Source organism: Escherichia sp. MAL-1, from assembly GCF_052948035.1.
Genome location: NZ_CM129609.1, coordinates 288,356 through 403,698 on the forward strand (window position 1 = coordinate 288,356; position 115,343 = coordinate 403,698).

Consider the following 115,343-nt stretch of genomic DNA (forward strand, 5'->3'; position numbering starts at 1 on the left):
TAGAGTTTGATTCAGACCTTCTATTTTTCCGCTTATCCGTGCCCCATCTCCCATTTTCCCTCACCCACGCCGTCACCGCCTTGTCATCTTTCTGACACCTTACTATCTTACAAATGTAACAAAAAAGTTATTTTTCTGTAATTCGAGCATGTCATGTTACCCCGCGAGCATAAAACGCGTGAATTCGCGCATTCGGTACAACAAGAGAGATAAACGATGAAACCGTTACATTATACAGCTTCAGCACTGGCGCTCGGACTGGCGTTAATGGGGAATGCACAGGCAGTGACGACCATTCCGTTCTGGCATTCTATGGAAGGGGAACTGGGTAAAGAGGTGGATTCTCTGGCCCAACGTTTTAACGCCGAAAATCCGGATTACAAAATTGTACCGACCTATAAAGGCAACTACGAACAGAATTTAAGCGCGGGGATTGCCGCATTTCGTACCGGCAACGCTCCGGCTATTTTGCAGGTTTATGAAGTTGGCACCGCCACCATGATGGCATCGAAAGCCATTAAACCGGTATATGACGTGTTTAAAGAGGCGGGGATTCAATTCGATGAGTCGCAGTTTGTGCCGACGGTTTCCGGTTACTACTCCGACAGCAAAACGGGCCACTTACTCTCCCAGCCATTCAACAGCTCGACCCCCGTTCTCTATTACAACAAAGACGCCTTCAAGAAAGCAGGATTAGACCCGGAACAACCGCCGAAAACCTGGCAGGATCTGGCGGACTATGCCGCGAAACTGAAAGCCTCCGGTATGAAGTGCGGCTACGCCAGCGGCTGGCAGGGCTGGATCCAACTGGAAAACTTTAGCGCCTGGAACGGTCTGCCGTTTGCCAGCAAAAACAACGGCTTTGACGGCACGGACGCGGTGCTGGAGTTCAACAAGCCGGAGCAGGTGAAACACATCGCCATGCTCGAGGAGATGAACAAGAAGGGCGACTTCAGCTACGTCGGTCGTAAGGATGAATCCACCGAGAAGTTCTATAACGGTGATTGCGCGATGACCACCGCCTCTTCCGGTTCTCTTGCCAACATTCGCGAGTACGCCAAATTTAACTACGGCGTAGGCATGATGCCTTACGACGCCGATGCGAAAGATGCGCCACAAAACGCCATTATCGGCGGAGCCAGCCTGTGGGTGATGCAGGGTAAAGATAAAGAAACGTATACCGGTGTGGCGAAGTTCCTCGATTTCCTCGCGAAGCCAGAAAACGCTGCCGAGTGGCATCAGAAAACCGGTTATCTGCCAATCACCAAAGCAGCGTATGACCTGACCCGTGAGCAGGGCTTTTATGAGAAAAACCCAGGGGCGGATACCGCGACGCGTCAGATGCTGAATAAGCCGCCGTTGCCGTTCACCAAAGGGCTGCGTCTGGGCAACATGCCGCAGATCCGCGTGATTGTGGATGAAGAGCTGGAGAGCGTGTGGACCGGTAAGAAGACACCACAGCAGGCACTGGATACCGCCGTTGAGCGTGGAAATCAGTTGCTGCGCCGCTTTGAGAAATCGACGAAGTCTTAATCAGTGTAATGTCGGATGCGTTTCGCTTATCTGACCTGGCATCGCGTGTAGGCCGGATAAGCGAAGCGCATCCGGCACAGTTCAGGAATTAACCGTAATGTCATCATCCCGTCCGGTGTTCCGCTCGCGCTGGCTGCCTTATCTGCTGGTCGCGCCGCAGCTCATCATCACCGTTATCTTTTTTATCTGGCCTGCGGGCGAAGCGTTGTGGTACTCGCTACAAAGCGTCGATCCGTTTGGTTTCTCCAGCCAGTTTGTCGGCCTGGATAACTTCGTCACGCTGTTCCATGACAGCTACTATCTCGACTCCTTCTGGACGACGATAAAATTCAGCACCTTTGTCACCGTCAGCGGTTTGCTGGTATCGCTGTTCTTTGCGGCGCTGGTGGAGTACATCGTGCGCGGCAGCCGTTTCTATCAAACCTTAATGTTGCTGCCTTACGCCGTGGCTCCCGCCGTTGCCGCCGTATTGTGGATCTTCCTGTTTAACCCCGGTCGCGGGCTGATCACCCATTTTCTCGCGGAGTTCGGCTACGACTGGAACCACGCGCAAAACAGCGGTCAGGCAATGTTTCTGGTGGTGTTTGCCTCAGTATGGAAGCAAATCAGCTACAACTTCCTGTTCTTCTATGCCGCGCTGCAATCCATTCCCCGTTCGTTGATCGAAGCCGCAGCCATCGACGGTGCAGGCCCAATTCGCCGCTTCTTTAAGATTGCGCTGCCGCTTATCGCTCCGGTGAGTTTCTTCCTGCTGGTGGTGAACCTGGTGTATGCCTTCTTCGACACCTTCCCGGTGATCGACGCCGCCACGTCCGGCGGGCCGGTTCAGGCCACCACGACGCTGATTTATAAGATCTACCGCGAAGGTTTTACCGGACTGGATCTGGCTTCGTCTGCCGCACAGTCGGTGGTGTTGATGTTCCTCGTCATCGTGCTGACGGTGGTGCAGTTCCGCTATGTTGAAAGCAAGGTGCGTTACCAATGATTGAGAACCGTCCGTGGCTGACGATATTCAGCCATACCATGCTGATCCTCGGGATCGCGGTGATCCTCTTCCCGCTGTACGTGGCGTTTGTCGCGGCGACGCTGGATAAACAGGCCGTCTATGCCGCGCCGATGACGCTCATCCCCGGCACACATCTGCTGGAAAACATCCACAACATCTGGGTGAACGGGGTAGGCACGAATAGCGCGCCGTTCTGGCGGATGTTGCTTAACAGCTTTGTGATGGCGTTCAGCATTACGCTCGGCAAAATTACCGTCTCGATGCTCTCGGCATTTGCCATTGTCTGGTTTCGTTTTCCGCTACGTAACCTCTTCTTCTGGATGATTTTTATCACCCTGATGCTGCCGGTTGAAGTACGTATCTTCCCGACGGTGGAAGTCATCGCCAACCTGAAGATGCTCGACAGCTACGCCGGTTTAACGCTGCCGCTGATGGCCTCGGCGACCGCCACGTTTCTGTTTCGCCAGTTCTTTATGACGCTGCCGGATGAACTGGTGGAAGCGGCGCGGATCGACGGCGCGTCACCAATGCGTTTCTTTTGCGACATCGTTTTTCCGCTCTCCAAAACCAATCTGGCGGCGCTGTTTGTGATCACCTTTATTTACGGCTGGAACCAGTATTTGTGGCCGTTGTTGATTATTACCGATGTGGATCTCGGCACCACCGTGGCAGGGATCAAAGGGATGATCGCTACAGGCGAAGGCACCACGGAATGGAACTCAGTGATGGCGGCGATGTTGTTAACGCTTATCCCTCCGGTGGTGATTGTTTTAGTGATGCAGCGTGCCTTCGTGCGCGGCCTGGTCGATAGTGAGAAATAAGATGGCAGGACTGAAATTACAGGCAGTAACCAAAAGCTGGGATGGTAAAACCCAGGTCATTAAACCGCTGACCCTTGATGTGGCGGATGGCGAATTTATCGTGATGGTCGGGCCGTCTGGCTGCGGGAAATCGACGCTGCTGCGCATGGTTGCCGGGCTGGAGCGGGTGACAGAAGGCGATATCTGGATCAACGACCAGCGCGTGACTGAAATGGAGCCAAAAGATCGCGGGATTGCGATGGTGTTCCAGAACTACGCGCTTTATCCGCATATGAGTGTCGAAGAAAACATGGCGTGGGGGCTGAAAATTCGCGGCATGGGCAAGCAGCAAATTGCCGAGCGCGTTAAAGAAGCGGCGCGCATTCTGGAGCTGGACGGTCTGCTCAAACGTCGCCCGCGCGAGCTTTCCGGCGGTCAGCGCCAGCGTGTGGCGATGGGCCGCGCGATTGTGCGCGATCCGGCGGTGTTCCTGTTTGATGAGCCGCTCTCTAACCTCGATGCCAAGCTGCGCGTGCAGATGCGTCTTGAACTGCAACAGTTGCACCGTCGCCTGAAAACGACTTCACTCTACGTTACTCACGATCAGGTTGAAGCGATGACGCTCGCCCAGCGAGTAATGGTGATGAACGGCGGCGTTGCCGAACAGATTGGCACACCAGTTGAAGTCTACGAAAAGCCCGCCAGCCTGTTTGTAGCGAGTTTTATCGGCAGTCCGGCGATGAATCTGCTGACAGGCCGCGTGAATAACGAAGGCACGCATTTCGAACTGGACGGCGGTATTGAGCTGCCGCTAAACGGTGGCTACCGTCAGTATGCCGGGCGTAAAATGACTCTCGGCATTCGCCCGGAACATATTGCGCTAAGCTCGCAGGCAGAAGGCGGCGTACCGCTGGTGATGGACACGCTGGAGATCCTCGGCGCAGATAACCTGGCGCACGGACGCTGGGGCGAGCAGAAGCTGGTGGTGCGACTGGCGCATCAGGAGCGCCCGACGGCAGGCAGCACGCTGTGGCTGCATCTGGCGGAAAATCAGCTGCATCTTTTTGATGGTGAAACAGGACAACGAGTATGAGTAACTGGCCTTATCCCCGCATCGTCGCTCATCGTGGCGGCGGTAAGCTGGCCCCGGAAAACACCCTGGCGGCAATCGACGTCGGGGCAAAATACGGTCATAAGATGATCGAATTTGACGCGAAGTTATCGAAAGATGGCGAGATCTTCCTGCTCCATGACGACAATCTCGAACGCACCAGCAACGGCTGGGGCGTCGCGGGTGAACTGAACTGGCAGGATTTACTGCGCGTGGATGCGGGCAGTTGGTACAGCAAAGCGTTTAAAGGTGAGCCGCTGCCGTTGCTTTCGCAGGTGGCGGAACGCTGTCGTGAACACGGGATGATGGCGAATATCGAAATCAAACCCACCACTGGCACTGGACCATTAACGGGCAAAATGGTGGCGCTGGCGGCACGCCAACTGTGGGCCGGTATGACGCCGCCGCTGCTGTCATCGTTTGAGATTGATGCTTTAGAAGCCGCACAACAGGCAGTACCGGAACTGCCGCGCGGTTTGTTGCTGGATGAGTGGCGCGACGACTGGCGCGAACTGACCGCGCGGCTGGGCTGCGTCTCTATTCATCTCAATCATAAGTTACTCGATAAAGTGCGAGTGATGCAGTTGAAAGACGCCGGACTGCGGATTCTGGTTTATACCGTCAATAAACCCCAGCGCGCGGCAGAGTTGCTGCGCTGGGGCGTGGATTGCATCTGTACCGATGCGATTGACGTGATTGGTCCGAACTTTACGGCCCAATAGTTTTCAACGGAATGTCAGGCTGCGGCGTGCTGGGCTGATTCAGCATGTCGCCGTTTCTCCTCTCCGGCAGCATATGCTGCTGATTCAACGAACTATCCGGATTACGGTTGCTGTTTAACATCCCGCCGTTGGTGTTGGGCAGCATTTGCTGCCGGGCGGGATTTCGCTCCCCCGGCTGTGACTGCAACACCCGCTGAGAATTATTGTTTATCTGGTTTTCTAAATGCTGCTGTTGCAACTGAGTTTGCGTTTTCAGTTGCTGATTCAGCATCCCTTTTTGCTGGATTTGCTGCGTTTGCATCTGGGTTTGCATCCGCTGCTGGCTGGGTATCTGATACCCCGGCTGGTTAGGGTTGTTCAGAGTATTAATGGGCTGTGCAAAGCCGACAAACGGCAGGAGTGCCGTAAGAATCAGAAGTCGTTTCATCGCGTATCCTCCTCTGAAGATATCCTTTAAGTTTACTCGCTTCCCGACAAAACGATGATTAATTCAGAGTTATATACCAGGCTTAGCTGGGGTTGCCCCTTAATCTCTGGAGAATAACGATGATAAAACCGACGTTTTTACGCCGGGTGGCCATTGCTGCTCTGCTCTCAGGAAGTTGTTTTAGCGCCGCCGCCGCGCCTCCTGCGCCGCCCGTCTCGTATGGTGTGGAGGAAGATGTCTTCCACCCGGTACGCGCGAAACAGGGAATGGTAGCGTCTGTGGACGCCACTGCCACTCAGGTGGGGGTGGATATTCTCAAGGAGGGCGGGAATGCCGTTGATGCCGCCGTGGCGGTGGGCTACGCGCTGGCGGTAACGCATCCGCAGGCAGGGAATCTGGGCGGTGGTGGTTTTATGTTAATCCGCTCGAAAAATGGCAATACCACGGCTATCGATTTCCGCGAAATGGCACCCGCCAAAGCGACCCGCGATATGTTCCTCGATGATCAGGGCAACCCGGACAGCAAAAAATCACTCACTTCGCATCTGGCTTCCGGCACACCGGGTACGGTAGCAGGTTTCTCGCTGGCGCTGGATAAATACGGCACCATGCCGCTGAACAAAGTCGTGCAGCCCGCGTTTAAACTGGCACGCGATGGTTTTATCGTTAACGACGCGCTGGCTGACGATCTCAAAACCTACGGTAGCGAAGTGTTGCCGAATCACGAAAACAGTAAAGCTATCTTCTGGAAAGAGGGCGAGCCGCTGAAAAAGGGCGACACGCTGGTGCAGGCGAACCTGGCAAAGAGCCTGGAGATGATTGCTGAAAACGGCCCGGACGAATTCTATAAAGGCACGATTGCGGAACAGATCGCCCAGGAGATGCAGAAAAACGGTGGCTTGATCACTAAAGAAGATTTAGCGGCCTATAAAGCGGTCGAACGCACTCCGATAAGCGGCGATTATCGCGGGTATCAGGTTTACTCCATGCCACCGCCATCCTCCGGCGGGATCCATATCGTACAAATCCTCAATATTCTGGAAAACTTCGATATGAAGAAATACGGCTTTGGCAGCGCCGATGCGATGCAAATCATGGCAGAAGCGGAGAAATACGCCTACGCCGACCGCTCGGAATATCTTGGCGACCCGGATTTTGTCAAAGTCCCGTGGCAGGCACTGACCAATAAAGCCTATGCCAAATCCATTGCCGATCAAATTGATATCAACAAAGCGAAGCCGTCCAGTGAGATTCGCCCTGGCAAGCTTGCGCCTTATGAGAGTAATCAAACTACCCATTACTCTGTAGTGGATAAAGACGGTAACGCGGTGGCGGTGACCTATACGCTGAACACCACCTTCGGTACGGGTATTGTCGCGGGCGAGAGCGGTATTCTGCTTAATAACCAGATGGATGATTTCTCCGCCAAACCGGGCGTACCGAACGTTTACGGGCTGGTGGGCGGTGATGCCAACGCCGTCGGGCCGAACAAACGCCCGCTGTCGTCGATGTCGCCGACCATTGTGGTGAAAGACGGTAAAACCTGGCTGGTTACCGGTAGCCCAGGCGGTAGCCGGATCATCACTACAGTGCTGCAAATGGTGGTGAATAGCATCGATTATGGCATGAACGTCGCCGAAGCGACCAATGCGCCGCGTTTCCACCATCAGTGGTTGCCGGACGAGCTGCGTGTCGAAAAAGGGTTTAGCCCGGATACGCTCAAGCTGCTGGAAGCAAAAGGTCAGAAAGTGGCGCTGAAAGAGGCGATGGGCAGTACACAAAGCATTATGGTTGGGCCGGACGGTGAGTTGTACGGCGCATCCGACCCGCGCTCGGTGGATGATTTAACGGCGGGGTACTAAGGTTAGCGGCCCTCTTCGTGGGAAGAGGGCTATTTTGTCAGGGCAAGCCGAAGGTAGCCTTTTTTATTTCGTAATCCTGTAGATATTCTTCCAGCGGCTTTGCCGTTCCCAGAGAATGAATTTCACCACTGTCTTTATCAATAATAAAAGGTGCGTTACCAGCTAAGCGCGCGGCCTCATCTCCAGTTTCGAGAAATTCTCGTGCTTCGAAACAGAAATACCAGCCCTGGCTAAAGCGTCCATGTAGAGTAATGACGACCGGGAGATCTGCATCATCAAGGTAATGGTTCGCTTTCGCGAATGCGTCGTGATAAGTAATCATAATTATAATAAATATTATTGTTGAGTGTTATATTATTATTCCTGTGTGATACATTGAGCAAAGACGCGTTCATCTTCGTCAAAGATATTATTAAATGCTGGTTTTGAAAAAAGTTCATCGGATAAGATATAGTCACGAAATAAGTATCTGCTAATATTTTATGATTTCTTTTTCAGAACGTCGAACGGGATTTTCTTATTTAAGATATCAGAATCTTATGATTCGGGTAAAATTCTAAATAAATCAACATGTCATTAAAATCATCATAGCCATTAGCTATTTCGGCTAAAATAGAGACTACATGTCTTCGGTCCATCTCACTTAAGGAGTGTAGTTCCGTTGTAAGTTTTTCCATAGCTTGCACTGCTAAATTTCGAACAAGGAATTTTCTGCTGGTAATCTCTAAAAAGATGGCATGGTTTACAATGATTTTTGTTTCCTTTTGATTATTATGAACAACTGTCCATGATTTCGTTTAAGAATGAAGAGAAATCACTAAACGAACTGGGTAATGACTCCAACTTATTGATAGTGTTTTATGTTCAGATAATGCCCGATGACTTTGTCATGCAGCTCCACCGATTTTGAGAACGACAGCGACTTCCGTCCCAGCCGTGCCAGGTGCTGCCTCAGATTCAGGTTATGCCGCTCAATTCGCTGCGTATATCGCTTGCTGATTACGTGCAGCTTTCCCTTCAGGCGGGATTCATACAGCGGCCAGCCATCCGTCATCCATATCACCACGTCAAAGGGTGACAGCAGGCTCATAAGACGCCCCAGCGTCGCCATAGTGCGTTCACCGAATACGTGCGCAACAACCGTCTTCCGGAGCCTGTCATACGCGTAAAACAGCCAGCGCTGGCGCGATTTAGCCCCGACATAGCCCCACTGTTCGTCCATTTCCGCGCAGACGATGACGTCACTGCCCGGCTGTATGCGCGAGGTTACCGACTGCGGCCTGAGTTTTTTAAGTGACGTAAAATCGTGTTGAGGCCAACGCCCATAATGCGGGCTGTTGCCCGGCATCCAACGCCATTCATGGCCATATCAATGATTTTCTGGTGCGTACCGGGTTGAGAAGCGGTGTAAGTGAACTGCAGTTGCCATGTTTTACGGCAGTGAGAGCAGAGATAGCGCTGATGTCCGGCGGTGCTTTTGCCGTTACGCACCACCCCGTCAGTAGCTGAACAGGAGGGACAGCTGATAGAAACAGAAGCCACTGGAGCACCTCAAAAACACCATCATACACTAAATCAGTAAGTTGGCAGCATCACCAACGAACTGAATATATTTTCTGTGCCAATATTATCTCTAATTTCAAAAAAGTTACTTTTAATGTCATAAGTAAATATTGAAATGCTATCATCCCCGATCACTAACCGTTCTTGTAGATCAGGGTTTATGAAATCATCATTATTTCTATAAAATTCATTTACGGCAAAAAGGTTTTTAACTGAAGGTTCTGGAATCGAGAGGCTAAATAATCGTAATCCATTAACTTCGAATCCATCCATTGCTCTTAAAAAAGTAAGATAATCAGGTTGATTCTTAAAAAGAATACTAACTTCATTACATAACTTCTCCAGGCAATTAGTTGAATTAGAATTAAATTCTATTTGGATTATACTTTCAATAAATGATTCCTTGAGCGGTGCTTCAAATGGATAGTCTAAATCATTCATCATTTTTATTAATTTATTTATTTGGGTTTTAGTCATCATTTTGTGTGGTCCATAATATTTTTCATGGGAGGATAAATTGAGCCAGATGGAATGGCCCAGGGAGTGATTTTGCTTTCGCCTACTAATATTCCCTTAGCTATTCGTGATTGCATGTTAGTAAAAACTTTATGATATGGTTCGTTTTCGATTAATACTAAATTTTCGAAATCATTAGTACCACCATCATCTAGAGATAGTTTATGGTGAACATTATAATTTAGAGGAACATTGCCCTTTCTCATTCTTAAAAGGTCTTCGGCGTTGAATCTTCCAGATGCTTCGGAGGTTTTTGCAAGTTTGATAAGAAAATTTTTTCTTACAGTTTTATTAAACTCCTTTCGTAAGTTAGCTAAGTCTTTTGAAGGTCTCTTAATGTATATTATTTCTATTATGTCTATACCATCAAGAAGTTTTTGTTGACCTCTAAGTTTGCCTAAGTAACTATTTATTTCTGTATATGTATCAACATTATAACGCTTTGTTAAAAGAATAGATGCTGTTGCTATCGCTATGCCCGCTGTTTTTTCATTTAGTATTTGATCATAGCCTTTTATTGCATCTCCACCCAGTTTTTCCGCAGTATCTCTGAATCCTTCAATGTTCCCATTGTATACGCCACCAGCAGCAAGTAGCCTGCCAATAGCTTTGCTGTTTAACGTTTTGAAACGATTATTTGTTTGGTTTTTTGAATTTGGTAAAAACAAACGGTTATAATTTTCAGGGAGTGCCAAATAGCTGAACTCGGTATTTGCGATAAGATGTTGACAGAGGATAAATTCATAACTAATAGTTATTTTTTCTGTATCCAGTTGGTTTTCAATGATCTGGTGATGAATAGCCGATAAAAAAGCGCCTCTTAGTTGTATATAATAATACTTTTCCCATCTACCAAATCTATTTATTCGATAGAAGTCAAATCCCATAAATAATTGTTCATTATTGTTAATGGAATTAATAAATAATGGAGTGCTTTTATCAATTAATTTACAAAATGTTATACCATGGAACTGTGAACCAAGCCCCGTATTATTAATATTATTTAAGAGTGAGAATGTAAATGTTTCATCCTCATGCCCGCTCTGCCAACGATTACCTGTAGACTCAGAAGTCCCACAACCTGCGGAGATGCTTCCTTGTTGTTCTCCCGTTACTGTCAGGTAAACAATATTACTCATCCCTGAAAAGTCCTTTTATGGCATGCTATTTTATCAATGGCACTATTATGCTTGTTAATTGTTATTTATTTACTCCAGGAAATTGTAGGCGTATATATTAAAAAATAAAATATTACACTTTAGGAAGTAATTATGAGGTAAATCTCAATATATTTATTGGGAAAATAAATACATTAAAGGAAGGTATGCCGATTTTGAATGACACCCTTTTCCCATCTCAGAAAAAGGGCACTATCTTACTTCACCCGCGCCATATAATACGCATCGACATATTCACCATTACGCAATGCGTACTTCTTACCAGTCCCTTCAATTTCAAAGCCGTATTTTTTATAGACCTTAATTGCCGGGGCGTTATCGACAAACACGGTTAGTTCAATGCGATCTACCCGCAACCAGTTGTCGCACATTTCAATCATCTCTCGCATAAGGGCGCTGGCGACGCCGCGATTCTTCCAATGGGAGTCGACACAGATACCAAAATCGGCAACATGACTGCGGCGTGGGCGCTGTTGCACGTCAATGGTGAGATGGCCCACGACGTCTCCATCAATACAGGCGACGAGTTGCTTGATGCCGGGACGATCGGCGAGTCGCTCCTGCCACATATAATCGGAAGGATGAGGCACTTGTAGCGTGTTGTAATACACCTCCGGCTGGGCGTGAATCTGCCTGATGGCCTCGTAATCGCGCGTTTCAGCATGGCGTATCACTATCTCACTCATTCCTTTGTCCTCTTTGGGGTAAATGTCCCTTTCAACATCATTGACTTTCGAATGCGAGTCAAATGCATTTTTTTGCAAAAAGTGTTGGACAAGTGCGAATGAGAATGATTATTATTGTCTCGCGATCAGGAAGACCCTCGCGGAGAACCTGAAAGCACGACATTGCTCACATTGCTTCCAGTATTACTTAGCCAGCCGGGTGCTGGCTTTTTTTTTGATCTTTCGTTCTCAATTTATCCACGGGAGTGCTTGTGTTCGTTATGCGCACTCCAGTAGGAACCACGTCCGCTTTGCGCTAAGGTGTAAATAACCACCTTAAAAAGGACGAAATCATGGTCATCAACTGCGCCTTTATTGGCTTCGGCAAAAGCACCACCCGTTACCATCTGCCGTATGTACTTAACCGCAAGGATAGCTGGCATGTCGCGCATATTTTTCGTCGCCATGCGAAGCCGGAAGAACAGGCTCCCATTTATTCCCATATCCATTTCACCAGCGATCTCGACGAAGTACTAAACGATCCCGATGTTAAGCTGGTTGTTGTCTGCACCCACGCGGACAGCCATTTCGAGTACGCGAAACGCGCGCTGGAAGCCGGGAAAAATGTGCTGGTCGAAAAACCGTTCACCCCGACGCTTGCCCAGGCGAAGGAGCTGTTTGCGTTGGCGAAAAGCAAAGGGCTGACCGTCACGCCGTATCAGAATCGTCGCTTTGACTCCTGCTTCCTGACAGCGAAAAAAGCGATTGAAAGTGGCAAGTTGGGAGAGATTGTTGAAGTGGAAAGCCATTTTGACTATTACCGCCCGGTCGCAGAAACCAAACCTGGGTTGCCGCAGGATGGCGCGTTCTATGGCCTTGGTGTGCATACGATGGACCAGATTATTTCTCTGTTCGGTCGCCCGGATCACGTCGCTTATGACATCCGCAGCCTGCGCAATAAAGCCAATCCTGACGATACTTTCGAAGCGCAACTGTTTTATGGCGATCTAAAAGCCATCGTCAAAACCAGCCATCTGGTGAAAATCGATTATCCGAAATTTATCGTTCACGGTAAGAAAGGTTCGTTTATTAAATATGGTATCGACCAGCAGGAAACCAGCCTGAAGGCTAATATTATGCCGGGCGAACCGGGATTCTCAGCGGATGATTCGGTCGGTGTGCTGGAGTATGTCAATGACGAGGGCGTGACGGTCAGAGAAGAGATTAAGCCGGAGATGGGCGATTACGGGCGCGTTTATGATGCGTTGTATCAAACCATCACCCACGGTGCGCCAAATTACGTCAAGGAATCTGAAGTTCTTACGAATCTGGAAATCCTTGAACGCGGATTCGAGCAAGCCTCTCCCTCCACAGTGACTCTCGCGAAGTAAGTTTGATGGCCCCTCGAATAGTTCAATTTTTTTGAACAGAGGGGTCAATTTTCACCCTCTATCATCCCAGGCAGATCGGGTCCACACTAAGCCCATCGAAATCATTCAGGGGGCGAATACAAATGATCTACTTACGCAAAGCAAATGAACGTGGTCATGCAAATCATGGCTGGCTGGACTCCTGGCATACTTTCTCTTTTGCCAACTATTACGATCCGAACTTTATGGGCTTCTCCGCGCTGCGCGTGATTAACGACGACGTGATTGAAGCAGGGCAGGGCTTCGGCACTCACCCACATAAAGATATGGAAATTTTGACCTACGTGCTGGAAGGTACTGTTGAGCACCAGGACAGCATGGGCAATAAAGAGCAGGTTCCGGCGGGTGAGTTCCAGATTATGAGTGCTGGTACGGGTATTCGTCACTCAGAGTACAACCCAAGCAGCACCGAGCGTCTGCATCTGTATCAGATCTGGATCATGCCTGAAGAAAACGGTATTACGCCGCGTTATGAACAGCGTCGCTTCGATGCCGTACAGGGCAAACAGCTGGTGCTCTCGCCGGATGCGCGAGATGGTTCATTGAAAGTGCATCAGGATATGGAACTGTACCGCTGGGCGTTGCTGAAAGATGAGCAGTCGGTGCATCAGATTGCCGCTGAACGCCGCGTCTGGATCCAGGTGGTGAAAGGCAATGTCACCATTAACGGCGTGAAAGCCTCGACCAGCGATGGTCTGGCAATCTGGGATGAGCAGGCAATCTCCATCCATGCGGATAGCGACAGCGAAGTGTTACTGTTCGATCTGCCGCCGGTTTAAAACTCAACGGCATCTTTGAAGCCTGCCTTTTTGCAGGCTTCCTCGCTCGCTCCGGTCGCGTGCTGATGTACGCTTCCGGGGTTTTGCCGCGTCGTTAGCACAATGCGATGCAATTGATTTAGTGTATATCTAATAATTGTAAACAAGCACTGTTTTCCCCGGGAAGGTTCTGATGTGTCCGTGTTAAACTAAGAGAATCTATCTCTTTTGTACCTTCAGGACGATGAAAAAGAAAAGACCCGTACTTCAGGATGTGGCTGACCGTGTAGGCGTGACCAAAATGACGGTCAGCCGTTTTTTACGCAACCCGGAGCAGGTTTCCGTCGCTCTACGCGGCAAGATTGCCGCGGCTCTTGATGAACTGGGCTATATTCCCAATCGTGCGCCCGATATCCTCTCTAACGCCACCAGCCGGGCGATTGGCGTCCTGTTACCTTCTCTCACCAACCAGGTTTTCGCGGAAGTATTACGCGGAATCGAAAGCGTCACCGACGCGCACGGTTATCAGACCATGCTGGCGCACTACGGTTATAAACCGGAAATGGAGCAAGAACGCCTCGAATCCATGCTCTCCTGGAATATCGACGGCCTGATCCTCACCGAACGTACCCACACGCCGCGCACCTTAAAGATGATTGAAGTGGCGGGTATTCCCGTGGTGGAACTGATGGACAGCAAGTCGCCATGCCTTGATATCGCCGTCGGTTTTGATAACTTTGAAGCAGCACGCCAGATGACCACTGCCATTATTGCTCGCGGGCATCGCCACATTGCCTATCTCGGCGCACGTCTCGACGAACGTACTATCATCAAACAGAAGGGATACGAACAGGCGATGCTGGATGCAGGCCTGGTGCCATATAGCGTGATGGTTGAGCAATCTTCTTCTTACTCTTCCGGTATTGAACTGATTCGCCAGGCGCGGCGGGAATATCCGCAGCTGGATGGCGTGTTCTGTACGAATGATGACCTGGCGGTCGGCGCGGCGTTTGAATGTCAGCGTCTGGGGTTAAAAGTTCCTGACGATATGGCGATTGCCGGTTTCCACGGTCATGACATTGGTCAGGTGATGGAGCCACGACTGGCGAGCGTGCTGACGCCGCGTGAGCGGATGGGCAGTATTGGCGCTGAACGCCTGCTGGCGCGTATTCGTGGCGAATCTGTGACACCGAAAATGTTAGATTTAGGTTTCACCTTGTCACCGGGCGGATCTATTTAAGCCCACAAATTTGAAGTAGCTCACACTTATACACTTAAGGCACGGATGGATATTGCTTCTGATATTGTCCGGTCGGACAATGTTACCGATAACAGTTACCCGTAACATTTTTAATTCTTGTATTGTGGGGGCACCACTTTGAGCACGACTAACCATGATCACCACATTTACGTCTTGATGGGCGTCTCAGGCAGCGGCAAATCTGCGGTCGCCAGTGAAGTGGCGCATCAACTTCATGCCGCGTTTCTTGATGGCGATTTCCTCCATCCACGGCGCAATATCGAAAAAATGGCGTCTGGCGAACCGCTGAATGACGACGATCGCAAACCGTGGTTGCAGGCGCTGAACGACGCCGCGTTTGCTATGCAGCGCACTAATAAAGTGTCACTGATCGTCTGTTCTGCATTGAAAAAACACTATCGCGACTTGCTGCGTGAAGGTAATCCGAATCTCTCTTTCATCTACCTGAAAGGCGATTTTGATGTGATTGAAAGCCGCCTGAAAGCGCGCAAAGGCCATTTCTTTAAAACCCAAATGTTGGTGACGCAGTTTGAAACGCTGCAGGAGCCGGGTGCGGACGAAACTGATGTACTGGTGGTGGATATCGATCAACCGCTGGAAGGTGTTGTGGCAAGCACCATTGAGGTTATTAAAAAAGGCAAATAAGTAGTGACTACATTAACGCTTGTTTTAACAGCAGTAGGGTCTGTTTTACTGCTGCTGTTTTTAGTCATGAAGGCGCGTATGCACGCTTTCCTGGCTTTGATGGTGGTGTCCATGGGGGCTGGCCTTTTTTCCGGTATGCCGCTCGATAAAATCGCAGCGACGATGGAAAAAGGGATGGGAGGCACCCTCGGCTTCCTGGCGGTGGTTGTCGCCCTGGGAGCTATGTTTGGCAAGATCTTACATGAAACCGGCGCAGTCGATCAGATTGCCGTCAAAATGCTCAAATCCTTCGGTCACAGCCGCGCGCATTATGCCATCGGCCTTGCGGGGCTGGTCTGTGCGCTACCGCTGTTCTTTGAAGTGGCGATTGTTCTGCTGATTAGCGTTGCTTTCTCAATGGCGCGCCACACCGGTACGAACCTGGTGAAGCTGGTAATCCCATTATTCGCAGGCGTGGCGGCAGCGGCGGCGTTCCTGGTGCCAGGGCCAGCGCCAATGCTGCTGGCATCGCAGATGAACGCCGATTTTGGCTGGATGATCCTGATTGGCCTGTGTGCGGCAATTCCGGGAATGATTATTGCCGGGCCGCTGTGGGGTAATTTCATCAGCCGTTACGTGGAGTTGCATATTCCTGACGACATCAGCGAACCGCATCTCGGCGAAGGCAAAATGCCGTCCTTCGGATTCAGCCTGTCGCTGATCCTATTGCCGCTGGTGCTGGTGGGGCTGAAAACCATTGCCGCGCGTTTTGTGCCAGAAGGCTCTACCGCTTACGAATGGTTCGAGTTTATTGGTCATCCGTTTACCGCGATTCTGGTTGCTTGTCTGGTAGCGATTTATGGCCTGGCAATGCGTCAGGGCATGCCAAAAGACAAAGTGATGGAGATTTGCGGTCACGCGCTGCAACCGGCGGGGATCATTCTGCTGGTGATTGGTGCAGGCGGCGTGTTCAAACAGGTGCTGGTTGACTCTGGCGTAGGTCCGGCACTGGGCGAAGCGTTAACTGGCATGGGCCTGCCGATAGCCATCACCTGCTTCGTGCTGGCCGCTGCAGTGCGCATCATTCAGGGTTCTGCCACCGTAGCCTGTTTAACGGCGGTAGGACTGGTGATGCCGGTTATTGAACAACTGAACTACTCCGGTGCGCAAATGGCGGCGCTGTCGATTTGTATCGCTGGTGGTTCGATTGTTGTCAGCCACGTTAACGACGCCGGTTTCTGGTTGTTCGGTAAATTTACCGGCGCGACCGAAGCCGAAACGCTGAAAACCTGGACCATGATGGAAACCATCCTCGGCACTGTCGGTGCCATCGTTGGGATGATTGCGTTCCAGCTGTTGAGTTAAGTTTGTTCGCCCGGTAGTTGTGACACTACCGGGTTCTTTTCGAAAAACTCTCCTCGTTACCCCTTCATCCACATTCGAATGCCGTCGAGGAACATCTGGGTTGCCATCATCACCAGAATCAATCCCATCAGGCGTTCAAGTGCGTTCACCCCTTTCTCGCCCAGCAGACGTAAAAATAGCGAAGACTGTAGCAGGATGACAAAGGTGCCGCCCCAGGCCAGCAGCAGAGCAATCACCAGATGTCCCATCTGATTCGGGTACTGATGAGACAACAACATCAGCGTGGCGAGAATAGTCGGCCCGGCGACTAACGGAATTGCCAACGGCACGATAAATGGCTCTTCACCTGCCGGAAGCCCGCTGCTATTTCCTGAAGCGCTGGGGAAAATCATCTTAATGGCGATTAGAAACAGAATGATGCCGCCAGAAATGGAGACGGTTTCTGCTCGCAGGCTGAGAAATGCCAGAATTTTCTCACCCGCAAACAGGAACACCAGCATCACCAGGAGAGCAATAAGCAACTCTCGCACCATGATTGCCCGCCGTCTTTTCGGTTCAGTATGTTTCAGTACGGACATGAAAATAGGCAGGTTTCCGAGCGGATCCATAATCAGGATCAATAAAACTGCTGCAGAAATGATTTCATTCATAACTCAAATTCCCTGATAATTGCCGCGGACTTTCTGCGTGCTAACAAAGCAGGATAAGTCGCATTACTGATGGCTTCGCTATCATTGATTAATTTCACTTGCGACTTTGGCTGCTTTTTGTATGGTGAAAGATGTGCCAAGAGGAGACCGGCACATTTATACAGCACACATCTTTGCAGGAAAAAACGCTTATGAAAAATGTTGGTTTTATCGGCTGGCGCGGTATGGTCGGCTCCGTTCTCATGCAACGCATGGTTGAAGAGCGCGACTTCGACGCCATTCGCCCTGTCTTCTTTTCTACTTCTCAGCTTGGCCAGGCTGCGCCGTCTTTTGGCGGAACCACTGGCACACTTCAGGATGCCTTTGATCTGGAGGCGCTAAAGGCCCTCGATATCATTGTGACCTGTCAGGGCGGCGATTATACCAACGAAATCTATCCAAAGCTTCGTGAAAGCGGATGGCAAGGTTACTGGATTGACGCAGCATCGTCTCTGCGCATGAAAGATGACGCCATCATCATTCTTGACCCCGTCAATCAGGACGTCATTACCGACGGATTAAATAATGGCATCAGGACTTTTGTTGGCGGTAACTGTACCGTAAGCCTGATGTTGATGTCGTTGGGTGGTTTATTCGCCAATGATCTTGTTGATTGGGTGTCCGTTGCAACCTACCAGGCCGCTTCCGGCGGTGGTGCGCGACATATGCGTGAGTTATTAACCCAGATGGGCCATCTGTATGGCCATGTGGCAGATGAACTCGCGACCCCGTCCTCTGCTATTCTCGATATCGAACGCAAAGTCACAACCTTAACCCGTAGCGGTGAGCTGCCGGTGGATAACTTTGGCGTGCCGCTGGCGGGTAGCCTGATTCCGTGGATCGACAAACAGCTCGATAACGGTCAGAGCCGCGAAGAGTGGAAAGGGCAGGCGGAAACCAACAAGATCCTCAACACATCTTCCGTAATTCCGGTAGATGGTTTATGTGTGCGTGTCGGGGCATTGCGCTGCCACAGCCAGGCATTCACTATTAAATTGAAAAAAGATGTGTCTATTCCGACCGTGGAAGAACTGCTGGCTGCGCACAATCCGTGGGCGAAAGTCGTTCCGAACGATCGGGAAATCACTATGCGTGAGCTAACCCCAGCTGCCGTTACCGGCACGCTGACCACGCCGGTAGGCCGCCTGCGTAAGCTGAATATGGGACCAGAGTTCCTGTCAGCCTTTACAGTGGGCGACCAGCTGCTGTGGGGGGCCGCGGAGCCGCTGCGTCGGATGCTTCGTCAACTGGCGTAATCTTTATTCATTAAATCTGGGGCGCGATGCCGCCCCTGTTAGTGCGTAATACAGGAGTAAGCGCAGATGTTTCATGATTTACCGGGAGTTAAATAGAGCATTGGCTATTCTTTAAGGGTGGCTGAATACATGAGTATTCACAGCCTTACCTGAAGTGAGGACGACGCAGAGAGGATGCACAGAGTGCTGCGCCGTTCAGGTCAAAAAAATGTCACAACCAGAAGTCAAAAATCCAATTGGATGGGGTGACACAATAAAACAGGAAGACAAGCATGTCCGATCGTATCGATAGAGACGTGATTAACGCGCTAATTGCAGGCCATTTTGCGGATCCTTTTTCCGTACTGGGAATGCATAAAACCACCGCGGGACTGGAAGTCCGTGCCCTTTTACCCGACGCTACCGATGTGTGGGTGATTGAACCGAAAACCGGGCGCAAACTCGCAAAACTGGAGTGTCTCGACTCACGGGGATTCTTTAGCGGCGTCATTCCGCGACGTAAGAATTTTTTCCGCTATCAGTTGGCTGTTGTCTGGCATGGTCAGCAAAACCTGATTGATGATCCTTACCGTTTTGGTCCGCTAATCCAGGAAATGGATGCCTGGCTATTATCTGAAGGTACTCACCTGCGCCCGTATGAAACCTTAGGCGCGCATGCAGATACTATGGATGGCGTCACAGGTACGCGTTTCTCTGTCTGGGCTCCAAACGCCCGTCGGGTCTCGGTGGTTGGGCAATTCAACTACTGGGACGGTCGCCGTCACCCGATGCGCCTGCGTAAAGAGAGCGGCATCTGGGAACTGTTTATCCCTGGGGCGCATAACGGTCAGCTCTATAAATACGAGATGATTGATGCCAATGGCAACTTGCGTCTGAAGTCCGACCCTTATGCCTTCGAAGCGCAAATGCGCCCGGAAACCGCGTCTCTTATTTGCGGGCTGCCGGAAAAGGTTGTACAGACTGAAGAGCGCAAAAAAGCGAATCAGTTTGATGCGCCAATCTCTATTTATGAAGTTCACCTGGGTTCCTGGCGTCGCCACACCGACAACAATTTCTGGTTGAGCTACCGCGAGCTGGCCGATCAACTGGTGCCTTATGCTAAATGGATGGGCTTTACCCACCTCGAACTACTGCCCATTAACGAGCATCCCTTCGATGGCAGTTGGGGTTATCAGCCAACCGGCCTGTATGCACCAACCCGCCGTTTTGGTACTCGCGACGACTTCCGTTATTTCATTGATGCCGCACACGCAGCTGGTCTGAACGTGATTCTCGACTGGGTGCCAGGCCACTTCCCGACCGATGACTTTGCGCTTGCCGAATTTGATGGCACGAACTTGTATGAACACAGCGATCCGCGTGAAGGCTATCATCAGGACTGGAACACGCTGATCTACAACTATGGTCGCCGTGAAGTCAGTAACTTCCTCGTCGGTAACGCGCTTTACTGGATTGAACGTTTTGGTATTGATGCGCTGCGCGTCGATGCGGTGGCGTCAATGATTTATCGCGACTACAGCCGTAAAGAGGGGGAGTGGATCCCGAACGAATTTGGCGGGCGCGAGAATCTTGAAGCGATTGAATTCTTGCGTAATACCAACCGTATTCTTGGTGAGCAGGTTTCCGGTGCGGTGACAATGGCTGAGGAGTCTACCGATTTCCCTGGCGTTTCTCGTCCGCAGGATATGGGCGGTCTGGGCTTCTGGTACAAGTGGAACCTCGGCTGGATGCATGACACCCTGGACTACATGAAGCTCGACCCGGTTTATCGTCAGTATCATCACGATAAACTGACCTTCGGGATTCTCTACAACTACACTGAAAACTTCGTCCTGCCGTTGTCGCATGATGAAGTGGTCCACGGTAAAAAATCGATTCTCGACCGCATGCCGGGCGACGCATGGCAGAAATTCGCGAACCTGCGCGCCTACTATGGCTGGATGTGGGCATTCCCGGGCAAGAAACTACTGTTCATGGGTAACGAATTTGCCCAGGGCCGCGAGTGGAACCATGACGCCAGCCTCGACTGGCATCTGTTGGAAGGCGGCGATAACTGGCACCACGGTGTCCAGCGTCTGGTGCGCGATCTGAACCTCACCTACCGCCACCATAAAGCAATGCATGAACTGGATTTTGACCCGTACGGCTTTGAATGGCTGGTGGTGGATGACAAAGAACGCTCGGTGCTGATCTTTGTGCGTCGCGATAAAGAGGGTAACGAAATCATCGTTGCCAGTAACTTTACGCCGGTACCGCGTCATGATTATCGCTTCGGCATAAACCAGCCGGGCAAATGGCGTGAAATCCTCAATACCGATTCCATGCACTATCACGGCAGTAATGCAGGCAATGGCGGCACGGTACACAGCGATGAGATTGCCAGCCACGGTCGTCAGCATTCACTAAGCCTGACGCTACCACCGCTGGCCACTATCTGGCTGGTTCGGGAGGCAGAATGACACAACTCGCCATTGGCAAACCCGCTCCCCTCGGCGCGCATTACGACGGTCAGGGCGTCAACTTCACACTTTTCTCCGCTCATGCCGAGCGGGTAGAGCTGTGTGTCTTTGACGCCAATGGCCAGGAACATCGCTATGACTTGCCAGGGCACAGTGGCGACATTTGGCACGGTTATCTGCCGGATGCGCGCCCGGGTTTGCGTTATGGTTATCGCGTTCATGGCCCCTGGCAACCCGCCGAGGGGCATCGCTTTAACCCGGCGAAGTTGTTGATTGATCCTTGCGCGCGGCAAATTGACGGGGAATTCAAAGATAACCCGCTGCTGCACGCCGGTCATAATGAACCTGACTATCGCGACAACGCCGCCATTGCGCCGAAATGCGTAGTGGTGGTTGATCACTATGACTGGGAAGATGATGCCCCGCCGCGCACGCCGTGGGGCAGCACCATCATTTATGAAGCCCATGTTAAAGGATTAACGTACCTGCACCCGGAGATCCCGGTCGAGATCCGTGGCACTTATAAAGCCCTGGGACATCCGGTGATGATCAACTATTTGAAACAATTGGGCATTACCGCGCTGGAACTGCTGCCAGTGGCGCAGTTTGCCAGTGAACCACGTCTGCAACGCATGGGGCTAAGTAACTACTGGGGTTACAACCCGGTGGCGATGTTTGCGCTGCATCCGGCGTATGCCTGCTCGCCAGAAACGGCGCTGCATGAGTTTCGCGATGCAATCAAAGCACTGCATAAAGCGGGTATCGAAGTCATTCTTGATATCGTGCTCAACCATAGTGCGGAACTGGACCTCGACGGCCCGTTATTCTCGCTGCGTGGGATCGACAACCGTAGCTATTATTGGATAAGAGAAGACGGCGATTATCACAACTGGACCGGTTGTGGCAACACGCTCAATTTGAGTCATCCGGCGGTGGTGGATTATGCCTGCGCCTGCCTGCGTTATTGGGTAGAAACCTGTCACGTCGATGGTTTCCGCTTTGATCTGGCGGCAGTCATGGGCCGTACGCCAGAGTTCCGTCAGGATGCGCCGTTGTTTACCGCTATCCAGAACTGCCCGGTGCTCTCGCAGGTGAAGTTAATTGCTGAACCGTGGGATATCGCTCCTGGTGGTTATCAGGTGGGAAATTTCCCGCCGCTGTTTGCCGAGTGGAACGATCATTTCCGCGATGCTGCCCGTCGTTTCTGGCTACATTATGATTTGCCTCTGGGGGCGTTTGCCGGGCGTTTTGCTGCCTCCAGCGATGTTTTTAAACGTAATGGTCGTCTGCCGAGTGCCGCGATTAATCTCGTCACCGCGCATGACGGTTTTACGCTTCGCGACTGCGTTTGCTTCAACCATAAACACAATGAAGCAAACGGAGAAGAAAATCGCGACGGGACCAACAACAATTACAGTAACAATCATGGTAAAGAAGGGTTAGGCGGTACTCTTGATCTGGTTGAACGGCGGCGCGACAGCATTCATGCCCTGTTAACAACGTTGTTGCTCTCCCAGGGCACGCCGATGTTACTGGCCGGTGACGAACATGGTCACAGCCAGCATGGCAATAACAATGCCTACTGTCAGGATAACCAATTAACCTGGTTGGACTGGTCGCAGGCAAGCAGTGGTTTAACCGCATTTACCGCCGCGTTAATCCATCTGCGCAAGCGTATTCCCGCTTTGGTGGAGAATCGCTGGTGGGAAGAAGGCGACGGCAATGTCCGTTGGCTAAATCGATATGCTCAACCTTTAAGCACGGATGAGTGGCAAAACGGGCCGAAACAGCTGCAAATTCTGCTCTCGGATCGCTTTTTGATCGCAATTAACGCCACGCTTGAGGTAACAGAGATTGTTTTACCTGCTGGGGAGTGGCACGCCATTCCCCCATTCGCTGGAGAGGATAACCCAGTGATTACGGCTGTCTGGCAGGGACCTGCACACGGATTGTGTGTGTTCCAGAGATGATAAAAAAGGAGTTAGTCATGGTTAGTTTAGAGAAGAACGATCACTTAATGTTGGCGCGCCAGCTGCCATTGAAATCTGTTGCCCTGATACTGGCGGGAGGACGTGGTACCCGCCTGAAGGATTTAACCAATAAGCGAGCAAAACCGGCCGTACACTTCGGCGGTAAGTTCCGCATTATCGACTTTGCGCTGTCTAACTGCATCAACTCCGGGATCCGTCGTATGGGCGTGATCACCCAGTACCAGTCCCACACTCTGGTGCAGCACATTCAGCGCGGCTGGTCATTCTTTAATGAAGAAATGAACGAGTTTGTCGATCTGCTGCCAGCGCAGCAGAGAATGAAAGGGGAAAACTGGTATCGCGGCACCGCAGATGCGGTCACCCAAAACCTCGATATTATCCGCCGTTATAAAGCGGAATACGTGGTGATCCTGGCGGGCGACCATATCTACAAGCAAGATTACTCGCGTATGCTTATCGATCACGTCGAAAAAGGCGCACGTTGCACCGTTGCTTGTATGCCAGTACCGATTGAAGAAGCCTCCGCATTTGGCGTTATGGCGGTTGATGAGAACGATAAAATTATCGAATTCGTTGAAAAACCTGCTAACCCACCGTCAATGCCGAACGATCCGAGCAAATCTCTGGCGAGTATGGGTATCTACGTCTTTGACGCCGACTATCTGTATGAACTGCTGGAAGAAGACGATCGTGATGAGAACTCCAGCCACGACTTTGGCAAAGATTTGATTCCCAAGATCACCGAAGCCGGTCTGGCCTATGCGCACCCGTTCCCGCTCTCTTGCGTACAATCCGACCCGGATGCCGAGCCGTACTGGCGCGATGTGGGTACGCTGGAAGCTTACTGGAAAGCGAACCTCGATCTGGCCTCTGTGGTGCCGGAACTGGATATGTACGATCGCAATTGGCCAATTCGCACCTACAATGAATCATTACCGCCAGCGAAATTCGTGCAGGATCGCTCCGGTAGCCACGGGATGACCCTTAACTCACTGGTATCCGGCGGCTGTGTGATCTCCGGTTCGGTGGTGGTGCAGTCCGTTCTGTTCTCGCGCGTTCGCGTGAATTCATTCTGCAACATTGATTCCGCCGTATTGTTACCGGAAGTATGGGTAGGTCGCTCGTGCCGTCTGCGCCGCTGCGTCATCGATCGTGCTTGTGTTATTCCGGAAGGCATGGTGATTGGTGAAAACGCAGAGGAAGATGCACGTCGTTTCTATCGTTCAGAAGAAGGCATCGTGCTGGTAACGCGCGAAATGCTACGGAAGTTAGGGCATAAACAGGAGCGATAATGCAGGTTTTACATGTATGTTCAGAGATGTTCCCGCTGCTTAAAACCGGCGGTCTGGCTGATGTTATTGGGGCATTACCCGCAGCACAAATCGCAGACGGCGTTGACGCTCGCGTACTGTTGCCTGCATTTCCCGATATTCGCCGTGGCGTGACCGATGCGCAGGTAGTATCCCGTCGTGATACCTTCGCCGGACATATCACGCTGTTGTTCGGTCATTACAACGGGGTTGGCATATACCTGATTGACGCGCCGCATCTCTATGATCGTCCGGGAAGCCCGTATCACGATACCAACTTATTTGCCTATACCGACAACGTATTGCGTTTTGCGCTGCTGGGGTGGGTTGGGGCAGAAATGGCCAGCGGGCTTGACCCATTCTGGCGTCCTGATGTGGTGCATGCGCACGACTGGCATGCAGGCCTTGCGCCTGCGTATCTGGCGGCGCGCGGGCGTCCGGCGAAGTCGGTGTTTACTGTGCACAACTTGGCCTATCAAGGCATGTTTTATGCACATCACATGAATGACATCCAATTGCCATGGTCATTCTTTAATATTCATGGGCTGGAATTCAACGGACAAATCTCTTTCCTGAAGGCCGGTCTGTACTATGCCGATCACATTACGGCGGTCAGTCCAACCTACGCTCGCGAGATCACCGAACCGCAGTTTGCCTACGGTATGGAAGGTCTGTTGCAACAGCGTCACCGTGAAGGGCGTCTTTCCGGCGTACTGAACGGCGTGGACGAGAAAATCTGGAGTCCTGAGACGGACTTACTGTTGGCCTCGCGTTACACCCGCGATACGTTGGAAGATAAAGCGGAAAATAAGCGCCAGTTACAAATCGCAATGGGGCTTAAGGTTGACGATAAAGTGCCGCTTTTTGCAGTGGTGAGCCGTCTGACCAGCCAGAAAGGTCTCGACCTGGTGCTGGAAGCCTTACCGGGCCTTCTGGAGCAGGGCGGGCAGCTGGCGCTACTCGGCGCGGGCGATCCGGTGCTGCAGGAAGGTTTCCTTGCGGCGGCAGCGGAATACCCCGGTCAGGTGGGTGTTCAGATTGGCTATCACGAAGCATTTTCGCATCGCATTATGGGCGGCGCGGACGTCATTCTGGTGCCCAGCCGTTTTGAACCGTGCGGCTTAACGCAACTTTATGGATTGAAGTACGGTACGCTGCCGTTAGTGCGGCGCACCGGTGGGCTTGCTGATACGGTTTCTGACTGTTCTCTTGAGAACCTTGCAGATGGCGTCGCCAGTGGGTTTGTCTTTGAAGATAGTAATGCCTGGTCGCTGTTACGGGCTATTCGGCGTGCTTTTGTACTGTGGTCCCGTCCTTCACTGTGGCGGTTTGTGCAACGTCAGGCTATGGCAATGGATTTTAGCTGGCAGGTCGCGGCGAAGTCGTACCGTGAGCTTTACTATCGCTTGAAATAGTTTTCAGGAAACGCCTATATGAATGCTCCGTTTACATATTCATCGCCCACGCTTAGCGTAGAAGCTCTTAAGCACTCTATCGCTTACAAGCTGATGTTTACGATTGGAAAGGACCCGGTCGTCGCCAATAAACATGAATGGCTGAACGCAACGTTATTTGCTGTGCGCGATCGTCTCGTGGAGCGCTGGTTACGTTCAAACCGTGCCCAGTTGTCGCAAGAAACTCGTCAGGTTTACTACCTGTCGATGGAGTTTTTGATTGGCCGTACGCTCTCCAACGCCATGTTGTCGCTAGGAATTTACGAAGATGTACAGGGCGCACTGGAAGCGATGGGGTTAAATCTCGAAGAGCTGATTGATGAAGAAAATGATCCGGGCCTCGGTAACGGTGGCCTGGGACGTCTGGCGGCTTGCTTCCTTGATTCTCTGGCGACGTTAGGGTTGCCGGGGCGCGGTTACGGCATCCGCTATGACTACGGTATGTTCAAGCAGAACATCGTTAACGGTAGCCAGAAAGAGTCGCCAGACTACTGGCTGGAATACGGTAACCCGTGGGAATTCAAACGCCACAACACGCGCTATAAAGTCCGTTTTGGTGGTCGCATTCAGCAGGAAGGTAAAAAAACGCGCTGGATTGAAACCGAAGAGATTCTGGGAGTCGCTTACGATCAGATAATCCCTGGTTACGATACCGACGCGACCAACACGTTGCGTTTGTGGAGTGCGCAAGCCAGTAGCGAAATTAACCTCGGTAAATTCAACCAGGGTGACTACTTCGCGGCAGTGGAAGATAAAAACCACTCCGAGAACGTATCTCGCGTACTGTATCCGGATGACTCCACCTACTCCGGGCGTGAGCTGCGCCTGCGTCAGGAATACTTCCTGGTTTCCTCGACCATTCAGGACATTTTAAGCCGCCATTATCAGTTGCATAAAACCTACGATAACCTGGCGGATAAAATCGCGATTCATCTCAATGATACCCATCCGGTACTGTCGATTCCTGAGATGATGCGTCTGCTGATCGATGAGCACCAATTTAGCTGGGACGACGCGTTTGAGGTGTGTTGTCAGGTCTTCTCCTACACTAACCACACGCTGATGAGCGAGGCGCTGGAAACCTGGCCGGTTGATATGCTGGGTAAAATTCTGCCGCGTCACCTGCAGATCATCTTTGAAATCAACGACTATTTCCTGAAAACCTTGCAGGAACAGTATCCGAACGATACCGATCTGCTGGGACGGGCGTCGATCATTGATGAATCCAACGGTCGTCGTGTGCGTATGGCCTGGCTGGCGGTTGTTGTGAGCCACAAAGTTAACGGTGTATCGGAACTGCACTCTAATCTGATGGTGCAATCGTTGTTTGCCGACTTTGCGAAAATCTTCCCGGGTCGTTTCACCAACGTCACCAACGGTGTGACGCCGCGTCGCTGGCTAGCGGTAGCGAACCCATCGCTTTCAGCCGTGCTGGACGAACACCTGGGCCGTAACTGGCGCACCGACCTTAGCCTGCTTAATGAGCTGCAACAACACTGTGATTTCCCAATGGTTAATCACGCTGTGCATCAGGCGAAGCTGGAGAACAAAAAGCGTCTGGCAGAGTATATCGCCCAGCAGCTGAATGTGGTGGTGAATCCAAAGGCGTTGTTCGATGTACAAATCAAACGTATTCACGAATACAAACGTCAATTGATGAATGTGTTGCATGTGATTACCCGCTATAACCGCATCAAGGCCGACCCGGATGCGAAGTGGGTACCGCGCGTGAATATTTTTGGCGGTAAGGCGGCTTCGGCCTATTACATGGCGAAGCACATTATTCATTTGATCAATGACGTAGCGAAAGTGATCAACAACGATCCGCAGATTGGCGACAAGCTGAAAGTCGTGTTCATCCCGAACTACAGCGTTAGCCTGGCGCAGTTGATCATTCCGGCGGCCGATCTGTCTGAACAGATTTCGCTGGCGGGGACGGAAGCTTCCGGCACCAGTAACATGAAGTTTGCGCTTAACGGTGCGCTGACTATCGGTACGTTGGACGGTGCGAATGTCGAGATGCTGGATCATGTCGGTGCTGACAATATCTTTATTTTTGGTAACACAGCGGAAGAAGTGGAAGAACTGCGTCGTCAGGGCTACAAACCGCGTGAATACTACGAGAAAGATGAGGAGCTGCATCAGGTGCTGACGCAAATCGGCAGCGGTGTATTCAGTCCGGAAGATCCGGGTCGCTATCGCGATCTGGTTGATTCGCTGATCAACTTCGGCGATCACTACCAGGTACTGGCGGATTATCGCAGCTATGTCGATTGTCAGGATAAAGTCGATGAACTCTACGAGCTTCAGGAAGAGTGGACCGCAAAAGCGATGCTGAACATTGCCAATATGGGCTACTTCTCTTCTGACCGTACTATCAAAGAGTACGCCGATCATATCTGGCATATTGATCCGGTGAGATTGTAATTTCACTAATAAATAGAACGGGGCCAAAGGGTCCCGTTTTTTTCGCCATCATTTCGGAAAAGTGTCCAGAAGGGGCAAGGGGACTCGGGGAGTATAATTTCGCCATTCAGAAAGAATGGAAAGAATAATGCAAAACAGAAAATGGATTTTGACCTCGCTGGTAATGACTTTTTTCGGCATCCCCATTCTGGCGCAGTTTTTGGCGGCGGTTATTGCCATGCTGGGTGTCGGACTTGCCGGTATTATTGAAGTTTGTAATATCTTTATCACGCCAACAATTTACCTTCTGCTCAACGTCTTTATGCTGACGCTGGGGGCGATAATAATATTTTTCTCTGGTCGCGTGTGGGCCGGTGATAGCGCGCCAGAAAACAGAGAAATAGCCGTCTGGCGGCAATGCTTTTTTCTCTTACCCGCGCTATTAACCCTGGTTGGCTGGATAATCACGCTACATCTGGCAGATTATCAATTTCGCCAGATGGGAGCTGGTTGGTTGGCAAACCTTATGCTTCCCTGGTTGGGCGTTTTTTTAGTCTCATTAGTGGGTGGTGAGTACTGGTGGATGGTCATTATTCCCGTTGGGGCGCATATCAGTTTTTCGCTGGGATACGCCTGGCCGACCAGATATCCTTTATCCGGCACGTCCGGACTACGTTGCCGTAACTTACTCCTGTTTCTACTTCTCTTACTTGGTATTGTCGCCGGGTATCAGGCCCATTTATATAAGCAGCAAAATCCTGGTGTCGGTGTACGCGAAAATATTGATATCTGGGCCTGGCGACCCGATAAACTCAATAATCGACTGACGCCGCTGCGTGGCAAACCGCAAATTCAGTTTAGGCAAAACTGGCCGCGAATCGATGGCGCCACGGCTGCGTACCCAATTTATGCTTCTGCATTTTATGCATTAAGTGTAATACCAGAGGATTTTCACGTTTGGGATTATCTGGAAAACTCTCGTACGCCAGAAGCATATAACAAAATCGTTAAGGGCGATGCTGATATTATTTTCGTGGCGCAACCTTCCGGTGGGCAAAAAAAACGTGCAAAGGAATCTGGTGTCACTTTGCTGTACACCCCCTTTGCCCGTGAAGCATTCGTTTTCATCGTCAATGCGGATAATCCGGTTAATTCCCTGACTGAACAACAGGTGCGTGACATTTTCAGTGGTGCAATTACCAATTGGCGTGCTGTTGGCGGTAACGATCAGGAGATCCAGACCTGGCAGCGCCCGGAAGACTCTGGCAGCCAGACAGTGATGCAATCACAGGTCATGAAAAATGTCCGCATGATCTCGCCGCAGGAAACGAAAGTGGCAAGCGTGATGGAGGGAATGATTAAAGTCGTTGCCGAATACCGTAATACAAACAACGCAATAGGCTATACCTTCCGCTATTACGCGACGCAAATGAATGCTGATAAAAATATAAAATTGCTAGCGATTAACGGTATTACACCGACGGCGGAAAACATTCGCAACGGCAAATATGCGTACATCGTCGATGCATTTATGGTGACGAGAGAAAATACAACGTCAGAAACACAAAAACTGGTCGAATGGTTTTTAACGCCGCAGGGGCAGAGTCTGGTAGAAGATGTGGGATATGTGCCGCTGTATCCAACAATGGAATAACGCTCGAGAGAAAGGAATCAGCGAGATGAATAAATTCACCGGTGTTTTACTATTAGGCACGGCGTTACTGGCGGGATGTGTCGACCGGGAAGGGTACTATAACAGCGTTAGGGAAGAAGAGAGCCATGGACTGACGTCTCTGCGGGGGCAACCTGCATTACGTTACAGCGATGATTGGTCAAGATGGCCGAGAGTGTACGGCGCTACAGCCTTATACCCGCTGTATGCCTCCGCGTATTATAAATTAGTACCCGAGCCAAAAGATAAGGATCGAACCTCGCTGGCCTGGCAGGCGTATGGTTTGCAGCAAACCCGAACAGCTGAAGCCTACGATAGTCTGATTAAAGGTTCCGCGACGGTTATTTTTGTTGCACAACCGTCGGAAGGACAGAAAAAACGTGCAGAAGAAGCGGGTGTTAAACTGAAATATACCGCTTTCGCCCGCGAAGCCTTTGTCTTTATCGTTGATATTAATAACCCGGTAAATTCTCTCTCTGAGCACCAGGTTAAAGATATTTTTAGCGGCAAAACTAGCCGCTGGAATAAAGTAGGTGGTAGTGACGAACATATAAAAGTCTGGCAGCGCCCTGAAGATTCTGGAAGCCAAACGATTATGAAGGGGTTGGTTATGCAAGACACCCCAATGCTGCCAGCTAAAAAATCCACTGTGATTGATCTTATGGGCGGTTTAATTACTGAAGTTGCCGACTATCAAAACACGCCATCTTCCATTGGGTACACCTTCCACTATTACGTCACTCGTATGAATGACAATATGCTCAAAATGCGCAAGCAGATTAAACTTTTGGCTATAAATGGCGTTGCGCCTACCGAGGAAAATATCCGCAACGGCACTTATCCATACATTGTGGATGCCTATATGGTGACGCGTGAAAATCCCACGCCGGAAACGCAGAAATTTGTTGACTGGTTTATAAGTCAGCAGGGGCAACAGTTGGTAGAGGATGTGGGGTATGTGCCGCTGTATGAAGCATCCCCCGAATCATCAGGACAATAATGATGAATATAATCAGACTTTATATTTATCCGTTATTTCTCGGCTTTGTTATTGTGCCGTTGTTGGTGTGGCCGATGGTGGTTGCGCTGGCTGCTTGTATTATCACGCTGAGTTTTCTGGGGGAAATGCTGTTCTCAATCCCGCTCATGATCAGGCGTATTTCACTTCTGCAATTACAACTTTGGTTATCGGCTGAATATGCGCTTTTCTTCTGTGTAATGTGTTGCGTTGGTTGGCAATTTACTCGTAGAACTCAATCTGAATTGAAAAGCAGGCTCCATTGTTGGTTGGTATTCGCACCGGTCTATTTATGGTTGATCCTCTGGAATATCATTTTTTACATCGCGCCAGCGAAAATTGCGTTGCTGGAAAGTATCCGCAATTTCTTTCTGCTTGTTGTCTGGCTACCCCTGAATTTTTCGCCATTTTGGCCTCAGCCGTGGACGGATTTTATCGGTCCAATAAGCGCACAGCTTGGTTTTGCGTTGGGATATTATTGCCAGTGGCGCAGCAAAAATAGATGCCAGATACGGAAGTTGAGTGAGTGGGGAACGTGCTTAAGTTTTGTTACGTTGGGTATGATGGCGTGGGCTTTGCGGTAATTCCCTGAATCAAAAAGTAGGTCAGATTGTTGACAACGTGGCGCTTTGTTCATGCCTGATGCGGCGCGAACGCCTTATCAGGCCTACAAAATCATGCAAATTCAATATATTGTATAAACAACGTAGGCCAGATAAGCGTAGCGCATCTGGCAGTTTTTTGGTTTGTCATCAGTCTCAGGTCAGATTGAAATCTGACCTGGCCACCTTACATTAAATCACGACGCCAGCGACAGCTTCTGCTGCGTATACTCCACCAGCCACTGACTCACACGAGATTGTTGATCCGCATTTAGCCACATGCCTTGTTTTGTGCGACGCCACAGGGCGTCGTCGGCGCGGCGGACCCATTCGTGATCCACCAGGTATTTCAGCTCCGCTTCGTAGAACTCATGACCGAAATCTTCCCCGAGATCGCTTACCGTTCCCGCATTGCCGAGCAGCAGCTCGCTGTTGCTGCCGTAAGTGCGAGCGTAATGACGCGCCAGCGATTCAGTCAGGAACGGATAGCGGCGGCGCAGGCGAGCGGCATAATCGTCGCGGTCGCCTTCAATGGCGCCACCCGGTAGCACACTCTCTTTCGTCCATGCCGGGCCAATACCCTGATAATACGGCGTTAGTTTTTCCAGCGCATGTTCCGCCAGTTTTCGGTAGGTGGTCAGCTTACCGCCGAATACCGACAGCAGCGGTGCTTTGCCATTTTCATCATGAATATCAAGGGTGTAATCACGGGTAATAGCCTGCGGCGAGTCGGACTCATCATCACACAGCGGACGCACACCGGAGTAGGTCCAGACGATATCGTCACGGCTTAACTGCTTTTTAAAGTGCGTGTTATACACATTCAGCAGGTAATTGATTTCACTCTCTTCAATCTTCACCGCTTTCGGATCGCCTTTGTACTCGACATCGGTAGTGCCGATGATGGAAAACTCGTCCATCCACGGGATCACGAACACAATACGTTTATCTTCGTTTTGCAGAATGTAGGCTTGCTTCTGGGTATGCACGCGCGGCACCACAATATGGCTGCCTTTGATCAGGCGAATGCCATAAGGCGAAGGCAGATGCATCCCGTCGTCGAAGAACTGTTTCACCCACGGGCCGGTGGCGTTAACCAAGCCGCGCGCTTGCCAGCTATATTTTTTGCCGGTATCGATATCTTCCGCTTCCACAATCCACATGCCGTTTTCGCGGCGAGCAGAGGTGGCGCGAGTCCGAGTAAGCACTTCGCCGCCTTTACGCACCACCATCTGGGCGTTGGCGAGTACCAGACGGGCGTCGTCTACCCAACAGTCAGAATATTCGAATCCGCGCTTAATTTCCGGTTTTAACACTGAATTTGCGCCAAAACGCAAACCAGTTGATCCCGGCAAGCTGGTGCGTTTACCCAGATGATCGTACATAAACAGACCAATGCGAATCATCCACGCCGGGCGCAGATGCGGACGATGTGGCAGGCGAAAACGCATCGGGAAGGCGATATGCGGGGCCATTTTCAGCAGCACTTCACGTTCAGCCAGCGCCTCGCTGACCAGGCGGAATTCATAGTGCTCAAGGTAGCGCAGGCCACCGTGAATGAGTTTTGAACTGGCGGAAGAGGTCGCGCAAGCGAGATCCTGCGCCTCCAGCATCAGCACGGATAAACCGCGTCCAGCGGCGTCTGCCGCGATACCAGCACCATTGATGCCGCCACCTATCACAATCAGATCTTTGGTTTCCATGCTGCCCTCATTCACTTTCGTTAAAGCTCATAAATGTTCGTTATCGAACATATTAGCAAAGAATCGCGCTTTAGGTAACATTGAAAAAACATTTTAGAGTGATATGTATAACATTATGGCGTTTATCTGCCGCTTCGACGTAAACTGTGCGGTAAATTTGCCCACTTGTTTGTAAAGAAAGAGAGACGCATGGATCAGTTCGAATGTATTAACGTTGCCGACGCGCACCAGAAGTTGCAGGAAAAAGAGGCGGTGCTGGTCGATATTCGCGATCCACAGAGTTTCGCTATGGGGCATGCGGTGCAGGCTTTCCATTTAACCAACGACACGCTGGGCGCGTTTATGCGTGATAACGACTTTGACACTCCGGTGATGGTGATGTGTTATCACGGCAATAGCAGCAAAGGGGCGGCGCAGTATCTGCTGCAACAGGGCTACGATGTGGTCTATAGCATTGACGGCGGCTTTGAAGCCTGGCAGCGACAGTTTCCCGCAGAGGTGGCGTACGGCGCGTAACGCTTTATACTGTCCCCTTTTGTGTGGAATAAGCGACAGCAACGATGTTGATGATTACCTCTTTTGCTAACCCCCGCGTGGCGCAGGCGTTTGTTGATTACATGGCGACGCAGGGTGTTATCCTCACGATTCAACAACATAACCAAAGCGACGTCTGGCTGGCGGATGAGTCCCAGGCCGAGCGCGTGCGGGCGGAGCTGGCGCGTTTTCTCGAAAACCCGGCAGATCCGCGTTATCTGGCGGCCAGCTGGCAGGCGGGTCATACCGGCAGTGGCCTGCATTATCGCCGTTATCCTTTCTTTGCTGCCTTGCGTGAACGCGCAGGTCCGGTAACCTGGGTGATGATGATCGCCTGCGTGGTGGTGTTTATCGCCATGCAAATTCTCGGCGATCAGGAAGTGATGTTATGGCTGGCCTGGCCATTCGATCCAACACTGAAATTTGAGTTCTGGCGTTACTTCACCCACGCGTTAATGCACTTCTCGCTGATGCATATCCTCTTTAACCTGCTCTGGTGGTGGTATCTCGGCGGCGCGGTGGAAAAACGCCTCGGTAGCGGTAAGCTAATTGTTATTACTCTCATTAGCGCCCTGTTAAGCGGCTATGTGCAGCAAAAATTCAGCGGGCCGTGGTTTGGCGGGCTTTCTGGCGTGGTGTATGCGCTGATGGGCTACGTCTGGCTACGTGGCGAACGCGATCCGCAAAGTGGCATTTACCTGCAACGTGGGTTAATTATCTTTGCGCTGATCTGGATTGTCGCCGGATGGTTTGATTTGTTTGGGATGTCGATGGCGAACGGAGCACACATCGCCGGGTTAGCCGTGGGTTTAGCGATGGCTTTTGTTGATTCGCTCAATGCGCGAAAACGAAAATAATTCCAGGGATTTAGAAATGAAACAAACACAACGTCACAACGGTATTATCGAACTGGTTAAACAGCAGGGTTATGTCAGTACCGAGGAGCTGGTGGAGCACTTCTCCGTCAGCCCGCAGACTATTCGCCGCGACCTCAATGAGCTGGCGGAGCAAAACCTGATCCTGCGTCACCATGGCGGTGCGGCGCTGCCTTCCAGTTCGGTTAACACGCCGTGGCACGATCGTAAAGCCACCCAGACCGAAGAAAAAGAGAGGATTGCCCGCAAAGTGGCGGAGCAAATCCCCAATGGCTCGACACTGTTTATCGATATCGGCACCACGCCGGAAGCGGTGGCGCACGCGCTGCTTAATCACAGCAATTTGCGTATTGTCACCAACAATCTCAATGTTGCTAACACGTTGATGGTAAAAGAAGATTTCCGCATTATTCTCGCCGGTGGCGAATTACGCAGCCGCGATGGCGGGATCATTGGCGAAGCGACGCTCGATTTTATCTCCCAGTTCCGCCTTGATTTCGGCATTCTGGGGATAAGCGGCATCGATAGCGACGGCTCGCTGCTGGAGTTCGATTACCACGAAGTTCGCACCAAACGCGCCATTATTGAGAACTCGCGCCACGTTATGCTGGTTGTCGATCACTCGAAATTTGGCCGTAACGCGATGGTCAATATGGGCAGCATCAGCATGGTAGATGCCGTCTACACCGACGCCCCGCCGCCAGTAAGCGTGATGCAGGTGCTGACGGACCACCATATTCAACTGGAGCTGTGCTGATCCTGCACGGCTTCCCACGTCAGACCAAAACGCGCCAGGTATTTGCGTAGCCGATCCGCGTCATTGACGCTGGCTTTGCCCTGGCGCGAAACATCAAAAAGCTGTCGTCCGGCAGCAGAAAGCGACTTTGCCTGGCGGCAGATAGCGATAACGTGTTCCAGTTGCAGCCGATCAAAGAGGTCGATATTTTCCGCTTCAGCGCCCAGCAGCTGCGTAAGCACGGAAGGGCGACTTTCCTGCCAGTTATAGCGCAGACGGTTTATCTCATCTTCCACCACGTCCAGAGTGATGCGTCCGCTAGTGGCAAAGGTTGCCATCCGCGTGACGCTGGCAGAAAGTTCGCGAAAGTTACCGCGCCATGTCGCCTGGGGAGATGTTGCAAAGGCCAGCCAGGCACGCCGCGCTTCGGTGTTAAAACGCACGCTGTCACCAGTGAGTGTGGCGTGGCGCTCCACTTCATAATCCAGGTTAGGTTCAATATCTTCCTGGCGCTGGCGTAGCCCCGGCAGGGTGAAGGTCCAGAGATTGATCCGCGCGTACAGATCTTCGCGGAATTTGCCTTCGGCAACCAGCTGGCGCAAATCGCGCACCGTTCCGGCGATAAGCTGAAAATCACTGCTCACCTGGCGATCGCTGCCAAACGGGTAAAAGGTTTTCTCTTCAATGGCTTTTAGCAGCATTGCTTGTTCGTCTGCGCCCAGTTCGCCAATCTCATCAAGAAACAACATTCCGCCGTTGGCGCTGCGTAATAAACCTTCACGAGATTCCCGCGCCCCGGTAAACGCGCCTTTTACATGACCAAACAGCGTCGACATGGCGGTATCGCCGCGCAGGGTGGCGCAGTTCACTTCCACAAACGCGCCGCTAAACTGATGCCGCGCCTGTTTTAACTCGAAGATGCGTCGCGCCAGAAATGACTTGCCCGCGCCGGTTGGACCGTTAAGCAGAATCGGCGCGCGGGATTTGATCGCCACTTTTTCGATCTGCTCAATCATGCGGTTGAAGTGGGGGTTACGCGTGGCAATGCCGGACTTAAGAAAATCAAGCGTTTGCTGGCGTTCCTCGGCAAAGCGGCTGGCGATGGCGTTATAACGGCTTAAATCGAGATCGATAATCGTCACTTCACCTGCGCCGCGCGGCTGTTCTTTTTTGCGCGGAGGTGAAGATTGTATCAGCCGGGCGGGCAGGTAACGCGCTTCCGCCAGCAGAAACCAGCAAATCTGCGCGACGTGGGTGCCGGTGGTAATGTGAATTAAATAGTCTTCTTTTTCTGGCTGAAACTCGTAACCACGGGCGAAATCATGCAGGCAAGCGTAAACCTCTTCGAAATCCCACGGGTTATGCAGTTCAATCTCAACGCTCACCACTTCTGTTTCTGGCGAAACGCTGGCGATATCGCGTTTAAGCGTTTCAAATAGCGAGCGCGAGCGGGCGTCATGCAATAATTCCAGTCGATCGATGACCAACGATTCTTGCTGGCATAAACAGAGTGTCGGAAGCCATTTCGACCAGCGCTGACTGCCGCGCCCGGCATAATCCAGCACGGTACCGACAAAGCCAAAAGCCACTGTTTTACGCATCTTAGATATCCTTATAAAAGACGATATTTCATTATCGGTGAATTGGTTTTGTGGAAAATCTCCGTTTACGGACGTAAAGATTTAACCTATTTAAAAACAATGAATTAAAAAATTAATCTGCTTATTTAATTTTCTGGCACGACGGTTGCAATTATCACGACAGCAAACAACGAAAAGAGAAAAACAAAATGAATTACGAATTACTGACCACTGAAAATGCCCCGGTAAAAATGTGGACCAAAGGCGTGCCGGTAGAAGCCGATGCGCGTCAGCAACTTATTAATACGGCGAAGATGCCGTTTATTTTCAAACACATTGCGGTAATGCCTGATGTACACCTGGGTAAAGGTTCCACCATTGGTAGCGTGATCCCGACCAAAGGGGCGATTATTCCGGCGGCGGTGGGCGTGGATATTGGCTGTGGAATGAACGCGCTGCGTACCGCGTTAACGGCGGCAGACCTGCCTGAAAACCTGGCAGAGCTGCGTCAGGCGATTGAAACGGCCGTGCCGCACGGGCGTACCACTGGCCGTTGTAAACGTGATAAAGGCGCATGGGAAAACCCGCCTGTTAACGTCGATGCGAAATGGGCTGAGCTTGAAGCCGGTTATCAGTGGTTAACGCAAAAATATCCCCGTTTCCTGAATACCAATAACTATAAACACCTGGGAACGCTGGGAACCGGTAACCACTTTATTGAAATCTGCCTTGATGAGTCGGAGCAGGTGTGGATTATGCTGCACTCCGGTTCACGCGGAATTGGTAACGCCATCGGGACTTACTTTATCGATCTGGCACAAAAAGAGATGCAGGAAACGCTTGAGACGTTGCCGTCGCGTGATCTGGCGTACTTTATGGAAGGTACGGAATACTTTGATGATTACCTGAAAGCCGTGGCCTGGGCGCAGCTTTTTGCCAGCCTTAACCGCGATGCGATGATGGAAAACGTGGTAACGGCATTGCAGAGCATTACGCAGAAAACGGTCAGACAGCCACAAACGCTGGCGATGGAAGAGATCAACTGTCACCACAACTATGTGCAAAAAGAACAGCACTTTGGTGAAGAGATCTACGTGACGCGTAAAGGCGCGGTGTCTGCGCGTGCTGGTCAATATGGAATTATTCCCGGTTCGATGGGAGCGAAAAGCTTTATCGTCCGTGGGTTGGGAAATGAAGAGTCGTTCTGTTCGTGCAGCCACGGTGCCGGGCGGGTAATGAGCCGTACTAAAGCGAAAAAACTGTTCAGCGTGGAAGATCAAATTCGTGCCACCGCGCATGTGGAATGCCGTAAAGATGCCGAAGTGATCGACGAAATCCCGATGGCGTATAAAGATATTGATGCGGTGATGGCGGCACAAAGCGATCTGGTGGAAGTTATCTACACCCTGCGTCAGGTGGTGTGCGTAAAAGGATAAATGATGAAAAGGATGATTGCGCTGGATGGCGCACAGGGCGAAGGCGGCGGACAGATCCTGCGCTCGGCGCTGAGCCTGTCGATGATAACCGGCCAGCCATTTACCATCACTGGCATTCGAGCCGGACGGGCGAAACCGGGGCTGCTGCGCCAGCATCTGACCGCGGTAAAAGCGGCTGCGGAAATTTGTAGGGCAACGGTGGAAGGTGCGGAGCTGGGATCGCAGCGTCTGCTCTTCCGGCCTGGCACCGTGCGGGGCGGCGATTACCGCTTTGCTATCGGTAGCGCCGGAAGTTGTACGCTGGTGCTGCAAACTGTGCTGCCCGCGCTGTGGTTTGCCGATGGACCTTCGCGTGTTGAAGTGAGCGGCGGTACCGATAACCCGTCGGCGCCACCTGCGGATTTTATCCGCCGGGTGCTGGAGCCGCTGCTGGCGAAAATGGGAATTCATCAGCAAACCACGCTGTTACGCCACGGTTTTTACCCTGCCGGAGGCGGTGTGGTGGCAACGGAAGTCTCGCCCGTGGCATCGTTTAACACCTTGCAACTTGGCGAGCGCGGGAACATTGTGCAGATGCGTGGAGAAGTTCTATTAGCTGGTGTGCCGCGCCATGTTGCTGAGCGTGAAATCGCTACACTGGCGGGGAGTTTTTCCCTGCATGAACAGAATATTCATAACCTGCCGCGCGACCAGGGGCCGGGTAATACCGTCTCGCTTGAAGTCGAAAGTGAAAATATCACCGAACGCTTTTTTGTCGTCGGTGAAAAGCGCGTCAGTGCCGAGGTGGTTGCGGCACAGTTGGTGAAAGAGGTGAAACGCTACCTGGCAAGCACGGCGGCGGTGGGGGAATATCTTGCTGACCAACTGGTGCTACCGATGGCGCTGGCGGGCGCGGGGGAATTTACGGTCGCCCATCCCTCATGCCATCTGCTGACCAATATCGCGGTAGTGGAGCGTTTCTTGCCGGTGCGGTTTAGTTTGATAGAAACAGATGGCGTAACGCGGGTGAGCATTGAATGATGCAGAGATGTAAGCCGGATCTGGCGCGTTATCCGGCTAAACTTACACGCCGTACCCCATCATCTTCAGCAATTGCTGGGCGTGTTGTACCGCATCCTGGCGATGGGCCACGCCGAGTTTCTGATACAGATTGCGGATATGCGTTTTGATGGTGGTTGCCGCGACTTCCAGTTCTCCGGCAATTTGCTCATTGCTGTAACCAGAGTAGATCAGCCCCAGTACCTGCCATTCACGTTGCGTCAGCGGGCTGGTGCGGATCAGTTCAGGTACTTCAGGATGATTTAGCAGACGTTCAACGAAATTCTCATCGAAATGGGCGAATTTATGCCGATGATGTTGATTGATTTCTCGCAGAATACGCTGCGCGCGATGCTGTTCCAGTTCCGGCAGCGTATTAAGCTGAATCAGCTGACGCAGTTGTTGCGCCATCGCTTCGCCTTCGATGACAAAATGGCTGATAAATCCGGTGCGATTCGCCAGTTTTAATGCGTCCAGCAACACGCGCTGGGCGTCACTTTTACGTCCGGCCTGCCAGTACAGTTGATTAAGCAGCAACAGGTTACGGTTGAGATCGCTCATCAACCGCAGACTCCGGGCATTTTCATTGAGTTCTTCGAGAACAATTTCCGCAGGTTCAAACTCGCCCAGCAAGATTTGTGCACGGGCAATGTTGCGCCATTGACCTTGCAGGAAGTGGTTGTTCGCAAACTCCGGTTTAGCCGTATGACGCAACCAGTTGGCAGCGGCGGCTTTATCACCGGTCATTTGCCAGTAAATCACCCGGACTTTGTTGGCGTTAGAGATCCAGTCGCTGTGATATTTGCCATTCCCCAGCAGATTTTCCAGACGGTTCAGCTGGCTACGGGCGTTATCTAAATCACCACGGGCCAGCGAGCATTGAATCAACATTGCCAGGCACTGAAGCTGTTGCTGTGGCTGATAAGACGACAAGACTTCAATCCCGCTACGCGCCGACGCTTCGGCTTCATCCAGCCGCGCCCAGGCCCATAACAGTTGTGCTCGGATGCGCACCAGAAACTCATGCATTGGCAGCTGTTCCAGATGCTGCTCGTTGATCAGCTGGAATGCTTTTTCCTGCGTTTCCCACGCGGTTTGCAGGAACCCTTGGGCAAACAGAATTTCACTTTGCTGGATTAAACTCCACAAAGCGTAGTGCCAGACATCGTGCTGGCGTGCCATCTGTTCGGTTTGCTGCATTAGCGCCAGTGAGCGGGTCAATTCGCCTTTGCAGTGCAGCACTTCACCCAGCACCGAGGTTGCCACAATGCGGCTATAGAACCAGCCCGGCGGCAGCTCTTCCAGTGCCAGTTTTGCCAGCCGTTCCGCTTCATCCGGATTACCATCGTTAATCGCCACCTGGGCGCGCAGAGCGTTAAATTCTGCGTGCATGGTGTCTTCTCTGATGTCCTTGATTTCATGTTCAGCACGGGCTAGCAGGGTGTTAACTTCGCCGTAGCGATGTTGGCTTTGCATCAGCCACGCCTGCAATAACACCAACTGCGGATTTTCCAGCAAGCTGTCCCACGGCAGGGCCTTAAGCGACTCTTCCAGCAGCGACAGTTCGCTATGGTTGAACAGACTCCAGGCGTGATTAAGCAGAATATCGCGCAGCATCAGCGCATCGCCTGCCGCCAGCGCATGATGAATCGCTTCGCTGGGAAATCCCTGGGCCATCCAGCTTTCTGCGGCGGCACGGTGGATTTCCGGCAGCTCCGCCGCCAGTTCCCACTGGCAGCGCTGGCGCAGGAAGTTACCAAACAGCGGGTGATAGCAGAACCACTCGCCGGTATCATCCATCCGCTGTAAAAACAGCCCCTGACGCTCAATCTCTTCGAGGCGCATTTGCCCGTTTTCTTCGCCGGTCACACGGGTGATGAGTGCATCGTTCATTGAGCGCAAAATGGCGCTTTTCAACAGAAAATGGCGCGTTGCGAGATCGACGTTATCCAAAACCTCATCGACCAGATAATCCGAAAGATGGCTGGCATTGATTCCCGCCAGGCGGCGTGCCGACTTATGGGCTGAGTGGGTATTCTGCCGGGCGGAGAGGGCGATTAGCTGTAGTGCCGTCGCCCAACCGGAAACGTCATCGCAAATCCGACTGCTTTCTGCGGCTTCAATCGGCGATGACAGACGGCAATCAAAAAACTGCTTCGCTTCCTGATGGGTAAATGCCAGTTGCTGACTGCCAATTTCCAGCAGTTGATCACGAACACGCAGATTGGCAATGCCCAGTTGCGGAAGGTTGCGTGACAACACCACCAGGGTGAGATTTTCTGGTTGATGGCGAATAAAGAAGCGCATTGACTCGTGGATCACTGGATTAGTGATCAGATGATAGTCATCGATGACCAGATAAAGTGGGCTATGCCATTCCGCCAGCTCAATGAAAAGCTGGGCGAAGAGTGACGTCAGGCTGGCATATTGCCGTTTTTGCGCCATCGTCTCACATATCGCACAGTGACCGTTGGTTGCCTGCTGCACGGCGGCAATGAGATAGCTGGCGAAACGCTCTTGCTGGTTATCACCTTCATCCAGCGAGTACCAGCCGATATCGTTTTTGCCTGCCGCCCACTGGGAAATGAGGGTGGTCTTTCCGTAGCCCGCAGGACTCGTGATCAGCGCCAGCCGGAAGTTGTTCGCGCCGGAAAGTTTAGCCAGCAGGCGCTCACGAACCACGGTATGGTCGAGTCGAACCGGACGACTGAGTTTTGACGGAATCAGCATAGTTAATCACTTCACTGTGGAAAATGAGGAAATATTATTTTTTTTGCGCTTCGTAATTAATGGTTATAAGGTCGGCCAGAAACCTTTCTAATGCAAGCGATGACGTTTTTTTATGTGTCTGAATTTGCACTGTGTCACAATTCCAAATCTTTATTAACAACTCACCTAAAACGACGCTGATCCAGCGTGAATACTGGTTTCCCTTATGTTCATCAGATTCATTTAAGCAAGGGTTTCTTCTTCATTCCTGATGAAAGTGCCATCTAAAAAGATGATCTTAATAAATCTATTAAGAATGAGATGGAGCACACTGGATATTTTACTTATGAAACTGTTTCACTCCTTTACTTAATTTATAGAGTTACCTTCCGCTTTTTGAAAATACGCAACGGCCATTTTTTGCACTTAGATACAGATTTTCTGCGCTGTATTGCATTGATTTGCTGCTAATCCTGTGGTTTGCACTAGCTTTAAGTGGTTGAGATCACATTTCCTTGCTCATCCCCGCAACTCCTCCCTGCCTAATCCCCCGCAGGATGAGGAAGGTCAACATCGAGCCTGGCAAACTAGCGATAACGTTGTGTTGAAAATCTAAGAAAAGTGGAACTCCTATGTCACAACCTATTTTTAACGATAAGCAATTTCAGGAAGCGCTTTCACGTCAGTGGCAGCGTTATGGCTTAAATTCTGCGGCTGAAATGACTCCTCGCCAGTGGTGGCTGGCAGTGAGTGAAGCACTGGCCGAAATGCTGCGTGCTCAGCCATTCGCCAAACCGGTGGCGAATCAGCGACATGTTAACTACATCTCAATGGAGTTTTTGATTGGTCGTCTGACGGGCAACAACCTGTTGAATCTCGGCTGGTATCAGGATGTACAGGATTCGTTGAAGGCTTATGACATCAATCTGACTGACCTGCTGGAAGAAGAGATCGACCCGGCGCTGGGTAACGGTGGTCTGGGACGTCTGGCGGCGTGCTTCCTCGACTCAATGGCAACTGTCGGTCAGTCTGCGACGGGTTACGGTCTGAACTATCAATATGGTTTGTTCCGCCAGTCTTTTGTCGATGGCAAACAGGTTGAAGCGCCGGATGACTGGCATCGCAGTAACTACCCGTGGTTCCGCCACAACGAAGCACTGGATGTGCAGGTAGGGATTGGCGGTAAAGTGACGAAAGACGGACGCTGGGAGCCGGAGTTTACCATTACCGGTCAAGCGTGGGATCTCCCCGTTGTCGGCTATCGTAATGGCGTGGCGCAGCCGCTGCGTCTGTGGCAGGCGACGCACGCGCATCCGTTTGATCTGACTAAATTTAACGACGGTGATTTCCTGCGTGCCGAACAGCAGGGCATCAATGCGGAAAAACTGACCAAAGTTCTCTATCCAAACGACAACCATACTGCCGGTAAAAAGCTGCGCTTGATGCAGCAGTACTTCCAGTGTGCCTGTTCGGTAGCGGATATTTTGCGTCGCCATCATCTGGCGGGGCGTAAACTGCACGAACTGGCGGATTACGAAGTTATTCAGCTGAACGATACCCACCCAACTATCGCGATTCCAGAACTGCTGCGCGTGCTGATCGATGAGCACCAGATGAGCTGGGATGACGCCTGGGCCATTACCAGCAAAACTTTCGCTTACACCAACCATACCCTGATGCCAGAAGCGCTGGAACGCTGGGATGTGAAACTGGTGAAAGGCTTACTGCCGCGCCACATGCAGATTATTAACGAAATTAATACTCGCTTTAAAACGCTGGTGGAGAAAACCTGGCCGGGCGATGAAAAAGTGTGGGCCAAACTGGCGGTGGTGCACGACAAACAAGTGCATATGGCGAACCTGTGTGTGGTTGGCGGTTTCGCGGTGAACGGTGTTGCGGCGCTGCACTCGGATCTGGTGGTGAAAGATCTGTTCCCGGAATATCACCAGCTATGGCCGAACAAATTCCATAACGTCACCAACGGTATTACCCCACGTCGCTGGATCAAACAGTGCAACCCGGCACTGGCGGCTCTGTTGGATAAATCACTGAAAAAAGAGTGGGCTAACGATCTCGATCAGCTGATCAATCTGGAAAAATTCGCTGATGATGCGAAATTCCGTCAGCAATATCGCGAGATCAAGCAGGCGAATAAAGTCCGTCTGGCGGAGTTTGTGAAAGTTCGTACCGGTATTGAGATCAATCCACAGGCGATTTTCGATATTCAGATCAAACGTCTGCATGAGTACAAACGCCAGCACCTGAATCTGCTGCATATTCTGGCGTTGTACAAAGAAATTCGTGAAAACCCGCAGGCTGATCGCGTACCGCGCGTCTTCCTCTTCGGCGCGAAAGCAGCACCGGGCTACTACCTGGCGAAGAATATTATCTTTGCGATCAACAAAGTGGCTGACGTGATCAACAACGATCCGCTGGTTGGCGATAAGTTGAAGGTGGTATTCCTGCCGGATTATTGCGTTTCGGCGGCGGAAAAACTGATCCCGGCGGCGGATATCTCCGAACAAATTTCGACTGCAGGTAAAGAAGCTTCCGGTACCGGCAATATGAAACTGGCGCTCAATGGTGCGCTTACTGTCGGTACGCTGGATGGTGCGAACGTTGAAATCGCCGAGAAAGTCGGTGAAGAAAATATCTTTATTTTTGGTCATACCGTGGAACAAGTGAAGGCAATTCTGGCCAAAGGCTACGACCCGGTGAAATGGCGGAAGAAAGATAAGGTGCTGGACGCAGTATTGAAAGAGCTGGAAAGCGGTAAATACAGCGACGGCGATAAGCATGCCTTCGACCAGATGCTGCACAGTATCGGCAAACAAGGCGGCGATCCGTATCTGGTGATGGCGGATTTCGCAGCCTATGTTGAGGCACAAAAGCAGGTGGATGTGCTGTACCGCGACCAGGAGGCCTGGACTCGCGCGGCGATCCTCAATACCGCCCGCTGCGGTATGTTTAGCTCGGATCGCTCTATTCGCGATTATCAGGCTCGTATCTGGCAGGCAAAACGCTAAGGAAGCTCGATGGAAAGCAAACGTCTGGATAATGCCGCGCTGGCGGCGGGGATTAGCCCCAATTACATCAATGCCCACGGTAAACCGCAGTCGATTAGCGCCGAAACCAAACGGCGTTTGCTTGACGCGATGCATCAACGTACCGCCACGAAAGTGGCGGTAACGCCAGTCCCGAATGTCATGGTTTATACCAGCGGCAAAAAAATGCCGATGGTGGTGGAGGGCAGCGGCGAATATAGCTGGCTGCTGACCACCGAAGAAGGAACACAGTACAAAGGCCATGTAACGGGGGGCAAAGCGTTCAATCTACCGACGAAGCTGCCGGAAGGTTATCACACGCTGACACTCACCCAGGACGACCAGCGCGCGCATTGCCGGGTGATTGTCGCCCCGAAGCGCTGTTACGAACCGCAGGCGTTGCTGAATAAACAAAAGCTGTGGGGTGCCTGCGTCCAGCTTTATACGCTGCGATCGGAAAAAAACTGGGGTATTGGGGATTTTGGCGATCTCAAAGCGATGCTGGTGGATGTGGCAAAACGTGGCGGGTCGTTCATCGGCCTGAACCCGATTCATGCGCTCTATCCGGCAAATCCGGAGAGTGCCAGCCCATACAGCCCGTCTTCTCGCCGTTGGCTGAATGTGATTTATATCGACGTTAACGCCGTTGAAGATTTCCATCTTAGCGAAGAGGCTCAGGCCTGGTGGCAGTTGCCGACCACGCAACAGACGCTGCAACAGGCGCGCGATGCCGACTGGGTCGATTACTCCACGGTTACCGCCCTAAAAATGACAGCATTACGAATGGCGTGGAAAGGTTTCGCGCAACGTGATGATGAGCAGATGGCCGCGTTTCGCCAGTTTGTTGCAGATCAAGGCGACAGCCTGTTCTGGCAGGCAGCCTTTGATGCGCTACATGCCCAGCAAGTGAAAGAGGACGAAATGCGCTGGGGCTGGCCTGCATGGCCAGAGATGTATCAGAACGTGGATTCACCAGAAGTGCGTCAGTTCTGCGAAGAACATCGTGATGACGTTGATTTTTATCTCTGGTTGCAGTGGCTGGCTTACAGCCAGTTTGCCGCCTGCTGGGAGATAAGCCAGGGCTATGAAATGCCGATTGGCTTGTATCGTGATCTGGCGGTTGGCGTAGCGGAAGGTGGGGCGGAAACCTGGTGTGACCGTGAACTGTATTGCCTGAAAGCGTCGGTTGGCGCGCCGCCGGATATCCTCGGCCCGTTGGGGCAGAACTGGGGATTACCGCCAATGGACCCGCATATTATTACCGCGCGTGCCTATGAACCGTTTATCGAGCTGTTGCGTGCCAATATGCAAAACTGCGGCGCATTACGAATTGACCATGTGATGTCGATGCTGCGTTTGTGGTGGATACCGTATGGCGAGACGGCAGATCAGGGCGCGTATGTTCACTATCCGGTGGATGATCTGCTTTCGATTCTGGCACTCGAAAGTAAACGTCATCGCTGTATGGTGATTGGTGAAGATCTCGGTACCGTACCGGTAGAGATTGTCGGTAAGCTGCGCAGCAGCGGTGTGTACTCCTACAAAGTGCTCTATTTCGAAAACGACCACGAGAAGACGTTCCGTGCACCGAAAGCGTATCCGGAGCAGTCGATGGCGGTTGCGGCGACACATGACCTGCCTACGCTACGCGGCTACTGGGAGAGCGGGGATCTAACGCTGGGCAAAACCCTGGGGCTGTATCCGGATGAAGTGGTACTGCGCGGTCTGTATCAGGATCGCGAACTGGCGAAGCAAGGGCTGCTGGATGCACTGCATAAATATGGTTGTCTGCCAAAACGTGCCGGGCATAAGGCATCGTTGATGTCGATGACGCCGACGCTTAATCGTGGTTTGCAGCGCTACATTGCCGACAGTAACAGTGCTCTGTTAGGACTACAGCCGGAAGACTGGCTGGATATGGCCGAACCGGTGAATATTCCTGGCACCAGTTACCAGTATAAAAACTGGCGGCGCAAGCTCTCCGCAACGCTTGAGACGATGTTTGCCGATGATGGCGTGAACAAGTTGCTGAAGGATTTGGACAGACGGCGCAGAGCTGCAGCGAAGAAGAAGTAGAGTGCGGTTGATGCCGGATGCGATGCATCCGGCAGTCAGTGTTATCAAATCACCATATTCAGCAGCAGACAGCCTACCAGACCGCACACCGAGATAATGGTTTCCAGCATCGACCAGGATTTGATGGTCTCGCCGATAGTCAGGTTAAAGTACTCTTTGAACAGCCAGAAGCCCGGATCGTTCACATGAGAGAAAATCACACTACCGGAACCAACCGCAATAACCATCAGCTCCGGGCTAACACCCGTCGTTGCAATCAGCGGTGCCGCGATACCACCCGCAGTGATTGCCGCAACGGTTGCGGAACCCAGCGCGATACGCAGTACGGCAGCAATCGACCAGGCCATCAGCAGCGGAGAAATGTTGGTTTCGTGCATCATGGAAGCAATGTATTTGTCCACGCCGCTGTCTACCAGCACCTGCTTGAACGCACCGCCACCACCGATGATCAACAGCATCATCGCAATGATTTTGATGGAAGAAACCAGCGTGTCGTTAATCTGATCCATTGAACGACCACGGTTTAGACCAAAGGTGAACATCGCAATCAGCACGGCAATCAGCGTAGCCATTACCGGGTCACCGAGGAACTCCGCTACCGGCAGGAAAGCGTGACCTTTCGGCAGGATCATTTCGGCAATCGCACGCATCGCCATCAGTACTACCGGCACCAGAGAGGTCCAGACGCTGACGCCAAAGCTCGGCATCTCTTCTTCGCTGAAGGTTTTCGCGCTGTAGAGACCTTCCGGGATTGACTTATCGATACCTTTCAACACGCGAGCGTAAACCGGACCGGCGAGAATCACGGTCGGGATTGCCAGAATAGTACCGTACAGCAGGGTTTTACCCATGTCGGCATTGAAAATGGTGGCAATCGCAGTCGGGCCCGGATGCGGTGGCAGGAAGCCGTGGGTCACAGACAGTGCAGCCGCCATTGGTACACCAACATACAGCAGTGGAATATTCGCAGAAGCCGCGATGGTAAACACCAGCGGCAGCATCAGCACAAAGCCCACTTCATAGAACAGGGCAAAACCAACGGTAAAACCGGTCAGTACCACCGCCCACTGGATGTGTTTTTTACCAAATTTGGCAATCAGCGTGGTGGCGATACGTTGTGCGCCACCGCAGTCTGCCAGCATTTTGCCCAGCATTGCGCCAAAACCCATGATCAGGGCAAGGCTACCGAGCGTCCCGCCGACACCGGCTTTGATGGAGCCAATAACTTTATCCAGCGGCATTCCTTGCATTAATCCAACAGCAAGCGCCACGAGGACGAGAGCGATGAAGCCGTTCATTTTGAAGCGGATCATCAGGAGCAACAACAAGATTACACCGATAGCAACAATGACTAATGGCATGATTTACCTGGCCTTTCATTTGTTATGGGTAACGTCAATTTTCTGACGACAAACTCTAATTATCCCAATCGGGAACAGAGATATTGCGGCACCACGACTGATACCCACTAAAACTAATTATTGTAGTCAGATGTCAGGAGTATGTTTGGTACCCATGTGAATGATACGGGTAACATCTGGCGTTTGAGAATCACCAGAGCGGGGTAAATTTAAATTATGAGAGGTTGGTCATATTATCGCGGGGAAACGAAGGGAGGGATTTGCCAAAGCAATGCTGCGCCAACGTCTGGCACATGTTCAATGTAGGCCCGAAATGACGCTTTAGCGTCGCATCGGGCAATCTACAAAAGAGGGGATAACTTAGTAGTAGGAGTGTTCGCCGCGCTGGTGTTCGGTGAGATCGCGCACACCTTTCAGCTCCGGGAATTCGTTTAGCAGCTGCTTCTCGATCCCTTCTTTCAGCGTCACATCCACCATGGAACAACCGTTACAGCCGCCGCCAAATTGCAGAATGGCGTAACCGTCTTCGGTGATTTCCATCAGCGAAACGCGACCACCGTGACCAGAAAGTTGCGGGTTGATCTGCGACTGCAGCATATACTCCACGCGCTCCATCAGCGGTGCATCGTCTGCCACTTTACGCATTTTGGCGTTCGGGGCTTTCAGCGTTAACTGGGAACCCAACTGGTCGGTAACAAAATCGATCTCTGCATCTTCCAGGTATGGTGCGCTTAACTCATCAACATACGCGGTCAGCAGGTCAAATTTCAGGGCGGTATCGGTGGCTTCCACGGCATCCGGCGGACAATAAGAAACACCACATTCAGCGTTAGGCGTGCCAGGGTTAATCACAAATACGCGGATTTGTGTCCCTTCTTCCTGATTTGCCAGCAGTTTGGCAAAGTGCGCTTGTGCAGCATCGGAAATACGGATCATAGTAATGGCCTAATAGTTGACTATTTTAGTTGGTTATAATACGCCCATCATCGAGGCTCTACAAGGTTCGACAAAGGCACCAGACCTGGACAGTCGCCGCACCATTGCGTAAAAGCAACTGCGCAATCTCTGCGACGGTACTTCCGGTGGTAACGACATCATCCACAATCACCATATGGCGACCTTGCACGGGCAATTCAAGACGAAAGGCATTTTTCAGGTTGCGCTTGCGCAGCCGGGCACTGAGAAAATGCTGGGTCGCAGTGGCCCGTGTACGTGTGACGGCTTCGCTATCCCATTGGCAGTGCAACCAGCGTGATAACGGCTGACACAGCAAATCGCTCTGATTAAATCCCCGACGCCAGTGACGCCGCTGCCATAACGGAACGCTGATGATGCGATCCGGCAATTGCAACCCGGTGGTGCGACGAGCGTGTAAGACTTCCAATAGTAACAGACGTGACAGGGCGCTGGCGATTTCACTGCGCCGGGAAAATTTAAGCTGGTGGATAAGCGGACTTAACGGCGGCGCATAGTCGGCAACCGTGACCAGTCTTTGCCAGGGCGGTGGTTTTTGCAGGCAGCGACCGCAGGGAAGATGTGAGTGTGTGGCGGGTAATCCACATTGTGGGCATAACGTTTTATCTGTACGGGCGGCGCGTGAGCAGACCGAACAAATCCCCCAATGACCTAACGCCAGCGGCATTCGGCATAGCCAGCATAATCCTGGTACTGTTAGCATATGTTCATCCTTGTAAGTCAAAAGAGAACAATAGCGGATGAATAACATCTGGTGGCAGACCAAAGGTCAGGGGAATGTTCATCTTGTGCTGCTGCACGGATGGGGACTGAATGCCGAAGTGTGGCGTTGCATTGACGAGGAACTGAGCTCGCATTTTACGCTGCACCTTGTTGACCTGCCCGGCTTCGGGCGTAGCCGGGGATTTGGTGCGATGTCACTAGCTGATATGGCCGAAGCCGTGCTGCGACAGGCACCTGATAAAGCCATTTGGTTAGGCTGGAGTCTGGGCGGGCTGGTGGCAAGCCAGATTGCGTTAACCCATCCCGAGCGTGTTCAGGCGCTGGTCACCGTGGCGTCGTCACCTTGTTTTAGTGCTCGTGACGAGTGGCCGGGGATAAAACCGGACGTGCTGGCGGGATTTCAGCAGCAACTCAGTGATGATTTTCAGCGTACGGTGGAACGGTTCCTTGCGTTACAAACCATGGGTACTGAAACGGCGCGTCAGGATGCGCGGGCGTTGAAGAAAACCGTTCTGGCGTTACCGATGCCGGAGGTTGACGTGCTTAATGGCGGGCTGGAAATCCTGAAAACGGTCGATCTCCGCCAGCCGCTGCAAAACGTGTCCATGCCGTTTTTGCGATTGTATGGCTATCTCGATGGTCTGGTGCCGCGAAAAGTGGTGCCGATGCTGGATAAACTCTGGCCACACAGCGAGTCATACATCTTCGCCAAAGCGGCTCATGCGCCGTTTATTTCGCATCCGGTCGAGTTTCGTCACGTGCTGGTGGCGTTGAAGCAGAGGGTGTAGGCACTTTTGAATGGCGAGACAGAACTTTACTGACTCGCCGCAGCCAACTCTTCTTCTGACAGCCCGGTAAAGCGCATGATGTCTGCAAGAGGGACTCCGGATTCAAGCATTATTTTGGCTATATGCAAGGCTTTGGATTGTTCCCTCTCCTGCCGCAATCTTTCCGCAATAGTCATTAAACTCTCCTTGTGTTTCGGTGAACGTTCGGCAACGCCGTCGATAAAATCGTTAAAACGTACCGCATCGCCGGTTTGCAAGATGTAATTAAACAGCCCTTTGATTTGTCTGTCATTAGCGTATCCACTACTTAATAAGCAGGCCATTTGTTCTACCAGCCCCATCAGATCGCGTTGACGAATATGTTTTTGAATTAACTCCAGCAGCGCCATACGTCGGTGCTGCATGATTTCATCATCAGGCATGACGGTGACATCAATCAGCGGAAATGCGGAGGCATAAAGCTGCCTTGCCAGTTTGGGATCGGCGAAACAATCCAGCCAACACAGCGAATAGGGATAGGGGCTTTCAATACCGTGGTAAAACAACAATGGCACCACCATCGGCAACGTTTTGTATCCGGCATCAAGGTGATTTTGCATTGCGGCAATAGCGTAACGCATCATGCGAAATGCGATCAGTTTGTTTGAGGTGCTTTGATGTTCAATCAGACAATAGATGTATCCTGGTCCTTGTTCTGTTTTCACCGACCACAGCACATCGGAATAGCTTTCACGCAGATCGTCATCAATAAAGCTGCTCGACTCCAGCTTGAGGGTTTTCATATCACAGAGCGCGTGAATGGGTGCCGGTAAATGAAACGCAAGAAAATCGCGTGCCGTCTCCGGTTGGCGTAAAAAGAGTTTGAACAGCGCATCGTGTGGGGTGGAACTCTGCTTTTTGCTCATGGCGTTCCTTCACCTGTTGTTTGAATGCCGCGACTCTACGCGCCACTCCACACCTGTGCATTAGCCAGTTTTCATCCCTGCGAGACGCTTTCAGAGGAACTTACGTCGCGCTGCAAGAATTGCATTTTTATGGAAAGCCGCACGCAAAAAAGCCCGGATGCAGACGCATACCGGGCTTTTCAAAACAGGCGATGGAGTATGGTTAACGCAGCGCCCACCACTCGCGCAGACAGGCTTTTCCTTCCGGGCAGCTTTTACAACTGCCGGAGAGGCAGCCGTCAGGTTCTTCCTGAATCCGCACGGCTTTGCCCATACTTTCCAGTTGTTGCAGCATGGCGTTAATCATTGGCTGTGGAGTGTTCAATGTCTGGCTTATCTGGGCCGCTTCCATACGGCCCCGTAACGCCAGCAAATCACGCACCTGAATAAGTGAAGCCATTAATGGCAATCACCGGTGGTGCTGGCTGCGCAGCAACTACTTACCGACTTGCGGGTTGCCAGCAGTTCGATATCCACCCGGCTACGCGCGCGGCGCAGCAGACCGATAACCACGATGTTAAACAGGATAACCGCCAGAATGCACACCAGGCTGTAAGTTGGGTGCTGACTGTAGCTGGCGACCTGATAGAACAATGTTGCCAGCGAGTAAGCGATATTCAGCCCCCACAGGATGGAGAAGCCCATCCAGCCACGGCTTGATTCACGGGCGATGGCTCCCATCACCGAGATACATGGTACATACAGCAGGACGAAAATCAGGTAGCTGTAAGCTGCTGCTGCGCTACCGAATTTCTGATCCATCACGCCCATCGCCCCGGTACCCATTTCGCCGTCGCCTTTGCTGGCTTCAATGGGGTTCATCAGTACGCTAAGGCTGAAGGTGTCTTTCAGGCTCTGCCAGGTTTCATCTATCGCACTGAACAGCTCTTCACCGAGGTTAAACTCTGCCGGATTGAACTCTTCGTCCTGAATATTTTCTGCGGTGTAGAGGGTGTTGAGCGTACCCACTACCACTTCTTTCGCCATGGCACCTGTAAACAGGCCAACCGTTGCCTGCCAGTTATCTTCATGCACGCCAATTGGCTTGAAGACCGGGGTGATCACCCGGCTGACGGACGCCAGCGCCGAGTCGTTGATGTTATCGACGATTTTCCCGCTCAGCGAGAAGCTGTTGAAAGCGCTCAGGAAAATGCTGACGATGATGATCACTTTACCAGCACGCAGAACGAAGCCTTTTAGACGCTGCCAGGTCTGGATAATCAGGCTTTTAACGTGTGGTACATGATAGACCGGCAACTCCATGACAAACGGCGTCGCTTCACCGCGCATGATGGTGTACTTGAGCATCAGGCCAGTCAGCACCGCCATCACAATACCCAGCATATACAGCGAGAAGACCGCCAGCGCACCGTTCTGCCCGAAGAAGGCAGCCGCGAATACTGCGAAGATAGCCAGACGCGCGCCGCAGGACATAAACGGTGCCATCATGATGGTCATCAGACGTTCACGCGGTGCATCAAGCGTACGTGCACCCATTACCGACGGTACGTTACAACCGAAACCGACGATCAGCGGCACAAAGGATTTCCCCGGCAAGCCCAGCGCCTGCATCAGACGGTCCATCACAAACGCCGCACGCGCCATATACCCGGAGTCCTCAAGGAAGGAGAGGAACAGGTACATCATGCCAATCTGCGGCACCAGTGGCAGCACGGTGTTAATGCCGCCACCCAGGCCCTGGGCGAGGAAGATAGTCAGCCAGTCCGGGAAGTGGAGCGTGTAGCCAATCCATTGAATACCATGCACAAATAGCGCCACGGAGCCGACGTCAAACAGCGGCTGTAACGCCCCGCCGATGTTGATAGCCAGCAGGAACATCAGGTACATCACAAAGAGGAAAATCGGCAGACCGAGGAAACGGTTGAGCACGATTTTATCTACCGCAGTGGTGAAACGGCTGGGTTCTGCCGTCAGGGTGTTGCTTACCACATCACAGATGGCAGCAATGCACTGGTAACGCGCATCGGCAATGTGCAGCGCCGGATCGTCCATCTCATTACGCAGACGGGCGAGGGCGGCATCCAGATGCTGCGACGCTTCACCGGCGTAGGCGCGGCTGTAGATATCGCCTTCCAGCATTTGCAGGCCCAGCCAGCGACGTTGTTTCAGCGGGATGTCGGAAGGCATCACTTTTGCCAGTGAATCTGCTTCGTTGAGCAGCGGCTGTGCGTAATGCACCAGTTCCACATTCTCGTTAGCTTTATAGCGATCAATCGCCAGCTTGAGCGCTTCAATACCGCGACCACGGGTTGAAACCAGCGGGATCACCGGACAGCCCAGACGCGCCGACAGAGCATCAATTTCAATACGAATATTTTGCTTCTCGGCAATGTCGAGCATGTTCAGTGCCACAATGCAGGGAATGCCGAGTTCCAGCAGTTGTAGCGTCAGGTACAGGTTACGCTCAAGGTTAGACGCATCCACCACGTTAATCAGCAGGTCGGCGTCGCCACTCAAAATGTAGTGACAGGCGATTTGCTCATCGAGCGAGGTCTGCGATGAGATGGTGGTCAGAGAATAGGTGCCGGGCAGGTCCACCAGCGTGACCTGATGATCGGTGGTGGAGAATTGCCCTTCTTTACGTTCGACGGTAACGCCAGCCCAGTTACCTACACGCTGACGTGCGCCAGTGAGCTGGTTAAATAAGGTTGTCTTGCCAGAATTTGGATTACCAATTAAGCCTATGGTTAATTTTTTCATTGTTGTTATCACCGTATTAACAGGAAACCGCTTCCACTTCTAATAAGGCCAGATCTTTTTTGCGTAATACCAGGCTCACACGACGGGTTTCGATATGAATGGGGTCGCCGAGTGGAGCGACGCGCACCACATTAAAAGAGGAGCCAGGTAACATGCCAAGAGAAAGCAGTTTTTGGCGATATGCCGGGCTGATTTCACGGGAAAAGCCAGTGATTTTCCACGCAGTATCTGGAGTGTATTGCATAGGTGCCTACTTGTTTCTCATTAACTGGATAACTACCTCATGGGGCGTTTGACAGCGACATGAGACCAGATGATTTGCCAACAAAGGAGAGATTAAATAATCAACAACACAATGATAATGAGAATGGTTTCTATCAGCAATACTTAAAATGTGTGCGAATGTTGGTTTGAATAATAATCTGACTCAATGTTGATGTGGCTCAAGGTTATATCGCAGCGAAAATATAATTCGAATAGTGAATTACCCGGACTGGCTAATGTTTAATTAAGGTTTCAGTTGTTAATGAAGTGATAAATATTGCCGGAATATATTATGAGTTTGGTTGTGGAATAAAAAGGCCGGAGATATTCTCCGGCACTTTTATGTCAGGCAAGGCGTTCGTTGCCAGATGCGGCGTGAACGCCTTATCGCGCAGGTTTAGGGGCCAGTCCGGGCGTTTAACGTTTTTTGCCCATTGCCGCCGCCAGCGCATCCATCATCGCGCTATTACCGGCAGGCTGCGCTTCACGACCGCGTGGTTTGGCTGCCGGGCGGTTGTTTTGCGGGCGTTCATTACCGCCGCCGCGACGGGCGTTGGTTTCGCCAGGCTGCTCGTCCAGACGCATAGTCAGGGCGATACGTTTACGCTGAAGATCCACTTCCAGCACTTTCACCTTCACAATGTCGCCCGCTTTCACCACGGTATGCGGATCTTCCACAAACTTGTTCGACAATGAAGAGATGTGAACCAGGCCGTCCTGATGCACGCCGATATCGACAAACGCGCCAAAGTTGGTGACGTTGGTCACCGCACCTTCGAGGATCATACCCGGTTGCAGGTCGTTCATTGTCTCGACGCCATCGGCAAACTGAGCGGTTTTAAATTCCGGACGCGGATCGCGACCCGGTTTTTCCAGCTCTTTGATGATGTCAGTTACTGTCGGCACACCGAATTTTTCATCAGTAAAGTCAGACGCTTTCAGGTTACGCAGTTCGCTGCTGTTACCCATCAGATCTTTCAGTGCCTGCTGTGTTGCTGCCAGAATGCGTTCCACCACCGGATAGGCTTCCGGGTGGACGGTAGAAGCATCCAGCGGGTTATCACCGTGGTTAATGCGCAAGAAGCCCGCGCACTGCTCGAAGGCTTTCGGCCCCAGACGGCTGACTTTCAGCAGTTGCTGACGGTTCTGGAACTGGCCGTTCTCATCGCGCCAGGTCACGATGTTTTGCGCCATCATGCGCGTCAGGCCCGCCACGCGGGTTAACAGCGGAACAGAAGCAGTGTTGAGATCGACGCCAACGGCGTTTACGCAGTCTTCTACTACTGCGTCCAGTTTGCGGGCCAGTTGCGTCTGGCTGACGTCATGCTGATACTGACCTACGCCGATAGATTTCGGATCGATTTTCACCAGCTCCGCCAGCGGATCCTGCAAACGGCGGGCGATAGACACCGCGCCACGCAGCGAAACGTCGAGATCCGGGAACTCCTGCGCTGCCAGCTCGGAAGCTGAGTAAACCGACGCGCCAGCTTCGCTGACGATCACTTTCTGTGCGGTCACTTTCGGGAACTGCTTCTGCACGTCGAGATAGAAACGTTCAGTTTCGCGGGAAGCTGTACCGTTGCCGATCGCCACCAGTTCAACGTTATGTTTTTCACACAAGGCAGCAACGGTCATCGCTGCTTTTGCGGCTTGTCCGGTGTGCGGGTAAATGGTATCGGTCGCTACCAGTTTGCCAGTGGCATCGACCACCGCCACTTTTACCCCAGTACGCAGACCCGGATCGAGGCCCATCGTTGCACGCAGTCCGGCAGGGGCCGCCATCAGCAGATCGTGCAGGTTACGGGCAAAGACGTTGATTGCTTCATCTTCCGCGCGTTCGCGCACGGTACCCATCAGTTCGGTTTCCAGATGCATCAGCACCTTGATGCGCCAGGTCCAGCTCACTACGCCTTTGCGCCAGCTATCCGCCGGGGCATTGTTCAGGCGTAGGCCAAGGTGATCCATGATGATTTGCTCGCAATAGCTCTCTTTGGGCGGCTCATCGAACTGCGGATCGGCATTCAGCGAAAGCTGGAGTACGCCTTCGTTACGCCCACGGAACATCGCCAGCGCGCGGTGAGAAGGCACCGTGGACAACGGTTCGTGATGATCGAAATAGTCGCGGAATTTCGCCCCTTCCTCTTCTTTACCGCTCACCACCGTAGAAACCAAATGCGCGTTCTTCCACAGATAATCACGCACTTTCGCCAGCAGCGCGGCATCTTCGGCAAACCGTTCCATCAGGATATAGCGCGCGCCATCCAGCGCGGCTTTGGTATCTGCCACGCCTTTATCGGCATCAACATATTGTGCAGCGGCGACTTCTGGCGTGTGTGACGGATCGCTCCACAGCAGGTCAGCCAACGGCTCAAGCCCTGCTTCAATGGCGATTTGCCCGCGGGTGCGGCGTTTAGGTTTGTAGGGCAGGTAGAGGTCTTCGAGTTCGGTTTTGCTTAGGGTGGCGTTGATGGCCTTCGCCAGATCATCGGTGAGTTTGCCTTGCTCGGAAATGGACTTGAGGATCGCCTGACGTCTCTCTTCCAGCTCGCGCAGATAGCTCAGACGCGTTTCCAGATTACGCAGCTGCGTGTCATCCAGACCGCCGGTGATTTCCTTACGATAACGTGCGATAAACGGCACGGTATTCCCTTCGTCAAGCAGGCGAACGGCAGCGTCAACCTGTTCCGGGCGCGCCTGAATTTCACCCGCAATAATGCGGCAGAACGAATCATTCATCATGGTTTGAGTTCATCTTTTCGGATCAAAAATCAGGGGATAGTTATACGGACTGGCTGGCAAAAATGCCAGCCATCGGCAGGAGGTTAAGACTCTTCCTTACGGTTTCACGTACTCGATAGCATTAACATACCAGCTCGCTTCCCCGGCAGGGGTATTCACCACCGCCAGATCGCCGACTTCTTTTTTCAGCAATGCGCGGGCCATCGGGGAATCGATAGAGATGTAATCTTTACGGCCAAAAATTTCATCGTAGCCGACAATACGGAAACGGTGAGTCACGCCATCGTCGTTTTCAATCTCCACCCACGCGCCAAAAAAGACTTTGCCTTCCTGCTGAGGGGAGTAATCGACGATTTTGAGATTTTCCAGGCATTTAGTGAGATAGCGCACGCGACGGTCGATTTCACGCAGACGCTTTTTATTATACTGATAGTCAGCATTTTCGCTGCGGTCGCCCAGACTTGCGGCCCAGGTCACCTTTTTTGTGACCTCCGGGCGTTCTTCACGCCAGAGATAATTAAGCTCTTGTTTGAGTTTTTCATACCCTTCCCGGGTAACCAGGGGCGTTTTCATCTCGTTGATTCCCTTTGTCTGTTTGATAATGCGCACATTGGGTATAACGTGATCATATCAACAGAATCAATAATGTTTCGCCGAATAAATTGTATACTTAAGCTGCTGTTTAATATGCTTTGTAACAATTTAGGCTGAAATTCATACCAGATTTAGCTGGTGACGAACGTGAGCTTTTTTAAGAATACACGCTTACAAATTGTTGCGAACCTTTGGGAGTACAAACAATGCAAGAGAACTACAAGATTCTGGTGGTCGATGACGACATGCGCCTGCGTGCGCTGCTGGAACGTTATCTCACCGAACAAGGCTTCCAGGTTCGAAGCGTCGCTAATGCAGAACAGATGGATCGCCTGCTGACTCGTGAATCTTTCCATCTTATGGTACTGGATTTAATGTTACCTGGTGAAGATGGCTTGTCGATTTGCCGACGTCTTCGTAGTCAGAGCAACCCGATGCCGATCATTATGGTGACGGCGAAAGGGGAAGAAGTGGACCGTATCGTAGGCCTGGAGATTGGCGCTGACGACTACATTCCAAAACCGTTTAACCCGCGTGAACTGCTGGCCCGTATCCGTGCGGTGCTGCGTCGTCAGGCGAACGAACTGCCAGGCGCACCGTCACAGGAAGAGGCGGTAATTGCTTTCGGTAAGTTCAAACTTAACCTCGGTACGCGCGAAATGTTCCGCGAAGACGAGCCGATGCCGCTCACCAGCGGTGAGTTTGCGGTACTGAAGGCACTGGTCAGCCATCCGCGTGAGCCGCTCTCCCGCGATAAGCTGATGAACCTTGCCCGTGGTCGTGAATATTCCGCAATGGAACGCTCCATCGACGTGCAGATTTCGCGTCTGCGCCGCATGGTGGAAGAAGATCCAGCGCATCCGCGTTACATTCAGACCGTCTGGGGTCTGGGCTACGTCTTTGTACCGGACGGCTCTAAAGCATGAGGCGATTGCGCTTCTCGCCACGAAGTTCATTTGCCCGTACGTTATTGCTCATCGTCACCTTGCTGTTCGCCAGCCTGGTGACGACTTATCTGGTGGTGCTGAACTTCGCGATTTTGCCGAGCCTCCAGCAGTTTAATAAAGTCCTCGCGTACGAAGTGCGTATGTTGATGACCGACAAACTGCAACTGGAGGACGGCACGCAGTTGGTTGTGCCTCCCGCTTTCCGTCGGGAGATCTACCGTGAGCTGGGGATCTCTCTCTACTCCAACGAGGCTGCCGAAGAGGCAGGTCTGCGTTGGGCGCAACACTATGAATTCTTAAGCCATCAGATGGCGCAGCAACTGGGCGGCCCGACGGAAGTGCGCGTTGAGGTCAACAAAAGTTCGCCTGTCGTCTGGCTGAAAACCTGGCTGTCGCCCAATATCTGGGTACGCGTGCCGCTGACCGAAATTCATCAGGGCGATTTCTCTCCGCTGTTCCGCTATACGCTGGCGATTATGCTATTGGCGATAGGCGGGGCGTGGCTGTTTATTCGTATCCAGAACCGACCGTTGGTCGATCTCGAACACGCAGCCTTGCAGGTTGGTAAAGGGATTATTCCGCCGCCGCTGCGTGAGTATGGCGCGTCCGAGGTGCGTTCCGTTACCCGTGCCTTTAACCATATGGCGGCTGGTGTTAAGCAACTGGCGGATGACCGCACGCTGCTGATGGCGGGGGTAAGTCACGACTTGCGCACGCCGCTGACGCGTATTCGCCTGGCGACTGAGATGATGAGCGAGCAGGATGGCTATCTGGCAGAATCGATCAATAAAGATATCGAAGAGTGCAACGCCATCATTGAGCAGTTTATCGACTACCTGCGCACCGGGCAGGAGATGCCGATGGAAATGGCGGATCTTAATGCAGTACTCGGTGAGGTGATTGCTGCCGAAAGTGGCTATGAGCGGGAAATTGAAACCGCGCTTTACCCCGGCAGCATTGAAGTGAAAATGCACCCGCTGTCGATCAAACGCGCGGTGGCGAATATGGTGGTCAACGCCGCCCGTTATGGCAATGGCTGGATCAAAGTCAGCAGCGGAACGGAGCCGAATCGCGCCTGGTTCCAGGTGGAAGATGACGGTCCGGGAATTGCGCCGGAACAACGTAAGCACCTGTTCCAGCCGTTTGTCCGCGGCGACAGTGCGCGCACCATTAGCGGCACGGGATTAGGGCTGGCAATTGTGCAGCGTATCGTGGATAACCATAACGGGATGCTGGAGCTTGGCACCAGCGAGCGGGGCGGGCTTTCCATTCGCGCCTGGCTGCCAGTGCCGGTAACGCGGGCGCAGGGCACGACAAAAGAAGGGTAAATAAACGGGAGGCGAAGGTGCCTCCCGTTTTGCTTTCTATAAGATACTGGATAGATATTCTCCAGCTTCAAATCATTACAGTTTCGGACCAGCCGCTACCAGCGCGGCACCCGCAGGGGTGTCGGTGTATTTATCGAAGTTGTTGATAAACAGTTTCGCCAGGGTTTCGGCTTTTTCCTGCCACTGTTCCGGAGAAGCGTAGGTGTTACGCGGATCGAGAATCTTCGTGTCTACGCCCGGCAGTTCGGTTGGGATCGCCAGGTTAAACATCGGCAGAGTGAAGGTTTCTGCATTATCCAGCGAACCGTTGAGGATGGCGTCGATAATGGCGCGGGTATCTTTAATCGAGATACGTTTGCCAGTGCCGTTCCAGCCAGTGTTAACCAGATAAGCCTGCGCGCCCGCCGCCTGCATACGTTTCACCAGCACTTCTGCGTACTGAGTCGGGTGCAGCGACAGGAATGCCGCGCCGAAGCAAGCGGAGAAGGTTGGCGTCGGTTCGGTGATGCCACGCTCAGTACCGGCCAGTTTGGCGGTGAAGCCAGAGAGGAAGTGATACTGGGTTTGATCGGCAGTCAGGCGAGAAACCGGCGGCAACACGCCGAAAGCATCAGCAGTCAGGAAGATAACCTTAGTCGCGTGGCCCGCTTTGGAAACCGGCTTAACAATGTTATCGATGTGATAGATCGGATAAGAAACGCGGGTGTTCTCGGTTTTTGAACCATCATCAAAGTCGATAGTGCCATCTTCACGCACGGTGACGTTTTCCAGCAACGCATCACGACGGATAGCGTTGTAGATTTCAGGTTCCGCTTCTTTCGACAGCTTGATAGTTTTTGCGTAGCAGCCGCCTTCGAAGTTAAACACGCCGTCATCGTCCCAGCCGTGTTCGTCATCGCCAATCAGGCGACGTTTCGGGTCGGTGGAAAGGGTGGTTTTACCGGTGCCGGAAAGGCCGAAGAACACCGCAACATCGCCTTTCTCACCAACGTTGGCGGAGCAGTGCATAGAAGCGATACCTTTCAGCGGCAGCAGGTAGTTCATCATCGAGAACATCCCTTTCTTCATTTCGCCGCCGTACCAGGTGCCGCCAATCAGCTGCATGCGCTCGGTCAGGTTAAACGCCACGAAGTTTTCGGAGTTGAGACCCTGTTCTTTCCACTGCGGGTTAGTGCACTTCGCGCCGTTCATAACGATAAAGTCTGGTTTGAAACCTGCCAGTTCTTCATCGCTCGGGCGAATAAACATGTTTTTGACAAAATGCGCCTGCCAGGCCACTTCGGTGATGAAACGGACGGAAAGACGAGTATCCGGGTTCGCACCACAGAAAGCGTCGACAACGAACAGACGTTTGCCGGAAAGCTGCCTGGTCACCAGGCCTTTCAGATGCTGCCAGGTTTCCGGAGAGAGAGGTTTGTTGTCGTTCTTACCTTTGCCTTTGTCTGCCCACCAGAAAGTATCGCGAGTGGTATCGTCACGGACGATATACTTATCTTTTGGTGAACGACCGGTGAAGATCCCGGTATCGACGGCAACGGCACCCAGATTAGTTAACACCCCGCGCTCATAACCTGTCAGGCTCGGATCGAGCTCTTCCTGATACAGCAGGTCGTAGCTTGGGTTGTAAACGATATCATGTACGTCACTGATACCATAAGCCTCGAGTTCTTGCGGGGTCAAACCATTGTTAACGCGCATTTCACTGCTCCTTAGCCAATATGTATTGCCTGAATAGTAAAGTCTTTTTGGGGGTGTTAACCGCGACAAGGCTCATAGATTTACGTATCTGGAGAAATTCATATTTGACAAAAAACTCCGTGATTCCTGTCACGAAACGGTTGCTATTATCGCAGAAATAGCATTTTAGGTGTGGAAAATGTTCTCAAAAGGTTAAATCTTGGTTTATATGGCGGGAATATTGTGAGTGGAATCGCATTCCTGAATGAAATTGATGCAAATTCAACCGGTAAAGTATCGATTCACCACGCTAACTTTTTTTGATTATTTTCTGAAAAAAGCAAAATACTACTGCCCGGATGCGATAATTAACCCACCTTTTGATTCTGGATAACCAACATGGATAACGTTGAACTTTCACCCGCAACACGCTGGGGGATGATTGCTACCGGATTACTTCAGGGTCTGGTTTGCTACCTGCTGATCGCCTGGCTTTCCGGAAAAAATCACAGTTGGATTGTTTATGGCGTGCCTGCGACCGTCGCGTTTTCATCCGTTTTACTCTTCTCCGTGATCTCTTTTAAACAGAAGCGCCTTTGGGGATGGCTGGCGCTAGTGTTTATTGCCACGCTGGGGATGAGCGGCTGGCTGAAGTGGCAAACTGATGGCATGAACCCCTGGAGAGCTGAAAAGGCGCTTTGGGATTTTGGTTGCTATCTGCTGTTGATGGCAATGTTGTTGCTACCGTGGATACAACAAAGCCTTCGCATCCGCAATGACAGTAGCCGCTATCGCTATTTTTACCAGTCAGTATGGCATAACGTACTTATATTACTGGTGATTTTTCTCGCCAATGGCTTGACGTGGCTGGTGCTTTTACTGTGGAGTGAGTTGTTTAAACTTGTTGGCATCACGTTTTTCAATACGCTCTTTTTTGCAACCGACTGGTTTATTTATCTCACGTTAGGTCTGGTTACCGCGCTGGCGGTGATCCTCGCGCGAACACAGTCACGTTTAATCGACTCTATTCAAAAGTTGTTCACGTTAATCGCCACGGGGTTGCTGCCGTTAGTATCATTGCTAACCCTGATGTTTATCATCACCCTGCCGTTTACGGGCCTGAGCGCGATTTCTCGCCACATCTCCGCCGCCGGGTTGCTGTTGACGCTGGCCTTTTTGCAATTGATCTTAATGGCTATTGTCCGCGATCCGCAAAAAGCGTCACTTCCCTGGACAGGGCCGTTGCGTTGCCTGATTAAAACCGCTTTGCTGGTTGCTCCGCTGTATGTGTTCGTCGCCGCCTGGGCGTTATGGCTGCGGGTCGCTCAGTACGGCTGGACTGTCGACCGCTTGCAGGGCGTGCTGGCGGTGCTGGTGTTACTGGTGTGGTCGCTGGGGTATTTTGTCAGCATCGTCTGGCGTAAAGGGCAAAATCCCGTTGTTCTTCAGGGCAAAGTGAACCTTGCGGTTTCGTTATTGGTGTTGGTGATACTGGTGCTTCTTAATTCGCCGGTGCTGGACAGTATGCGCATTAGCGTGAACAGCCATATGGCGCGTTATCAGAGCGGCAAAAACACGTCAGACCAGGTAACTATCTACATGCTCGAGCAGAGCGGTCGCTATGGACGTGCTGCGCTTGAGTCGCTGAAAAGCGATGCCGGGTTTATGAAAGACCCGAAACGCGCGCGGGATCTGCTGATGGCGTTAGATGGAGAGCAACATCTTCAGCAACAGGTATCGGAAAAAGTATTAGCCGATAATGTGTTAATTGCCCCTGGTTCTGTTAAACCTGATGCGACATTCTGGTCGGCCTTAATCCAGGATCGCTATAACGTGATGACCTGTATTGAAAAAGACGCCTGCGTCCTGGTCGAGCAAGATCTGAATAGTGATGGTCAGGCGGAGCGGATCCTGTTTGCTTTTAATGATGACAGAGTCATTGTCTATGGCTTTGACTCAGACAGAAAAGAATGGGACGCGCTTGATATGAGTTTACTTCCGAACGAAATAACGAAAGAAAAATTACTCACAGCTGCGAAGGATGGAAAACTGGGGACGAAGCCTAAAGCGTGGCGCGATCTTGTAGTGGATGGTGAAAGGCTGAATGTGAATCTGAATGAGTGACAAAGCGCATCAGGTGTATTAGTCGTAAAATCCGGCAGAGCCCTCTCTGCCGGACATACTCATTAATGAACTTGCGGATCTGCCGGAGACGCGTTGTTGCGGATTTCAGCAATATCCATCGCATTGAACAGATAGTGGTTACCGCAGTAATCACAATGCATGTCAATTTCGCCATCTTCCGCCAGGATGCTATCAACTTCTTCATCAGGCAGCGTTTTCAGCGCATCGGCGCAACGTTCACGCGAGCAGGTGCATTTGAACTCCACATCCTGCGGATCGTAAACCGTCACCTCTTCTTCGTGATACAAACGCCACAACACTTCGTTTGCCGGTAAGGTCAGCAGTTCTTCGGTTTTGATGGTTTCGGTTAGCGTCGCCAGGTGGTCAAAGTCGTCCTGCTGGGCATTTTGCGCAGGCATTACCTGCAACAACATACCGCCTGCAGCCGGTTTGCCGTCTACGTCGCCGGTGCGAATAAACAGGCGCGTCGGCAGCTGTTCAGAACGCATAAAGTAATCTTCCAGGCAGGCCGCCAGGGTATCACCTTCCAGACCAACTACGCCCTGATAGCGTTCGCCTTCGCTCGGGGTAATGGTGATCACCACGTAACCATTGCCGACCAGCGTTTTCAGGTCGGCATTTTCTGGAATTTCGCCCTGCACGCGCGCCACACCGCGCATCTGCTGGTTATTGTTACCGTTAATAACCGCCAGATTCATCGGACCGTCGCCCTGCAGCTGTACGGTGATATCACCATCAAACTTCAGCGTAGCGGTTAACAGGCTGGTCGCAACCAGCAGTTCTGCCAGCACGTTTTTAACGGGCTGCGGATAATCGTGGTTCTCAAGGATCTGTTGCAGGGTTTCCGAAACGGTTACCAGTTCGCCGCGCACGGCAAAGTTTTCAAACAGATAGCGATGTAATTGGTCATGTTGCGGCATAATCATCTCTCTTGCAGGTGACAGTTATTCACTGTCGCCGTGTTTAAATCGTAACAGGTCGCGGCGCTCTTTTTTGTCCGGGCGTCGGTCCGGGTGCGGCATGGTTAAGGCATTAAGTTTACGTGCCAGCGCCATTTTTTTGCGTTTCTCTACACTTTCCGCAGTCTCTTCATACAGCAAGGCTGCCTCGCTGGCGGGGCGACGCTGTTCAGTAATCGCCTTTACAATCACCGTGCGTTCGTCATTTCCCTGGCGCAGAGTGAGCGTGGCATTCAGCTCGACGATTTTGCTCGGCTTGCTGCGCTGCCCGTTGTAATGCACCTTACCGCCTTCAATCATTTCACGGGCCAGCGCGCGGGTTTTATAAAAACGGGCAGCCCATAGCCATTTATCCAGTCGAACCTCAACAGCAGGTTTTTCTTTCATGGCGTCTCCTTCACATTAGCGAGGGGATCAGGCGGCGGTAGTCATTCAGTGACGGATGGCGTTGATACTGTTTCTCGGCAATCCCGGAATCAGGATTAGTCACGCCGAGGCAGTAACGAATACCAAATTGCGCGGCAGCATCGAGAATCGCTTCGCTGTCATCAATAAACAGCGTTCTTTCAGCTTTCAGACCCGTAGCTTCGGCCACTGCATGCCATAACCGCTGATCCTCTTTCGGATAACCAAATGTGTGGGTGGAAAGTAATAAATCAAGGTGTGCGTCCAGACCCGTATGCTCAAGTTTTACCGACAGGTTGTGCGGATGCGCATTGGTGAGCAAAATTCGCTGCTTACCGCTGGCTTTCAGTGCCTCAAGAAACGGAATGGTATCTTCACGCAGTACGGCACGCGGTCCCATCTCGGTGGTCATCGCACAGATATCCAGACCCAGTTGCTCACTCCAGTAATCAAGACAGTACCAGTTTAGCGTATGCTGTACGTCGTGATATTGCTGGCGCATATATTCCATCGCTTCCTGTGGCGTAACCCCGTTTTTCGCGCCCCATGTTTCAGGCACCAGCTTTTGCCAGAAATAGTTATCGAAGGCGAGGTCGAGCAACGTGCCGTCCATATCCAGCAGAACGGTATCTACGTCCTGCCAGGCAATGTTGATATGCATGAGGGAAATCTCCAGAGTGAAGCAATTTGCGCGACAGGGTAGCATAACCTGCCGCGCAAACGTGTTATTCGATAAGGCTTTCTGAAGGGGTGATCAGTTGCGGGTTCAGGCAGCTTTCATAATAGGCCTGAATCTCCATCATGCGAGTGCGATGACGCTGGTAACGACGCCAGGCCTGTACGCCATTGTAAATGGCGCTACCCAGCATCGTCAGTAGCAGCAATGTGGTGCTGAGATAGCGCCACAGGCCGGAACGATCCGGGATCGGATGAAGGCCAATATGCTGCGTACCATTGGCGTCAGTGAAGATTTTTGTGACGATACCCTCGGCGTTAAACGGCGTATGCATCAGCATTTGTGCCAGTTTCTGGAAAGCGTTCCACTGTTCTTGCGGCGGGTAGTCGTAAAGTGATGCCGAAGGCCAGGGCTGATCAACAAAATCGCTGCCTTCGTCGCTGACAATCAGGAATCCGCCGGGGGCCGGACTGTTTAGTGATTGTGCCGCTCGCGCCGTTTCATGCGTGATAAACGGCGCGGTGGAGGTTGCCACCAGGTTATCCAGCGATTCCGCACTCACCGGGCGTAATAACACATTCACGCCATCGAGCTTCCCGGTGTTGGCGCGTTTTACCAGCGCGTCCCAGTCTTTACTGTTGCCGAGATTGACCAGCGCATTTTTCAGTCGCACACAGTCATCTTTGGCAGAACATAAATCCGCTGTCTTCAGTACAATGTCGCCAAAATCATCAAGCAATACCATGCCGGATTTTTGAATCGCTGAACGTAATGAGGCACTGACGCGAGATTCATCTTCCGGTTTAGGGTGCAGCTGGCGATTAACTGCTTCGGTCAATGCCGTCGCTTTGTTGACCAGTTCAGATTCTGGTAATGGTAATGAGCGGGCGTCGTTCCAGATGATCTGCGAGCAGTCAAACGGTAAAAAAGGTGAATTGGTTTTCGCGCTCCAGGTTCCGGAAGTGCGAATATTACACATTCCCGTACCGCTAATACGCAATGTATCGCCTACCCGCACGCCAGCGTCAGCCAGTTGTTTTACGCTGGTGGCTTCAATGGTCTGCGCGCCTTTCATCCATGAGAGAGTGAATTTCAGCGGCATATCCAGCGGGATCCAGAATAACAGCATAAACAGCACCAGCAGCGAGCCCGCAGCGATAATCGTACTGCGCAGCCAGTGCTGTAACGGAAAGTTTTTTACTTCATCATGCAGCGAAAGATATCGTCCCTGACGCACTACATGGCGGTCGAGATAGATATCGATATCGGTTTGTTGACCGAGATCCTGAGCAATGTATGGCTGCCAGTGTGCGGGATAGACCAGGTCGATAATACCGAGTGAAATATTGTTGATCTGTTCCTGATCGTTTTCGCCAAACAATCCCCAACGACGGGGTGTACCGCGCAGACAATGAATTTCCCGCAGGGAGGATTTTGCCGGGGGCGCGAATAGCCCCCACAGACCTGCGCCCAGCAGCAGTAACGCGCCGCCTGCCAGCCACGGAACAAATACATCCGGGGTAATCAGGCAGAAAAAGAACATCAGGAAGGAGGCGACGATCAGCAACGCTTCACGCAGCCCGCGCGGACGACTCAGCGCATATTCTTCATGCGTTTCTTTGCGAATATTGAGTAGCTCGATTTGCTCACTCTCTTCCCCGCGAATCGACGCCTGCGTTGACGGAACAGGTTGCAAGGCATAGCCGCGAGTTTCCTGCATGTACTCCTGCAGCGTATGACCGTTGAGTGAAATAACCAGCGGCAGCGAATCGGTATGAATCAGTTCAACGGTATTCTCATCGTTGATGTACTGTTCCCAGAAAGGGGGCAGGTGGACTTCTACCGAATCGAGGTAGTAACGCCATTTATTCGGATCGTCGGTAGAGATGCCGTAACGCGTGATAGCGTGTGTCAGCATCATGACGTTGTTGCTTTCGGCATTCAGCGCCAGAGAGATCGGTGCCGCGCTGGCTCCCGTTGGGCCAGGCACCTGTAATACCTGCGTCAGGCTCTCAAGATAATTTTCAACGGCGCTACGTTCTTCAGGTGTGAGTTTACGCGTTTGCGCATCCGCGAAGGCGTTGGTCCAGGGCAGCTGACGCCGTCTGGATCGCACTTTTATCAGCCATCCCGCAAGTAGTGAGCAGGCCAGCAAAGCAGCTAAAAAAATCACAATGGTGCTCATGCTTTCCCCATCTTACTTAGTCTGTCAGGCGTGGTCAGTCGCACCGGACACAATACATGATTCTGCGGTTGGCTATCGGCAAGCGTGGAGTTTAACTTGAGCATCATTAAGCACATCACAGTAACCGCTGATCATAGCAAACCCTCTGAAGGCGGAATATCAGCAAATTCCTGGAGTTATTTCAACCTATTGACTTTTAATTTGATTTGAGGACGATTATTTATTAAGTTACATAAATGTAAATAACATGCAATTCACATTGCCGAAAGCGTGTCCGATATCGCACAATAACCGCTGATTTCACAGCATAGATCCCACGATGAGCAAATCATTACAAAAACCCACCATTCTGAATGTTGAAACTGTAGCCCGTTCCCGACTGTTTACCGTCGAGAGCGTGGATCTGGAGTTCAGCAATGGCGTGCGGCGTGTTTATGAACGAATGCGTCCAACCAACCGGGAAGCAGTGATGATTGTGCCGATTGTGGACGATCACCTGATCCTGATCCGCGAATACGCAGTGGGAACTGAATCCTACGAATTAGGTTTTTCGAAAGGATTAATTGATCCGGGTGAAAGCGTCTACGAAGCCGCTAACCGCGAGCTAAAAGAAGAGGTTGGATTTGGTGCGAACGATCTGACTTTTTTGAAGAAGCTCAGCATGGCACCGTCTTATTTTTCCAGCAAAATGAATATCGTGGTAGCGCAAGATCTCTACCCGGAATCACTGGAAGGCGATGAGCCAGAGCCGCTACCACAGGTGCGCTGGCCGCTGGCGCATATGATGGATTTGCTGGAAGACCCTGACTTCAACGAAGCGCGTAATGTCAGCGCGCTGTTCCTCGTGCGCGAATGGTTGAAAGGGCAGGGGCGAGTGTAAATGCGTAAAGTTCGCCTGATGCATAATGCTTATCAGGCTTACGAAGTTTCTGCAATATATTGATTTTTCTAGATGTTGCTAGACGGGTAAAGTGTTCACGCCGTATCCGGTATAAACAAAGTGCACTTTGTCAGCAAACTGAAAAAGGCGCCGAAGCGCCTTTTTAATCAGAACAATTCCTGTGCTTCGCCATTATCGATAATGGTCGTACCCACCTCGTGCACCGCTTGTTGTGTCGGCTGCGTACCTTCGATGAAATACTCTTCGCGGCTGTTGCCACCATTAGCTAACTGCCCGGTGCTGCGATCGATATTCACCGTCACAATACCCGGTGGCGGCGTTAGCGGCTGCTCCGGCACACCTTCAAGAACGGCTTTCATATAAGCGTCCCATGCAGGCTGGGCACTCTTGGCACCGCCTTCGTAACCTGAGATCTGATCTTTAATCGCTCCGGAAGCCGTTGTATGACCGAGATTACGACGGTGATCATCAAAGCCAATCCAGACCGAGGTCACAACACCCGGACCGTAACCCGAGAACCACGCATCTTTCGAACTGTTAGTGGTACCGGTTTTCCCGCCGATATCGCGACGCTGCAAATCACGACCTGCACGCCAGCCGGTACCCTGCCAGCCTGGCTCACCAAAGATATTGGTGTTCAAAGCACTCTTAATCAGGAATGCCAGCGGAGTGTTGATGACGTGCGGTGCGTACTCCTGCGCGCCAGTCTTCGCCACTAACGCCTGATTAGCCTGCTCCAGCTGCGGCATTGGTACAGAAACATTCTGCTGCTCGCGGGAGATAGCGACATCTTCAACATCGTTATTTTCCAGCACGTTCGATTTCTGCGTATCACCGTAAATCACCGGAATATCACATTCCGGGCAAGCTACTTTCGGTTTCGCTTCGAAAATCACGCCGCCCTGATCGTTTTCAATTTTGCTGATAAACCACGGGTCCACCAGGAAGCCGCCGTTCGCCATGACCGCGTAGCCACGCGCCACCTGCATTGGGGTAAAGGACGCTGAACCCAGCGCCAGCGATTCGGTGTGGACAATGTTTTGCGCCGGGAAGCCGAAGCGTTGCAGATATTCTGCAGCGTAGTCGACGCCCATCGCCCGCATTGCGCGTACCATCACCACGTTTTTCGACTGACCCAGCCCCTGACGTAAGCGAATTGGACCGGCATACTGCGGTGGTGAGTTCTTCGGCTGCCAGTCAGAACCGGCACCTGCATCCCAGCGGGAAATTGGCACATCGTTCAACATACTTGCCAGCGTCAGACCTTTATCCATCGCCGCGGTGTAGAGGAACGGTTTGATGTTGGAACCCACCTGACGCAGTGCCTGGGTGGCGCGGTTAAACTTGCTCTGATTGAAATCAAAGCCACCGACCAGCGCCATAACGGCACCATTTTGCGGATTGATCGACACCAGCGCCGAGTTCACTTCCGGCACTTGTGCCAGCCACCATGCATCGCCGACCTGACGAACCCAGATTTGCTGTCCCGTTTGCAGAACATCGGTCACTTTACGCGGCGTCGGTCCCTGCTGAGTATCCGAACGGTAAGGACGCGCCCAGCGAACGCCGTCCATACTCAATGCGACAGTCGACCCGTCCGCCAGCATTGCCGTCGCTTCCTGAGGATTGGCGCTGGTGACTGCGGCAGGCAGCAGCGGACCATAGGTCGGCAGCGCCTTCAGCGTATCGGTAATCTTGTTGTTATCCCACACCGACTCGCCCACTTTCCACAGCACATTTGCCGGGCCGCGATAGCCGTGGCGCATGTCGTAGTCCAGCACGTTATTACGTACCGCCTGCTGCGCGGCCTGCTGCACTTTGCGGGTGATGGTGGTGTAAATGCGATAACCGTCTTCATAGGCACTTTCGCCATAACGGTTATACATCTCCTGGCGCACCATTTCGCTCAGGTACGGCGCAGAGAAAGCAATCTCCGGCGCGTGATAGTTAGCGTTAATCGCCTCAGTGCGTGTCTGATCGAACTGTTGTTGGGTGATATACCCTTCATCCAGCATCCGCGACAGCACGACGTTACGCCGCGCGACGGCACGATCCATCGAGTAGAGCGGGTTGAAGGTGGAAGGCGCTTTCGGCAGCCCGGCTATCACCGCCATTTCGTTCAGCGTCAGTTGGTCGACCGTTTTTCCGAAATAGACTTGTGCCGCAGCACCGACACCATAGGCGCGGTAACCAAGGTAAATCTTGTTCAGATAAAGCTCGAGGATCTCGTCTTTCGTCAGCAGCTGTTCAATGCGAATCGCGAGGAAGACTTCCTTAATCTTACGCATCAGCGTGCGTTCTGGACTGAGGAAGAAGTTTCTCGCCAGCTGCTGGGTAATGGTACTTGCCCCTTGTGACGCGTGACCGGAGAACAGCGCCACGCTTGCTGCACGGAAGATCCCCACCGGGTCAACGCCGTGATGCTCGTAGAAGCGGCTGTCTTCTGTCGCGATAAAGGCTTTCACCATCTCCGGTGGGATTTGATCCAACGTAACCGGAATACGACGTTTCTCACCGTATTGAGCAATCAGCTCGCCATCGGCGCTGTAAATCTGCATCGGAATTTGCAGGCGAACATCTTTTAATGTCGCCACATCCGGCAGTTGTGGCTCGATGTAGCGGTATAGGCCATAAATCGAGCCTGCTCCCAGCAGAATGCAACAGACTGCAAGGATCAAAAAATACTTTACGAACTTCACTGGAAATTTCCCATTTAGTTTCATTTGGGCAGTTTATAAACAAACGCGCGGTAGTATAAAGGCAAGCCAGACGCATTGATATACCCGTCAGAGTGACGGGTGATAAGGAGATCATCACAATGGCATTTAAGATCTGGCAAATTGGTTTGCATTTACAACAGCAAGAAGCGTTAGCGGTTGCGATCGTGCGGGACGCAAAAGAATGCTTTTTGCAACGCTGGTGGCGGTTGCCGTTGGCGCACGACATTATCAAAGATGGGCGGATTGTTGATGCGCAGCGGCTGGCTAAAACGTTGTTGCCGTGGAGTCGCGAACTGCCGCAGCGCCATCACATCATGTTGGCGTTTCCCGCCAGTCGCACATTACAGCGGTCATTTCCGCGCCCGTCGATGTCCCTCGGTGAGCGGGAGCAAATGGCCTGGCTGTCTGGGACGATGGCCCGCGAGCTGGATATGGATCCGGACTCCCTGCGCTTCGATTACAGCGAAGACTCACTCAGCCCCGCTTATAACGTGACTGCCGCGCAAAGCAAAGAGCTGGCAACGCTACTTACTCTGGCAGAAAGGTTGCGTGTTCATGTGAGCGCGATCACCCCGGATGCCAGTGCATTACAGCAATTCCTGCCTTTTTTACCTTCTCATCAGCAATGTCTGGCCTGGCGTGATAACGAACAGTGGCTGTGGGCGACGCGCTATAGCTGGGGGCGCAAACTGGCGGTAGGGATGACTAGCGCGAAGGAGCTGGCGGCAGCGTTATCCGTTGATCCCGACAGCGTCGCGATATGTGGCGAAGGCGGATTTGATCCCTGGGAGGCCGTTTCTGTTCGTCAGCCGCCGCTACCGCCGCCTGGTGGAGACTTTGCCATCGCGCTGGGGCTGGCGCTTGGGAAGGCGTACTGATGAACCCGCCAATTAATTTTTTGCCCTGGCGACAGCAACGCCGGACCGCTTTTCTGCGTTTCTGGTTGCTGATGTTCGTTGCGCCTCTGCTGCTGGCCGTCGGGATAACGCTAATACTGCGTCTGACAGGCAGCGCCGAAGCGCGCATAGACGCCGTTTTGCTTCAGGGGGAACAACAACTCGCCCACAGCTTACAGATAACGAAACCACGTTTGCTGGAGCAACAGCAGTTACGCGAACAGCGTTTGCAACGGCAGCGCCAGCGACAATTTACCCGCGACTGGCAATCTGCGCTGGAAGCTCTGGCGGCGCTTTTACCCGAGCACGCCTGGCTGACAACGATAAGCTGGCAGCAGGGAACGCTGGAGATCAAGGGGCTTACAACAAGCATTACCGCGTTAAACGCACTGGAAACGTCACTCCGCCAGGATGCTTCTTTTCATCTCAATCAGCGGGGGGCCACGCAGCAGGATGCGCAGGGACGCTGGCAATTTGAGTATCAGTTAACAAGGAAGGTTAGCGATGAACATGTTCTTTGACTGGTGGTTCGCCACATCACCCCGTCTCCGCCAGCTTTGCTGGGCAGTCTGGTTGCTGATGTTAGTTACGCTCATTTTTCTGTCATCGACACACCAGGAAGAGAGCGACGCATTAATTCGACTACGGGCAAGTCATCACCAGCAGTGGGCCGCACTGTATCGCCTGGTAGACACCACTCCCTTCAGCGAGGAAAAAACGCTGCCCTTTTCGCCACTGGATTTTCAGTTATCCGGCGCGCAACTGGTTTCCTGGCATCCATCCGCGCAGGGAGGCGAGTTGGCGTTGAAAACGCTGTGGGAAGCAGTGCCGTCGGCATTTACACGGCTGGCAGAGCGCAACGTCAGCGTGAGCCGTTTTTCGTTAAGCGTGGAAGGTGATGATCTTTTGTTCACGCTACAACTGGAGACGCCGCATGAGGGTTAAACGCTGGTTGTTGGCAGGTGTTGCATTGTGCCTTTTAACCGGTATGCGTGACCCTTTTAAACCGCCGGAAGATCTATGCCGGATTAGCGAACTTAGCCAGTGGCGCTATCAGGGGATGGTAGGGCGAGGCGAGCACATCATCGGTGTAATAAAAGACGGGCAAAAGAAATGGCGACGGGTGCAGCAAAACGATGTGCTGGAAAACGGCTGGACAATTTTACAGCTGACGCCAGACGCACTAACGCTGGGAACCGGGACAAACTGCGAACCGCCACAATGGTTGTGGCAACGGCAAGGAGATACAAATGAAGCAATGGATAGCCGCACTACTGTTGATGCTGATACCCGGCGTACAAGCGGCAAAGCCGCAAAAAGTGACGCTGATGGTGGATGACGTTCCGGTAGCTCAGGTGTTGCAGGCGCTGGCTGAACAGGAGAAGTTGAACCTGGTCGTGTCGCCAGACGTCAGCGGTACGGTGTCGTTACATCTAACAGATGTTCCCTGGAAGCAGGCACTACAAACTGTAGTGAAAAGCGCCGGACTGATAACGCGCCAGGAGGGCAACATTCTCTCAGTGCATTCCATTGCCTGGCAGAATAACAATATCGCCCGCCAGGAGGCGGAGCAGGCGCGGGCGCAGGCAAATCTGCCGCTGGAAAATCGCAGTATAACCCTGCAATACGCCGACGCGGGAGAACTGGCGAAAGCGGGGGAGAAGCTACTGAGTGCCAAAGGGAGTATGACCGTCGATAAACGCACCAATCGCCTTTTGCTACGAGATAACAAAACGGCGTTAAGCGCACTGGAACAGTGGGTAGCGCAAATGGATCTGCCGGTCGGGCAGGTTGAGCTGTCGGCGCATATTGTCACCATTAATGAAAAAAGTTTGCGTGAGTTAGGCGTGAAATGGACGCTGGCCGATGCGCAACACGCTGGTGGCGTTGGGCAAGTCACCACGCTTGGTAGCGACCTCTCCGTAGCGACGGCGACAACGCATGTCGGTTTTAACATTGGGCGCATCAACGGACGTTTGCTGGATCTTGAGCTTTCTGCGCTCGAACAAAAACAGCAGCTGGATATTATCGCTAGTCCGCGTCTGCTGGCCTCACATCTTCAGCCTGCCAGCATTAAACAGGGGAGCGAAATTCCATATCAGGTTTCCAGCGGGGAAAGTGGCGCGACGTCGGTGGAATTTAAAGAGGCCGTCCTGGGGATGGAGGTCACGCCCACGGTGTTACAAAAAGGTCGCATCCGGCTGAAATTACACATCAGCCAGAACGTTCCGGGGCAGGTGCTACAGCAGGCTGATGGCGAAGTGCTGGCGATTGATAAGCAGGAGATCGAAACGCAGGTCGAGGTCAAAAGCGGAGAAACGTTGGCGCTGGGCGGCATTTTTACCCGTAAAAATAAATCGGGTCAGGATAGCGTACCGTTGCTTGGCGACATTCCCTTGTTCGGGCAATTATTTCGTCATGACGGAAAAGAAGATGAACGACGCGAGTTAGTGGTGTTTATCACGCCACGACTGGTTTCCAGTGAGTAAACAGCCGTAAAAGCGGTAATGTTTTTACGCTGAACGTGTTTCATCTATTTGACGCGCGCAGGTATTTAGCATACAAGGAGTACCGATTTGAGAGTTGGTGCTCTTCGCTGCCTGCGTTCCATGATGATGATTTATCATTCAGGCGGCATTTTGCTGTCTTTTTTACGCTAATCTTACCCGGTGATTTATCGCCAGAGCGGTGGTAGCAAGGCAGCGCGCTTGCAGCGACCAGATATGCAGAGGGATGGGTGATTTATTCAGTTGCCAAACCCGCTGGAGTATTGAGATAATTTTCAGTCTGACTCTCGCAATATCTTATGAGGTTTCAGTTCATGTCCTGCGGCGCTCTCTGAGCGAAGCGGGTTTATCATTAACGAATAGTCTTAGTAGTACCGAAAAAATGGCAGAGAAACGCAATATCTTTCTGGTTGGGCCTATGGGTGCCGGAAAAAGCACTATTGGGCGCCAGTTAGCTCAACAACTCAATATGGAATTTTACGATTCCGATCAAGAGATTGAGAAACGAACCGGAGCTGATGTGGGCTGGGTTTTCGATTTAGAAGGCGAAGAAGGCTTCCGCGATCGCGAAGAAAAGGTCATCAATGAGTTGACCGAGAAACAGGGTATTGTGCTGGCTACTGGCGGCGGCTCTGTGAAATCCCGTGAAACGCGTAACCGTCTTTCCGCTCGTGGCGTTGTCGTTTATCTTGAAACGACCATCGAAAAGCAACTTGCACGCACGCAGCGTGATAAAAAACGCCCGTTGCTGCACGTTGAAACACCGCCACGTGAAGTTCTGGAAGCGTTGGCCAATGAACGCAATCCGCTGTATGAAGAGATTGCCGACGTGACCATTCGTACTGATGATCAAAGCGCTAAAGTGGTCGCTAACCAGATTATTCACATGCTGGAAAGCAACTAATTCTGGCTTTATATACACTCGTCTGCGGGTACAGTAATTAAGGTGGATGTCGCGTTATGGAGAGGATTGTCGTTACTCTCGGGGAACGTAGTTACCCAATTACCATCGCATCTGGTTTGTTTAATGAACCAGCTTCATTCTTACCGCTGAAATCGGGCGAGCAGGTCATGTTGGTCACCAACGAAACCCTGGCTCCTCTGTATCTCGATAAGGTCCGCGGCGTACTTGAACAGGCGGGTGTTAACGTCGATAGCGTTATCCTCCCTGACGGCGAGCAGTATAAAAGCCTGGCTGTACTCGATACCGTCTTTACGGCGTTGTTACAAAAGCCGCATGGTCGCGATACTACGCTGGTGGCGCTTGGCGGCGGCGTAGTGGGCGATCTGACCGGCTTCGCGGCGGCGAGTTATCAGCGCGGTGTTCGTTTCATTCAAGTCCCGACGACGTTACTGTCGCAGGTCGATTCCTCCGTTGGCGGCAAAACTGCGGTCAACCATCCCCTCGGTAAAAACATGATTGGCGCGTTCTACCAGCCTGCTTCAGTGGTGGTGGATCTCGACTGTCTGAAAACGCTTCCCCCGCGTGAGTTAGCGTCGGGGCTGGCAGAAGTCATCAAATACGGCATTATTCTTGACGGTGCGTTTTTTAACTGGCTGGAAGAGAATCTGGATGCGTTGTTGCGTCTGGACGGTCCGGCAATGGCGTACTGTATTCGCCGTTGTTGTGAACTGAAGGCAGAAGTTGTCGCCGCCGACGAGCGCGAAACCGGGTTACGTGCTTTACTGAATCTGGGACACACCTTTGGTCATGCCATTGAAGCTGAAATGGGGTATGGCAATTGGTTACATGGTGAAGCGGTCGCTGCGGGTATGGTGATGGCGGCGCGGACGTCGGAACGTCTCGGGCAGTTTAGTTCTGCCGAAACGCAGCGTATTATAACCCTGCTCACGCGGGCTGGGTTACCGGTCAATGGGCCGCGCGAAATGTCCGCGCAGGCGTATTTACCGCATATGCTGCGTGACAAGAAAGTCCTTGCGGGAGAGATGCGCTTAATTCTTCCGTTGGCAATTGGTAAGAGTGAAGTTCGCAGCGGCGTTTCGCACGAGCTTGTTCTTAACGCCATTGCCGATTGTCAATCAGCGTAACAACAAGAAAGGTCAGGCCGCTTATCAAGCGGTCTATTAGCTTCAGGTTAATTGCAACGTGGTAAGCATTAACCTTTTAGTGGGGTGTTAAATGGATGAATTCAAACCAGAAGACGAGCTGAAACCCGATCCCAGCGATCGTCGTACTGGTCGTTCTCGTCAATCTTCTGAACGTTCTGAGCGTACTGAACGTGGCGAACCGCAGATCAATTTTGATGATATTGAACTTGATGACACTGACGATCGCCGTCCGACTCGTGCGCAAAAAGAGCGCAATGAGGAACCGGAAATCGAAGAAGAAATTGACGAATCCGAAGATGAAACCGTGGATGAAGAGCGCGTAGAGCGTCGTCCGCGTAAGCGCAAAAAAGCAGCCAGTAAACCCGCTTCTCGTCAGTATATGATGATGGGCGTCGGCATTCTGGTTCTACTGCTGTTGATCATCGGTATCGGTTCTGCGCTAAAAGCCCCCTCGACCTCTTCCAGCGATCAAACCGCGTCTGGCGAGAAGAGTATTGATCTTGCAGGCAATGCGACCGATCAGGCGAATGGGGTGCAGCCAGCGCCGGGAACCACGTCTGCGGAAAATACTCAGCAGGATGTTTCTCTGCCACCGATCTCTTCTACGCCGACTCAAGGGCAAACCCCGGCGGCAACGGATGGTCAACAACGTGTTGAAGTGCAGGGTGACCTGAACAATGCGCTGACCCAGCCACAAAATCAGCAACAGTTGAACAATGTGGCGGTCAATTCCACATTGCCGACCGAACCCGCGACTGTCGCGCCTGTTCGCAATGGCAATGCATCGCGTGACACGGCGAAAACGCAAACCGCTGAACGTCCGGCCACTACGCGCCCAGCTCGTCAGCAGGCGGTGATTGAACCGAAAAAACCGCAAGCAACCGTGAAAACGGAGCCGAAGCCGGTAGCACAGACGCCGAAGCGTACTGAACCAGCTGCCCCTGTGGCGAGCACGAAGGCACCGGCTGCGACTTCTACGCCAGCACCAAAAGAGACGGCGACTACGGCTCCAGTACAGACGGCATCCCCGGCGCAAACCACGGCAACACCAGCCGCTGGAGGGAAGACCGCAGGTAATGTTGGTTCGTTGAAATCGGCACCGTCCAGCCATTACACTCTGCAGCTGAGCAGTTCCTCTAACTACGACAACCTGAACGGTTGGGCGAAGAAAGAGAATCTGAAAAACTACGTTGTCTATGAAACGACGCGTAATGGTCAGCCGTGGTATGTCCTGGTTTCTGGCGTGTACGCTTCGAAAGAAGAGGCGAAAAAAGCGGTATCTACATTGCCAGCAGATGTCCAGGCCAAAAACCCGTGGGCGAAACCGCTGCGTCAGGTACAGGCCGATCTGAAGTAATCAAGGTTATCTCCCGCAATGGTTTATCGTTGCGGGAGTTGCCTGAAGCGCTGGATGCTGTCGGAGCTTTCTCCACAGCCGGAGAAGGTGTAATTAGTTAGTCAGCATGAAGAAAAATCGCGCTTTTTTGAAGTGGGCAGGGGGCAAGTATCCCCTGCTTGATGATATTAAACGGCATTTGCCCAAGGGCGAATGTCTGGTTGAGCCTTTTGTAGGTGCCGGGTCGGTGTTTCTCAACACCGACTTTTCTCGTTATATCCTTGCCGATATCAATAGCGACCTGATCAGTCTCTATAACATTGTGAAGATGCGTACTGATGAGTACGTACAGGCCGCACGCGAGCTGTTTGTTCCCGAAACAAATTGCGCCGAGGTTTACTATCAGTTCCGCGAAGAGTTCAACAAAAGCCAGGATCCGTTCCGTCGGGCGGTACTGTTTTTATATTTGAACCGCTACGGTTACAACGGCCTGTGTCGTTACAATCTGCGCGGTGAGTTTAACGTGCCGTTCGGCCGCTACAAAAAACCCTATTTCCCGGAAGCAGAGTTGTATCACTTCGCTGAAAAAGCGCAGAATGCCTTTTTCTATTGTGAGTCTTACGCCGATAGCATGGCGCGCGCAGATGATGCATCCGTCGTCTATTGCGATCCGCCTTATGCACCGCTGTCTGCGACCGCCAACTTTACGGCGTATCACACAAACAGTTTTACGCTTGAACAACAAGCGCATCTGGCGGAGATCGCCGAAGGTCTGGTTGATCGCCATATTCCAGTGCTGATCTCCAATCACGATACGATGTTAACGCGTGAGTGGTATCAGCGCGCAAAATTGCATGTCGTCAAAGTTCGACGCAGTATAAGCAGCAACGGCGGCACACGTAAAAAGGTGGACGAACTGCTGGCTTTGTACAAACCAGGAGTCGTTTCACCCGCGAAAAAATAATTCTCAAGGAGAAGCGGATGAAACAGTATTTGATTGCCCCCTCAATTCTGTCGGCTGATTTTGCCCGCCTGGGTGAAGATACCGCAAAAGCCCTGGCAGCTGGCGCTGATGTCGTGCATTTTGACGTCATGGATAACCACTATGTTCCCAATCTGACGATTGGGCCAATGGTGCTGAAATCCTTGCGTAACTATGGCATTACCGCCCCTATCGACGTACACCTGATGGTGAAACCTGTCGATCGCATTGTGCCTGATTTCGCTGCCGCTGGTGCCAGCATCATTACCTTTCATCCAGAAGCCTCCGAGCATGTTGACCGCACGCTGCAACTGATTAAAGAAAATGGCTGTAAAGCGGGTCTGGTATTTAACCCGGCGACACCTCTGAGCTATCTGGATTACGTGATGGATAAGCTGGATGTGATCCTGCTGATGTCCGTCAACCCTGGTTTCGGCGGTCAGTCTTTCATTCCTCAAACACTGGATAAACTGCGCGAAGTACGTCGTCGTATCGACGAGTCTGGCTTCGACATTCGACTGGAAGTGGACGGTGGCGTGAAGGTGAACAACATTGGCGAAATCGCTGCGGCGGGCGCGGATATGTTCGTCGCCGGTTCGGCAATCTTCGACCAGCCAGACTATAAAAAAGTCATTGATGAAATGCGCAGTGAACTGGCAAAGGTAAGTCATGAGTAAGTTTGAAGATATTCGCGGCGTCGCTTTTGATCTCGACGGTACGCTGGTGGACAGTGCTCCCGGTCTTGCTGCTGCGGTAGATATGGCGCTGTATGCGTTGGAGTTACCCGTCGCAGGTGAAGAACGCGTTATTACCTGGATTGGTAACGGCGCAGATGTTCTGATGGAGCGCGCATTGACCTGGGCGCGTCAGGAACGTGCGACTCTGCGTAAAACAATGGGTAAACCGCCCGTTGATGACGACATTCCGGCAGAAGAACAGGTACGTATTCTGCGTAAACTGTTCGATCGCTATTATGGCGAGGTTGCCGAAGAGGGGACGTTTTTGTTCCCGCACGTTGCCGATACGTTGGGCGCGTTGCAGGCTAAAGGCCTGCCGCTAGGCCTGGTCACCAACAAACCGACGCCGTTCGTCGCGCCGCTGCTCGAAGCCTTAGATATTGCCAAATACTTTAGCGTGGTTATCGGCGGCGATGATGTGCAAAACAAAAAACCTCATCCGGACCCGCTGTTACTGGTGGCTGAGCGGATGGGAATTGCCCCACAACAGATGCTGTTTGTCGGCGACTCACGCAATGATATTCAGGCGGCAAAAGCGGCAGGTTGCCCATCCGTTGGCTTAACCTACGGATATAACTACGGCGAGGCTATCGATCTCAGCCAGCCTGATGTAATTTATCAGTCTATAAATGACCTTCTGCCCGCATTAGGGCTTCCGCATAGCGAAAATCAGGAATCGAAAAATGACTAAGCCCATCGTTTTTAGTGGCGCACAGCCCTCAGGTGAATTGACCATTGGTAACTACATGGGTGCGCTGCGTCAGTGGGTAAACATGCAGGATGACTACCATTGCATTTACTGTATCGTTGACCAACACGCGATCACCGTGCGCCAGGATGCACAGAAGCTGCGTAAAGCGACGCTGGATACGCTGGCCTTGTATCTGGCATGTGGTATCGATCCTGAGAAAAGCACCATTTTTGTTCAGTCCCACGTACCGGAACATGCGCAGTTAGGCTGGGCACTGAACTGCTATACCTACTTCGGCGAGCTGAGCCGCATGACGCAGTTTAAAGATAAATCTGCGCGTTATGCCGAGAACATCAACGCTGGTCTGTTTGACTATCCGGTGCTGATGGCGGCGGACATCCTGTTGTATCAAACTAATCTGGTACCGGTGGGTGAAGACCAGAAACAGCACCTCGAACTGAGCCGCGATATCGCCCAGCGTTTCAACGCGCTGTATGGCGATATCTTTAAGGTGCCGGAGCCGTTTATTCCGAAATCTGGCGCGCGCGTAATGTCGCTGCTGGAGCCGACCAAGAAGATGTCCAAGTCTGACGATAACCGCAATAACGTTATCGGCCTGCTGGAAGATCCGAAATCGGTAGTGAAGAAAATCAAACGTGCGGTCACTGACTCCGACGAGCCGCCGGTAGTTCGCTACGATGTGCAGAACAAAGCGGGCGTTTCCAACCTGCTGGATATCCTTTCTGCGGTAACGGGCCAGAGCATCCCAGAACTGGAAAAACAGTTCGAAGGCAAGATGTATGGTCATCTGAAAGGTGAAGTGGCTGATGCCGTTTCCGGTATGCTGACTGAATTGCAGGAACGCTATCACCGTTTCCGCAACGATGAAGCCTTCCTGCAACAGGTGATGAAAGATGGCGCGGAAAAAGCCAGCGCGCACGCTTCCCGTACGCTAAAAGCGGTGTATGAAGCGATTGGTTTTGTGGCGAAGCCGTAATTCACTATTGCTGGCAAATTGCGCTTTGTTCATGCCGGATGCGGCGTGAACGCCTTATCCGGCCTACAAAGTAATGCACATATTGCAAGGAAATGTAGGCCTGATAAGCGTAGCGCATCAGGCAATTTTGCTTTTATCATCACTCTGAAACCGGGGAAACCCGGTTTTTTTATCCTCATTTGCAATAATCCGAAAAAATGTGAAGTGCCTCGCCGTTTCCACATCTCGCTGTTGCGCCTTATCTTCAAATTCCTGAAGATATAAATATTCAATTTACTGAAAATTTATTATGCGTCGAACGTTTATCAAAAAAGAAGGCGTCGTCATAACGACGCTGGCCCGTTATTTGTTGGGTGAAAAGTGCGGTAACCGATTGAAAACCATAGATGAGCTGGCAAATGAATGCCGTTCATCCGTTGGCCTGACGCAGGCCGCGTTGAAAACGCTGGAATCAAGCGGAGCGATACGGATTGAACGCCGTGGGCGCAATGGCAGTTATCTGGTCGAGATGGATAACAAAGCGCTGCTGAGTCATGTGGATATCAACAACGTGGTGTGCGCGATGCCCTTGCCCTATACCCGTTTGTACGAAGGCCTGGCGAGCGGATTGAAAGCCCAGTTTGATGGCATTCCTTTTTACTATGCGCATATGCGCGGCGCGGATATTCGCGTGGAGTGTCTGCTTAATGGCGTGTATGACATGGCGGTGGTTTCGCGACTAGCGGCGGAAAGTTATCTCACGCAAAAAGGCTTATGCCTCGCGCTGGAGTTGGGGCCGCACACCTACGTTGGCGAGCACCAGTTGATTTACCGTAAAGGCGAGTCCGCAAACGTGAAGCGCGTGGGGCTGGATAACCGTTCGGCGGATCAGAAAATCATGACCGATGTTTTTTTTGGCGGTAGTGATGTGGAACGAGTCGATCTCTCTTATCACGAGAGTTTACAACGCATTGTTAAAGGCGATGTCGATGCGGTGATCTGGAACGTGGTGGCGGAAAACGAACTGACCATGCTGGGATTAGAGGCGACGCCGCTCACAGACGATCCGCGATTTTTACAGGCCACCGAAGCCGTGGTCCTGACGCGAGTCGATGATTACCCAATGCAACAACTGCTGCGTGCCGTTGTAGATAAACACGCCCTGCTCGCCCATCAACAACGGGTAGTGAGTGGGGAACAGGAACCGAGTTATTAAACGAAAGGCATCTGATATGGAAACCAGACTCAACCTGCTTTGCGAGGCAGGCGTTATTGATAAGGACATCTGCAAAGGCATGATGCAGGTCGTCAACGTACTGGAAACAGAGTGCCATCTGCCGGTGCGCAGTGAGCAAGGAACGATGGCGATGACACATATGGCGAGTGCACTGATGCGCAGTCGCCGTGGTGAAGAAATTGAGCCACTGGATAACGAGTTGCTGGCAGAGCTGGCGCAATCCAGCCACTGGCAAGCCGTTGTGCAATTGCATCAGGTGTTGTTGAAGGAATTCGCACTGGAAGTTAACCCGTGTGAAGAAGGCTATTTGTTGGCCAACCTTTATGGATTATGGATGGCTGCTAACGAAGAGGTTTGAAGCTCCCGACAAATCCACGTCGCACAACCTAAATATTCAAAAAAATGAATATTTAATTCAAGGAACAGAAACGAGGCAACAAGATGTTTGTAGAAGCATTGAAACGCCAGAACCCGGCGCTGATTTCCGCCGCACTAAGCCTGTGGCAGCAGGGAAAGATCGCTCCGGACAGCTGGGTGATCGACGTGGATCAGGTACTGGAAAACGGTAAGCGACTGATTGAGACGGCGCGGCTTTACGGCATTGAACTGTATCTGATGACCAAGCAGTTTGGTCGTAATCCGTGGCTGGCGGAAAAATTGCTGGCATTAGGCTATAGCGGCATTGTGGCGGTGGATTACAAAGAGGCGCGAGTCATGCGCCGCGCTGGTTTGCCGGTGGCGCATCAGGGGCATCTGGTACAAATCCCTTGTCATCAGGTTGCTGACGCCGTTGAACAGGGCACCGACGTCATCACCGTGTTTACTCTCGACAAAGCGCGGGAAGTTTCTGCGGCAGCGGTGAAGGCCGGACGTGTGCAGTTTGTGCTGCTCAAAGTTTATAGCGACGATGATTTTCTTTATCCGGGGCAGGAGAGCGGTTTTGTACAGCATTCGCTGCACGAGGTGGTTGCTGAAATTAAGAAACTGCCGGGGCTGCATTTAGCCGGACTTACCCATTTCCCTTGCCTGCTTTGGGATGAGGCTGCCGGAAAAGTTTTGCCGACACCGAATCTTCACACGCTGATACAGGCACGGGATCAACTGGCGAAATCTGGTATTGCGATTGAGCAACTGAACGCACCTTCTGCGACCAGCTGCACTTCGCTGCCATTGCTGGCGCAATACGGTGTGACTCATGCCGAACCCGGTCATGCGCTGACGGGCACTATTCCGGCAAACCAGCAGGGCGATCAGCCTGAACGTATCGCGATGCTCTGGTTAAGTGAAATCTCCCATCATTTCCGTGGCGACAGCTACTGCTACGGCGGCGGTTACTATCGTCGTGGTCATGCGCAACATGCGTTGGTGTTTACGCCAGAAAATCAAAAGATTACTGAAACCAATCTCAAAACTGTGGATGACAGCAGTATCGACTACACCCTGCCGCTGGCAGGCGAGTTTCCGGTAAGCAGTGCAGTGGTGCTCTGTTTCCGCACGCAGATTTTTGTCACCCGTAGCGATGTGGTGCTGGTGTCCGGTATTCACCGTGGCGAACCGAAAATCGTTGGTCGTTATGACAGTCTCGGCAACCCTCTGGAGGCGTAAATGGCGCGATTTGTGGTGTTAGTGATCGATAGCTTTGGCGTAGGGGCAATGAAAGATGTCACGTTGGTGCGTCCGCAGGATGCCGGGGCGAATACCTGTGGTCACATCCTGAGCCAGTTGCCGCATTTGCAGCTACCAACGCTGGAGAAGCTGGGGCTAATCAACGCATTGGGTTATGCGCCAGGCGATATGCAACCGTCAGATTCCGCAACCTGGGGCGTGGCAGAGCTGCAACATGAAGGTGGCGATACCTTTATGGGGCATCAGGAAATTTTAGGCACGCGCCCGTTACCGCCGCTGCGGATGCCTTTTCGCGATGTGATTGACCGTGTTGAGCAGGCATTAGTTTCCGCTGGCTGGCAGGTGGAGCGCCGTGGCGATGATCTGCAATTTCTGTGGGTCAATCAGGCGGTTGCGATTGGCGATAATCTCGAGGCGGATTTAGGCCAGGTCTATAACATTACCGTCAATCTCTCTGTGATCTCTTTTGACGACGCAATCAAAATTGGTCGTATTGTGCGTGAGCAGGTACAGGTCGGTCGGGTCATTACATTTGGCGGCCTGTTAACCGACAGTCAACGCATTCTCGATGCCGCAGAAAGCAAAGAAGGGCGCTTTATTGGGATTAATGCGCCGCGTTCTGGCGCTTATGACAACGGTTTCCAGGTCGTGCATATGGGCTATGGCGTCGATGAAAAAGTGCAGGTGCCACAAAAACTGTATGAAGCAGGCGTGCCAACCGTGCTGGTGGGTAAGGTGGCAGATATCGTCAACAATCCTTATGGCGTGAGCTGGCAAAATCTGGTGGATAGCCAGCGGATTATGGATATCACCCTCAACGAATTTAACACCCATCCGACGGCGTTTATTTGCACCAACATTCAGGAAACCGACCTCGCTGGTCATGCAGAAGACGTCGCACGTTATGCCGAACGTTTGCAGGTCGTTGACCGTAACCTTGCCCGGCTTGTTGAGGCGATGCAGCCAGATGATTGCCTGGTCGTGATGGCGGATCACGGCAACGATCCGACCATTGGTCACAGCCACCATACCCGCGAAGTGGTGCCAGTGCTGGTTTATCAGCAAGGGATGATCGCTACGCAGCTCGGTGTGCGCACCACGCTTTCTGATGTGGGGGCTACCGTGTGTGAATTTTTCCGCGCGCCACCGCCACAAAATGGTCGCTCTTTTCTTTCCTCCCTCCGGTTTGCAGGAGACACCCTATGAGTTTTGATCCGACGGGTTACACCCTCGCCCATGAACATCTGCATATTGATCTTTCCGGCTTTAAAAACAACGTGGACTGCCGCCTTGATCAGTATGCGTTCATTTGCCAGGAGATGAACGACCTGATGACCCGGGGCGTGCGTAATGTGATTGAGATGACCAACCGTTACATGGGGCGCAATGCGCAATTTATGCTCGATGTAATGCGCGAGACGGGGATCAACGTGGTGGCCTGTACCGGTTATTACCAGGACGCGTTTTTCCCGGAACATGTGGCGACCCGCAGCGTGCAGGAACTGGCGCAGGAGATGGTCGATGAAATTGAGCAGGGTATCGATGGCACGGAGCTGAAAGCCGGGATCATCGCGGAGATCGGCTCCAGCGAAGGAAAGATTACGCCGCTGGAAGAGAAGGTATTTATTGCCGCCGCGCTGGCACATAACCAGACCGGACGCCCGATCTCCACGCATACGTCGTTCAGCACCATGGGGCTGGAACAACTGGCTTTGTTGCAAGCCCACGGAGTTGATCTTTCGCGCGTCACCGTTGGTCACTGCGATCTGAAAGACAACCTCGACAACATTTTGAAGATGATCGATCTCGGCGCGTACGTGCAGTTCGACACCATTGGTAAGAACAGTTACTACCCGGACGAAAAGCGCATTGCGATGCTCCACGCGTTACGTGACCGTGGGTTGCTGAACCGCGTCATGCTGTCGATGGATATTACGCGCCGCTCCCATTTAAAAGCCAACGGTGGTTATGGCTATGACTATTTATTGACCACCTTTATTCCGCAATTGCGCCAGTCAGGATTCAGTCAGGCCGATGTGGATGTGATGTTACGTGAAAATCCCTCTCAATTTTTCCAATAAGGACAGACTCATGAAAAAGATTGGCGTTGCAGGCTTACAGCGTGAGCAGATTAAAAATACCATTGAAGCGACGGCTCCTGGCTGTTTCGAAGTTTTCATTCACAACGACATGGAAGCGGCAATGAAAGTGAAATCCGGGCAACTGGATTACTACATCGGTGCGTGTAATACCGGTGCGGGCGCGGCATTGTCGATTGCCATCGCGGTGATTGGCTATAACAAAAGTTGCACCATTGCCAAACCAGGCATTAAAGCGAAAGACGAGCATATCGCCAAAATGATCGCTGAAGGAAAAGTGGCGTTTGGCCTTTCCGTTGAGCACGTCGAACACGCGATTCCGATGCTGATTAACCATCTGAAATAAAAGGCACGACTATGGATCTGTATATTCAGATTATCGTGGTGGCGTGCCTGACGGGTATGACATCGCTTCTGGCGCATCGCTCGGCGGCTGTTTTTCATGACGGCATCCGCCCGATCCTGCCGCAACTGATTGAAGGCTAAATGAACCGTCGCGAGGCGGGGAGTATCGCTTTTGGTCTGAGCATTGGTTTTGTGGCCTCGGTGGGGATCTCTTTTACCCTGAAAACCGGGCTGCTAAACGCATGGTTACTCTTTCTTCCTACCGATATCCTCGGCGTACTGGCGATAAACAGCCTGATGGCGTTTGGTCTTGGCGCTATCTGGGGCGTGTTGATCCTTACTTGCCTGTTGCCAGTAAACCAGCTGCTGACCGCGCTGCCGGTGGATGTATTAGGTAGCCTCGGGGAATTAAGCTCGCCGGTGGTTTCTGCTTTTGCACTCTTCCCGTTGGTGGCGATTTTCTACCAGTTTGGCTGGAAGCAAAGTCTGGTCGCCGCCGTGGTTGTTCTGATGACCCGTGTGGTAGTCGTGCGCTATTTCCCACATCTTAACCCTGAATCCATCGAAATCTTTATTGGCATGGTGATGCTGCTGGGAATCGCGATAACTCACGACCTGCGTCATCGTGATGAAAATGACATCGATGCCAGCGGGCTTTCGGTGTTTGAAGAGCGCACGTCGCGGATTATCAAAAACTTACCCTATATCGCCATCGTGGGAGCATTGATTGCCGCCGTTGCCAGTATGAAGATTTTCGCCGGCAGTGAAGTGTCGATCTTCACTCTGGAGAAAGCGTACTCCGCAGGCGTAACGCCGGAACAATCGCAAACGCTGATCAACCAGGCTGCTCTGGCGGAGTTTATGCGCGGACTGGGTTTTGTGCCGTTGATTGCCACCACCGCGTTAGCCACCGGCGTATATGCAGTTGCGGGCTTTACCTTTGTTTATGCGGTGGGCTATCTCTCGCCGAATCCGATGGTTGCAGCGGTATTAGGCGCAGTGGTTATTTCGGCGGAAGTCTTGCTGCTTCGTTCGATCGGCAAATGGCTGGGACGCTACCCGTCGGTGCGTAATGCGTCGGATAACATCCGTAACGCCATGAATATGCTGATGGAAGTGGCGCTGCTGGTCGGTTCGATTTTCGCAGCAATTAAGATGGCGGGTTATACCGGATTCTCTATCGCGGTTGCCATTTACTTCCTCAACGAATCCCTGGGCCGTCCGGTACAGAAAATGGCGGCACCGGTCGTGGCAGTAATGATCACCGGTATTCTGCTGAATGTTCTTTACTGGCTTGGCCTGTTCGTTCCGGCTTAAGGAAGGCACCTATGAAGACGTTTCCTCTGCAAAGCCTGACGATTATTGAGGCGCAGCAAAAGCAGTTTGCGCTGGTGGATAGCATTTGTCGCCATTTCCCCGGCAGCGAGTTTCTTACTGGCGGTGATTTAGGCTTAACGCCAGGACTGAATCAACCGCGCGTTACCCAGCGTGTGGAACAGGTGCTGGCTGATGCATTTCACGCACAGGCTGCGGCGCTGGTGCAGGGCGCGGGGACTGGCGCGATTCGCGCCGGGCTGGCGGCTTTGCTCAAACCGGGGCAGCGTCTTCTGGTGCATGACGCGCCTGTTTACCCGACGACACGGGTTATTATTGAGCAGATGGGGCTGACGCTTATTACTGTTGATTTCAATGACCTGTCGGCACTGAAGCAGGTCGTCGACGAGCAACAACCGGATGCGGCGCTGGTGCAGCATACGCGCCAGCAGCCGCAGGACAGCTACGTGCTGGCAGATGTGCTGGCAACGTTGCGCGCGGCAGGTGTTCCAGCGTTAACCGATGACAACTATGCGGTGATGAAGGTGGCGCGAATCGGCTGTGAATGCGGCGCGAATGTCTCGACATTTTCCTGCTTCAAGCTATTTGGGCCAGAGGGTGTTGGTGCAGTGGTCGGCGATGCTGATGTTATCAACCGTATTCGCGCCACGCTTTACTCCGGCGGTAGCCAGATCCAGGGCGCACAGGCGCTGGAAGTATTGCGTGGTCTGGTGTTTGCGCCAGTGATGCACGCGGTGCAGGCAGGGGTATCTGAACGGTTGCTGGCTTTGCTTAACGGTGGTGCGGTGCCGGAAGTGAAAAGCGCGGTGATTGCTAATGCGCAGTCGAAGGTGTTGATTATCGAGTTTCATCAGCCGATTGCCGCCAGAGTGCTGGAAGAGGCGCAAAAGCGCGGTGCCTTGCCCAGGGAAAGATCATCAGAAGTACACTTTTTGTACTAAATAATTCGCATTTTATGTTTAAAAATTGAGATATTCCTTATTACCTAAAGCTGTTTTTTATTGCTTATACATGATCAAATACTTCTTACATAATTAAGGAGAACAAAATGGAACTTAAAAAATTGATGGAACATATTTCTATTATCCCCGATTACAGACAAGCCTGGAAAGTGGAACATAAATTATCGGATATTCTACTGTTAACTATTTGTGCCGTTATTTCTGGTGCAGAGGGTTGGGAAGATATAGAGGATTTTGGGGAAACACATCTCGATTTTTTGAAGCAATATGGTGATTTTGAAAATGGTATTCCTGTTCACGATACCATTGCCAGAGTTGTATCCTGTATCAGTCCTGCAAAATTTCACGAGTGCTTTATTAACTGGATGCGTGACTGCCATTCTTCAGATGATAAAGACGTCATTGCAATTGATGGAAAAACGCTCCGGCACTCTTATGACAAGAGTCGCCGCAGGGGAGCGATTCATGTCATTAGTGCGTTCTCAACAATGCACAGTCTGGTCATCGGACAGATCAAGACGGATGAGAAATCTAATGAGATTACAGCTATCCCAGAACTTCTTAACATGCTGGATATTAAAGGAAAAATCATCACAACTGATGCGATGGGTTGCCAGAAAGATATTGCAGAGAAGATACAAAAACAGGGAGGTGATTATTTATTCGCGGTAAAAGGAAACCAGGGGCGGCTAAATAAAGCCTTTGAGGAAAAATTTCCGCTGAAAGAATTAAATAATCCAGAGCATGACAGTTACGCAATCAGTGAAAAGAGTCACGGCAGAGAAGAAATCCGTCTTCATATTGTTTGCGATGTCCCTGATGAACTTATTGATTTCACGTTTGAATGGAAAGGTCTGAAGAAATTATGCGTGGCAGTCTCCTTTCGGTCAATAATAGCAGAACAAAAGAAAGAGCCCGAAATGACGGTCAGATATTATATCAGTTCTGCTGATTTAACCGCAGAGAAGTTCGCCACAGCAATCCGAAACCACTGGCACGTGGAGAATAAGCTGCACTGGCGTCTGGACGTGGTAATGAATGAAGACGACTGCAAAATAAGAAGAGGAAACGCCGCAGAATTATTTTCAGGGATACGGCACATCGCTATTAATATTTTAACGAATGATAAGGTATTCAAGGCAGGGTTAAGACGTAAGATGCGAAAAGCAGCCATGGACAGAAACTATCTCGCGTCAGTCCTTGCGGGGAGCGGGCTTTCGTAATCTTGCCCTGGTGCCTTGCCTTACCCGGTGGGTGCAGAGTCGAAATATGAAATCCCGCCGCTCTTTTATCGCCTTTCCGGAACGTTTCGCCAGGCGAATCCACAATCAGAACATTGTGCGATTCGCATTAACCCGAATCGCAGCGGTGAAGAGACGGTGCTGCGGATTTTGCGTGAGAGTATTGCCAGTATTTAATGCTGGATAGCACCGTCAAGCTAAATTCCGTACTGAACGGTCCCCTCGCCCCTTTGGGGAGAGGGTTAGGGTGAGGGGAACGTACGGGATGTAAAATTCAACGCGCCAGCATCGCCGGATGCGATGCTGGCGCATCTTATCCGGCCTACGGTTAATGTCTTTTATTATCAATAGTTAAGGTGATGCGATTGGCGCGGCAGAAGAGTTCGGAGACGTGCACCGGTTTGTCATTCTGATCAAAGGCGATTTTGCTGATGCGAAACAACGGTTCGCCCAGTTCGCATTTCAGCCATTTTGCCTGTGGGCGGGTGGCGGCAAAGATATCGATGGTCTTTTTGTCGCTGACCACTCGCGTGTCAAAACGCTCCTGAAATAACTGATAGGTGGAGCTTCCTTCGACGTAAATCTCATCAAAGTCAGGATAACGCGACAGCGGGATCCATGAACTATCAATAAACAGCGGCTCTTTATCGAGATACATCACCCGGCAGAGATGGAACACTTCGCTGTTTCCGGGGATGTTCAGCTTTTCGCAAAACGGCGCGGCGCTGACCCGTTCCTGTTCGATCACTTTCTCTTTCGTCGCCTTGCCTTGTGAGACGCCAAAATCGGTAAAACCACTGACAGTAAGCAGGGCGTTTTCAACTTTCTGGCTTTGTACAAAGGTGCCTTTTCCCTGCCAGCGGATCAGTACGCCGTCTGCCACTAAGTCGCTGATGGCTTTGCGAATGGTAATGCGGCTGACGTTATATTGTGTACAAAGCTCGTTTTCGGTAGGGATCTGTTGCCCGGCCTGGTAAACCCCCTGCGCGATATCATCCAGCAGTCGCTGGCGGACGGTAGCGTAGAGGAGTTGATGAGAGTAGCGGTCCGTAGCTGACATAATCGACCCTGAAATAAAGAATGAATTACTCGGATTATAGGGTCGTTTTCCGGCAAGTAACAGCACGTTGGCGTGAAGATGCTCACGCCAACGTTATACCTACCAGGCACCGTGGTACTGAATGGTTTTCGCCGCGCACGCCGTTCCCTGCGCCATCGCCTGCGGTAATGTCATCCCCGCAGACCAGCCGCAAAGGAATCCGGCAATGAACGAATCTCCGGCACCCATGGTGTCGATAACCGTCACCGGTTCAGGAGCCTGACGCCAGAACTGCGCGCCATCCCAGGCAATGCTGCCGTTTTCACCCAGCGTGACAATCACTGTTCCTGCGCCACGGGCAACAATCGCTTTCATCTTCAGACGCAGCGTTTCGTCTTCTTGCGGTGCGGAGGCAAAGGCAAAATCGAGATGCGGCACCAGTGTCTGCCAGAGCGGGCTGTCCCACTTGTCGGAGAAGTCGAAAGCGGTAAGTTTGCCCGCAGCGTGCAGCTGTGGGAATGCGTCTTCCGCATGTCCCCAGATTGCCGCGTGCACAATGTCATACTGCGCCAGCCAGGCGTAATCCTCTTCACTCAGGGCAAAGTCGGCCATCGCGCCTTCGGTGTAGTCGCCAAAAACGCGATCATTGTCGTGCAGTTCCACCTGAGTTTGTGCGGTAACGCCGTGTTTCGTATGGACATGGCTGATATCGACGCCCATGCGGGCGAGATCCTGCTTCAGCTTTGTGCCGTAGTCATCGTCACCCACCCAGGTAATGCATCCCGGCTGTATGCCGTAGCGAGTGCAGTACACCGCCACATTGACCGCATTACCGCCAGAAAACGCTTTATTCAGTTGCGGGTAGATATCGACGCAGTTATCGCCGATTGTCGCCAGGGTTTTCATCTCTCATCCTCCGGCAGCAGCGCGCGAAAGCGTTCCAGCGCCTGGCGGGCATAGAGTCTGGGCTCGTTCATATACATCGTCACCAGCTCCACCGTACAGTAACCCTCATAGCCCCGCTCAATAATATCGCGCATCAGTTCCCGCAGCGGCATTTTGCCTTCTCCAGGAATGTAATGCGTGTCGCTGGCCCCGTCGCTGTCGACAATATGCAGATGACGTAATTTATCGCCCAGTTTGTCGAAATAACTCATCACCGGTTCCGCCTGGACATACGGCGCGCAAATGTCGACCATGCTGAACAGGCGCGGCGAAGGCACCAGCGCCAGCGCATGAAGCACATCATTAGCATTACACACGACGTTCGATTCATACGGCGTTAACGGTTCGAGGATTAGATCCATGCCGATGTTTTCCGCGTACTCACACAGTTCGCTTAGGTTCTCTGCCAGCCGTCCCCAGATAACATTAGGTGGCGTGAGATAGCCCGCGTGGGCCGCGGAAATCAGCGTATAACCCGCGTTCATCTCTTTTGCCATATCCATCGCCAGCTTGATCATGTCGAGGCTTTCGCGACGCATATGTTCATCGCCCAGCATCATGTTATACGGATAGCCGTTGGTTTCTGGCGTATAGCCGATAATCGGCATCTGATACGTCTGCGCCAGCGCCTTGATTTGTTTGATGCCGCCCGCTTTTAAGTCCGGCGCGAACGCGTGCGGGCGACCGCCCCAAATTTCGATGCCGTCGTAACCCAGCTCGCTTGCATCACGAAATGCGTGTTCAATAGGCAGCCGCTGGTGGCCGCAGGTAAACATACCTGTTTTCATCGGGTAACTCCTTGCGTAAATCCGGCCCGTTGCCGGGCCGGGAGAGGGATTAATATTCCACCAGACCACCGTAATAGCGGCGTTCATCCGGGTTGTGATCTTTGTAAATAGACAGGTAGTAGCAGAGCCACTCCATTGGCACGAACATCAGGAACGGTGCCAGCCACGGGTGCAGCCCTTGCGAAATTTCGGCGTAATCGATGACGATCACGTTGTCAGTACGCTGTTTAACAAAGTTAATGGCGCGTTCGGTGGTGTGGCGACTTTCATCATTGCCGAGCAGGAACAGGAACGGAACGCCCGGTTCGACAATCTCCAGCGGGCCATGGCGGAACTCTCCGCTCTCAATCACGCAGCCGTGCGTCCAGGTAAATTCCATCAGCGTTACAATGCCTTCTTTGTAACCCAGCGGACGCAGCGGACCCGCAGCAACGGTATAAATCATCGGCCACTGGCTGGCCAGTTCACCAAGCTGGCGGCCTTTTTCTTCCCAGGTGCGTACCAGATGACCGAGCGCATTCGGCAACTGCTTGAGATCGTTTTTGATCTTGCCGATTTCCGCGTTCGGCGCGAGGCGGGTGATCATCTCCAGCACCACGCTGTAGCAGAGCAGCAGGTGAATTTCCCAGATACAGTCGGCCTGATAATCAATGCTAAATTCCGCCGCCGAGGTAATCGGGCTGTCCGCGCGTTTGGTGAACGCCGCAGTGAGTGCGCCGCAGGCCCGGCCCAGCTCCAGCGCTTTGATTACCTCTTCCGTTTTACCGTAGTCAGAAACGCCAATCACCGCGCAACGATCGTCGAGGCGATACGGGGTGTTATCGCAGAACTCCCAGCCGGAAATGGCGTAGACCTGAAGATCGGAAAAGTGATCCGCCAGATGTTTCGCCGTTTGCGCCGCGTTGAGTGGCGAGCCGCAGGCAACGAAATAAATACGATCAATGTCGCGCTTCACCATCTCTTCCACGATGGCGTGCACCAGCGGAACGTCATGGCTGAGAACTTTTTCCACTTCCTGAACCATATTTTCGGTGACCAGAAAGTCCACGGTGCTTTTATCAATATCCAACATTTTATTTTCTCCAGATAACATTACGACAAAGCGTTGAGCTGGCGGCAGCGCTTCGCCCAGAAGGCGTAAGCAGGCAGACCAGTAGCAATAACGATGACGGCGCAGATAAGGCCGGGAATCGGTGCCCAGACAAAGGTTGAGGCGACCAGAATGAGGCTTGACGCAATGGCGAGGGTGGTCATCAGCCCGAAAGCCGGAGTACGCCACAGCGGTTTGTAATCGTCGCGTTTACGACACCAGATGATGGAGCCGAAGGTGAGGGTATTTTTGAAACACATCACCAGGGTGAAATAACCCAGCAGGCTGGTGAGATCGGAAACGAAGATGAAGAAGATCCCCAGCGCCCCTTGCAGGATGATGGAGACATCCGGCGTGTTGTATTTCGGATGCACATGGCCGAAGCATTTAAAGAACAGGTTGTCTTTCGCCATCGCGTATTCCAGCCGCGGCTGGTACATCACGCAGCTGGAAAGCGAACCAAGAATGACGATCATCGCCGTGATGGCAACAAAGATCCCAGCGGTGCTGCCGAGTGCGGGGATCCAGGTCAGTGCGTCGGAAATCGGCGTTTCAGAATTGGCGAGTTTGTCGAAGGGCATCAGGCCGGAAATCACCAGCGCCAGCAGGGTGTAGAGCACCAGAACCAGCAGACAGGAACCAATCAGCGCTCGTGGCATGGTTTTTCCGGGGTTTTTAATTTCGCCGGTCATATAACAGATAGAGGCCATGCCGGTATACGACCAACTGGTGGCAGAGATCCCCGCCAGCAGCGCCATAAAGCTGCCCGTTGCGCCAATCGCAGTGGTGGTAGGGGCGGCAAAATTCTCCGCTTTAAACCAGAAGATCCCAAGGCCAATGACGATAGTGAACGGGATAATTTTGGCGATGGTAATTAGCGTCTGAAATGCTGCGCCGCCTTCAACGGAGCGCAGGTGCAGCAGCATAAAGGCGATAATTAATCCGGCAGCGATAAATTTACCGAGCAGAGGATCGATAGGCGTTAAAAAGCCAAGATTGCTGACAATAGCCAGCGCCATAATCGACAGCGAAGGCGCATCGTTGGCCCAGAAGCTGGCCCAGCCGGAGAGGAACGCCAGTGGTCGGCTTCCGGCATTTTTCAGATAAACATAATCTGCGCCATTTTCCGGATAAGCGGTTGATAGCTCCGCATAGACGCACATTTGCGGGATCACAATTAACCCGCCAATGACAAACGCGAGCACCGTCAGCCACGGCGTGCCCGCCGCTTTTGCCACTTCACCCACAGATACAAAAATACCGGAGCCGACGGTTGTCCCGACGGCGATTGCAAGAACGGCCCAAAATCCGAGCTTGCGTTGGAGTTCCTGGCTTCCCATAGCGATACCTTTTTCTTGTCCAACACGTTGTAGGGGAGTGTTTGCAGTCATTTAAAAGGTAACATGACAATGCATGATGAATATAACAACATATGACGTTATGTAATGTGGAGGAAGATCACAAAATTTCGCACAGGATCGCGATGTGGCTAATGGCTGTAATTATCCAATTGAAATTAAAGTGAAAATATTTTTACGGACGGGGAGCAAGAAGGACATAGAAACAAATACGCCCTCGGAAAATCCAGAGGGCGTCGGGCAATTAAACCGGTGTTAGCCGATTTCTGTCAGAGACTTACTGTGCAGTAGGACCGCAACCGCCAATGATTTTAGAAATAGAAATTGCCGGGTGCAGCAGGTAGTCGTAAGAGCAGTTCTTATCACGGTTTTCAATATGACCAGTACATGCAGTTAACGTAGCCAGTACTGCACCTACCAGTGCAACTTTAATAAATTTGTTCATTTACATTCCCTATGTATTATATATTAATTAATATTCATTGATTATATGAATATAAGCAGACTGCTCGTTAAGAACGATACAGGAATATTTAATTGGCGTCAGTGAGCGAATGACTTAATTTTGTAAGTCGCTGTAACGGTGAATATAACCCATTAGCAGATAATATTTATTAAGGGGCTATGTTTTATTTGCTGAATATATAAAAAGAGTCATTAAGAAGGCCAGAATTCTCTGGCCCGGGTTAAATTAATGGTTGGAGAACCAGTTCAGTTTATCGCGCAGGCCAACAACCCGACCAATAATAATTAGCGATGGACTGTTCATTTGCTGAGCAAGTTCACCGAGTTGCGTGAGCGTACCGTCAATCACGCGCTGCGTGACTGCCGTTCCGTTTTCGACAATTGCCACCGGCATTTCGCCAGGCATACCGTGTTCAATCAGCTTTTGCTGAATAGTCGCGGCCTGATTCAACCCCATATAGAACACCAGCGTCTGTTTTTCTGCCGCCAGGTTTTCCCAGTCCAGCTCGCCACCGGTTTTTAAGTGTCCGGTAATTAAGCGTACGCTCTGGGCATAATCGCGATGCGTGAGTGGAATACCCGAATAGGCAGAGCAACCAGAAGCTGCGGTAATACCCGGAACCACCGAGAACGGAATACCCGCGTTGCACAGTGTTTCCAGCTCTTCGCCACCACGGCCAAAAATAAACGGATCGCCACCTTTCAGCCGCACCACGCGTTTGCCTTTTTGCGCTTCCCGCAGCAGGATCTGGTTAATCTCTTCCTGCGGTACACAGTGGTATCCCGCGCGTTTGCCGACGAAAACGCGATCAGCATCGCGGCGTACCAGATTCATAATATCGTCAGAAACCAGACGGTCGTAGACCACCACATCTGCCTGCTGAATTTGTTGCAGTCCTTTCAGCGTCAGCAGCCCGGCATCGCCCGGACCTGCACCAACCAGCACCACTTCACCGCGATGGTCAAGCGGTTCGTTGATTAACTGTTCGGTGGTTTCAGTAATGGCTTTCTGATCGTTGTTTGCCAGCGACTGCGCCAGGCGATCGTTAACGAACAATTTCTCCCAGAAACGGCGACGCTCACCCATCGTGGCGAACTGTTGTTTCACTCGCCCGCGTAATTGCCCGGCGTATTTCGCTACCTGGCCCAGATGCAACGGCAGCAGTGATTCGAGTTTTTCGCGCAACAGGCGTGCCAGAACCGGAGAGGTGCCGCCAGAGGAGACCGCGACCATGAGCGGTGAGCGGTCAATAATCGACGGCATAATAAAGCTGGCGGCTTTCGGCGCATCGACTACGTTACAGAAGATGCGACGAGCTTCAGCGGCTTCGCTGACGCGCTGGTTAAGCGCGTCATCATCCGTCGCTGCAATCGCCAGCCAGCAGGTGTCGAGAAGGCTTTCATCAAATGGCCCTTCGACGAGGGTTAACATGCCTGCATCTGCCCATGCGGTGAACTGTGGAATAAACGCTAATGCATTCACCGTTAAGCGAGCGCCTGCGTCTAACAGCAACCTTGCTTTGCGTTCCGCGACATCACCACCGCCGACAATCAGACAGTCGCGATCGCGTAATTGGCAAAATATAGGCAAATGATCCACGTAAAAACCCCTTAGTAATTAACCGGCAGCCGTTTCAGTTTGATTAAATTTGTCCGCAACCGGACGATTCGCTTTCGGCGTAGCATACCAATAACCCAATCCCATGAATACGGCACCTGATAAAGTATTACCCAGCGTCACCCACAGCAGGTTATGACCAATACCCGCCAGCGTGTAGGCTTCGCTGTGGTTGCCGAACCAGGAGAGCGCGAACAGCGTCATGTTAGCGATAGAGTGCTCGTAGCCGGACGCGATAAATGCCAGCAGACACCACCAGATAGCGATAAATTTCGCCGCCCCTTCAGTGCGCAGCGCCATCCAGATTGCCAGGCAAACCAGCCAGTTACACAATGCACCTTTGAAGAAGAGTACCATTGCCGGTGCAGTGGTTTTAGCCAGCGCGACGGAGTGAACGATGCTGGTATCTACCGGCAGCAGGCTACCGCCGCCCCAGCTATAGAGCATGGCAACGAAGACGGAACCGACCAGGTTACCCAGCCAGGTTTGCGGCAGGATTGCCCACATTTGCCCGTGGCTGATGCTGCCCGCTTTTACCCCAAAGGTGAGGAACATGGTGTGTCCGGTGAACAGTTCAGAACCGGCGATAATCACCAGCGTTAAGGCGATACCAAAGGTCGCGCCCATCACCAGCGGACGTACGGACGGGTCGAGCAAATTACCGAGCGTGAAAATCAAGATGATCCCAAGACCCACATACGCGCCCGCCATGGCGGAGCTGACCCAAAAGCCGAGCGGGTTATTTGCCGACAGGCGTGCAATGCGCGCAGCGTTAGCCGCACACTTATTAATAGTGTCTGTAAACATTTGATTATCCTTTAAAAAATAAAAACAAAAAAATAAAACAAAAAGTTTAAAAAATGTCCTGCAATATACCGAAGGTCATTACAGGACCATGCAAAAAGGGGAGGCATTGCGCCTCCCGTTAAAACATTAACCGCGCAGCTGCACCACGCCGTCTTTCACTCGTGCTTCGTAATGTTTGACGGAAAACTGTTCGTCTTCCATGCACAAGCCATCACTTAAGCGAAAACGCTGTTTTTTCAGCGGGCTGGCGATCCACAGCTCGCCCTGGTGTTCCGCAATCAGCCCGCGTGACAGCACGCTGGACTCGAAGAACGGGTCGATGTTGCTGATCGCAAACACCTGGTCGCTGTGATACGGGCGGAAAATCGCTACCTGCTCGTCACCTAACAGCGCGCAGACGCCGGTTTCAGGCAGGATGTCATCGATTTTGCAGATGTCTTTCCACTGGCTCATGCGTTGTCCTCCACCAGAGTTACCGGGATACGTTCATACGGCGTTGCCGGACGGTGCTGTTCGCGCTCTGGCACCATCTGCACGTTCGGGTCACGCTTGTCGCTGTTGATGAAGTGTTTGAAGCGAGTCTGCGCGGACGGTGTATTGACCGTTTCAGTCCACTCACACACTACCGCTTCACGCAGGCGCGCCATCTCTTCTTCCAGATGTGCGTTCAGCCCCAGTTTGTCGTCAATGATCACCGCTTTCAGGTAATCGATGCCGCCTTCGAGGTTTTCTAACCACGGTGCGGTACGCGTCAGTTTGTCGGCAGTACGGATGTAGAACATCATGAAGCGGTCGAGATATTTGATCAGCGTTTCGCGATCGATATCCGCCGCCAGCAGATCCGCATGACGCGGTTTCATGCCGCCGTTGCCACAAACGTACAGGTTCCAGCCTTTTTCGGTGGCGATAATACCCACGTCTTTACCCTGAGCTTCTGAACATTCACGGGTACAGCCGGAGACACCGAACTTCATTTTGTGCGGCGTACGGATGCCTTTGTAGCGGTTTTCCAGTTCCACGCCGAGGCCCACGCTGTCGCCCACGCCGTAGCGGCACCAGGTGCTACCCACGCAGGTTTTCGCCATACGCAGTGCTTTCGCATAGGCATGACCGGTTTCGAAACCGGCTTCAATCAGCTGACGCCAGATTTCCGGCAGATCGTCTTTCTGTGCGCCAAACATCGCCAGGCGCTGGGAGCCGGTGATTTTGGTGTAGAGATTAAATTCACGCGCGATACGACCCACTGCCATCAGCCCTTCCGGGGTGATTTCACCGCCCGGAGAACGCGGGATCACCGAGTAGGTGCCGTCTTTCTGGATGTTAGCGAGGAAGTTGTCGTTAGAATCCTGCAGCGGAGTATGTTCCGGCTTCAGAATGTATTCGTTCCAGCAGGAGGCCAGCAGCGAACCGACGGTTGGTTTACAAACTTCACAACCGTAGCCTTTGCCGTGTTTCGCCAGCAGTTCTTCGAAGGTTTTAATGCCTTCAACGCGGATCAAATGGAACAGTTCCTGACGCGAATAAGCAAAGTGTTCGCACAGGTTGTTGTTAACTTCGATGCCCTGTTTCGCCAGTTCCGCGTTCAGTACCTGAGTGACCAGCGGGATACAGCCACCGCAGCCAGTACCCGCTTTGGTTTCAGCTTTCAGCGCCGCAACTGTGTGGCAGCCTTTGTTGATGGCAGCAATCAGATCACCTTTGGTGACGTCGAAGCAGGAGCAGATTTGCGCGCTGTCCGGCAGTTTATCAACACCGATAGACGGCTTACCGCTACCCGAGTGCGCCGGCAGAATCAGAGAATCCGGGTTTTCCGGCAGCTCGATAGCATTCAGCACCAGTTGCAGCAGGTTGCCGTAGTCGCTGGTATCGCCCACCAGTACCGCACCGAGCAGGGTTTTGTTGTCTTCGCTGACAATCAGGCGTTTGTAGATCTCTTTGCTTTCGTCGAGGTAAACGTAGCTACGTGCGCCAGGCGTGCGACCGTGCGCATCACCAATACCGCCTACGTCTACGCCCAGCAGTTTCAGCTTGGCGCTAAGGTCAGCACCTTCAAAGGCGTTTTCGCTACCGAGAATATGGTCAACGGCGACCTGCGCCATTTTGTAGCCTGGTGCTACCAGACCAAATACACGGTTGTTCCAGCTTGCGCATTCACCGATGGCGTAGATATCCGGATCGGAAGTCTGGCAGGAATCATTAATGACAATACCCCCACGCGGAGCAACGTCCAGACCACACTGGGTTGCCAGCTTATCGCGCGGACGGATACCGGTAGAGAAGACGATAAAGTCGACTTCCAGTTCGCTGCCGTCGGCAAAACGCATGGTTTTACGCGCTTCGACACCTTCCTGCACAATCTCAAGGGTGTTTTTGCTGGTGTGAACGCGCACGCCCATACTTTCGATTTTGCGACGCAGCTGCTCGCCACCCATCTGATCAAGCTGTTCCGCCATCAGCATAGGGGCAAATTCGATAACGTGGGTTTCAATACCTAAGTTTTTCAGCGCGCCAGCGGCTTCCAGACCTAACAGGCCGCCACCAACAACGGCACCGCGTTTGCTGCGACGGGCGCAGGATTCAATGGCGTTGAGGTCTTCAATGGTGCGATAGACAAAGCAGTCCTGAGTATCAGAACCTTTGATTGGTGGGATCCACGGGTAGGAACCGGTTGCCATGATCAGCTTGTCATAAAAAACGGTACGTCCGGCGCTGGAGTGAATCACCTTCTCCTGACGGTTGATGGTGATAGCGCGTTCGCCGACCAGAACTTTGATGCCGTGTTTCTCGTAGAAGCCTTCGCGCACCAGCGACAGCTCTTCGGCGGTGTGGTGAGAGAAGTAAGACGAGAGGTGTACGCGGTCATAAGCGATGCGCGGTTCTTCACAGAAAACGGTAATATCAAAGTTGGCCGCATCAGATTTATCAAGAAGATCTTCGATAAAGCGATGGCCGACCATACCGTTACCGATAATTGCGAGTCTGACTTTGCTCATTTTTGCCTCGATTTCTTTTCTATTACCGCCTACCTTAACGATTCAGCAACCCCGCTTATTGATGTAAATCAAATTCACCTTTATATACTCCTTAAGGGGTATATTGCTGATTTGTATAAATTTTCTTAAGTCACGGAATTGTCTGATATTTCATGTTTGTGCAAAAAATAGACAAAATGAACGGGTTTATAGAAATAGATGCACGTAGCGGGGGAAGAGAGGAAAAGGCCGGACGACGATAGTGCCGTCCGGCATTAGCAATTAATGAGAGGTCAGGGTGTTATGCTGACGGTGACGGCTGACGAAACCTAACAGGAAGCACATCACAAAGACGACAGCGTACAGACCGTTTGCTGTAAGCAGTGCCGCCTGCGGACCGCTATGTTCAACAATCGGGCCGGTAACCACAAAGGTCAACATAGTACCGATGGTTCCGCAGGTCAGGACAAAGTTAACCAGTTTTGGCGACGGTACTTTGGTCTGCTGTGAACCCAGGGTGATGATGGTGGTATAGATCGCGCTGGAGAAGAAGCCCAGAGCGAGAATTGACCACGCCATATGTGCTGGTGTTCCGGTGTTAAAGACGTACATCAGAATCGCAGCCAGACCAGCCAGTACGGTCAGAATGCGTTGCAAATCAAAGAAGCGAAGAATAAAGCTGAACGCCCACATGCCGACCATGTATGACATCCAGAAGTTACTCACCAGCGTGCCCGCGTCGTTCAGGCTCATGCCCAGGCCTTTGGCATACTCAGGCACCCAGGAGATAAAACCTAACTGACCGAGGATGTAGCACAGCGCCGCAACAGAGAGAAACAGTACGCCGATCCCCCACTTTTCTTTCTCTACCGGAGCATCCGTTTTTGGCGCATGTTTGCCCAGTGCCGGGAACTCACAGCCGAAGGTCAGAATAAAAATAGCGACATACACCAGCCCGATGCAGGCATAAACCCAGTACCACTCAATGCTGCGCGCCAGTAGAAACGCGGCGATCATTGGGAAAATCATCCCAGCCATACTGAAGAAGGAGTCAGTAAATAACAGGCGGGAACCGCGCTGACGCCCTTCATACATTTGTGTTATCAGGAATGTACCAATCGACATAGTAATGCCGCTGACCACCCCGAGAATGAACATCGCCGTCGAGAACAGCGCCAGGCTGTGGCTGAACATCAAACCGGCAACCGCCAGCACCATCAGGAGAAAGCCAAAACGTAACTGCGTTTTCAACGGGACGATTTCCATCAGCCAGGCGTTGAGGAAGATAGAGATTAAAATGCCGGCGTTGAGGAAGGTGAAGGTGTTACTCATACTGGAAACAGGCAGATTGAAATAATCGGCGATATTTCCCATCACCATCCCGGTGACAATAACCAACGCACCAGTCAGTGCGTAGGAGAGAAAGCTAATCCATGTGAGCTTGATGCGATTGCTGTTAGTCATGATTGGCCTGCGTTCAAAAATAAAATGGCATAGCGGGATATGCCGCGAGCGGGCGATTTTAGGTGATTTTGTGATCTGTTTAAATGTTTTATTGCAATCGGTTGCTAAATTGCATTTTAAGAGGTGATTTTGATCACGGAATAAAAAGTGATCGTCAGGTTACATATATTTCAGATACGTAAAATTAGGTAAAGGGATGGCCTTGTTCTTGAAGGCTATTTAGAATCTCTTCACTTGCTTTTTTTCTGCTCTGTTTGTTAAGGAAATCTCATGTTCAAATCGACCCTGGCGGCGATGGCTGCTGTTTTCGCTCTTTCTGCTCTTTCTCCCGCAGCAATGGCAGCGAAAGGGGACCCGCACGTATTGTTGACAACCTCAGCTGGTAACATCGAACTGGAGCTGGATAAACAAAAAGCGCCAGTGTCTGTGCAAAACTTTGTCGATTATGTGAACAGCGGTTTTTATAACAACACTACCTTTCACCGCGTCATTCCTGGCTTTATGATTCAGGGCGGCGGTTTCACCGAGCAGATGCAGCAGAAAAAACCAAACCCGCCAATCAAAAATGAAGCCGATAACGGCCTGCGCAACACGCGTGGCACCATCGCGATGGCGCGTACCGCTGACAAAGACAGCGCCACCAGCCAGTTCTTTATCAACGTTGCCGATAACGCCTTCCTTGACCATGGTCAGCGTGATTTCGGTTACGCGGTATTTGGTAAAGTGGTGAAAGGCATGGACGTTGCCGATAAGATTTCCCAGGTGCCGACTCATGACGTTGGTCCGTACCAGAATGTGCCGTCAAAACCGGTAGTTATCCTTTCCGCTAAAGTCCTGCCGTAATGATTTTTCGCGCGGGCAATCTTGCCCGCGCTTCTGCTCTCCCGGCGTAACCCGGATTTGCCGCTTATACTTGTGGCAAATGGACACGTTCAGGGAGGCATCAAGTGAAGAAACTCACCGATAAGCAAAAGTCCCGTCTCTGGGAGCTTCAGCGTAATCGTAATTTCCAGGCCAGTCGCCGTCTTGAAGGCGTCGAGATGCCTTTAGTCACTCTTACTGCCGCAGAGGCTTTAGCGCGCCTTGAAGAGCTGAGGAGGCACTATGAGCGATAAATTCGGCGAAGGGCGCGATCCGTATCTTTATCCTGGCCTTGATATCATGCGTAACCGGCTGAACATCCACCAGCAGCAGCGGCTGGAACAGGCCGCTTACGAAATGACGGCGCTGCGTGCTGCGACCATTGAGCTTGGTCCGCTGGTGCGCGGTTTACCGCATTTGCGCACTATCCATCGCCAGCTGTATCAGGATATTTTCGACTGGGCGGGGCAACTGCGTGAAGTTGATATTTATCAGGGCGATACGCCGTTCTGCCACTTTGCTTATATCGAAAAAGAGGGCAATGCCCTGATGCAGGATCTGGAGGAAGAAGGTTATCTGGTTGGCCTGGAGAAAGCGAAGTTCGTCGAGCGGCTGGCGCATTACTATTGTGAAATCAACGTGCTGCATCCCTTCCGTGTGGGAAGCGGACTGGCACAGCGGATCTTCTTCGAGCAACTGGCGATTCATGCCGGATATCAACTGAGCTGGCAGGGTATCGAAAAAGAAGCCTGGAATCAGGCAAATCAGAGTGGGGCAATGGGGGATCTCACCGCGCTGCAGATGATATTTAGCAAAGTGGTAAGCGAAGCCGGGGAATCTGAGTAAAATAGCGTGGTTCTTTCGTACCGGAGCCGCCATGATCCTGCTTATAGATAACTACGATTCTTTTACCTGGAACCTCTACCAGTACTTTTGTGAACTGGGGGCGGATGTGCTGGTTAAGCGCAACGATGCGTTGACGCTGGCGGATATCGACGCCCTTAAACCACAAAAAATTGTCATCTCACCTGGCCCCTGTACGCCAGATGAAGCCGGGATCTCCCTTGACGTTATTCGCCACTATGCCGGGCGCTTGCCGATTCTTGGCGTCTGCCTCGGTCATCAGGCAATGGCGCAGGCATTTGGCGGTAAAGTTGTGCGCGCCGCAAAGGTCATGCACGGCAAAACCTCGCCGATTACACATAACGGTGAGGGCGTATTTCGGGGGCTGGCAAATCCACTTACCGTGACACGCTACCATTCGCTGGTGGTGGAACCTGACTCATTACCAGCGTGCTTTGACGTGACGGCCTGGAGCGAAACCCGCGAGATTATGGGGATTCGCCATCGCCAGTGGGATCTGGAAGGTGTGCAGTTCCATCCAGAAAGTATTCTTAGCGAACAAGGACATCAACTGCTGGCTAATTTCCTGCATCGCTGATTTCTGATTGCCATTTAGTGATTTTTTATGCATATTTTGTGGTTATAATTTCACATTTGTTTATGCGTAACAGGGTGATCATGAGATGGCAATTGAACAAACAGCAATTACACGCGCGACTTTCGATGAAGTGATCCTGCCGATTTATGCTCCGGCAGAGTTTATTCCGGTAAAAGGTCAGGGCAGCCGAATCTGGGATCAGCAAGGCAAGGAGTATGTCGATTTCGCGGGTGGCATTGCAGTTACGGCGTTGGGCCATTGCCATCCTGCGCTGGTGAACGCGTTAAAAACCCAGGGCGAAACTCTGTGGCATATCAGTAACGTTTTCACCAATGAACCGGCGCTGCGTCTTGGGCGTAAACTGATTGAGGCAACGTTTGCCGAACGCGTGGTGTTTATGAACTCCGGCACGGAAGCTAACGAAACCGCCTTTAAACTGGCACGCCATTACGCCTGTGTGCGTCATAGCCCGTTCAAAACCAAAATTATTGCCTTCCATAACGCTTTTCATGGTCGCTCGCTGTTTACCGTTTCGGTGGGTGGGCAGCCAAAATATTCCGACGGCTTTGGGCCGAAACCGGCAGACATCATCCACGTTCCCTTTAACGATCTCCATGCAGTGAAAGCGGTGATGGATGATCACACCTGTGCGGTGGTGGTTGAGCCGATCCAGGGCGAGGGCGGTGTGACGGCAGCGACGCCAGAGTTTTTGCAGGGCTTGCGCGAGCTGTGCGATCAACATCAGGCATTATTGGTGTTTGATGAAGTGCAGTGCGGGATGGGGCGGACCGGCGATTTGTTTGCTTACATGCACTACGGCGTTACGCCGGATATTCTGACCTCTGCGAAAGCGTTAGGCGGCGGCTTCCCGATTAGCGCCATGCTGACCACGGCGGAAATTGCTTCTGCGTTTCATCCTGGTTCTCACGGTTCCACCTACGGCGGTAATCCTCTGGCCTGTGCAGTAGCGGGGGCGGCGTTTGATATCATCAATACCCCTGAAGTGCTGGAAGGCATTCAGGCGAAACGCCAGCGTTTTGTTGACCATCTGCAGAAGATCGATCAGCAGTACGATGTATTTAGCGATATTCGCGGTATGGGGCTGTTGATTGGCGCAGAGCTGAAACCACAGTACAAAGGTCGGGCGCGTGATTTCCTGTATGCGGGCGCAGAGGCTGGCGTAATGGTGCTGAATGCCGGACCGGATGTGATGCGTTTTGCACCGTCGCTGGTGGTGGAAGATGCGGATATCGATGAAGGGATGCAACGTTTCGCCCACGCGGTGGCGAAGGTGGTTGGGGCGTAAATACGAAGCATCAGGCAAAAGATGTCGGATGCGGCGTGAATGCCTTATCCGATGGTTTAGCCTGCATTACGCCTTCGAATCCCGCAACTTGCGACTCAGCCAAATCCCGTGATGCGGTCGCTGACGCCATGCCATCGACGAAATGGTGTGCATGGTGTTCAGATGACCAATAACCCGCTGTAAATGCTGCTCCAGCGTACCTGCCGCGCCTTCGTGCGGCTGCATCTCCGGCGCATCCATGATATTGGCATCGCCAGAACTACCCGGTTCGTCATACTCCAGTCGCTGCTGACAACGCTGAATGGCGATTTCACAAGACTGTAAATACTCTTGTGCCAGTTCAGGTGGCAATGCCCGGTGTTCCCGCGCCAGCGTGGTCATGGCATTAATATGCTCAACAATAAACTGGCTGTGCGTTACCCACAGTTTCATATCTGCCAGATAATGGCTGTTAAACGCCGGTTCCTGCATCGCCTGATTCAATGAGTTATACAGAGTGTTATGTGCCTGATTTACCCGCATTCGCTGCCAGGCCAGTGGCGTAGGTTGCGGATCCTCGCTAAGAATCAAGCGAATCGCTTCCTGATAGGCTTCTAAAGCATCATGGGCGTTTTTACGCAATAACCCGCTCTGCCACTGCGGCCACAGCCAGACAGTACCGCCGAAAGCAATTAAACAACCAATAATGGTATCGATAAGACGCGGAAGGATGTATTGCTCGCCGTTCAACCACAATAGTTGCAGGGTATACACTGCGGTAATAGTAAAACCGACCGTCGCCCAGCCGTAGTTTTTGCGCAATATCAGGTAGCTGGCGAGGGTGGTAATCAGCATCAACGTCAGGGTGTAACCTTCGGGAATTTTAAAGTGCAGCGCCACGCCCGCAATGATTAACCCGACCACGGTTCCCACGGAGCGATTCACAATCCTCAGACGGGTTGCGCCATAGCCATTTTGTGTCACCAGCAATACCGTCATCAGGATCCAGTACGACTTCGGCAGATGCAGCGCGGTGCCCATCAGGCTGGCAACGCTTAACATCACACTGAGTCGTCCGGCATTGCGTAGCGCCGGAGACTTTAGTGACAGATAACTTTTCAGCGCCGGAAGTAATGGCATTCGCCGCTGTTTATCGGCCAGTAAGTCACGGGCATAGAGCGGTTTTTGGGTGCGCAGCACGCGGGCGATGCGGCTGAAATGCCAGTAGCAGAATTGCCCAACCGGATTATCCGGATGCTGGCGGGCGATTTTTTCCAGTGCGCCAATTTGCTTTTCCATCGTAAAACGCGTTGGCAGGCGATGGTAAAGAATGTCATCAGCCAGCACGCGCAGGCGAGCGGCGACGGTTTGCGCATTCCAGCGGATAACTTCTTCCGCATGGCTACGCTCGACCAGTTTTTGCACCTCTTCCGGCTGATGCAAACTGACCGAAATATGTTCCTGCAAATCCAGCGCCTCCTGGAAAATACGCAGCATCCGCTTGTAATCGGTATTGTTTTGCGCGGAAAGCATATGCATTTGCTGATAGCACTGGGTAATTAAATCGACCGCTTTTTGCTGGCGCACCAGCAGCGGCGGCAGCGCTTTTTCAGGGTCGGTGTGCTGGGTAAGCAGGCTGTATTTGGCTTCACAATAATCTGCCAGTTCACGGTACAGCAGACTTAGTGACTCGCGCAGCGGTTGTTCGCGCCAGATCCAGAACCAAAACCAGTTAAACAATCCGTACCAGAGAGTGCCCAACGCATAGATGAGCAATGGTTCCCAGACCGGCATGTATCCCGCCAGACTGAGGGTAAAAATGGCGGCGAGCAGCGATGCGGGAAGCAATTTTGCGTGCAATGGCCCCAGCTCAGCAGTGACGCCAAGTACCAGCGTTAATCCGGTCAGCAAAAAGGGCAGGGGGACATCTTTTGCCAGTAGTAGCTGTGTCAGCAAGCTACAGGTGGCAAACAGCGACGCACCAATGATTAAGCGTTTGAAAAAACGTTTATGAGGCGTATCAAGGCCCGCAATATTGCAACAGGCAGGAACGAGGGAGAAGAGCAGACCGAATCGTAATTCGCCAAGCATTAACCCAACGGCCACGGGCAAACATAGCACCAGCGTTTGTCGAAGTGCATAGTTGATATCGGGGTGATAAATCAGTCTGCGCCACATCGGGGGAAACAAAATGGCGCGCTACCAGGTAACGCGCCACTCCGACGGGATTAACGAGTGCCGTAAACGACGATGGTTTTACCGTGTGCGGAGATCAGGTTCTGATCTTCCAGCATCTTCAGAATGCGTCCCACGGTTTCACGAGAACAGCCGACAATCTGACCAATTTCCTGACGGGTAATTTTGATTTGCATACCGTCCGGGTGAGTCATAGCGTCTGGTTGTTTTGCCAGATTCAGCAGAGTCTGTGCAATGCGGCCCGTCACGTCGAGGAACGCCAGGTTGCCCACTTTCTCTGAAGTGACTTGCAGACGACGCGCCATCTGTGCAGACAAACGCATCAGAATGTCCGGGTTTACCTGAATCAATTGGCGAAATTTTTTGTACGAAATTTCAGCCACTTCACAGGCGGTTTTCGCACGTACCCATGCGCTACGTTCCTGGCCCTCTTCAAACAGGCCCAGTTCGCCAATAAAATCACCCTGATTCAGATAGGAGAGGATCATTTCTTTACCCTCTTCGTCTTTGATCAGCACTGCCACAGAGCCTTTAACGATGTAGTACAGCGTTTCCGCTTTTTCACCCTGGTGAATAAGCGTGCTCTTGGATGGGTACTTATGAATGTGGCAATGAGACAAGAACCATTCGAGAGTCGGGTCTGTTTGCGGTTTGCCAAGCACCATGCGCGGTTATCCTCTGTTATAAGCTTTCTCCAGAGCCAGATAACGCCGCTGTCTCTGGATTGCCGAAATATGCTTCCCGCTACCTGGGAAGGGGCTATCAACTGTACTGCACGGTAATGTGACGTCCTTTGCATACATGCAGTACATCAATGTATTACTGTAGCATCCTGACTGTTTTAGCATAGCTTTCGCTTTGTGTCTCCTGGTGTCTCGCTTCAGCATGACCCAGGTCGCCTTCCGTTGCGCGATTTGGTTAGTACGCGTACTCTGTCAGGAAAATTGACGCAGTGGAGTAGCAAAAATGCAAGCGCGAGTGAAGTGGGTCGAAGGGTTAACTTTTCTGGGCGAATCCGCCTCTGGTCATCAGATTTTAATGGACGGCAACTCAGGCGATAAAGCACCAAGTCCGATGGAAATGGTGTTGATGGCGGCGGGTGGTTGCAGTGCCATCGATGTGGTTTCGATCCTGCAAAAAGGGCGTCAGGATGTGGTCGATTGTGAAGTAAAATTGACCTCTGAACGCCGCGAAGAGGCACCACGCCTGTTTACGCACATTAATCTGCATTTTATCGTCACCGGTCGCGACCTGAAAGACGCAGCGGTTGCGCGTGCGGTTGATCTCTCTGCCGAGAAATATTGTTCAGTGGCGTTGATGCTGGAAAAAGCGGTGAATATTACTCACTCGTATGAAGTGGTTGCCGCGTGACTTAACTATCCCGTTGTGAAGCCGGATAGTATTTTATCCGGCGTAATAGCAGAGTTACTCGATTTTCTTTCCTTCCATCAATCGTTGCACCAGCGGCAGCATAATTAATTCCATTGCCAGACCCATTTTGCCGCCCGGTACCACTAACGTATTGATGTGGGAAATGAATGAGCCTTGCAACATCGCCAGCAGCCAGGGGAAATCGATCCCTTCCAGATTACGAAAATGGATCACCACAAAGCTTTCATCGAGCGACGGGATACCTTTTGCCGCGAACGGGTTTGAAGTGTCGACGGTGGGAACGCGCTGGAAGTTAAGATGGGTGCGGGAAAACTGCGGTGTGATGTAGTTGATATAGTCTTCCATTGAACGCACTACTGAGTCCATCACTGCTTCTCGTGAGTGCCCGCGCTCGCTGGTGTCGCGGATCAGTTTTTGAATCCACTCAAGGTTAACGATAGGCACCACGCCGACCAGTAAGTCCACATGCTGCGCAACGTTATGCTGTGGCGTGACTACGCCGCCGTGTAAACCTTCATAAAACAGTACATCAGTGGGTTCCGGTAAAGGTTGCCAGGGGGTGAATGTCCCCGGTACCTGATTCCACGGTACGGCTTCATCGTAGGTATGCAGATATTTGCGAGATTTCCCTTTGCCGCTCTGACCGTATTCAATGAAGGTTTGTTCCAGCAGGCCGAAGTCGTTAGCCTCGGGGCCGAAGTAGCTGATATGCCGCCCGGCGTCGCGCGCTTTGCGGATCGCCATGTCCATTTCCGGGCGGGTGTAACGGTGAAAACTGTCGCCTTCCACCTCAGCTGCATGCAGATTTAACTGCGCGAATATTTTACGAAACGCGAGGCTGGTGGTGGTGGTCCCCGCGCCGCTGGATCCTGTTACCGCAATGACCGGATGTTTGGCAGACATAGTAACTCCATGACTTAGCTATCATTATTATCTCGTCCGCCGACGGTTGCAGGTTATTCGCGAAACTGACTGCGCGGCATAATATTGACCGTTTCGTGCAGCTCCGACCATACCAGCACCGCTTCTCCGCACTGTAGCTGGCGTTTGACGTCGGCGACTTTCTGTTCAAGTGTACGCTCATGTTCACCATAATCGGTGCCTTCACGTAACACAAAGCTTTCAATTAAATTTTCCAGCGTTTCGGGGGAGAGGTCTTGCCACGGAATCAACATGATTTCGCCTCCAGATACGTTGTTAACCAGTCAGGAATGCGTGACTCCAGCCACATTTGCGGATGAAGTAATGTACCGCCAATAAAGCCAACATGACCGCCATGTTCAGTCAGTTGATACTCCACCTGCGGGGGGAGACTTTCCGGTTTCGGGATCACCTGATGATCCATAAACGGATCGTCTTTGGCGTGAATAATCAGCGTCGGTTTGGCGATCCGGTTCAGCATCGGCATGGCGCTACACTGACGATAATAGTCGATAGCGTCGGCGTAGCCGTGAATTCTGGCGGTGATGAGATCGTCAAATTCACGGATGCGACGTACCGATTTTAACTGCGCGAGATTAATCGGCAGCGTTCCGGGGTAGGCTGCCAGCTTGCGCGCGGCATTGGCTTTTAACAGGTTCAGCAAGTAACGCTGATAAACGCGGGAAAAGCCCTTTTCCATATGATAGCTACAGGCTTCCAGCATAAACGGCGCAGAGACAATCACCGCCGCATCAACCGGGAGATCATTGCCTTCCTTTGCCAGCAAACAGGCCAGCATATTACCGCCGAGCGAATAGCCGACGGCAGCCGTTGGCGCATGACCAAATTCGCGTTGCAGCCAGCGTAAAAACCAACTGGCGTCTTCGGTTTCGCCCGAATGGTAAATGCGGTGCATACGGTTTGGTTCACCGCTGCATCCGCGAAAATGCATCACCACGCCCAGCCAGCCGCGCTTTTGCGCCGCCTCAACCAGACCGTGGGCGTAAGGGCTGTTGAGACTGCCTTCCAGCCCGTGAAACACCACCAGACGAGGTTTATGTTGCGCCTGTGCAGGGTTTTCACTCCACGCAAGATCGACAAAATCGCCGTCGGGCAACTCCAGCCGCTGCCAGTACGGGGTGAATTTCACCTGACGACGAAACAGACGCGGCAGCATGGTTTGCAGATGACAATTGCTAAAGCCGCGCATGGGGATGAATTCAGCACTGCTGCTGAATTCATTGGCATCGGTCGTCGTTATCTGCGCCATCAGTTGCTTTGGCCTTCCAGCAGCATCTGCTCAAGCTGCTCCTGGGCTTCCAGCCATGCCATTTCGCACTCTTCCAGGCCGGATTTGGCGCTGGCTTGCTGTTGCAGGCAGGCGGTCAACTCCGCTTTACGGCTCTGGTCATACAGTTCGCTGTCGCCGAGTTTCTCTTCCGCCTGCGCCAGTTGCGCGTTCAGCTTCTCCATCTCTTTTTCCAGACGGGCAATCTCTTTACGCAGTGGCTGGGTTTGCGCACGCAGCTCAGCTTCCCGACGCTTCTGATCTTTACGTGCCTGGGCGCTGTTCGCATTCTCTTTTGGCGCTTCGTCGGTCTGGTTTTCCTGCTTTTGTACGTCGCTCAACCACTGTTGATAATCTTCCAGATCGCCGTCGAACGGTTCGACTTTACGATCGTGAACCAGGTAGAGATCGTCAGTGGTGGAACGCAGCAAATGACGGTCGTGCGAAACGACAACCAGCGCGCCTTCAAACTCGATTAATGCTTCGGTGAGTGCCTGACGCATGTCGAGGTCAAGGTGGTTAGTCGGTTCGTCGAGCAGCAGCAGATTCGGCCGCTGCCAGACAATTAATGCCAGCACCAGGCGGGCTTTTTCCCCACCGGAGAAGCGGCGCGTTTCTTCGGTTACTTTATCGCCCTGGAAACCAAAGCCGCCGAGGTAGTCACGCAGTTTTTGTTCCAGCTCCTGCGGCGCTAAACGTGCCAGATGTTGAATAGGTGATTCGTCGGCGCGCAGGTATTCAAGTTGATGCTGGGCGAAGTAGCCGAGTTTGATCCCTTTCGCCAGACCAATTTCACCGCTGACTGGCGCAAGTTCACCGGCTAACAGTTTGATTAATGTCGATTTACCCGCGCCATTGCGGCCTAACAGACCAATACGCGAGCCGGGCACCAGGTTCAGTTTAATCGAGTCGAGAATAATGCGATCGCCATAGCCCGCGCTGACTTTTTCCATCTTCAGTAACGGATTTGGCAGGCTTTCCGGCGCGCGGAAGCTAAAGCGGAACGGGTTGTCGACGTGCGCGGGGGCAATTAGCTCCATACGCTCGAGCATCTTAATGCGGCTCTGGGCCTGCTTCGCTTTGGTGGCTTTGGCACGGAAACGGTCGATATAACTTTGCAGATGCGCTACGCGTTCCTGCTGGCTTTCGTACATCGCTTGTTGCTGCGCCAGACGGGTGGCGCGCTGTACTTCAAACGAACTGTAGTTGCCGGTGTACTCGAACATGCTTTGTTGTTCGATATGAATAATTTTATCGACGATCGGATCGAGGAAGTCGCGGTCGTGAGAGATCAGGATCAGCGTGCCCTGATAGCTCTTCAGCCATTTTTCCAGCCAGATAACGGCATCGAGATCGAGGTGGTTAGTCGGTTCGTCGAGCAGCAGCAAGTCTGAACGGCAAATCAGCGCCTGGGCAAGGTTAAGACGCATACGCCAGCCCCCGGAAAAATCACTTACCGGGCGCTCCAGTTGTTCATTGCTGAAACCGAGGCCGTGCAGCAGGCTGGCAGCACGGGAGCGAATACTCCATGCGTCAATAGCATCCAGCTTGCCATGAATGGTCGCAATGGCGTGCCCGTCGTTACGTTCGTTGGCGTCGTGTAGCTGCGCTTCTAGTTGACGATATTCACGGTCGCCGTCAATGACATATTCCAGCGCCGCTTGCGGTAACGCCGGCGTTTCCTGATTCACCCACGCCAGTTGCCAGCTTCCCGGAAAGGTGTAGCTGCCGCCGTCGGCGCTGATTTCATTTTTCAGCAATGCCAGCAGGGTAGATTTACCACAGCCGTTTTTACCCACCAGGCCGACTTTCTGCCCAGGGTTGATGGTGGCGGTGGCATTATCCAGCAGGACGCGCACGCCGCGACGAATTTGTAACGAGGAGAAAACAATCATAAGGTGCCGTATGTTCA

101 protein-coding genes and 2 pseudogenes are annotated in these 115,343 nt (G+C 52.1%); 60 read left to right on the forward strand and 43 right to left on the reverse strand.

Going from position 1 to position 115,343, the window contains the following annotated elements; genetic code table 11:
* The first annotated feature begins 216 nt into the window (after nucleotides 1–216).
* The 5 genes from ugpB (at nucleotide 217) to ugpQ (ending at nucleotide 5,172) form a co-directional block, all read left to right on the forward strand.
* Nucleotides 217–1,533, forward strand: coding sequence for a sn-glycerol-3-phosphate ABC transporter substrate-binding protein UgpB (ugpB, locus tag ACU8XX_RS01350; RefSeq protein ID WP_000803190.1), 1,317 nt, complete (start codon nucleotides 217–219; stop codon nucleotides 1,531–1,533).
* A 97-nt stretch (nucleotides 1,534–1,630) separates the two neighbouring features.
* On the forward strand, nucleotides 1,631–2,518 hold the full coding sequence (gene ugpA, locus ACU8XX_RS01355) for a sn-glycerol-3-phosphate ABC transporter permease UgpA (RefSeq protein WP_000099289.1): 888 nt from the start codon (nucleotides 1,631–1,633) through the stop codon (nucleotides 2,516–2,518).
* Nucleotides 2,515–3,360: a sn-glycerol-3-phosphate ABC transporter permease UgpE gene (ugpE, locus tag ACU8XX_RS01360; RefSeq protein WP_000572164.1), complete on the forward strand. Its 846-nt coding sequence runs from the start codon at nucleotides 2,515–2,517 to the stop codon at nucleotides 3,358–3,360. Before ugpA ends, ugpE begins: the two co-directional genes overlap by 4 nt.
* Before the next feature lies 1 nt (nucleotide 3,361).
* Nucleotides 3,362–4,432 (forward strand): sn-glycerol 3-phosphate ABC transporter ATP binding protein UgpC, encoded by a 1,071-nt coding sequence (gene ugpC / locus ACU8XX_RS01365; RefSeq protein WP_000907790.1) that lies wholly within the window; start codon nucleotides 3,362–3,364, stop codon nucleotides 4,430–4,432.
* The gene (gene ugpQ, locus ACU8XX_RS01370; RefSeq protein WP_000073599.1) at nucleotides 4,429–5,172 is read left to right on the forward strand and encodes a glycerophosphodiester phosphodiesterase; all 744 of its coding nucleotides are present in this window, start codon (nucleotides 4,429–4,431) and stop codon (nucleotides 5,170–5,172) included. Before ugpC ends, ugpQ begins: the two co-directional genes overlap by 4 nt.
* Here ugpQ and ACU8XX_RS01375 read toward each other — a convergent pair.
* A complete protein-coding gene (locus ACU8XX_RS01375) occupies nucleotides 5,159–5,599 on the reverse strand; it encodes a DUF2756 family protein (RefSeq protein WP_000825996.1) in 441 nt (146 codons plus the stop codon). The genes ugpQ and ACU8XX_RS01375 overlap by 14 nt on opposite strands.
* A 119-nt stretch (nucleotides 5,600–5,718) precedes the next feature.
* On the opposite strand from ACU8XX_RS01375, the gene ggt reads away from it, so the two are divergent.
* Nucleotides 5,719–7,461 carry a gamma-glutamyltransferase gene (ggt, locus tag ACU8XX_RS01380; RefSeq protein ID WP_000595084.1) on the forward strand — a complete coding sequence of 581 codons (1,743 nt, stop codon included), beginning with the start codon at nucleotides 5,719–5,721 and terminating at the stop codon, nucleotides 7,459–7,461.
* Between the two features lie 37 nt (nucleotides 7,462–7,498).
* On the opposite strand, the gene ACU8XX_RS01385 is transcribed toward ggt, so the two are convergent.
* The 6 genes from ACU8XX_RS01385 to yhhY form a co-directional block, all read right to left on the reverse strand.
* A complete protein-coding gene (locus tag ACU8XX_RS01385) occupies nucleotides 7,499–7,783 on the reverse strand; it encodes a YrhB family protein (protein WP_000634159.1) in 285 nt (94 codons plus the stop codon).
* A 199-nt stretch (nucleotides 7,784–7,982) separates the two neighbouring features.
* Entirely contained in the window at nucleotides 7,983–8,138 is a 156-nt protein-coding gene (gene yrhD / locus ACU8XX_RS01390; RefSeq protein ID WP_001307436.1) for a protein YrhD, read from the reverse strand.
* Nucleotides 8,139–8,305: 167 nt separating this feature from the next.
* Nucleotides 8,306–9,003 (reverse strand): IS1-like element IS1A family transposase gene (locus ACU8XX_RS01395; RefSeq protein ID WP_103215986.1). Its coding sequence is split into 2 segments (ribosomal slippage): nucleotides 8,306–8,754 and nucleotides 8,754–9,003, totalling 699 coding nucleotides; the frame shifts between segments, so codons are not numbered across the junction.
* A gap of 33 nt (nucleotides 9,004–9,036) precedes the next feature.
* Nucleotides 9,037–9,504 (reverse strand): protein YrhA, encoded by a 468-nt coding sequence (yrhA, locus tag ACU8XX_RS01400; protein WP_154311731.1) that lies wholly within the window; start codon nucleotides 9,502–9,504, stop codon nucleotides 9,037–9,039.
* The gene (gene tssD, locus ACU8XX_RS01405; protein ID WP_000065927.1) at nucleotides 9,501–10,679 is read right to left on the reverse strand and encodes a type VI secretion system tube protein TssD; all 1,179 of its coding nucleotides are present in this window, start codon (nucleotides 10,677–10,679) and stop codon (nucleotides 9,501–9,503) included. The genes yrhA and tssD overlap by 4 nt, the downstream gene beginning before the upstream one ends.
* 236 nt (nucleotides 10,680–10,915) lie before the next feature.
* Entirely contained in the window at nucleotides 10,916–11,404 is a 489-nt protein-coding gene (yhhY, locus tag ACU8XX_RS01410; RefSeq protein WP_001300398.1) for an N-acetyltransferase, read from the reverse strand.
* Between the two features lie 332 nt (nucleotides 11,405–11,736).
* Here yhhY and ACU8XX_RS01415 point away from each other — a divergent pair, with 332 nt between their 5' ends.
* The 5 genes from ACU8XX_RS01415 (at nucleotide 11,737) to gntU (ending at nucleotide 16,821) form a co-directional block, all read left to right on the forward strand.
* Nucleotides 11,737–12,774 (forward strand): oxidoreductase, encoded by a 1,038-nt coding sequence (locus ACU8XX_RS01415; RefSeq protein ID WP_000236306.1) that lies wholly within the window; start codon nucleotides 11,737–11,739, stop codon nucleotides 12,772–12,774.
* A 122-nt stretch (nucleotides 12,775–12,896) separates the two neighbouring features.
* Nucleotides 12,897–13,592 carry a quercetin 2,3-dioxygenase gene (gene yhhW, locus ACU8XX_RS01420; RefSeq protein ID WP_000639811.1) on the forward strand — a complete coding sequence of 232 codons (696 nt, stop codon included), beginning with the start codon at nucleotides 12,897–12,899 and terminating at the stop codon, nucleotides 13,590–13,592.
* A gap of 223 nt (nucleotides 13,593–13,815) precedes the next feature.
* Nucleotides 13,816–14,811: a gluconate operon transcriptional repressor GntR gene (gene gntR, locus ACU8XX_RS01425; RefSeq protein WP_000730252.1), complete on the forward strand. Its 996-nt coding sequence runs from the start codon at nucleotides 13,816–13,818 to the stop codon at nucleotides 14,809–14,811.
* A 138-nt stretch (nucleotides 14,812–14,949) separates the two neighbouring features.
* Nucleotides 14,950–15,477, forward strand: coding sequence for a gluconokinase (gene gntK / locus ACU8XX_RS01430; RefSeq protein ID WP_000108330.1), 528 nt, complete (start codon nucleotides 14,950–14,952; stop codon nucleotides 15,475–15,477).
* Between the two features lie 3 nt (nucleotides 15,478–15,480).
* Nucleotides 15,481–16,821 (forward strand): gluconate transporter, encoded by a 1,341-nt coding sequence (gene gntU / locus ACU8XX_RS01435; protein ID WP_000210111.1) that lies wholly within the window; start codon nucleotides 15,481–15,483, stop codon nucleotides 16,819–16,821.
* 56 nt (nucleotides 16,822–16,877) lie between these two features.
* Here gntU and yhgN read toward each other — a convergent pair whose 3' ends face one another.
* A complete protein-coding gene (gene yhgN / locus ACU8XX_RS01440; protein ID WP_001002544.1) occupies nucleotides 16,878–17,471 on the reverse strand; it encodes an NAAT family transporter YhgN in 594 nt (197 codons plus the stop codon).
* A 191-nt stretch (nucleotides 17,472–17,662) separates the two neighbouring features.
* Here yhgN and asd point away from each other — a divergent pair, with 191 nt between their 5' ends.
* The 9 genes from asd (at nucleotide 17,663) to ACU8XX_RS01485 (ending at nucleotide 31,660) form a co-directional block, all read left to right on the forward strand.
* Nucleotides 17,663–18,766 carry an aspartate-semialdehyde dehydrogenase gene (gene asd / locus ACU8XX_RS01445; protein ID WP_000799956.1) on the forward strand — a complete coding sequence of 368 codons (1,104 nt, stop codon included), beginning with the start codon at nucleotides 17,663–17,665 and terminating at the stop codon, nucleotides 18,764–18,766.
* A gap of 272 nt (nucleotides 18,767–19,038) precedes the next feature.
* Complete coding sequence (gene glgB, locus ACU8XX_RS01450) at nucleotides 19,039–21,225, forward strand: 1,4-alpha-glucan branching enzyme (protein WP_001283723.1); 2,187 nt, start codon at nucleotides 19,039–19,041, stop codon at nucleotides 21,223–21,225.
* Nucleotides 21,222–23,195, forward strand: a complete 1,974-nt coding sequence (gene glgX, locus ACU8XX_RS01455) for a glycogen debranching protein GlgX (protein ID WP_000192533.1) — start codon at nucleotides 21,222–21,224, stop codon at nucleotides 23,193–23,195. The genes glgB and glgX overlap by 4 nt, the downstream gene beginning before the upstream one ends.
* Nucleotides 23,196–23,212: 17 nt before the next feature.
* On the forward strand, nucleotides 23,213–24,508 hold the full coding sequence (gene glgC, locus ACU8XX_RS01460; RefSeq protein WP_000253975.1) for a glucose-1-phosphate adenylyltransferase: 1,296 nt from the start codon (nucleotides 23,213–23,215) through the stop codon (nucleotides 24,506–24,508).
* Nucleotides 24,508–25,941, forward strand: coding sequence for a glycogen synthase GlgA (glgA, locus tag ACU8XX_RS01465; RefSeq protein ID WP_001197646.1), 1,434 nt, complete (start codon nucleotides 24,508–24,510; stop codon nucleotides 25,939–25,941). The genes glgC and glgA overlap by 1 nt, the downstream gene beginning before the upstream one ends.
* Nucleotides 25,942–25,959: 18 nt before the next feature.
* The gene (gene glgP, locus ACU8XX_RS01470; RefSeq protein ID WP_000993449.1) at nucleotides 25,960–28,407 is read left to right on the forward strand and encodes a glycogen phosphorylase; all 2,448 of its coding nucleotides are present in this window, start codon (nucleotides 25,960–25,962) and stop codon (nucleotides 28,405–28,407) included.
* A gap of 124 nt (nucleotides 28,408–28,531) precedes the next feature.
* Entirely contained in the window at nucleotides 28,532–30,040 is a 1,509-nt protein-coding gene (locus ACU8XX_RS01475) for a PstS family phosphate ABC transporter substrate-binding protein (protein ID WP_122987552.1), read from the forward strand.
* A gap of 25 nt (nucleotides 30,041–30,065) precedes the next feature.
* Nucleotides 30,066–31,058: a PstS family phosphate ABC transporter substrate-binding protein gene (locus ACU8XX_RS01480; RefSeq protein WP_001032214.1), complete on the forward strand. Its 993-nt coding sequence runs from the start codon at nucleotides 30,066–30,068 to the stop codon at nucleotides 31,056–31,058.
* Nucleotides 31,058–31,660 (forward strand): hypothetical protein, encoded by a 603-nt coding sequence (locus ACU8XX_RS01485; RefSeq protein WP_000981057.1) that lies wholly within the window; start codon nucleotides 31,058–31,060, stop codon nucleotides 31,658–31,660. The genes ACU8XX_RS01480 and ACU8XX_RS01485 overlap by 1 nt, the downstream gene beginning before the upstream one ends.
* A 215-nt stretch (nucleotides 31,661–31,875) precedes the next feature.
* Here ACU8XX_RS01485 and glpD read toward each other — a convergent pair whose 3' ends face one another.
* Nucleotides 31,876–33,381, reverse strand: a complete 1,506-nt coding sequence (gene glpD / locus ACU8XX_RS01490; RefSeq protein ID WP_016241674.1) for a glycerol-3-phosphate dehydrogenase — start codon at nucleotides 33,379–33,381, stop codon at nucleotides 31,876–31,878.
* Between the two features lie 189 nt (nucleotides 33,382–33,570).
* On the opposite strand from glpD, the gene glpE reads away from it, so the two are divergent.
* From glpE to ACU8XX_RS01505, 3 genes are read left to right on the forward strand one after another with little or no spacing between them, the layout of a single operon-like run.
* On the forward strand, nucleotides 33,571–33,897 hold the full coding sequence (gene glpE / locus ACU8XX_RS01495) for a thiosulfate sulfurtransferase GlpE (protein ID WP_000371928.1): 327 nt from the start codon (nucleotides 33,571–33,573) through the stop codon (nucleotides 33,895–33,897).
* A gap of 44 nt (nucleotides 33,898–33,941) precedes the next feature.
* Complete coding sequence (glpG, locus tag ACU8XX_RS01500; protein WP_000928723.1) at nucleotides 33,942–34,772, forward strand: rhomboid family intramembrane serine protease GlpG; 831 nt, start codon at nucleotides 33,942–33,944, stop codon at nucleotides 34,770–34,772.
* Between the two features lie 16 nt (nucleotides 34,773–34,788).
* The gene (locus ACU8XX_RS01505) at nucleotides 34,789–35,547 is read left to right on the forward strand and encodes a DeoR/GlpR family transcriptional regulator (RefSeq protein WP_000815099.1); all 759 of its coding nucleotides are present in this window, start codon (nucleotides 34,789–34,791) and stop codon (nucleotides 35,545–35,547) included.
* Here the strand turns inward: ACU8XX_RS01505 and rtcR are convergent.
* A complete protein-coding gene (gene rtcR, locus ACU8XX_RS01510) occupies nucleotides 35,529–37,127 on the reverse strand; it encodes a DNA-binding transcriptional regulator RtcR (RefSeq protein ID WP_016241673.1) in 1,599 nt (532 codons plus the stop codon). The two genes, ACU8XX_RS01505 and rtcR, sit on opposite strands and share 19 nt — an antisense overlap.
* A 188-nt stretch (nucleotides 37,128–37,315) precedes the next feature.
* Here rtcR and rtcB point away from each other — a divergent pair, with 188 nt between their 5' ends.
* Together rtcB and rtcA are read left to right on the forward strand one after the other, a co-directional pair.
* Nucleotides 37,316–38,542, forward strand: coding sequence for an RNA-splicing ligase RtcB (rtcB, locus tag ACU8XX_RS01515; protein WP_001105482.1), 1,227 nt, complete (start codon nucleotides 37,316–37,318; stop codon nucleotides 38,540–38,542).
* 3 nt (nucleotides 38,543–38,545) lie between these two features.
* Entirely contained in the window at nucleotides 38,546–39,562 is a 1,017-nt protein-coding gene (gene rtcA / locus ACU8XX_RS01520; RefSeq protein ID WP_001300557.1) for an RNA 3'-terminal phosphate cyclase, read from the forward strand.
* A 42-nt stretch (nucleotides 39,563–39,604) separates the two neighbouring features.
* Here the strand turns inward: rtcA and malT are convergent, their stop codons facing one another.
* A complete protein-coding gene (gene malT, locus ACU8XX_RS01525; protein WP_000906961.1) occupies nucleotides 39,605–42,310 on the reverse strand; it encodes an HTH-type transcriptional regulator MalT in 2,706 nt (901 codons plus the stop codon).
* A 611-nt stretch (nucleotides 42,311–42,921) separates the two neighbouring features.
* On the opposite strand from malT, the gene malP reads away from it, so the two are divergent.
* On the forward strand, nucleotides 42,922–45,315 hold the full coding sequence (gene malP / locus ACU8XX_RS01530) for a maltodextrin phosphorylase (RefSeq protein WP_000081903.1): 2,394 nt from the start codon (nucleotides 42,922–42,924) through the stop codon (nucleotides 45,313–45,315).
* Between the two features lie 9 nt (nucleotides 45,316–45,324).
* On the forward strand, nucleotides 45,325–47,409 hold the full coding sequence (gene malQ, locus ACU8XX_RS01535; RefSeq protein ID WP_000444340.1) for a 4-alpha-glucanotransferase: 2,085 nt from the start codon (nucleotides 45,325–45,327) through the stop codon (nucleotides 47,407–47,409).
* 44 nt (nucleotides 47,410–47,453) lie between these two features.
* Here the strand turns inward: malQ and gntT are convergent, their stop codons facing one another.
* The 3 genes from gntT to gntX form a co-directional block, all read right to left on the reverse strand.
* Complete coding sequence (gene gntT, locus ACU8XX_RS01540; RefSeq protein WP_016241671.1) at nucleotides 47,454–48,770, reverse strand: gluconate transporter; 1,317 nt, start codon at nucleotides 48,768–48,770, stop codon at nucleotides 47,454–47,456.
* A gap of 360 nt (nucleotides 48,771–49,130) precedes the next feature.
* Nucleotides 49,131–49,706, reverse strand: a complete 576-nt coding sequence (gene nfuA / locus ACU8XX_RS01545; RefSeq protein WP_240765340.1) for a Fe-S biogenesis protein NfuA — start codon at nucleotides 49,704–49,706, stop codon at nucleotides 49,131–49,133.
* A 58-nt stretch (nucleotides 49,707–49,764) separates the two neighbouring features.
* Complete coding sequence (gntX, locus tag ACU8XX_RS01550) at nucleotides 49,765–50,448, reverse strand: DNA utilization protein GntX (protein ID WP_001309008.1); 684 nt, start codon at nucleotides 50,446–50,448, stop codon at nucleotides 49,765–49,767.
* A gap of 37 nt (nucleotides 50,449–50,485) precedes the next feature.
* Between gntX and bioH the strand changes: the two genes are divergently transcribed.
* Nucleotides 50,486–51,256: a pimeloyl-ACP methyl ester esterase BioH gene (gene bioH / locus ACU8XX_RS01555; protein WP_001060098.1), complete on the forward strand. Its 771-nt coding sequence runs from the start codon at nucleotides 50,486–50,488 to the stop codon at nucleotides 51,254–51,256.
* A 26-nt stretch (nucleotides 51,257–51,282) separates the two neighbouring features.
* On the opposite strand, the gene rpnA is transcribed toward bioH, so the two are convergent.
* The 6 genes from rpnA to greB form a co-directional block, all read right to left on the reverse strand.
* A complete protein-coding gene (gene rpnA / locus ACU8XX_RS01560) occupies nucleotides 51,283–52,161 on the reverse strand; it encodes a recombination-promoting nuclease RpnA (RefSeq protein ID WP_032174339.1) in 879 nt (292 codons plus the stop codon).
* 202 nt (nucleotides 52,162–52,363) lie between these two features.
* Nucleotides 52,364–52,600 (reverse strand): [Fe-S]-dependent transcriptional repressor FeoC, encoded by a 237-nt coding sequence (feoC, locus tag ACU8XX_RS01565; RefSeq protein WP_000157586.1) that lies wholly within the window; start codon nucleotides 52,598–52,600, stop codon nucleotides 52,364–52,366.
* Nucleotides 52,600–54,921: a Fe(2+) transporter permease subunit FeoB gene (gene feoB, locus ACU8XX_RS01570; protein WP_000737007.1), complete on the reverse strand. Its 2,322-nt coding sequence runs from the start codon at nucleotides 54,919–54,921 to the stop codon at nucleotides 52,600–52,602. Before feoB ends, feoC begins: the two co-directional genes overlap by 1 nt.
* A 16-nt stretch (nucleotides 54,922–54,937) precedes the next feature.
* A complete protein-coding gene (gene feoA / locus ACU8XX_RS01575) occupies nucleotides 54,938–55,165 on the reverse strand; it encodes a ferrous iron transporter A (RefSeq protein ID WP_001200455.1) in 228 nt (75 codons plus the stop codon).
* Nucleotides 55,166–55,602: 437 nt separating this feature from the next.
* Complete coding sequence (locus ACU8XX_RS01580; RefSeq protein WP_089640240.1) at nucleotides 55,603–57,924, reverse strand: Tex family protein; 2,322 nt, start codon at nucleotides 57,922–57,924, stop codon at nucleotides 55,603–55,605.
* A gap of 96 nt (nucleotides 57,925–58,020) precedes the next feature.
* Nucleotides 58,021–58,497: a transcription elongation factor GreB gene (gene greB / locus ACU8XX_RS01585; protein ID WP_000856737.1), complete on the reverse strand. Its 477-nt coding sequence runs from the start codon at nucleotides 58,495–58,497 to the stop codon at nucleotides 58,021–58,023.
* Nucleotides 58,498–58,724: 227 nt separating this feature from the next.
* On the opposite strand from greB, the gene ompR reads away from it, so the two are divergent.
* Both ompR and envZ read left to right on the forward strand, forming a co-directional pair.
* Nucleotides 58,725–59,444 (forward strand): osmolarity response regulator transcription factor OmpR, encoded by a 720-nt coding sequence (ompR, locus tag ACU8XX_RS01590; RefSeq protein WP_001157751.1) that lies wholly within the window; start codon nucleotides 58,725–58,727, stop codon nucleotides 59,442–59,444.
* Nucleotides 59,441–60,793, forward strand: coding sequence for a two-component system sensor histidine kinase EnvZ (envZ, locus tag ACU8XX_RS01595; protein ID WP_001253696.1), 1,353 nt, complete (start codon nucleotides 59,441–59,443; stop codon nucleotides 60,791–60,793). The genes ompR and envZ overlap by 4 nt, the downstream gene beginning before the upstream one ends.
* A 75-nt stretch (nucleotides 60,794–60,868) precedes the next feature.
* Here the strand turns inward: envZ and pckA are convergent, their stop codons facing one another.
* Nucleotides 60,869–62,491 carry a phosphoenolpyruvate carboxykinase (ATP) gene (pckA, locus tag ACU8XX_RS01600; RefSeq protein WP_016241670.1) on the reverse strand — a complete coding sequence of 541 codons (1,623 nt, stop codon included), beginning with the start codon at nucleotides 62,489–62,491 and terminating at the stop codon, nucleotides 60,869–60,871.
* Between the two features lie 378 nt (nucleotides 62,492–62,869).
* Between pckA and ACU8XX_RS01605 the strand changes: the two genes are divergently transcribed.
* Nucleotides 62,870–64,594, forward strand: a complete 1,725-nt coding sequence (locus ACU8XX_RS01605; RefSeq protein ID WP_000370879.1) for a DUF4153 domain-containing protein — start codon at nucleotides 62,870–62,872, stop codon at nucleotides 64,592–64,594.
* Between the two features lie 62 nt (nucleotides 64,595–64,656).
* Here ACU8XX_RS01605 and hslO read toward each other — a convergent pair whose 3' ends face one another.
* The 4 genes from hslO to igaA form a co-directional block, all read right to left on the reverse strand.
* Nucleotides 64,657–65,535 (reverse strand): Hsp33 family molecular chaperone HslO, encoded by an 879-nt coding sequence (hslO, locus tag ACU8XX_RS01610; protein ID WP_001135574.1) that lies wholly within the window; start codon nucleotides 65,533–65,535, stop codon nucleotides 64,657–64,659.
* Nucleotides 65,536–65,559: 24 nt separating this feature from the next.
* Nucleotides 65,560–65,961, reverse strand: coding sequence for a ribosome-associated heat shock protein Hsp15 (hslR, locus tag ACU8XX_RS01615; protein WP_089623908.1), 402 nt, complete (start codon nucleotides 65,959–65,961; stop codon nucleotides 65,560–65,562).
* Between the two features lie 10 nt (nucleotides 65,962–65,971).
* Nucleotides 65,972–66,640, reverse strand: a complete 669-nt coding sequence (gene yrfG / locus ACU8XX_RS01620) for a GMP/IMP nucleotidase (protein ID WP_001300440.1) — start codon at nucleotides 66,638–66,640, stop codon at nucleotides 65,972–65,974.
* A 64-nt stretch (nucleotides 66,641–66,704) separates the two neighbouring features.
* Nucleotides 66,705–68,840 (reverse strand): intracellular growth attenuator protein IgaA, encoded by a 2,136-nt coding sequence (gene igaA / locus ACU8XX_RS01625; protein WP_000104525.1) that lies wholly within the window; start codon nucleotides 68,838–68,840, stop codon nucleotides 66,705–66,707.
* A gap of 319 nt (nucleotides 68,841–69,159) precedes the next feature.
* On the opposite strand from igaA, the gene nudE reads away from it, so the two are divergent.
* On the forward strand, nucleotides 69,160–69,720 hold the full coding sequence (nudE, locus tag ACU8XX_RS01630; RefSeq protein ID WP_000045744.1) for an ADP compounds hydrolase NudE: 561 nt from the start codon (nucleotides 69,160–69,162) through the stop codon (nucleotides 69,718–69,720).
* A 167-nt stretch (nucleotides 69,721–69,887) separates the two neighbouring features.
* On the opposite strand, the gene mrcA is transcribed toward nudE, so the two are convergent.
* Entirely contained in the window at nucleotides 69,888–72,440 is a 2,553-nt protein-coding gene (mrcA, locus tag ACU8XX_RS01635) for a peptidoglycan glycosyltransferase/peptidoglycan DD-transpeptidase MrcA (protein ID WP_097466589.1), read from the reverse strand.
* Between the two features lie 119 nt (nucleotides 72,441–72,559).
* On the opposite strand from mrcA, the gene hofM reads away from it, so the two are divergent.
* The 22 genes and pseudogenes from hofM to ACU8XX_RS01745 all read left to right on the forward strand — a co-directional run.
* Complete coding sequence (hofM, locus tag ACU8XX_RS01640; protein ID WP_001338738.1) at nucleotides 72,560–73,339, forward strand: DNA utilization protein HofM; 780 nt, start codon at nucleotides 72,560–72,562, stop codon at nucleotides 73,337–73,339.
* Nucleotides 73,339–73,878, forward strand: a complete 540-nt coding sequence (gene hofN, locus ACU8XX_RS01645; RefSeq protein ID WP_001069320.1) for a DNA utilization protein HofN — start codon at nucleotides 73,339–73,341, stop codon at nucleotides 73,876–73,878. Before hofM ends, hofN begins: the two co-directional genes overlap by 1 nt.
* Nucleotides 73,862–74,302 carry a DNA utilization protein HofO gene (gene hofO / locus ACU8XX_RS01650; RefSeq protein ID WP_001055768.1) on the forward strand — a complete coding sequence of 147 codons (441 nt, stop codon included), beginning with the start codon at nucleotides 73,862–73,864 and terminating at the stop codon, nucleotides 74,300–74,302. Before hofN ends, hofO begins: the two co-directional genes overlap by 17 nt.
* Nucleotides 74,292–74,696: a DNA utilization protein HofP gene (gene hofP / locus ACU8XX_RS01655; protein WP_001338740.1), complete on the forward strand. Its 405-nt coding sequence runs from the start codon at nucleotides 74,292–74,294 to the stop codon at nucleotides 74,694–74,696. Before hofO ends, hofP begins: the two co-directional genes overlap by 11 nt.
* Complete coding sequence (hofQ, locus tag ACU8XX_RS01660) at nucleotides 74,608–75,846, forward strand: DNA uptake porin HofQ (protein ID WP_000815984.1); 1,239 nt, start codon at nucleotides 74,608–74,610, stop codon at nucleotides 75,844–75,846. The genes hofP and hofQ overlap by 89 nt, the downstream gene beginning before the upstream one ends.
* 400 nt (nucleotides 75,847–76,246) lie before the next feature.
* A complete protein-coding gene (gene aroK / locus ACU8XX_RS01665) occupies nucleotides 76,247–76,768 on the forward strand; it encodes a shikimate kinase AroK (RefSeq protein ID WP_000818618.1) in 522 nt (173 codons plus the stop codon).
* A gap of 56 nt (nucleotides 76,769–76,824) precedes the next feature.
* On the forward strand, nucleotides 76,825–77,913 hold the full coding sequence (gene aroB / locus ACU8XX_RS01670) for a 3-dehydroquinate synthase (RefSeq protein WP_000439850.1): 1,089 nt from the start codon (nucleotides 76,825–76,827) through the stop codon (nucleotides 77,911–77,913).
* 91 nt (nucleotides 77,914–78,004) lie between these two features.
* Entirely contained in the window at nucleotides 78,005–79,291 is a 1,287-nt protein-coding gene (gene damX / locus ACU8XX_RS01675) for a cell division protein DamX (protein ID WP_000343195.1), read from the forward strand.
* A 106-nt stretch (nucleotides 79,292–79,397) separates the two neighbouring features.
* Nucleotides 79,398–80,234 (forward strand): adenine-specific DNA-methyltransferase, encoded by an 837-nt coding sequence (gene dam, locus ACU8XX_RS01680; RefSeq protein ID WP_000742141.1) that lies wholly within the window; start codon nucleotides 79,398–79,400, stop codon nucleotides 80,232–80,234.
* Between the two features lie 17 nt (nucleotides 80,235–80,251).
* Nucleotides 80,252–80,929: a ribulose-phosphate 3-epimerase gene (gene rpe, locus ACU8XX_RS01685; RefSeq protein ID WP_000816280.1), complete on the forward strand. Its 678-nt coding sequence runs from the start codon at nucleotides 80,252–80,254 to the stop codon at nucleotides 80,927–80,929.
* Nucleotides 80,922–81,680, forward strand: coding sequence for a phosphoglycolate phosphatase (gene gph / locus ACU8XX_RS01690; RefSeq protein WP_000032691.1), 759 nt, complete (start codon nucleotides 80,922–80,924; stop codon nucleotides 81,678–81,680). Before rpe ends, gph begins: the two co-directional genes overlap by 8 nt.
* Entirely contained in the window at nucleotides 81,673–82,677 is a 1,005-nt protein-coding gene (gene trpS, locus ACU8XX_RS01695) for a tryptophan--tRNA ligase (RefSeq protein ID WP_000165543.1), read from the forward strand. Before gph ends, trpS begins: the two co-directional genes overlap by 8 nt.
* A gap of 289 nt (nucleotides 82,678–82,966) precedes the next feature.
* Complete coding sequence (gene yhfZ / locus ACU8XX_RS01700; RefSeq protein ID WP_001254787.1) at nucleotides 82,967–83,872, forward strand: GntR family transcriptional regulator YhfZ; 906 nt, start codon at nucleotides 82,967–82,969, stop codon at nucleotides 83,870–83,872.
* Nucleotides 83,873–83,888: 16 nt separating this feature from the next.
* Entirely contained in the window at nucleotides 83,889–84,251 is a 363-nt protein-coding gene (locus ACU8XX_RS01705; RefSeq protein ID WP_001295165.1) for a PRD domain protein, read from the forward strand.
* An 83-nt stretch (nucleotides 84,252–84,334) separates the two neighbouring features.
* Nucleotides 84,335–85,498, forward strand: a complete 1,164-nt coding sequence (locus tag ACU8XX_RS01710) for a YhfX family PLP-dependent enzyme (protein WP_001686823.1) — start codon at nucleotides 84,335–84,337, stop codon at nucleotides 85,496–85,498.
* Complete coding sequence (locus tag ACU8XX_RS01715; protein ID WP_000090615.1) at nucleotides 85,499–86,725, forward strand: phosphopentomutase; 1,227 nt, start codon at nucleotides 85,499–85,501, stop codon at nucleotides 86,723–86,725.
* Nucleotides 86,722–87,600 (forward strand): phosphotriesterase-related protein, encoded by an 879-nt coding sequence (locus tag ACU8XX_RS01720; protein WP_000007005.1) that lies wholly within the window; start codon nucleotides 86,722–86,724, stop codon nucleotides 87,598–87,600. The genes ACU8XX_RS01715 and ACU8XX_RS01720 overlap by 4 nt, the downstream gene beginning before the upstream one ends.
* A 10-nt stretch (nucleotides 87,601–87,610) precedes the next feature.
* Entirely contained in the window at nucleotides 87,611–87,964 is a 354-nt protein-coding gene (locus tag ACU8XX_RS01725) for a DUF2620 domain-containing protein (RefSeq protein ID WP_001295164.1), read from the forward strand.
* Between the two features lie 11 nt (nucleotides 87,965–87,975).
* Nucleotides 87,976–89,280: pseudogene (locus ACU8XX_RS01730) on the forward strand (YhfT family protein).
* A gap of 11 nt (nucleotides 89,281–89,291) precedes the next feature.
* Complete coding sequence (locus ACU8XX_RS01735) at nucleotides 89,292–90,239, forward strand: aminotransferase class I/II-fold pyridoxal phosphate-dependent enzyme (protein WP_112033966.1); 948 nt, start codon at nucleotides 89,292–89,294, stop codon at nucleotides 90,237–90,239.
* Nucleotides 90,240–90,346: 107 nt separating this feature from the next.
* Nucleotides 90,347–91,483, forward strand: a complete 1,137-nt coding sequence (locus tag ACU8XX_RS01740) for an ISAs1-like element ISEc1 family transposase (RefSeq protein ID WP_000420795.1) — start codon at nucleotides 90,347–90,349, stop codon at nucleotides 91,481–91,483.
* 9 nt (nucleotides 91,484–91,492) lie between these two features.
* Nucleotides 91,493–91,678: pseudogene (locus tag ACU8XX_RS01745) on the forward strand (hypothetical protein); the annotation flags it as partial.
* 151 nt (nucleotides 91,679–91,829) lie between these two features.
* Here the strand turns inward: ACU8XX_RS01745 and frlR are convergent.
* The 11 genes from frlR to tsgA form a co-directional block, all read right to left on the reverse strand.
* Complete coding sequence (gene frlR / locus ACU8XX_RS01750; RefSeq protein WP_001276847.1) at nucleotides 91,830–92,561, reverse strand: DNA-binding transcriptional regulator FrlR; 732 nt, start codon at nucleotides 92,559–92,561, stop codon at nucleotides 91,830–91,832.
* Between the two features lie 99 nt (nucleotides 92,562–92,660).
* Nucleotides 92,661–93,446 carry a fructoselysine 6-kinase gene (gene frlD / locus ACU8XX_RS01755; RefSeq protein WP_001401221.1) on the reverse strand — a complete coding sequence of 262 codons (786 nt, stop codon included), beginning with the start codon at nucleotides 93,444–93,446 and terminating at the stop codon, nucleotides 92,661–92,663.
* The gene (gene frlC, locus ACU8XX_RS01760) at nucleotides 93,443–94,273 is read right to left on the reverse strand and encodes a fructoselysine 3-epimerase (RefSeq protein WP_000847837.1); all 831 of its coding nucleotides are present in this window, start codon (nucleotides 94,271–94,273) and stop codon (nucleotides 93,443–93,445) included. Before frlC ends, frlD begins: the two co-directional genes overlap by 4 nt.
* A 49-nt stretch (nucleotides 94,274–94,322) precedes the next feature.
* Nucleotides 94,323–95,345, reverse strand: a complete 1,023-nt coding sequence (gene frlB, locus ACU8XX_RS01765; protein ID WP_016241666.1) for a fructoselysine 6-phosphate deglycase — start codon at nucleotides 95,343–95,345, stop codon at nucleotides 94,323–94,325.
* A gap of 20 nt (nucleotides 95,346–95,365) precedes the next feature.
* Nucleotides 95,366–96,703: a fructoselysine/psicoselysine transporter gene (gene frlA, locus ACU8XX_RS01770; protein WP_000535504.1), complete on the reverse strand. Its 1,338-nt coding sequence runs from the start codon at nucleotides 96,701–96,703 to the stop codon at nucleotides 95,366–95,368.
* Nucleotides 96,704–96,998: 295 nt separating this feature from the next.
* Nucleotides 96,999–97,166, reverse strand: coding sequence for a YhfL family protein (locus tag ACU8XX_RS01775; protein ID WP_001031834.1), 168 nt, complete (start codon nucleotides 97,164–97,166; stop codon nucleotides 96,999–97,001).
* A gap of 246 nt (nucleotides 97,167–97,412) precedes the next feature.
* Nucleotides 97,413–98,786: a siroheme synthase CysG gene (cysG, locus tag ACU8XX_RS01780; protein WP_000349855.1), complete on the reverse strand. Its 1,374-nt coding sequence runs from the start codon at nucleotides 98,784–98,786 to the stop codon at nucleotides 97,413–97,415.
* Between the two features lie 18 nt (nucleotides 98,787–98,804).
* Nucleotides 98,805–99,611 (reverse strand): nitrite transporter NirC, encoded by an 807-nt coding sequence (gene nirC, locus ACU8XX_RS01785; protein WP_000493556.1) that lies wholly within the window; start codon nucleotides 99,609–99,611, stop codon nucleotides 98,805–98,807.
* 126 nt (nucleotides 99,612–99,737) lie between these two features.
* The gene (gene nirD, locus ACU8XX_RS01790; protein ID WP_032207223.1) at nucleotides 99,738–100,064 is read right to left on the reverse strand and encodes a nitrite reductase small subunit NirD; all 327 of its coding nucleotides are present in this window, start codon (nucleotides 100,062–100,064) and stop codon (nucleotides 99,738–99,740) included.
* Entirely contained in the window at nucleotides 100,061–102,604 is a 2,544-nt protein-coding gene (gene nirB / locus ACU8XX_RS01795; RefSeq protein ID WP_000049213.1) for an NADPH-nitrite reductase large subunit, read from the reverse strand. The genes nirD and nirB overlap by 4 nt, the downstream gene beginning before the upstream one ends.
* 261 nt (nucleotides 102,605–102,865) lie before the next feature.
* The gene (gene tsgA, locus ACU8XX_RS01800; RefSeq protein WP_000185258.1) at nucleotides 102,866–104,047 is read right to left on the reverse strand and encodes an MFS transporter TsgA; all 1,182 of its coding nucleotides are present in this window, start codon (nucleotides 104,045–104,047) and stop codon (nucleotides 102,866–102,868) included.
* Between the two features lie 270 nt (nucleotides 104,048–104,317).
* Here tsgA and ppiA point away from each other — a divergent pair, with 270 nt between their 5' ends.
* The 5 genes from ppiA to argD all read left to right on the forward strand — a co-directional run bounded on the left by ppiA (nucleotide 104,318) and on the right by argD (nucleotide 107,655).
* A complete protein-coding gene (ppiA, locus tag ACU8XX_RS01805) occupies nucleotides 104,318–104,890 on the forward strand; it encodes a peptidylprolyl isomerase A (protein WP_000477225.1) in 573 nt (190 codons plus the stop codon).
* Between the two features lie 104 nt (nucleotides 104,891–104,994).
* Entirely contained in the window at nucleotides 104,995–105,162 is a 168-nt protein-coding gene (locus ACU8XX_RS01810) for a YhfG family protein (protein ID WP_000736860.1), read from the forward strand.
* Nucleotides 105,152–105,754: a putative adenosine monophosphate-protein transferase Fic gene (locus ACU8XX_RS01815; protein WP_001280624.1), complete on the forward strand. Its 603-nt coding sequence runs from the start codon at nucleotides 105,152–105,154 to the stop codon at nucleotides 105,752–105,754. The genes ACU8XX_RS01810 and ACU8XX_RS01815 overlap by 11 nt, the downstream gene beginning before the upstream one ends.
* Nucleotides 105,755–105,785: 31 nt before the next feature.
* Nucleotides 105,786–106,349, forward strand: coding sequence for an aminodeoxychorismate synthase component 2 (gene pabA, locus ACU8XX_RS01820; RefSeq protein ID WP_000601847.1), 564 nt, complete (start codon nucleotides 105,786–105,788; stop codon nucleotides 106,347–106,349).
* Nucleotides 106,350–106,434: 85 nt separating this feature from the next.
* Nucleotides 106,435–107,655 (forward strand): bifunctional acetylornithine/succinyldiaminopimelate transaminase, encoded by a 1,221-nt coding sequence (gene argD, locus ACU8XX_RS01825; protein ID WP_000963792.1) that lies wholly within the window; start codon nucleotides 106,435–106,437, stop codon nucleotides 107,653–107,655.
* Between the two features lie 66 nt (nucleotides 107,656–107,721).
* On the opposite strand, the gene ACU8XX_RS01830 is transcribed toward argD, so the two are convergent.
* Nucleotides 107,722–109,812, reverse strand: a complete 2,091-nt coding sequence (locus ACU8XX_RS01830; protein WP_001295162.1) for a YccS/YhfK family putative transporter — start codon at nucleotides 109,810–109,812, stop codon at nucleotides 107,722–107,724.
* Nucleotides 109,813–109,862: 50 nt separating this feature from the next.
* Nucleotides 109,863–110,495, reverse strand: coding sequence for a cAMP-activated global transcriptional regulator CRP (gene crp, locus ACU8XX_RS01835; RefSeq protein ID WP_000242755.1), 633 nt, complete (start codon nucleotides 110,493–110,495; stop codon nucleotides 109,863–109,865).
* A 301-nt stretch (nucleotides 110,496–110,796) separates the two neighbouring features.
* On the opposite strand from crp, the gene ACU8XX_RS01840 reads away from it, so the two are divergent.
* Nucleotides 110,797–111,201, forward strand: coding sequence for an OsmC family protein (locus tag ACU8XX_RS01840; protein ID WP_001148908.1), 405 nt, complete (start codon nucleotides 110,797–110,799; stop codon nucleotides 111,199–111,201).
* A gap of 54 nt (nucleotides 111,202–111,255) precedes the next feature.
* Here the strand turns inward: ACU8XX_RS01840 and ACU8XX_RS01845 are convergent, their stop codons facing one another.
* Genes ACU8XX_RS01845 through ACU8XX_RS01860 form a run of 4 tightly spaced genes read right to left on the reverse strand, consistent with a single transcriptional unit; the run spans nucleotide 111,256 to nucleotide 115,326 of the window.
* Entirely contained in the window at nucleotides 111,256–112,125 is an 870-nt protein-coding gene (locus tag ACU8XX_RS01845; protein ID WP_001274680.1) for a phosphoribulokinase, read from the reverse strand.
* Between the two features lie 53 nt (nucleotides 112,126–112,178).
* On the reverse strand, nucleotides 112,179–112,397 hold the full coding sequence (locus ACU8XX_RS01850; RefSeq protein WP_000907085.1) for a YheU family protein: 219 nt from the start codon (nucleotides 112,395–112,397) through the stop codon (nucleotides 112,179–112,181).
* Nucleotides 112,391–113,413, reverse strand: coding sequence for a hydrolase (locus ACU8XX_RS01855; RefSeq protein ID WP_000057356.1), 1,023 nt, complete (start codon nucleotides 113,411–113,413; stop codon nucleotides 112,391–112,393). The genes ACU8XX_RS01850 and ACU8XX_RS01855 overlap by 7 nt, the downstream gene beginning before the upstream one ends.
* Nucleotides 113,413–115,326, reverse strand: a complete 1,914-nt coding sequence (locus ACU8XX_RS01860) for an ABC transporter ATP-binding protein (RefSeq protein WP_000634798.1) — start codon at nucleotides 115,324–115,326, stop codon at nucleotides 113,413–113,415. The genes ACU8XX_RS01855 and ACU8XX_RS01860 overlap by 1 nt, the downstream gene beginning before the upstream one ends.
* Between the last annotated feature and the right edge of the window lie 17 nt (nucleotides 115,327–115,343).

Excerpts from the sequence above, each read along its gene's own strand:
- ugpB (WP_000803190.1), top strand. The coding sequence starts at position 217 with ATGAAACCGTTACATTATACAGCTTCAGCACTGGCGCTCGGACTGGCG.
- ugpA (WP_000099289.1), top strand. The coding sequence starts at position 1,631 with ATGTCATCATCCCGTCCGGTGTTCCGCTCGCGCTGGCTGCCTTATCTG.
- ugpE (WP_000572164.1), top strand. The coding sequence starts at position 2,515 with ATGATTGAGAACCGTCCGTGGCTGACGATATTCAGCCATACCATGCTG.
- ugpC (WP_000907790.1), top strand. The coding sequence starts at position 3,362 with ATGGCAGGACTGAAATTACAGGCAGTAACCAAAAGCTGGGATGGTAAA.
- ugpQ (WP_000073599.1), top strand. The coding sequence starts at position 4,429 with ATGAGTAACTGGCCTTATCCCCGCATCGTCGCTCATCGTGGCGGCGGT.
- ACU8XX_RS01375 (WP_000825996.1), bottom strand. The coding sequence starts at position 5,599 with ATGAAACGACTTCTGATTCTTACGGCACTCCTGCCGTTTGTCGGCTTT.
- ggt (WP_000595084.1), top strand. The coding sequence starts at position 5,719 with ATGATAAAACCGACGTTTTTACGCCGGGTGGCCATTGCTGCTCTGCTC.
- ACU8XX_RS01385 (WP_000634159.1), bottom strand. The coding sequence starts at position 7,783 with ATGATTACTTATCACGACGCATTCGCGAAAGCGAACCATTACCTTGAT.
- yrhD (WP_001307436.1), bottom strand. The coding sequence starts at position 8,138 with ATGGAAAAACTTACAACGGAACTACACTCCTTAAGTGAGATGGACCGA.
- yrhA (WP_154311731.1), bottom strand. The coding sequence starts at position 9,504 with ATGATGACTAAAACCCAAATAAATAAATTAATAAAAATGATGAATGAT.
- tssD (WP_000065927.1), bottom strand. The coding sequence starts at position 10,679 with ATGAGTAATATTGTTTACCTGACAGTAACGGGAGAACAACAAGGAAGC.
- yhhY (WP_001300398.1), bottom strand. The coding sequence starts at position 11,404 with ATGAGTGAGATAGTGATACGCCATGCTGAAACGCGCGATTACGAGGCC.
- ACU8XX_RS01415 (WP_000236306.1), top strand. The coding sequence starts at position 11,737 with ATGGTCATCAACTGCGCCTTTATTGGCTTCGGCAAAAGCACCACCCGT.
- yhhW (WP_000639811.1), top strand. The coding sequence starts at position 12,897 with ATGATCTACTTACGCAAAGCAAATGAACGTGGTCATGCAAATCATGGC.
- gntR (WP_000730252.1), top strand. The coding sequence starts at position 13,816 with ATGAAAAAGAAAAGACCCGTACTTCAGGATGTGGCTGACCGTGTAGGC.
- yhgN (WP_001002544.1), bottom strand. The coding sequence starts at position 17,471 with ATGAATGAAATCATTTCTGCAGCAGTTTTATTGATCCTGATTATGGAT.
- asd (WP_000799956.1), top strand. The coding sequence starts at position 17,663 with ATGAAAAATGTTGGTTTTATCGGCTGGCGCGGTATGGTCGGCTCCGTT.
- glgB (WP_001283723.1), top strand. The coding sequence starts at position 19,039 with ATGTCCGATCGTATCGATAGAGACGTGATTAACGCGCTAATTGCAGGC.
- glgX (WP_000192533.1), top strand. The coding sequence starts at position 21,222 with ATGACACAACTCGCCATTGGCAAACCCGCTCCCCTCGGCGCGCATTAC.
- glgC (WP_000253975.1), top strand. The coding sequence starts at position 23,213 with ATGGTTAGTTTAGAGAAGAACGATCACTTAATGTTGGCGCGCCAGCTG.
- glgA (WP_001197646.1), top strand. The coding sequence starts at position 24,508 with ATGCAGGTTTTACATGTATGTTCAGAGATGTTCCCGCTGCTTAAAACC.
- glgP (WP_000993449.1), top strand. The coding sequence starts at position 25,960 with ATGAATGCTCCGTTTACATATTCATCGCCCACGCTTAGCGTAGAAGCT.
- ACU8XX_RS01480 (WP_001032214.1), top strand. The coding sequence starts at position 30,066 with ATGAATAAATTCACCGGTGTTTTACTATTAGGCACGGCGTTACTGGCG.
- ACU8XX_RS01485 (WP_000981057.1), top strand. The coding sequence starts at position 31,058 with ATGATGAATATAATCAGACTTTATATTTATCCGTTATTTCTCGGCTTT.
- glpD (WP_016241674.1), bottom strand. The coding sequence starts at position 33,381 with ATGGAAACCAAAGATCTGATTGTGATAGGTGGCGGCATCAATGGTGCT.
- glpE (WP_000371928.1), top strand. The coding sequence starts at position 33,571 with ATGGATCAGTTCGAATGTATTAACGTTGCCGACGCGCACCAGAAGTTG.
- glpG (WP_000928723.1), top strand. The coding sequence starts at position 33,942 with ATGTTGATGATTACCTCTTTTGCTAACCCCCGCGTGGCGCAGGCGTTT.
- ACU8XX_RS01505 (WP_000815099.1), top strand. The coding sequence starts at position 34,789 with ATGAAACAAACACAACGTCACAACGGTATTATCGAACTGGTTAAACAG.
- rtcR (WP_016241673.1), bottom strand. The coding sequence starts at position 37,127 with ATGCGTAAAACAGTGGCTTTTGGCTTTGTCGGTACCGTGCTGGATTAT.
- rtcB (WP_001105482.1), top strand. The coding sequence starts at position 37,316 with ATGAATTACGAATTACTGACCACTGAAAATGCCCCGGTAAAAATGTGG.
- rtcA (WP_001300557.1), top strand. The coding sequence starts at position 38,546 with ATGAAAAGGATGATTGCGCTGGATGGCGCACAGGGCGAAGGCGGCGGA.
- malT (WP_000906961.1), bottom strand. The coding sequence starts at position 42,310 with ATGCTGATTCCGTCAAAACTCAGTCGTCCGGTTCGACTCGACCATACC.
- malP (WP_000081903.1), top strand. The coding sequence starts at position 42,922 with ATGTCACAACCTATTTTTAACGATAAGCAATTTCAGGAAGCGCTTTCA.
- malQ (WP_000444340.1), top strand. The coding sequence starts at position 45,325 with ATGGAAAGCAAACGTCTGGATAATGCCGCGCTGGCGGCGGGGATTAGC.
- gntT (WP_016241671.1), bottom strand. The coding sequence starts at position 48,770 with ATGCCATTAGTCATTGTTGCTATCGGTGTAATCTTGTTGTTGCTCCTG.
- nfuA (WP_240765340.1), bottom strand. The coding sequence starts at position 49,706 with ATGATCCGTATTTCCGATGCTGCACAAGCGCACTTTGCCAAACTGCTG.
- gntX (WP_001309008.1), bottom strand. The coding sequence starts at position 50,448 with ATGCTAACAGTACCAGGATTATGCTGGCTATGCCGAATGCCGCTGGCG.
- bioH (WP_001060098.1), top strand. The coding sequence starts at position 50,486 with ATGAATAACATCTGGTGGCAGACCAAAGGTCAGGGGAATGTTCATCTT.
- rpnA (WP_032174339.1), bottom strand. The coding sequence starts at position 52,161 with ATGAGCAAAAAGCAGAGTTCCACCCCACACGATGCGCTGTTCAAACTC.
- feoC (WP_000157586.1), bottom strand. The coding sequence starts at position 52,600 with ATGGCTTCACTTATTCAGGTGCGTGATTTGCTGGCGTTACGGGGCCGT.
- feoB (WP_000737007.1), bottom strand. The coding sequence starts at position 54,921 with ATGAAAAAATTAACCATAGGCTTAATTGGTAATCCAAATTCTGGCAAG.
- feoA (WP_001200455.1), bottom strand. The coding sequence starts at position 55,165 with ATGCAATACACTCCAGATACTGCGTGGAAAATCACTGGCTTTTCCCGT.
- ACU8XX_RS01580 (WP_089640240.1), bottom strand. The coding sequence starts at position 57,924 with ATGATGAATGATTCGTTCTGCCGCATTATTGCGGGTGAAATTCAGGCG.
- greB (WP_000856737.1), bottom strand. The coding sequence starts at position 58,497 with ATGAAAACGCCCCTGGTTACCCGGGAAGGGTATGAAAAACTCAAACAA.
- ompR (WP_001157751.1), top strand. The coding sequence starts at position 58,725 with ATGCAAGAGAACTACAAGATTCTGGTGGTCGATGACGACATGCGCCTG.
- envZ (WP_001253696.1), top strand. The coding sequence starts at position 59,441 with ATGAGGCGATTGCGCTTCTCGCCACGAAGTTCATTTGCCCGTACGTTA.
- pckA (WP_016241670.1), bottom strand. The coding sequence starts at position 62,491 with ATGCGCGTTAACAATGGTTTGACCCCGCAAGAACTCGAGGCTTATGGT.
- ACU8XX_RS01605 (WP_000370879.1), top strand. The coding sequence starts at position 62,870 with ATGGATAACGTTGAACTTTCACCCGCAACACGCTGGGGGATGATTGCT.
- hslO (WP_001135574.1), bottom strand. The coding sequence starts at position 65,535 with ATGCCGCAACATGACCAATTACATCGCTATCTGTTTGAAAACTTTGCC.
- hslR (WP_089623908.1), bottom strand. The coding sequence starts at position 65,961 with ATGAAAGAAAAACCTGCTGTTGAGGTTCGACTGGATAAATGGCTATGG.
- yrfG (WP_001300440.1), bottom strand. The coding sequence starts at position 66,640 with ATGCATATCAACATTGCCTGGCAGGACGTAGATACCGTTCTGCTGGAT.
- igaA (WP_000104525.1), bottom strand. The coding sequence starts at position 68,840 with ATGAGCACCATTGTGATTTTTTTAGCTGCTTTGCTGGCCTGCTCACTA.
- nudE (WP_000045744.1), top strand. The coding sequence starts at position 69,160 with ATGAGCAAATCATTACAAAAACCCACCATTCTGAATGTTGAAACTGTA.
- hofM (WP_001338738.1), top strand. The coding sequence starts at position 72,560 with ATGGCATTTAAGATCTGGCAAATTGGTTTGCATTTACAACAGCAAGAA.
- hofN (WP_001069320.1), top strand. The coding sequence starts at position 73,339 with ATGAACCCGCCAATTAATTTTTTGCCCTGGCGACAGCAACGCCGGACC.
- hofO (WP_001055768.1), top strand. The coding sequence starts at position 73,862 with ATGAACATGTTCTTTGACTGGTGGTTCGCCACATCACCCCGTCTCCGC.
- hofP (WP_001338740.1), top strand. The coding sequence starts at position 74,292 with ATGAGGGTTAAACGCTGGTTGTTGGCAGGTGTTGCATTGTGCCTTTTA.
- hofQ (WP_000815984.1), top strand. The coding sequence starts at position 74,608 with ATGAAGCAATGGATAGCCGCACTACTGTTGATGCTGATACCCGGCGTA.
- aroK (WP_000818618.1), top strand. The coding sequence starts at position 76,247 with ATGGCAGAGAAACGCAATATCTTTCTGGTTGGGCCTATGGGTGCCGGA.
- aroB (WP_000439850.1), top strand. The coding sequence starts at position 76,825 with ATGGAGAGGATTGTCGTTACTCTCGGGGAACGTAGTTACCCAATTACC.
- damX (WP_000343195.1), top strand. The coding sequence starts at position 78,005 with ATGGATGAATTCAAACCAGAAGACGAGCTGAAACCCGATCCCAGCGAT.
- dam (WP_000742141.1), top strand. The coding sequence starts at position 79,398 with ATGAAGAAAAATCGCGCTTTTTTGAAGTGGGCAGGGGGCAAGTATCCC.
- rpe (WP_000816280.1), top strand. The coding sequence starts at position 80,252 with ATGAAACAGTATTTGATTGCCCCCTCAATTCTGTCGGCTGATTTTGCC.
- gph (WP_000032691.1), top strand. The coding sequence starts at position 80,922 with ATGAGTAAGTTTGAAGATATTCGCGGCGTCGCTTTTGATCTCGACGGT.
- trpS (WP_000165543.1), top strand. The coding sequence starts at position 81,673 with ATGACTAAGCCCATCGTTTTTAGTGGCGCACAGCCCTCAGGTGAATTG.
- yhfZ (WP_001254787.1), top strand. The coding sequence starts at position 82,967 with ATGCGTCGAACGTTTATCAAAAAAGAAGGCGTCGTCATAACGACGCTG.
- ACU8XX_RS01705 (WP_001295165.1), top strand. The coding sequence starts at position 83,889 with ATGGAAACCAGACTCAACCTGCTTTGCGAGGCAGGCGTTATTGATAAG.
- ACU8XX_RS01710 (WP_001686823.1), top strand. The coding sequence starts at position 84,335 with ATGTTTGTAGAAGCATTGAAACGCCAGAACCCGGCGCTGATTTCCGCC.
- ACU8XX_RS01715 (WP_000090615.1), top strand. The coding sequence starts at position 85,499 with ATGGCGCGATTTGTGGTGTTAGTGATCGATAGCTTTGGCGTAGGGGCA.
- ACU8XX_RS01720 (WP_000007005.1), top strand. The coding sequence starts at position 86,722 with ATGAGTTTTGATCCGACGGGTTACACCCTCGCCCATGAACATCTGCAT.
- ACU8XX_RS01725 (WP_001295164.1), top strand. The coding sequence starts at position 87,611 with ATGAAAAAGATTGGCGTTGCAGGCTTACAGCGTGAGCAGATTAAAAAT.
- ACU8XX_RS01735 (WP_112033966.1), top strand. The coding sequence starts at position 89,292 with ATGAAGACGTTTCCTCTGCAAAGCCTGACGATTATTGAGGCGCAGCAA.
- ACU8XX_RS01740 (WP_000420795.1), top strand. The coding sequence starts at position 90,347 with ATGGAACTTAAAAAATTGATGGAACATATTTCTATTATCCCCGATTAC.
- frlR (WP_001276847.1), bottom strand. The coding sequence starts at position 92,561 with ATGTCAGCTACGGACCGCTACTCTCATCAACTCCTCTACGCTACCGTC.
- frlD (WP_001401221.1), bottom strand. The coding sequence starts at position 93,446 with ATGAAAACCCTGGCGACAATCGGCGATAACTGCGTCGATATCTACCCG.
- frlC (WP_000847837.1), bottom strand. The coding sequence starts at position 94,273 with ATGAAAACAGGTATGTTTACCTGCGGCCACCAGCGGCTGCCTATTGAA.
- frlB (WP_016241666.1), bottom strand. The coding sequence starts at position 95,345 with ATGTTGGATATTGATAAAAGCACCGTGGACTTTCTGGTCACCGAAAAT.
- frlA (WP_000535504.1), bottom strand. The coding sequence starts at position 96,703 with ATGGGAAGCCAGGAACTCCAACGCAAGCTCGGATTTTGGGCCGTTCTT.
- ACU8XX_RS01775 (WP_001031834.1), bottom strand. The coding sequence starts at position 97,166 with ATGAACAAATTTATTAAAGTTGCACTGGTAGGTGCAGTACTGGCTACG.
- nirC (WP_000493556.1), bottom strand. The coding sequence starts at position 99,611 with ATGTTTACAGACACTATTAATAAGTGTGCGGCTAACGCTGCGCGCATT.
- nirD (WP_032207223.1), bottom strand. The coding sequence starts at position 100,064 with ATGAGCCAGTGGAAAGACATCTGCAAAATCGATGACATCCTGCCTGAA.
- nirB (WP_000049213.1), bottom strand. The coding sequence starts at position 102,604 with ATGAGCAAAGTCAGACTCGCAATTATCGGTAACGGTATGGTCGGCCAT.
- tsgA (WP_000185258.1), bottom strand. The coding sequence starts at position 104,047 with ATGACTAACAGCAATCGCATCAAGCTCACATGGATTAGCTTTCTCTCC.
- ppiA (WP_000477225.1), top strand. The coding sequence starts at position 104,318 with ATGTTCAAATCGACCCTGGCGGCGATGGCTGCTGTTTTCGCTCTTTCT.
- ACU8XX_RS01815 (WP_001280624.1), top strand. The coding sequence starts at position 105,152 with ATGAGCGATAAATTCGGCGAAGGGCGCGATCCGTATCTTTATCCTGGC.
- pabA (WP_000601847.1), top strand. The coding sequence starts at position 105,786 with ATGATCCTGCTTATAGATAACTACGATTCTTTTACCTGGAACCTCTAC.
- argD (WP_000963792.1), top strand. The coding sequence starts at position 106,435 with ATGGCAATTGAACAAACAGCAATTACACGCGCGACTTTCGATGAAGTG.
- ACU8XX_RS01830 (WP_001295162.1), bottom strand. The coding sequence starts at position 109,812 with ATGTGGCGCAGACTGATTTATCACCCCGATATCAACTATGCACTTCGA.
- crp (WP_000242755.1), bottom strand. The coding sequence starts at position 110,495 with ATGGTGCTTGGCAAACCGCAAACAGACCCGACTCTCGAATGGTTCTTG.
- ACU8XX_RS01840 (WP_001148908.1), top strand. The coding sequence starts at position 110,797 with ATGCAAGCGCGAGTGAAGTGGGTCGAAGGGTTAACTTTTCTGGGCGAA.
- ACU8XX_RS01845 (WP_001274680.1), bottom strand. The coding sequence starts at position 112,125 with ATGTCTGCCAAACATCCGGTCATTGCGGTAACAGGATCCAGCGGCGCG.
- ACU8XX_RS01850 (WP_000907085.1), bottom strand. The coding sequence starts at position 112,397 with ATGTTGATTCCGTGGCAAGACCTCTCCCCCGAAACGCTGGAAAATTTA.
- ACU8XX_RS01855 (WP_000057356.1), bottom strand. The coding sequence starts at position 113,413 with ATGGCGCAGATAACGACGACCGATGCCAATGAATTCAGCAGCAGTGCT.
- ACU8XX_RS01860 (WP_000634798.1), bottom strand. The coding sequence starts at position 115,326 with ATGATTGTTTTCTCCTCGTTACAAATTCGTCGCGGCGTGCGCGTCCTG.